At 45.5% G+C, this 115,343-nt stretch carries 117 protein-coding genes and 1 riboswitch (2 of these 118 cut by a window edge); of the genes, 93 read left to right on the top strand and 24 right to left on the bottom strand.

Annotated features, from left to right (window positions below):
- The 10 genes from C9J01_RS04175 to iolG all read left to right on the top strand — a co-directional run.
- Positions 1–339, top strand: the 3' end of a protein-coding gene (locus tag C9J01_RS04175; protein ID WP_107296828.1) for an FRG domain-containing protein. It extends 549 nt beyond the left edge of the window; 339 of the gene's 888 nt are visible here — the last part of the coding sequence; its start codon lies beyond the left edge, outside the window; it ends in the stop codon at positions 337–339.
- Positions 340–648: 309 nt separating this feature from the next.
- Positions 649–1,065: a nuclear transport factor 2 family protein gene (locus tag C9J01_RS04170; protein ID WP_107296827.1), complete on the top strand. Its 417-nt coding sequence runs from the start codon at positions 649–651 to the stop codon at positions 1,063–1,065.
- Positions 1,066–1,113: 48 nt separating this feature from the next.
- On the top strand, positions 1,114–2,577 hold the full coding sequence (locus C9J01_RS04165) for an NAD(P)/FAD-dependent oxidoreductase (RefSeq protein ID WP_107296826.1): 1,464 nt from the start codon (positions 1,114–1,116) through the stop codon (positions 2,575–2,577).
- Between the two features lie 162 nt (positions 2,578–2,739).
- The gene (locus C9J01_RS04160; RefSeq protein ID WP_419686441.1) at positions 2,740–3,717 is read left to right on the top strand and encodes a TRAP transporter substrate-binding protein; all 978 of its coding nucleotides are present in this window, start codon (positions 2,740–2,742) and stop codon (positions 3,715–3,717) included.
- A 125-nt stretch (positions 3,718–3,842) separates the two neighbouring features.
- Complete coding sequence (locus tag C9J01_RS04155; protein ID WP_107296824.1) at positions 3,843–4,436, top strand: TRAP transporter small permease; 594 nt, start codon at positions 3,843–3,845, stop codon at positions 4,434–4,436.
- 16 nt (positions 4,437–4,452) lie between these two features.
- The gene (locus C9J01_RS04150; RefSeq protein ID WP_107296823.1) at positions 4,453–5,793 is read left to right on the top strand and encodes a TRAP transporter large permease; all 1,341 of its coding nucleotides are present in this window, start codon (positions 4,453–4,455) and stop codon (positions 5,791–5,793) included.
- A 35-nt stretch (positions 5,794–5,828) separates the two neighbouring features.
- Positions 5,829–6,725 (top strand): cache domain-containing protein, encoded by an 897-nt coding sequence (locus C9J01_RS04145; protein ID WP_419686439.1) that lies wholly within the window; start codon positions 5,829–5,831, stop codon positions 6,723–6,725.
- A 340-nt stretch (positions 6,726–7,065) separates the two neighbouring features.
- Positions 7,066–8,475: a dihydrolipoyl dehydrogenase gene (lpdA, locus tag C9J01_RS04140; protein ID WP_107296822.1), complete on the top strand. Its 1,410-nt coding sequence runs from the start codon at positions 7,066–7,068 to the stop codon at positions 8,473–8,475.
- Positions 8,476–8,816: 341 nt separating this feature from the next.
- Positions 8,817–9,641 carry a 5-deoxy-glucuronate isomerase gene (gene iolB / locus C9J01_RS04135; protein WP_107296821.1) on the top strand — a complete coding sequence of 275 codons (825 nt, stop codon included), beginning with the start codon at positions 8,817–8,819 and terminating at the stop codon, positions 9,639–9,641.
- 25 nt (positions 9,642–9,666) lie between these two features.
- Positions 9,667–10,650 (top strand): inositol 2-dehydrogenase, encoded by a 984-nt coding sequence (gene iolG, locus C9J01_RS04130; RefSeq protein WP_107296820.1) that lies wholly within the window; start codon positions 9,667–9,669, stop codon positions 10,648–10,650.
- Between the two features lie 152 nt (positions 10,651–10,802).
- On the opposite strand, the gene C9J01_RS04125 is transcribed toward iolG, so the two are convergent.
- Complete coding sequence (locus tag C9J01_RS04125) at positions 10,803–11,663, bottom strand: MurR/RpiR family transcriptional regulator (RefSeq protein WP_107296819.1); 861 nt, start codon at positions 11,661–11,663, stop codon at positions 10,803–10,805.
- A 505-nt stretch (positions 11,664–12,168) separates the two neighbouring features.
- Here C9J01_RS04125 and C9J01_RS04115 point away from each other — a divergent pair.
- From C9J01_RS04115 to C9J01_RS04065, 10 genes are all read left to right on the top strand, one after another.
- The gene (locus C9J01_RS04115; RefSeq protein WP_107296817.1) at positions 12,169–12,537 is read left to right on the top strand and encodes a VOC family protein; all 369 of its coding nucleotides are present in this window, start codon (positions 12,169–12,171) and stop codon (positions 12,535–12,537) included.
- Between the two features lie 73 nt (positions 12,538–12,610).
- On the top strand, positions 12,611–12,862 hold the full coding sequence (locus C9J01_RS04110) for a TIGR03643 family protein (protein ID WP_107296816.1): 252 nt from the start codon (positions 12,611–12,613) through the stop codon (positions 12,860–12,862).
- A gap of 72 nt (positions 12,863–12,934) precedes the next feature.
- Positions 12,935–13,225 (top strand): hypothetical protein, encoded by a 291-nt coding sequence (locus C9J01_RS04105; RefSeq protein WP_107296815.1) that lies wholly within the window; start codon positions 12,935–12,937, stop codon positions 13,223–13,225.
- Positions 13,226–13,370: 145 nt separating this feature from the next.
- Positions 13,371–13,778: a GFA family protein gene (locus C9J01_RS04095; RefSeq protein ID WP_473805389.1), complete on the top strand. Its 408-nt coding sequence runs from the start codon at positions 13,371–13,373 to the stop codon at positions 13,776–13,778.
- Positions 13,779–14,011: 233 nt separating this feature from the next.
- A complete protein-coding gene (locus C9J01_RS04090; RefSeq protein WP_107296812.1) occupies positions 14,012–14,356 on the top strand; it encodes an antibiotic biosynthesis monooxygenase family protein in 345 nt (114 codons plus the stop codon).
- A 110-nt stretch (positions 14,357–14,466) separates the two neighbouring features.
- Complete coding sequence (locus C9J01_RS04085; RefSeq protein WP_107296811.1) at positions 14,467–15,096, top strand: DUF1349 domain-containing protein; 630 nt, start codon at positions 14,467–14,469, stop codon at positions 15,094–15,096.
- Between the two features lie 46 nt (positions 15,097–15,142).
- Positions 15,143–15,556: an NUDIX hydrolase gene (locus C9J01_RS04080; RefSeq protein WP_107296810.1), complete on the top strand. Its 414-nt coding sequence runs from the start codon at positions 15,143–15,145 to the stop codon at positions 15,554–15,556.
- A gap of 18 nt (positions 15,557–15,574) precedes the next feature.
- Complete coding sequence (locus C9J01_RS04075; protein ID WP_107296809.1) at positions 15,575–16,000, top strand: lysozyme inhibitor LprI family protein; 426 nt, start codon at positions 15,575–15,577, stop codon at positions 15,998–16,000.
- Positions 16,001–16,042: 42 nt separating this feature from the next.
- On the top strand, positions 16,043–16,789 hold the full coding sequence (locus tag C9J01_RS04070) for a PhzF family phenazine biosynthesis protein (protein ID WP_107296808.1): 747 nt from the start codon (positions 16,043–16,045) through the stop codon (positions 16,787–16,789).
- 17 nt (positions 16,790–16,806) lie between these two features.
- Positions 16,807–17,295 carry a GNAT family N-acetyltransferase gene (locus tag C9J01_RS04065; RefSeq protein ID WP_107296807.1) on the top strand — a complete coding sequence of 163 codons (489 nt, stop codon included), beginning with the start codon at positions 16,807–16,809 and terminating at the stop codon, positions 17,293–17,295.
- Here C9J01_RS04065 and C9J01_RS04060 read toward each other — a convergent pair.
- Together C9J01_RS04060 and C9J01_RS04055 are read right to left on the bottom strand one after the other, a co-directional pair.
- The gene (locus C9J01_RS04060) at positions 17,274–17,942 is read right to left on the bottom strand and encodes a tRNA (adenine(22)-N(1))-methyltransferase (protein ID WP_201797783.1); all 669 of its coding nucleotides are present in this window, start codon (positions 17,940–17,942) and stop codon (positions 17,274–17,276) included. The genes C9J01_RS04065 and C9J01_RS04060 overlap by 22 nt on opposite strands.
- A 154-nt stretch (positions 17,943–18,096) precedes the next feature.
- Positions 18,097–18,420: a hypothetical protein gene (locus C9J01_RS04055; RefSeq protein ID WP_107296805.1), complete on the bottom strand. Its 324-nt coding sequence runs from the start codon at positions 18,418–18,420 to the stop codon at positions 18,097–18,099.
- A 247-nt stretch (positions 18,421–18,667) separates the two neighbouring features.
- On the opposite strand from C9J01_RS04055, the gene C9J01_RS04050 reads away from it, so the two are divergent.
- Positions 18,668–19,246 carry an HD domain-containing protein gene (locus tag C9J01_RS04050; protein ID WP_107297418.1) on the top strand — a complete coding sequence of 193 codons (579 nt, stop codon included), beginning with the start codon at positions 18,668–18,670 and terminating at the stop codon, positions 19,244–19,246.
- A 130-nt stretch (positions 19,247–19,376) separates the two neighbouring features.
- Here the strand turns inward: C9J01_RS04050 and C9J01_RS04045 are convergent, their stop codons facing one another.
- The 3 genes from C9J01_RS04045 to C9J01_RS04035 form a co-directional block, all read right to left on the bottom strand.
- On the bottom strand, positions 19,377–20,393 hold the full coding sequence (locus C9J01_RS04045; protein ID WP_107296804.1) for an ABC transporter permease: 1,017 nt from the start codon (positions 20,391–20,393) through the stop codon (positions 19,377–19,379).
- A 74-nt stretch (positions 20,394–20,467) separates the two neighbouring features.
- Positions 20,468–21,961, bottom strand: a complete 1,494-nt coding sequence (locus C9J01_RS04040) for a sugar ABC transporter ATP-binding protein (protein ID WP_107296803.1) — start codon at positions 21,959–21,961, stop codon at positions 20,468–20,470.
- A gap of 88 nt (positions 21,962–22,049) precedes the next feature.
- Positions 22,050–23,048, bottom strand: coding sequence for a sugar ABC transporter substrate-binding protein (locus C9J01_RS04035; RefSeq protein ID WP_107296802.1), 999 nt, complete (start codon positions 23,046–23,048; stop codon positions 22,050–22,052).
- A gap of 628 nt (positions 23,049–23,676) precedes the next feature.
- Between C9J01_RS04035 and C9J01_RS04030 the strand changes: the two genes are divergently transcribed.
- The 5 genes from C9J01_RS04030 (at position 23,677) to rpiB (ending at position 30,478) form a co-directional block, all read left to right on the top strand.
- Entirely contained in the window at positions 23,677–25,584 is a 1,908-nt protein-coding gene (locus C9J01_RS04030; protein WP_107296801.1) for a bifunctional 5-dehydro-2-deoxygluconokinase/5-dehydro-2-deoxyphosphogluconate aldolase, read from the top strand.
- A gap of 11 nt (positions 25,585–25,595) precedes the next feature.
- Entirely contained in the window at positions 25,596–27,446 is a 1,851-nt protein-coding gene (gene iolD, locus C9J01_RS04025; RefSeq protein WP_107296800.1) for a 3D-(3,5/4)-trihydroxycyclohexane-1,2-dione acylhydrolase (decyclizing), read from the top strand.
- Between the two features lie 11 nt (positions 27,447–27,457).
- Positions 27,458–28,366, top strand: coding sequence for a myo-inosose-2 dehydratase (gene iolE, locus C9J01_RS04020; protein WP_107296799.1), 909 nt, complete (start codon positions 27,458–27,460; stop codon positions 28,364–28,366).
- 15 nt (positions 28,367–28,381) lie between these two features.
- Entirely contained in the window at positions 28,382–29,890 is a 1,509-nt protein-coding gene (locus C9J01_RS04015) for a CoA-acylating methylmalonate-semialdehyde dehydrogenase (protein ID WP_107296798.1), read from the top strand.
- A gap of 117 nt (positions 29,891–30,007) precedes the next feature.
- Entirely contained in the window at positions 30,008–30,478 is a 471-nt protein-coding gene (rpiB, locus tag C9J01_RS04010; RefSeq protein WP_107296797.1) for a ribose 5-phosphate isomerase B, read from the top strand.
- Between the two features lie 20 nt (positions 30,479–30,498).
- Here the strand turns inward: rpiB and C9J01_RS04005 are convergent, their stop codons facing one another.
- From C9J01_RS04005 to C9J01_RS03985, 5 genes are all read right to left on the bottom strand, one after another.
- A complete protein-coding gene (locus tag C9J01_RS04005; protein ID WP_107296796.1) occupies positions 30,499–30,702 on the bottom strand; it encodes a zinc ribbon domain-containing protein in 204 nt (67 codons plus the stop codon).
- Between the two features lie 109 nt (positions 30,703–30,811).
- Complete coding sequence (locus C9J01_RS04000) at positions 30,812–31,279, bottom strand: GNAT family N-acetyltransferase (RefSeq protein WP_158264484.1); 468 nt, start codon at positions 31,277–31,279, stop codon at positions 30,812–30,814.
- A 13-nt stretch (positions 31,280–31,292) separates the two neighbouring features.
- Complete coding sequence (locus C9J01_RS03995) at positions 31,293–32,261, bottom strand: LysR family transcriptional regulator (protein ID WP_107296794.1); 969 nt, start codon at positions 32,259–32,261, stop codon at positions 31,293–31,295.
- 167 nt (positions 32,262–32,428) lie between these two features.
- Positions 32,429–33,235, bottom strand: a complete 807-nt coding sequence (locus C9J01_RS03990; RefSeq protein WP_107296793.1) for a hypothetical protein — start codon at positions 33,233–33,235, stop codon at positions 32,429–32,431.
- A 249-nt stretch (positions 33,236–33,484) separates the two neighbouring features.
- On the bottom strand, positions 33,485–34,420 hold the full coding sequence (locus tag C9J01_RS03985; RefSeq protein ID WP_107297417.1) for a LysR substrate-binding domain-containing protein: 936 nt from the start codon (positions 34,418–34,420) through the stop codon (positions 33,485–33,487).
- A gap of 87 nt (positions 34,421–34,507) precedes the next feature.
- Between C9J01_RS03985 and C9J01_RS03980 the strand changes: the two genes are divergently transcribed.
- On the top strand, positions 34,508–36,013 hold the full coding sequence (locus tag C9J01_RS03980; RefSeq protein WP_107296792.1) for a Mur ligase family protein: 1,506 nt from the start codon (positions 34,508–34,510) through the stop codon (positions 36,011–36,013).
- 22 nt (positions 36,014–36,035) lie between these two features.
- On the top strand, positions 36,036–37,247 hold the full coding sequence (locus tag C9J01_RS03975) for an MFS transporter (protein ID WP_237156860.1): 1,212 nt from the start codon (positions 36,036–36,038) through the stop codon (positions 37,245–37,247).
- 75 nt (positions 37,248–37,322) lie between these two features.
- On the opposite strand, the gene C9J01_RS03970 is transcribed toward C9J01_RS03975, so the two are convergent.
- Entirely contained in the window at positions 37,323–37,799 is a 477-nt protein-coding gene (locus C9J01_RS03970; RefSeq protein ID WP_107296791.1) for a hypothetical protein, read from the bottom strand.
- 201 nt (positions 37,800–38,000) lie between these two features.
- Complete coding sequence (locus C9J01_RS03965) at positions 38,001–39,527, bottom strand: winged helix-turn-helix domain-containing protein (protein WP_107296790.1); 1,527 nt, start codon at positions 39,525–39,527, stop codon at positions 38,001–38,003.
- A 278-nt stretch (positions 39,528–39,805) separates the two neighbouring features.
- Here C9J01_RS03965 and phnC point away from each other — a divergent pair, with 278 nt between their 5' ends.
- From phnC to C9J01_RS03895, 14 genes are all read left to right on the top strand, one after another.
- Positions 39,806–40,615 (top strand): phosphonate ABC transporter ATP-binding protein, encoded by an 810-nt coding sequence (phnC, locus tag C9J01_RS03960; protein WP_107296789.1) that lies wholly within the window; start codon positions 39,806–39,808, stop codon positions 40,613–40,615.
- Positions 40,616–40,632: 17 nt separating this feature from the next.
- The gene (phnD, locus tag C9J01_RS03955; RefSeq protein ID WP_107296788.1) at positions 40,633–41,646 is read left to right on the top strand and encodes a phosphonate ABC transporter substrate-binding protein; all 1,014 of its coding nucleotides are present in this window, start codon (positions 40,633–40,635) and stop codon (positions 41,644–41,646) included.
- 72 nt (positions 41,647–41,718) lie between these two features.
- Positions 41,719–42,483: a phosphonate ABC transporter, permease protein PhnE gene (phnE, locus tag C9J01_RS03950; protein ID WP_336596065.1), complete on the top strand. Its 765-nt coding sequence runs from the start codon at positions 41,719–41,721 to the stop codon at positions 42,481–42,483.
- 84 nt (positions 42,484–42,567) lie between these two features.
- Positions 42,568–43,263: a phosphonate metabolism transcriptional regulator PhnF gene (phnF, locus tag C9J01_RS03945; RefSeq protein WP_107296786.1), complete on the top strand. Its 696-nt coding sequence runs from the start codon at positions 42,568–42,570 to the stop codon at positions 43,261–43,263.
- Positions 43,264–43,722, top strand: a complete 459-nt coding sequence (gene phnG, locus C9J01_RS03940) for a phosphonate C-P lyase system protein PhnG (RefSeq protein ID WP_107296785.1) — start codon at positions 43,264–43,266, stop codon at positions 43,720–43,722.
- A gap of 29 nt (positions 43,723–43,751) precedes the next feature.
- On the top strand, positions 43,752–44,351 hold the full coding sequence (gene phnH, locus C9J01_RS03935) for a phosphonate C-P lyase system protein PhnH (RefSeq protein WP_107296784.1): 600 nt from the start codon (positions 43,752–43,754) through the stop codon (positions 44,349–44,351).
- Positions 44,351–45,487: a carbon-phosphorus lyase complex subunit gene (locus C9J01_RS03930; RefSeq protein WP_107296783.1), complete on the top strand. Its 1,137-nt coding sequence runs from the start codon at positions 44,351–44,353 to the stop codon at positions 45,485–45,487. Before phnH ends, C9J01_RS03930 begins: the two co-directional genes overlap by 1 nt.
- The gene (locus C9J01_RS03925; protein ID WP_107296782.1) at positions 45,488–46,390 is read left to right on the top strand and encodes an alpha-D-ribose 1-methylphosphonate 5-phosphate C-P-lyase PhnJ; all 903 of its coding nucleotides are present in this window, start codon (positions 45,488–45,490) and stop codon (positions 46,388–46,390) included. It begins immediately after the preceding gene.
- Between the two features lie 13 nt (positions 46,391–46,403).
- Positions 46,404–47,213, top strand: a complete 810-nt coding sequence (gene phnK, locus C9J01_RS03920) for a phosphonate C-P lyase system protein PhnK (protein ID WP_419686436.1) — start codon at positions 46,404–46,406, stop codon at positions 47,211–47,213.
- A 9-nt stretch (positions 47,214–47,222) separates the two neighbouring features.
- Entirely contained in the window at positions 47,223–48,038 is an 816-nt protein-coding gene (gene phnL, locus C9J01_RS03915; protein ID WP_237156859.1) for a phosphonate C-P lyase system protein PhnL, read from the top strand.
- 17 nt (positions 48,039–48,055) lie between these two features.
- Complete coding sequence (gene phnM / locus C9J01_RS03910; protein WP_272898709.1) at positions 48,056–49,195, top strand: alpha-D-ribose 1-methylphosphonate 5-triphosphate diphosphatase; 1,140 nt, start codon at positions 48,056–48,058, stop codon at positions 49,193–49,195.
- Positions 49,196–49,242: 47 nt separating this feature from the next.
- A complete protein-coding gene (gene phnN, locus C9J01_RS03905) occupies positions 49,243–49,854 on the top strand; it encodes a ribose 1,5-bisphosphokinase (RefSeq protein ID WP_419686215.1) in 612 nt (203 codons plus the stop codon).
- On the top strand, positions 49,851–50,618 hold the full coding sequence (gene phnP, locus C9J01_RS03900) for a phosphonate metabolism protein PhnP (protein WP_107296779.1): 768 nt from the start codon (positions 49,851–49,853) through the stop codon (positions 50,616–50,618). The genes phnN and phnP overlap by 4 nt, the downstream gene beginning before the upstream one ends.
- Before the next feature lie 51 nt (positions 50,619–50,669).
- Positions 50,670–51,314: a DapH/DapD/GlmU-related protein gene (locus C9J01_RS03895; protein ID WP_107296778.1), complete on the top strand. Its 645-nt coding sequence runs from the start codon at positions 50,670–50,672 to the stop codon at positions 51,312–51,314.
- A gap of 44 nt (positions 51,315–51,358) precedes the next feature.
- Here C9J01_RS03895 and C9J01_RS03890 read toward each other — a convergent pair whose 3' ends face one another.
- The gene (locus C9J01_RS03890; RefSeq protein ID WP_146157055.1) at positions 51,359–51,730 is read right to left on the bottom strand and encodes a hypothetical protein; all 372 of its coding nucleotides are present in this window, start codon (positions 51,728–51,730) and stop codon (positions 51,359–51,361) included.
- A gap of 398 nt (positions 51,731–52,128) precedes the next feature.
- Entirely contained in the window at positions 52,129–52,872 is a 744-nt protein-coding gene (locus tag C9J01_RS03885; RefSeq protein WP_107296776.1) for a MaoC family dehydratase, read from the bottom strand.
- Positions 52,873–53,474: 602 nt separating this feature from the next.
- On the opposite strand from C9J01_RS03885, the gene C9J01_RS03880 reads away from it, so the two are divergent.
- The 27 genes from C9J01_RS03880 to C9J01_RS03750 all read left to right on the top strand — a co-directional run bounded on the left by C9J01_RS03880 (position 53,475) and on the right by C9J01_RS03750 (position 86,960).
- A complete protein-coding gene (locus C9J01_RS03880) occupies positions 53,475–54,605 on the top strand; it encodes a serine hydrolase domain-containing protein (protein ID WP_107296775.1) in 1,131 nt (376 codons plus the stop codon).
- 40 nt (positions 54,606–54,645) lie between these two features.
- On the top strand, positions 54,646–54,876 hold the full coding sequence (locus C9J01_RS03875) for an alternative ribosome-rescue factor A (protein ID WP_107296774.1): 231 nt from the start codon (positions 54,646–54,648) through the stop codon (positions 54,874–54,876).
- Positions 54,877–55,408: 532 nt separating this feature from the next.
- Complete coding sequence (locus C9J01_RS03870) at positions 55,409–55,642, top strand: hypothetical protein (RefSeq protein WP_107296773.1); 234 nt, start codon at positions 55,409–55,411, stop codon at positions 55,640–55,642.
- 195 nt (positions 55,643–55,837) lie between these two features.
- A complete protein-coding gene (locus tag C9J01_RS03865; RefSeq protein ID WP_107296772.1) occupies positions 55,838–58,030 on the top strand; it encodes a DUF6351 family protein in 2,193 nt (730 codons plus the stop codon).
- Positions 58,031–58,374: 344 nt separating this feature from the next.
- On the top strand, positions 58,375–59,199 hold the full coding sequence (locus C9J01_RS03860; RefSeq protein WP_107296771.1) for a hypothetical protein: 825 nt from the start codon (positions 58,375–58,377) through the stop codon (positions 59,197–59,199).
- Complete coding sequence (locus C9J01_RS03855; RefSeq protein ID WP_107296770.1) at positions 59,196–61,349, top strand: MFS transporter; 2,154 nt, start codon at positions 59,196–59,198, stop codon at positions 61,347–61,349. Before C9J01_RS03860 ends, C9J01_RS03855 begins: the two co-directional genes overlap by 4 nt.
- Positions 61,346–62,440 carry an ABC transporter substrate-binding protein gene (locus C9J01_RS03850; protein ID WP_237156858.1) on the top strand — a complete coding sequence of 365 codons (1,095 nt, stop codon included), beginning with the start codon at positions 61,346–61,348 and terminating at the stop codon, positions 62,438–62,440. The genes C9J01_RS03855 and C9J01_RS03850 overlap by 4 nt, the downstream gene beginning before the upstream one ends.
- On the top strand, positions 62,440–64,500 hold the full coding sequence (locus C9J01_RS03845; protein WP_107296769.1) for a type VI secretion system Vgr family protein: 2,061 nt from the start codon (positions 62,440–62,442) through the stop codon (positions 64,498–64,500). The genes C9J01_RS03850 and C9J01_RS03845 overlap by 1 nt, the downstream gene beginning before the upstream one ends.
- Complete coding sequence (locus tag C9J01_RS03840; RefSeq protein WP_107296768.1) at positions 64,501–65,112, top strand: DUF6931 family protein; 612 nt, start codon at positions 64,501–64,503, stop codon at positions 65,110–65,112.
- A complete protein-coding gene (locus tag C9J01_RS03835; RefSeq protein WP_107296767.1) occupies positions 65,091–65,390 on the top strand; it encodes a PAAR domain-containing protein in 300 nt (99 codons plus the stop codon). Before C9J01_RS03840 ends, C9J01_RS03835 begins: the two co-directional genes overlap by 22 nt.
- Positions 65,391–65,417: 27 nt before the next feature.
- Positions 65,418–66,467: a hypothetical protein gene (locus tag C9J01_RS03830; protein ID WP_107296766.1), complete on the top strand. Its 1,050-nt coding sequence runs from the start codon at positions 65,418–65,420 to the stop codon at positions 66,465–66,467.
- 71 nt (positions 66,468–66,538) lie between these two features.
- Positions 66,539–67,900 carry a type VI secretion system protein TssA gene (locus C9J01_RS03825; protein WP_107296765.1) on the top strand — a complete coding sequence of 454 codons (1,362 nt, stop codon included), beginning with the start codon at positions 66,539–66,541 and terminating at the stop codon, positions 67,898–67,900.
- Positions 67,901–67,953: 53 nt separating this feature from the next.
- A complete protein-coding gene (locus C9J01_RS03820) occupies positions 67,954–68,478 on the top strand; it encodes a type VI secretion system tube protein Hcp (protein WP_107296764.1) in 525 nt (174 codons plus the stop codon).
- Positions 68,479–68,502: 24 nt separating this feature from the next.
- Complete coding sequence (tssB, locus tag C9J01_RS03815; RefSeq protein WP_107296763.1) at positions 68,503–69,009, top strand: type VI secretion system contractile sheath small subunit; 507 nt, start codon at positions 68,503–68,505, stop codon at positions 69,007–69,009.
- The gene (gene tssC, locus C9J01_RS03810; protein ID WP_107296762.1) at positions 69,006–70,484 is read left to right on the top strand and encodes a type VI secretion system contractile sheath large subunit; all 1,479 of its coding nucleotides are present in this window, start codon (positions 69,006–69,008) and stop codon (positions 70,482–70,484) included. Before tssB ends, tssC begins: the two co-directional genes overlap by 4 nt.
- A 44-nt stretch (positions 70,485–70,528) precedes the next feature.
- Positions 70,529–71,995: a type VI secretion system contractile sheath domain-containing protein gene (locus C9J01_RS03805; RefSeq protein WP_107296761.1), complete on the top strand. Its 1,467-nt coding sequence runs from the start codon at positions 70,529–70,531 to the stop codon at positions 71,993–71,995.
- Positions 71,992–72,414 carry a type VI secretion system baseplate subunit TssE gene (gene tssE, locus C9J01_RS03800; RefSeq protein WP_107296760.1) on the top strand — a complete coding sequence of 141 codons (423 nt, stop codon included), beginning with the start codon at positions 71,992–71,994 and terminating at the stop codon, positions 72,412–72,414. Before C9J01_RS03805 ends, tssE begins: the two co-directional genes overlap by 4 nt.
- On the top strand, positions 72,407–74,182 hold the full coding sequence (gene tssF / locus C9J01_RS03795; protein WP_107296759.1) for a type VI secretion system baseplate subunit TssF: 1,776 nt from the start codon (positions 72,407–72,409) through the stop codon (positions 74,180–74,182). Before tssE ends, tssF begins: the two co-directional genes overlap by 8 nt.
- Positions 74,173–75,150, top strand: coding sequence for a type VI secretion system baseplate subunit TssG (locus tag C9J01_RS03790; protein WP_237156857.1), 978 nt, complete (start codon positions 74,173–74,175; stop codon positions 75,148–75,150). The genes tssF and C9J01_RS03790 overlap by 10 nt, the downstream gene beginning before the upstream one ends.
- Positions 75,147–77,804, top strand: coding sequence for a type VI secretion system ATPase TssH (gene tssH / locus C9J01_RS03785; protein ID WP_107296758.1), 2,658 nt, complete (start codon positions 75,147–75,149; stop codon positions 77,802–77,804). The genes C9J01_RS03790 and tssH overlap by 4 nt, the downstream gene beginning before the upstream one ends.
- Positions 77,805–77,841: 37 nt before the next feature.
- Entirely contained in the window at positions 77,842–78,567 is a 726-nt protein-coding gene (locus C9J01_RS03780) for a substrate-binding periplasmic protein (RefSeq protein ID WP_201797782.1), read from the top strand.
- A 20-nt stretch (positions 78,568–78,587) separates the two neighbouring features.
- Entirely contained in the window at positions 78,588–79,598 is a 1,011-nt protein-coding gene (locus tag C9J01_RS03775; protein WP_107296757.1) for a type VI secretion system-associated FHA domain protein, read from the top strand.
- 5 nt (positions 79,599–79,603) lie between these two features.
- Complete coding sequence (tssJ, locus tag C9J01_RS03770) at positions 79,604–80,167, top strand: type VI secretion system lipoprotein TssJ (protein WP_107296756.1); 564 nt, start codon at positions 79,604–79,606, stop codon at positions 80,165–80,167.
- Positions 80,168–80,179: 12 nt separating this feature from the next.
- Positions 80,180–81,505 (top strand): type VI secretion system baseplate subunit TssK, encoded by a 1,326-nt coding sequence (gene tssK / locus C9J01_RS03765; protein WP_107296755.1) that lies wholly within the window; start codon positions 80,180–80,182, stop codon positions 81,503–81,505.
- Positions 81,506–81,508: 3 nt separating this feature from the next.
- Entirely contained in the window at positions 81,509–82,720 is a 1,212-nt protein-coding gene (gene icmH / locus C9J01_RS03760) for a type IVB secretion system protein IcmH/DotU (protein WP_107296754.1), read from the top strand.
- Positions 82,721–82,728: 8 nt separating this feature from the next.
- Positions 82,729–86,142, top strand: coding sequence for a type VI secretion system membrane subunit TssM (gene tssM / locus C9J01_RS03755; protein ID WP_107296753.1), 3,414 nt, complete (start codon positions 82,729–82,731; stop codon positions 86,140–86,142).
- The gene (locus tag C9J01_RS03750) at positions 86,139–86,960 is read left to right on the top strand and encodes a protein kinase domain-containing protein (protein ID WP_107296752.1); all 822 of its coding nucleotides are present in this window, start codon (positions 86,139–86,141) and stop codon (positions 86,958–86,960) included. The genes tssM and C9J01_RS03750 overlap by 4 nt, the downstream gene beginning before the upstream one ends.
- A gap of 105 nt (positions 86,961–87,065) precedes the next feature.
- Here the strand turns inward: C9J01_RS03750 and C9J01_RS03745 are convergent, their stop codons facing one another.
- Positions 87,066–87,539: a peroxiredoxin gene (locus tag C9J01_RS03745; protein ID WP_107296751.1), complete on the bottom strand. Its 474-nt coding sequence runs from the start codon at positions 87,537–87,539 to the stop codon at positions 87,066–87,068.
- Between the two features lie 449 nt (positions 87,540–87,988).
- Between C9J01_RS03745 and C9J01_RS03740 the strand changes: the two genes are divergently transcribed.
- Both C9J01_RS03740 and C9J01_RS03735 read left to right on the top strand, forming a co-directional pair.
- A complete protein-coding gene (locus tag C9J01_RS03740; RefSeq protein WP_107296750.1) occupies positions 87,989–88,444 on the top strand; it encodes a hypothetical protein in 456 nt (151 codons plus the stop codon).
- Between the two features lie 261 nt (positions 88,445–88,705).
- The gene (locus tag C9J01_RS03735) at positions 88,706–89,470 is read left to right on the top strand and encodes a hypothetical protein (protein WP_107296749.1); all 765 of its coding nucleotides are present in this window, start codon (positions 88,706–88,708) and stop codon (positions 89,468–89,470) included.
- Positions 89,471–89,736: 266 nt separating this feature from the next.
- On the opposite strand, the gene C9J01_RS03730 is transcribed toward C9J01_RS03735, so the two are convergent.
- Positions 89,737–90,138 carry a YkgJ family cysteine cluster protein gene (locus C9J01_RS03730; RefSeq protein WP_107296748.1) on the bottom strand — a complete coding sequence of 134 codons (402 nt, stop codon included), beginning with the start codon at positions 90,136–90,138 and terminating at the stop codon, positions 89,737–89,739.
- Positions 90,139–90,436: 298 nt separating this feature from the next.
- Between C9J01_RS03730 and C9J01_RS03725 the strand changes: the two genes are divergently transcribed.
- The 15 genes from C9J01_RS03725 (at position 90,437) to C9J01_RS03655 (ending at position 100,005) form a co-directional block, all read left to right on the top strand.
- A complete protein-coding gene (locus C9J01_RS03725; RefSeq protein ID WP_107296747.1) occupies positions 90,437–90,703 on the top strand; it encodes a hypothetical protein in 267 nt (88 codons plus the stop codon).
- Between the two features lie 159 nt (positions 90,704–90,862).
- Positions 90,863–91,405 (top strand): NADPH-dependent FMN reductase, encoded by a 543-nt coding sequence (locus C9J01_RS03720; protein WP_107296746.1) that lies wholly within the window; start codon positions 90,863–90,865, stop codon positions 91,403–91,405.
- A gap of 156 nt (positions 91,406–91,561) precedes the next feature.
- Positions 91,562–92,407 (top strand): MBL fold metallo-hydrolase, encoded by an 846-nt coding sequence (locus C9J01_RS03715; RefSeq protein WP_107296745.1) that lies wholly within the window; start codon positions 91,562–91,564, stop codon positions 92,405–92,407.
- A gap of 81 nt (positions 92,408–92,488) precedes the next feature.
- Positions 92,489–93,268 carry a ribonuclease H family protein gene (locus tag C9J01_RS03710; RefSeq protein WP_107296744.1) on the top strand — a complete coding sequence of 260 codons (780 nt, stop codon included), beginning with the start codon at positions 92,489–92,491 and terminating at the stop codon, positions 93,266–93,268.
- 54 nt (positions 93,269–93,322) lie between these two features.
- Positions 93,323–94,132 carry a PhzF family phenazine biosynthesis protein gene (locus C9J01_RS03705; protein ID WP_107296743.1) on the top strand — a complete coding sequence of 270 codons (810 nt, stop codon included), beginning with the start codon at positions 93,323–93,325 and terminating at the stop codon, positions 94,130–94,132.
- Between the two features lie 39 nt (positions 94,133–94,171).
- Positions 94,172–94,672: a GNAT family N-acetyltransferase gene (locus tag C9J01_RS03700; RefSeq protein WP_237156856.1), complete on the top strand. Its 501-nt coding sequence runs from the start codon at positions 94,172–94,174 to the stop codon at positions 94,670–94,672.
- A gap of 106 nt (positions 94,673–94,778) precedes the next feature.
- The gene (gene def, locus C9J01_RS03695; protein ID WP_107296741.1) at positions 94,779–95,282 is read left to right on the top strand and encodes a peptide deformylase; all 504 of its coding nucleotides are present in this window, start codon (positions 94,779–94,781) and stop codon (positions 95,280–95,282) included.
- Between the two features lie 238 nt (positions 95,283–95,520).
- Entirely contained in the window at positions 95,521–96,309 is a 789-nt protein-coding gene (locus tag C9J01_RS03690; protein ID WP_107296740.1) for a carbon-nitrogen hydrolase family protein, read from the top strand.
- 66 nt (positions 96,310–96,375) lie between these two features.
- Positions 96,376–96,714, top strand: a complete 339-nt coding sequence (locus C9J01_RS03685) for a GFA family protein (RefSeq protein ID WP_107296739.1) — start codon at positions 96,376–96,378, stop codon at positions 96,712–96,714.
- A 140-nt stretch (positions 96,715–96,854) separates the two neighbouring features.
- Positions 96,855–97,472: an HAD family hydrolase gene (locus tag C9J01_RS03680; protein WP_107296738.1), complete on the top strand. Its 618-nt coding sequence runs from the start codon at positions 96,855–96,857 to the stop codon at positions 97,470–97,472.
- Positions 97,473–97,492: 20 nt separating this feature from the next.
- Positions 97,493–97,912, top strand: coding sequence for a GNAT family N-acetyltransferase (locus C9J01_RS03675; RefSeq protein WP_107296737.1), 420 nt, complete (start codon positions 97,493–97,495; stop codon positions 97,910–97,912).
- 20 nt (positions 97,913–97,932) lie between these two features.
- On the top strand, positions 97,933–98,541 hold the full coding sequence (locus C9J01_RS03670; RefSeq protein WP_107296736.1) for a class I SAM-dependent methyltransferase: 609 nt from the start codon (positions 97,933–97,935) through the stop codon (positions 98,539–98,541).
- Positions 98,542–98,659: 118 nt separating this feature from the next.
- Positions 98,660–98,902, top strand: a complete 243-nt coding sequence (locus C9J01_RS03665; protein ID WP_107296735.1) for a DUF3297 family protein — start codon at positions 98,660–98,662, stop codon at positions 98,900–98,902.
- Positions 98,903–99,163: 261 nt separating this feature from the next.
- Complete coding sequence (locus tag C9J01_RS03660) at positions 99,164–99,451, top strand: hypothetical protein (RefSeq protein WP_107296734.1); 288 nt, start codon at positions 99,164–99,166, stop codon at positions 99,449–99,451.
- A gap of 101 nt (positions 99,452–99,552) precedes the next feature.
- Positions 99,553–100,005, top strand: coding sequence for a YHS domain-containing (seleno)protein (locus C9J01_RS03655; protein ID WP_107296733.1), 453 nt, complete (start codon positions 99,553–99,555; stop codon positions 100,003–100,005).
- Here C9J01_RS03655 and C9J01_RS03650 read toward each other — a convergent pair.
- The 6 genes from C9J01_RS03650 to msrP all read right to left on the bottom strand — a co-directional run bounded on the left by C9J01_RS03650 (position 100,002) and on the right by msrP (position 106,137).
- The gene (locus C9J01_RS03650) at positions 100,002–100,406 is read right to left on the bottom strand and encodes a hypothetical protein (protein WP_107296732.1); all 405 of its coding nucleotides are present in this window, start codon (positions 100,404–100,406) and stop codon (positions 100,002–100,004) included. The genes C9J01_RS03655 and C9J01_RS03650 overlap by 4 nt on opposite strands.
- 283 nt (positions 100,407–100,689) lie before the next feature.
- Positions 100,690–102,099 (bottom strand): amidohydrolase, encoded by a 1,410-nt coding sequence (locus C9J01_RS03645; protein ID WP_187462684.1) that lies wholly within the window; start codon positions 102,097–102,099, stop codon positions 100,690–100,692.
- Positions 102,100–102,288: 189 nt separating this feature from the next.
- Entirely contained in the window at positions 102,289–103,623 is a 1,335-nt protein-coding gene (locus tag C9J01_RS03640; protein ID WP_107296731.1) for an MATE family efflux transporter, read from the bottom strand.
- A gap of 6 nt (positions 103,624–103,629) precedes the next feature.
- Positions 103,630–104,274 (bottom strand): hypothetical protein, encoded by a 645-nt coding sequence (locus tag C9J01_RS03635; RefSeq protein WP_107296730.1) that lies wholly within the window; start codon positions 104,272–104,274, stop codon positions 103,630–103,632.
- A gap of 148 nt (positions 104,275–104,422) precedes the next feature.
- Positions 104,423–105,076, bottom strand: a complete 654-nt coding sequence (gene msrQ, locus C9J01_RS03630) for a protein-methionine-sulfoxide reductase heme-binding subunit MsrQ (protein WP_237156855.1) — start codon at positions 105,074–105,076, stop codon at positions 104,423–104,425.
- 50 nt (positions 105,077–105,126) lie between these two features.
- Positions 105,127–106,137: a protein-methionine-sulfoxide reductase catalytic subunit MsrP gene (gene msrP, locus C9J01_RS03625; RefSeq protein ID WP_107296729.1), complete on the bottom strand. Its 1,011-nt coding sequence runs from the start codon at positions 106,135–106,137 to the stop codon at positions 105,127–105,129.
- Positions 106,138–106,320: 183 nt separating this feature from the next.
- Here msrP and C9J01_RS03620 point away from each other — a divergent pair, with 183 nt between their 5' ends.
- The 3 genes from C9J01_RS03620 to C9J01_RS03610 all read left to right on the top strand — a co-directional run bounded on the left by C9J01_RS03620 (position 106,321) and on the right by C9J01_RS03610 (position 108,321).
- Positions 106,321–106,797, top strand: a complete 477-nt coding sequence (locus C9J01_RS03620) for a hypothetical protein (protein ID WP_107296728.1) — start codon at positions 106,321–106,323, stop codon at positions 106,795–106,797.
- A gap of 78 nt (positions 106,798–106,875) precedes the next feature.
- Complete coding sequence (locus tag C9J01_RS03615; RefSeq protein WP_107296727.1) at positions 106,876–107,721, top strand: patatin-like phospholipase family protein; 846 nt, start codon at positions 106,876–106,878, stop codon at positions 107,719–107,721.
- Positions 107,722–107,772: 51 nt separating this feature from the next.
- On the top strand, positions 107,773–108,321 hold the full coding sequence (locus tag C9J01_RS03610) for a peptide-methionine (S)-S-oxide reductase (protein ID WP_107296726.1): 549 nt from the start codon (positions 107,773–107,775) through the stop codon (positions 108,319–108,321).
- A 26-nt stretch (positions 108,322–108,347) separates the two neighbouring features.
- Here the strand turns inward: C9J01_RS03610 and C9J01_RS03605 are convergent, their stop codons facing one another.
- The gene (locus C9J01_RS03605) at positions 108,348–110,237 is read right to left on the bottom strand and encodes a PhoX family protein (protein ID WP_107296725.1); all 1,890 of its coding nucleotides are present in this window, start codon (positions 110,235–110,237) and stop codon (positions 108,348–108,350) included.
- Between the two features lie 229 nt (positions 110,238–110,466).
- Positions 110,467–110,566, top strand: a riboswitch (purine riboswitch).
- Positions 110,567–110,652: 86 nt separating this feature from the next.
- On the opposite strand from C9J01_RS03605, the gene C9J01_RS03600 reads away from it, so the two are divergent.
- The 4 genes from C9J01_RS03600 to C9J01_RS03585 all read left to right on the top strand — a co-directional run.
- Positions 110,653–111,984 carry an NCS2 family permease gene (locus tag C9J01_RS03600; RefSeq protein ID WP_237156854.1) on the top strand — a complete coding sequence of 444 codons (1,332 nt, stop codon included), beginning with the start codon at positions 110,653–110,655 and terminating at the stop codon, positions 111,982–111,984.
- 487 nt (positions 111,985–112,471) lie between these two features.
- Positions 112,472–114,046 carry a BCCT family transporter gene (locus C9J01_RS03595; protein ID WP_107296724.1) on the top strand — a complete coding sequence of 525 codons (1,575 nt, stop codon included), beginning with the start codon at positions 112,472–112,474 and terminating at the stop codon, positions 114,044–114,046.
- Between the two features lie 399 nt (positions 114,047–114,445).
- The gene (locus tag C9J01_RS03590; RefSeq protein WP_107296723.1) at positions 114,446–115,171 is read left to right on the top strand and encodes an IclR family transcriptional regulator; all 726 of its coding nucleotides are present in this window, start codon (positions 114,446–114,448) and stop codon (positions 115,169–115,171) included.
- Positions 115,172–115,275: 104 nt separating this feature from the next.
- Positions 115,276–115,343 carry the beginning of a Bug family tripartite tricarboxylate transporter substrate binding protein gene (locus C9J01_RS03585; protein WP_107296722.1) on the top strand. It continues 892 nt past the right edge of the window, so the window shows 68 of its 960 coding nt (coding positions 1–68); the start codon lies at positions 115,276–115,278; its stop codon lies beyond the right edge, outside the window.

Raw genomic sequence — 115,343 nt, 5'->3', positions numbered from 1 at the left:
GAAAGTGATGAGTTATATGAGATCCCTATTTTCTCCGAAGTAAAAGAAAACCTGCTGTTGGAGTTGGATAAATGCGGAATTAATGAACAATTGATTTACCCCGACCTAACGGGATTATGCCTGCATATCAATAAGCTTTTCGAACAAGCTCCCGTTGAAAGTAAAGAGAACGCTGTTGGTGGAGGGAGTTCCACCGACTCCCTGCTTGAAACCAATTTGTTTGATTACCAAAAAAGTGATGCCTTGGATGATTCCCTTCATGCTCTGAACCAGAGGGATGTCAAAGGTGGGTTCCAGCAATATCGCCATACCTATACCAGTGACTTTGATTTTGATTGATCGCTGACACTGATTGTTGATGTAACTCACAATTATTGATTTTTGAAATAAAACATCTCAATTTTTCGAATTTAACGTTGACTGAGATAAGGTCGACAACTAGCTTTAGGTTAATGATTTGTTATTTTTTGTGTGTTAACTAAAAGCGAAAAATTGAAATTATTCGTTGAAGATTAACCAGCTAACGCCAAGTCTCGAATTTGAGAATATGATTTGACGGTATGTTAGCACGGGTATATGTTAACCAAAATTTAACATTGTGGCTGGTGAAATTGTCTGTTTCATGTTTTAAACGATAAGGATATAAGAATGAATACTCAGTCTGTAGAAAAGCAACGCGATGAAGTCAGCATCGAATTTTTACAAGCATTCAGCCAAGCATGGAATAACCATGATATTGATGCCCTGATGACATTTGTGACAGACGATTGTACGTTCCATACAGCTGCAGGCCCTGAGCTTCAAGGTAATACTTTCAACGGCAGAGACGCGGTAAGAGAGAGCTTTCAGCAGGTCTGGAAGAACTTTCCTGATGCAGCTTGGCTTGACGGTGTTCACTTCGTCAGCGGTGACCGTGCAGTATCCGAATCTACATTCTGCGCCACTAAGCCAGATGGCAGCCGTATCGAAGCGCGCATGGTTGATGTTTTCACCCTTGTTGATGGCAAAATCCAAGTAAAAAATGCCTTCCGCAAAGATCGTCCTTCTTTCTTTAATTCCAATTAAGTTCCTAAGTTTAACTTTCTGACATTAAGCATGGCCAAGGAGCTTGAAATGGATTCAACAGTAGAGAAAGAAAGGGTAGTACTTGAAAAATCAAGCAATAAGCAAGCACAACAAACAACAACGGCAAAAGAGAAATACGATCCTGCCTATGATCCATTGGTCGCCAATACACCGGGCCATGGTACAGAATATGCCCCTACTTATTGGGTTGGAACAGCGGGGGAGCCGCCAGCAGACGATGGTCCGATCCTCAGTGATGTTGATGTCGATGTGGCGATTATTGGCTCAGGCTACACCGGCTTATCGACCGCTATCCACCTAGCAGAGCAGTACGGTATCAAGGCGACTGTCCTTGAGGCCAACCGTGCTAGCTGGGGGTGCAGTACGCGTAATGGTGGGCAGGCGCAATGTGCATCCGGGCGTTTAAAACGCTCCCAGTGGATACAGCGCTGGGGTTTAGATACCGCAATTCGTATGCACGAAGAATGTTTGGATGGTATGGAAACATTCAAGGGTCTGATTAAGGATATCGACTGTGAACCTCAGTCCGGTGGTCACTTGTATGTTGCTCATCGTGCTAAGGTGATGCCTACGCTGGAAAAAGAAGCAAAGTTACTGCGTCAAACCTTCAACTATGACGCGCAAATCCTTGATGCTGATACTGTGAAAAAGCAGCTTGTCGGTGATCAGGAAGCCGCTGGCGCAATGCATGAGCCAGAAGGGATTGGAATCCATGCAGGTAAACTGGCTTTCGGTTACCTAAAGAAAGCCCGGGCATTGGGGGCGACGGTTCATCCAGCAAGTCCGGTTATTGGTTGGGAAACACGCAATGGTATTCACTACCTAAAAACCCCTGGCGGTATAGTGAAAGCAAGGGCGGTCGGAGTGGCAACGGGGGGGTATACCTCGCAAGGTTTACATAGCCAATTAAAAAACCGTTTATTACCTATATTGTCGAACTCTATGGTCACACGCCCACTGACTGAGTCAGAGATAGCAGCGTGTAACTTCCGAACCAATCAGGTCATTACTGATACACGTGTGTTACGCCACTACTACCGCTTACTACCTGATAACCGGGTTCAAATTGGAACACGTAGTGCGATTACCGGCAAAGCGGCACCCGAAAAAATATATGAAGATATGCTGAAAGCAGATTTGGCGAGAAAGTTTCCAGCTTTGGCAAACATCCAAGTCGATTATTCCTGGTGGGGATGGGTGGATGTCAGCCACGATATGATGCCTAGGATCTATCAGCCGAACGCAAACCAATCGATATATTACGCATTGGGTTACGGTGGCAATGGTGTGATGTATTCTGCGCAGGCGGGTAAGCGTTTGGCGCAATGGATTGCCGGTGAAGGTAAAGATCTTAACCTACCTATTTTTCAGTCTAAATTGCCATTTCCCAATATTCAGGAGATGCTTGAGTCCGAAGCTTTTGCTCCATTCAGGCGCTTTGGACAGCGGTTCTTATATCGATGGTACCACCTTAAAGACGAAGTGCTTTAACCCCTTTCAAGCTATGCAAAATAGTTGAATTACTTGCAATACAACAAAGACACAACACGACCAGGATGTCTCAGTACGTTGTACCGTGGTCACCTTTATCTATAACGCGAATAATGCGAAACAAAATAAAAGGTCACGACTATGAAATTCCAGAAAAAGAAAATGGTTAGTCTAATTGCTGCTGTCTCTATGGCATTTGCATCATCCGGTGTATTTGCAAAAAACTTTAAAATGGCTATCGGTGATGCGGCTGGTGGTACTCAGTGGGAATTAGGTACAACATTTAGTCAAATACTGGATGAAAAAACCAATGGGGAAGTGAAAGTCGATTTATTCCCAAATGGTCAATTGGGTAATGAACAAGATACGGTCAACAATGCAGCCATTGGTTTGTTGGACTTTTCTATTCTGGCAATTAATAACGTGACACCTTTTTCCCCGACGGTTGGCCTGCTCACTATGCCTTATGTGATTCAAAGTGCCGATGAAGCGAAATTGCTGACTCAGGGGGAAGTGGGCCAGGAGTTGGTAGATAACACCATTCGTGATGCCGGCGTCAGAATTATCGGTTGGGCCTATTCAGGCTTCCGGGTACTGACCAACTCAAAGCGTCCTGTTGCCTCACCGGAAGATCTCAAGGGGCTGGTAATTCGTGTTCCACGAAATGAAATCATGATTGCCTCTTATCAGGCATGGGGGGTGAATCCAACACCGATGGCGTGGTCAGAGACATTCACCGGCCTTCAGCAGGGTGTCGTCGATGGACAGGATAATCCGTATATCACTGTCTATGCGATGAAATTCGATGAAGTCCAGAAATATGTCACCAATATTCGCTACATCTTCTCGCTTGAACCTCTTATCGTGAGCGAATCGGTATTCCAACAACAATCCCCAGAAATGCAGGCCAATATTCTGGCGGCAGGCAAGGAGGCCACTGAGCACAGTTTCACCTACTTGCAGGATACAGAAGATAAGATCCGCAAAGATCTAGAGTCTAAAGGGATGGTATTCACCGATCCGGCCAATGGCGAGAAAGAGTGGATAGAAAAAGTGACCAAGACCGTTTGGCCTAAGTTCTACACCAGTATCGGCGGCAAAGAAAAACTAGATGATACGTTGAAGCTATTAGGACGTTAATTCAGCGACATCATTACTCATGCTTTACATGGTGCTCCGACCTTTATAAGCATTAACGTAAAGCATGAGTCCATTTTCCCCTGATGAACACCAAGAATAAGTATCAGGGATACGCCGGAGGCTTTATGTCTGTTATCCATACTATAAAAAAGCACCTGAATAATATTGAAGAATACACCTGCTGCTTATTATTAGCTTTGTTCGTTCTATTGCTATTTGCGCAGATCTTATTGCGCCAGTTTTTCCAATACTCGATTCCTTGGGGTGATGAAGTCGCTACATACATGTTCGTTTGGTTTGCCTATTTAGGGGCAGTCGTCGCTGCAAAGATGTCTGCACATAACCGGGTGAGCTTTCACTTTAAGTTCTTTCCTCCGATTGTTAAAACCGTGTGCGAAACCATCGCCGATCTGCTTTGGGTGTTATTCAACGGCTATTTTGTTTACCTCAGTTACGACTTTGTCTTTAACAAGATGAACCTGTTCTGGAAGTCACAAACCACGGGCATTCCGATGAAGTATTTCTACATGATCCTGCCGATCGCTTTTACGTTAATGACGATCCGTATTCTGTGGAATAACTACGAACGGTTGTTCAAAGGGGTGGAAGCCATTGATCCCGATGCCAAAGAAATCAAGAAAATCCAGAAGCTGCAAGTTCAGAATCAACAGCATCAGGTTCAAAAGCCGGATTATCAAGTCCAGAAGACAGCAGGCTAGAGGATAGGGGCCATTCATGGAAGGATATCTTACTCTCATATTATTTGGTGGCTTTTTGGTGATGCTGATATTGGGCGCACCGATCACCGTATCACTGGCTGGGGCCTCGATGGCCGCCTACCTTGTGTTGGACAAAAACCCGATTGCTCTGGTGCAAATCGCATTTACTTCGGTGGGGAATTTCCCGCTAATGGCTCTACCGGCTTTTGTACTGGCGGGAGCTTTGATGGAAGCGGCAGGCATTTCAAAACGGCTTGTTGATATTGCAGAGAGTCTTGCCGGGCCTGTTACCGGCGGGCTCGGGGCTGCAACGGTTGTTGCTTGTTTATTCTTTGGTGCTATTTCAGGTTCGGGCCCTGCTACAACGGCCGCCGTAGGGATGTTGATGGTCCCTGCAATGGTTAAAAGGGATTACGAACGAAGCTATGCATCGGCGGTAACTGCGGCTTCAGGTGGGTTAGGTATTATCATTCCACCTTCAATTCCACTGGTGATATTTGGTATTTCGGCCATGGGCCTAATGCCACCACCAGAAGCGATTTCTCAACATGGCCAATTTGCGTCACTGTCTATCCCTAAGCTATTTGTTGCCGGTGTGATCCCTGGTTTGATCATGGCTTCGACCCTAATGGCAACCAATTATATGATTGCGAAGAAAAGGGGTTATAAAGGACTGACCGAAAACTGGTCAACAGGTGATATACGCACCACGGTGAGGAGAGGTGTTTGGTCACTGCTCGCTCCCTTCCTGATTCTAGGTGGGATCTACTCAGGATTATTTACCCCAACCGAATCAGCAATTGTGGCCATTTTCTACTCATTGTTTATCGGTTTGTTCGTGCATCGTGAACTTGCCTTCAAGAACATTATCAACTCGCTGACAACAACGACCTGGATCACAGGGCGGGTACTGCTGATCTTGTTTGCTGCGACAGTCTTCGGCAGGTTGCTGATCGAACAAAAAATTCCGGTCGTTGTTGCAGATAGTCTACTAAGCCTGACTGACAACATGTACATGGTTTGGGCCCTAACCATCATGCTACTGCTGTTTATCGGTATGTTCATGGAAACCTTGGCAGCGATTATGATCATTGTGCCGGTACTGCTGCCAATCATGTATATGCTGGGCGCTGATCCGACTCATGTTGGTATCGTTGTGGTGTGTACGCTTTCAATTGGTTTTGCTACCCCTCCGCTGGGGGAGAATATCTTTGTTGCATCCGGAATAGGTGGGTCAACTGTCGAGCAAATTACCGCGAGGATACATCCTTTTGTTATGGCGTCGGTTGTCGGGGTTTTCCTTATCGCCTTCTTCCCTCAGTTAAGCCTGTGGCTACCGTCCTTGGTAGGTTATTGAACATGTTAGAGGTGAATATGAATAAAATAACGAGGATTCAAATGCCTTCACGAATTTTAGCTAGCACGCTGGTTTTATTCATAACCGGTTTAATGGGTACATCGGCCTCTGCTACAGATGTGATGCAAGAGGACGCAACGACCTATAGCAGAAATACAGATACGCCACCGATTGTTACGCCAGCCGCGCAAAGAGCGATGGCGCTATTGGATAAGGCGGTCGAGCATATCCAACTGGACGGCGCTGAGGCAGTGGGTGATTTTGCCAACCAGGCCCGATTCACCGATAACGAGTTGTATGTTTACGCGCTCGACATGGACGGCGTATTTCTTGCCAGCGGCGGTTCATCAGCTGTGTTAGTGGGGGACAATGTGAAATCTACTGCCGATATGTACGGGAAATTGTTCTTCCAAGACATGATAGCTCAAGCCAGAGTGACGGGGGGAGGTGTGGTGGAATATCACTGGACCAATCCCGTCGACAGTTCCGGTGAGCCAAAGCGCACTTTCTTCAAGCGAGTTGGTGATGTCATTGTGGCCGTAGGTTATCACCCGCAGCGCGCAGTGGCCTATCAGGCCAAAGGGTTCCTTGATGAGGCGACAAAAGCATTGATTACCGATGAGCAGAAAGCATTCAATGCTTTTAATCGCCATGACAGCCAGTTTGTTAAAAATGACTTATATGTATTTGTGCTTGATAAACGCACTGGTGAATTCCTCGCCCATGGCGCCACCCCACACTTGGTCGGTAAGGTCTTTAGCATCCAAGGTAAACCGATGATTGGGGAGATGCTAAAGCTGGCAGAAGAAACGGGTCGGGGCGAAATAACTTATCCATGGCTAAACCCGACTTCGGGCAAAGTCGAAAATAAACATACCTTCTACCGCATCCTTGATAACAAGCTTGTCGGGGTTGGTTTTTATCAAAGGTAACTCAACGTGCTAAACAGCTAACTCATCCTTATTCCATGTAACTTGTTCCACCTGCACTACCTTTACTATCTCTAGTATTCGGCCCTTTCATTTACTCTAAAGACGAGTAAGAAGGGCCATTTTTTTGCCGGCAAGATGCTCACCTTCAGTGCAATATTCGTCATTGCTGTAAAACATAAACATTGAGCCGCTAGACAAAATGGTGGTGAAAATTCTCAATTAAGTGGACCAACATCGGATATTCCAACTTTGCGATTTATTTTTGCCTTAGTCTGGGTTAAAGCTGTTCATCCAGATGCTTATAAACCGAAGCAAATTATCAAGCAGAGAAGGAATTGTAATGACGGAATCTATCAACGTAGATGTTGTTGTACTCGGTGGTGGACCCGGTGGGTATACCGCAGCGTTCAGGGCTGCAGATCTTGGGTTGTCGGTGTGTATCGTCGAAAAGCGCGATACATTGGGTGGCGTTTGTGTCAATGTGGGCTGTATTCCCTCGAAGACCCTGCTTCATGCAGCATCGCTGGTAGAGCATGCCAAGCATGGTGCACAAATGGGTATTGCGTTCTCCGAGCCAAATATTGATATTGACGCGCTTCGCGCCCATAAAGAGAAAACGATTTCCGAACTGACAGCGGGTATTGCCAACTTGTCCAAAGCAAGAAAAGTTGTGCGTATCCAAGGTGAAGGCCACTTCACTGGCGAGCATTCGCTGTTGGTCAAAGGTGAAGATGAGCAGCAGGTGCTGTTCAAGCATGCCATCATCGCAGCGGGTTCTCACTCGGTCAAATTGCCAATTGCCCCAGAAGACCCGAGGGTTTGGGACTCGACGGATGCATTGTCCTTGCCTTTCATCCCCGAAAAACTGCTAATTATCGGTGGTGGAATTATCGGGTTGGAAATGGCACAGGTCTATTCAGCGTTAGGTTCTAAGATCACCATTGTCGAAGCACAAGATCAGATCATCCCAGCTGCAGACAAAGATGTTGTTCAACCGTTGCTTAAAGCGACGAAGAAAACCTATCAGATGCTAACGAAGACCAAAGTCACAGATATGATGGCCCAACCGGAAGGTATCAATGTGGCTTTTGAAGGCAAGAAAGCGCCAGAGAGTGAGCTGTTTGATGCGGTACTGGTTGCCGTTGGCCGCAGGCCAAACACCTCGGGTATAGGCTTAGAAAATATCGGTGTGGCTATCAGCGAGCACAAGTTAGTTGAAGTCAATGACAGGATGCAGACCTCTGTACCACATATCTTCGCTATTGGCGATATCGTCAAAGGTCCAATGTTGGCCCACAAGGCTACCCATGAGGGTAAAGTTGCCTCTGAAGTGATCTCAGGTATGGATGCCACCTTCCACCCGGTCGCGATCCCATCAGTTGCCTACACTAGCCCAGAAGTGGCTTGGGTCGGTCTGACTGAAAAAGAAGCCAAGCAGCAAGGTATCGACTATACCACTGGTAAAGTACCATGGCTGGTAAGTGGCCGTGCTCAAAGCGTAGGTGCGACCAATGGCGTGACCAAAGCATTGTTTGACAAAGAAACAGGTACCTTACTGGGCGCTGGGATTTGTGGCGAGAATGCTGGTGAACTGATACATGAAGCTGCAGCGGTACTTGAATTTGGCGGAACGGCGAAAGATATCGCTCATACCGTTCATGCTCACCCAACCCTGGCTGAAACCTTCGCCTTTGCCGCAGAGGTGGTGGAAGGTTCAATGACAGATATGTTGCCAAGTCGCCGTCGATAAATTAATCGCGCATCATTCATAGTGACGATAAGGCTAGGTGGTTACCTGGCCTTATTTTTGACTCACCATTTTTTCAAGCACTGAAAAGAGTCCATCCTCTTCCTGAATTGGGCCTGTCTGCTATTCATCTTTGACCTGTTTCCTACGACAAAAACGTAAATTGACGAGTGGTGATTCGAGCCATTTCTATGCCAATTATTTCATCGAAAAAGAAGAAATGATTTCTATGTTACCTCGCCCACAAAATGAATCATTTGTTTCATAATTGGTTTGAAAAGGTTTTTTTATTCTCATATCATTTTGAAAAATTATTTTCAATAATATGGAACGGGAAGGCCACCATGTCAAAGCTGCTCTCCAAATATCATGCACCCGACCAGCAGGGGAATACCCAAAATATTACACCAGAATCAGCAGGTTGGGGTTATGTTGGATTCCAAGCGTTTGAATTGGAAAGTGGCCAAAGTATTGATTTGCCAGCCAGTGACAATGAGGTGTGTCTCGTCTTGGTAGGTGGTTTTGCCACCGTGACGACACCGTCTGAAACTTTTGAGAACATTGGCGACAGGATGACCCCGTTCGAGCGCAAAAAGCCCTATGCCGTTTATGTCGCAAAAGGTGAGGCAATTAAAGTGGTGGCAAATACCCAGCTTGAACTGGCGGTATGTACAGCACCAGGCCAAGGTAACTTCCCAACCCGATTAATAGCACCTGACAATATCGATGCCGAACAGCGCGGGGCAGGGAATAACCAGCGGTTTGTACACAATATCCTGCCTGATTACAAAGAGGCAGACAGCTTGCTGGTCGTCGAAGTGTATACCGACGAAGGTTGCACCAGCTCGTATCCTAGCCACAAGCATGATCAGGATGCAGAGCCAAACGAAACGTATCTGGAAGAAACCTATTACCACCGTTTGAACCCAGCTCAAGGGTTCTGTATGCAGCGAGTTTACACCGACGACCGTTCGTTGGACGAGTGCATGGCGGTATACGACAAAGATGTCGTACAAGTACCCAAGGGGTATCACCCTGTGGCAACCATTGCTGGCTACGACAGCTATTACCTTAATGTAATGGCAGGGCCAACCCGTAAATGGTTGTTCACCTGGGAAGATGACCACCAATGGATTAACGATGAGCAATATGCAAGAAAACATCAATAATTAGTTTCCGGCAAAGGAGTGAGACATGTTTAATATTGCGTTATTCGGCGCTGGCAGGATTGGCCAAGTGCATGCTGTAAATATTGCAAAGCATCCAAAGACAACACTGTATTCAATCATCGACCCATACCTAGAGGGTGCGAAGAAGATTTCTGAAGAGTACGGCGCGAAAATACAAGAGATCGACGAAGCAATGTCTGATCCGAATGTCCACGCTGTCTGCATTTGCTCTGCAACCCATACACATGCCGACTTGATTGAAATGGCTGCCCAGCATGGCAAAGTGATCTTCTGTGAAAAGCCGATTGATCTGGATATCAGCCGAGTACGCGATTGTCTAGCAACGGTTCGCCAGCACGGTGTGCCAATGATGGTAGGTTTCAACCGCCGTTATGACCCTCAGTTCAGAACCGTTAAGAACCAGCTAAATGCCGGTGTGATCGGTCAGCCTGAATCTTTAGTGATCACCTCTCGTGATCCGTCGCCACCGCCAGCTGAATACACCAAGGTATCAGGTGGGATGTTCCGTGACATGACTATCCATGATCTGGATATGGCTCGTTTCATTATGGGCGAAGATCCTGTTTCGATCACTGCACACGGCAGCTGCATGGTTGATCCGGCTATCGGTGAAGCTGGCGATATCGATACAGCCGTATTGGTATTGAACTTCCCATCAGGTGCGATTGCAACCATCAACAACAGTCGCCGTTCCGGTTACGGTTATGACCAGCGCCTTGAACTGCACGGTTCGAAAGGTTTGCTGCAGGCACACAACGTCAAAGAAAACTTGGTCCAGCACTGGGGTGAGGAAGGCTGCGTGGCCGCGAAACCTCAGCACTTCTTCCTTGAGCGCTATGAAGCGGCTTATGTTGCAGAATGGCAAGACTTTGTTGACGTGCTTGAAGGCCAAGAGCCTGAGTGTGGCGGTGCTGATGGTGAATACGCCCTAGTATTGGCAGATGCCGCGCTTGAGTCGATGAAGCAGGGCAAAACCATCAAGCTTTAATACTGGTAGTAACATTCAAGCTAATAGCCTCCTGAGTGATGACGGCACGGGGTGAAGTTACCCCCCAATGACATCGCCCCTTAGGTTTATCACTCTTTAAGCCTCGCAATTGCGGGGCTTTTTCTATTGGATATCAATTCAACTTCTAGCGGCTAGCTAAGCACGTTGACTTCAAAGCCATTGGTTGATGAGCCTTGACGGTAAGCCAATGAGACCGCCAAAGTTTGCGCTAGGCAAAGAGAAGCCGATTGTGAGCGGAAGGCTTCAACTTGGGCTTCTTTGACAACAAAACAAACATCACTGAAGGTAGCAAGAGGACTTACCTGACTATCGGTAATCACTATCTGTTTGGCACCGGCTTGTGAGGCGACTTCACTAAGGGTAACCGTTTCTTGAGCATAAGGGCTAAAGCTGATCGACAGTACCGCATCCTTGGGACCTATCATGGACAGCTGCTCTTTAAACATTCCGCCTAAACCGTCGATAAGAAAGGCTCGACGCTCGAGGTGGCGTAGGGCATAGGTAAGATACGATGCAACGCTGAATGAACGCCGTAGGCCAATTAAATAGATGTTTTCTGCCTCACTGAGAATCTCAACGGCTTGCTCAAGTTTCTCACTCGGAGTCTGCGCCGCAAGGTGGTTCATCGCCTGGGCATTGGCGCGGGCGAACTCTTGCAAAATCATCGCTGGGCTTTCAGGGGCATTTGGGTCGGCATCAAGCTCTTTGAACAATTTAGCACGTTCGGTATAGCTAGCTGTTTCCTCAACAAGGTTACGACGAAACAGTTGTTTCATATCGTTAAAGCCATTGAAACCGAAAGCATTGGCAAAGCGGATTAGGGTAGAAGGGGGCACTTCAGCTTGATTGGCAATAGTGGCAACGGTATCGAAGGCAACACTGTTGGAATTATCTAGCACATAACGGGCGACCTGCTGTAAACGCTTGCTAAGATCGCTATAACGCGTTCGTATCTGATCTTGCAGTTCGGTTAGGTTATTGGCAACGGACATCTCTTACTCCCTTCAATGACTCCTTAATCTATTGTAATGGCTTATGCATTGTTATGAAACGTTTTTTTCATTAACTGACAAAGCTATGCGAAATTAGAATATTCATTCCAAGGCGTATTGGCGGAAATGTACTGTGTAAGGTGCGAGTTTTCGCTCATTGAAAAATTGATGTTTTGTTAAGCGCGCTTGTGATTGTGATATTCATCTTTAGTCGTGAAGGAAAAAGGTGGTATGTTGATGAATATAATAGAGAGTTGAGAGACTTTGGCTGTATCTCTGACAGCTATGGCAAGAGATACCTAATGTTTCCGTTGTTACTTGTGCTTAATGACCTAAAGAAAGCTGAAGAGTATATAGGGTGGCATGATTCCCAGTTGTTGGATGAATCTGATCAGCTACTAGGTTCCTTCAAGAAAAATAGCTGACAAACTGTTAAGAGTTTTGTCAACGCTTTGAATGTTGGGTTTGAATCGACATTAATGTTTTTGGCAAAGGGAGTAAAATGATGATTAGTCATTTCGATCATATTGTTCTTACCGTTTCAGATATACAAAACGCGGTTAATTTCTACAAGCGGGTTTTGTGTATGGAAGAAGTTACCTTTGCGAATGGTCGTAAGGCAGTAACGTTCGGTAATCAAAAGATAAATTTTCAGCTTCTCGGCCAGGAACCACGAAATATCGCTAATGTTGGATCTGGAGATGTTTGCCTTATTTCAAATTGGTCCCTAGAAGAGGTGATAGATCATTTAGACAAAGAAGATGTCAAAATCATTGAGGGCCCAGTCGGAAAATCAGGAGCGGTTGGTGCTATTCAGTCGGTATATTTTTTGGACCCGGATAAAAACCTTATCGAAGTCAGTGTTTACCAATAGGTTCTGCGTTTAAGTGATGTAATCCGAACTCATTACAATGTCGTACTTATGTCTTTGGAATAGGAATAGTATGATGCAGTTTACTAGCGAGTGTGAATCTAGAATTATTGAAATGGCGTGGGAAGATAGGACGCCATTTGAAGCCATTGAACTCCAATTTGGTTTAAATGAAAAGGAAGTGATTCATTTCATGCGCAAAAGGCTCAAGGCAGGTAGCTTCAAACTTTGGCGCTCAAGAGTATCAGGCCGAAAAACCAAGCATGAAAAATTGCGTAGCAAGCAGGTTAGTCGGGGTTATTGCCCTTCCCAATACAAGCACAGATAACAATAATCACACTTAACAAGCCGCCTAAGATTTTAATATGGTTGGTGGTGTACCATTTACTTTGGAGATTAGATGATTGAGATTGATTACTTAGTTAACGTCGTCACTATTCCTGCTGATTTAATAGAAGCGGCGAATAATAAGAATTCTGATTTGTATGAAGCCTATAAGATCTACCAGATACTTGTTGAATCAAGTCTATTATGGCGGGTCTGGTATATCGATGAATATGGGAAAATATGGCTTGATGTGAATCTTGTCAATAAAGCTGGAGAGCATGAGTTTCATACCATAGCCTTAGATGAAGGGACTTATGTGAAAGTAAATGCCGAAAGTTATGTAGTTTTGGATGAACTCAAATAGTACCTAGGGTAGCAAATCGATTATGCTGACTGTTTGGCGTGACACTCTCAAACCAAATTAGGACTTTGTGCCGACTGTCGATATCGATGAATTCCCCCTTATCATAGAGTTTTACAATTAAGGATAATAATGATGAGAAAGTTGGTTGGTTCTTGCCTTTGTAAATTCTTGCCTTTGTAAAAAGGTACAAATTGAAGTCCCTGATGACTTTGACTATATGGGGAACTGTCATTGTTCTGAGTGCCGTAAATTTACAGGATCGGACTACTCTTCGGTTGGCGGGTTAAGCTCAGATAAGTTTCGCCTTACATCCGGTGAAGATTTTATAATCGTGTACCCTAAAAGTGAGGATACAGAATTAGCATTTTGCAGTACCTGTGGCTCTAGTTTGTTTTCAAGAAAGCTGAAAACAGAGATGCATAATATCCGATTGGGTATTCTAGATGATATACCTACACATAAGCCAAGTTTTCATATTTATACGGGCTCTAAAGCGTCTTGGAATGAAATAACTGATGGTTTACAGCAATTCGAAAAAGGGCCCGTAAAGTAATACGTTGTTCTAACTACTATGAATCCTGAAGAGCATTTACAAACGCCCATGTTTAACCCAGCACAATATGTACTCAAAGCATGCGTCCTAACAATGCTCAAATCGCTCTGATTTACGGCATTTATGAATAGAGAACATCAGAGTCATTACAGTTTTGTTTTCTTGCGGACCGTCAAATTAATCTTGTGCTAATTGACTAAAATACAGAGAAATTTTTAGTAGGTTCGTAAACTATGATAGCTGTTATTTTTGAAGTACAGGTCGCTGAGGGGAAAACGTCTGAGTACCTTGATATTGCAAACGAGATCAGACCCTTACTTGCAGGAATTGAAGGTTTCATTTCTATCGAGCGTTTTCAAAGCCTGACCAACGAAGGCAAAGTCTTGTCTCTCTCATTTTGGCGTGACGAAGAGTCAATCAAACAATGGCGCCGCATAGAATCCCATAGGCTTGCGCAAGCAAAAGGGAGAAACGGTGTGTTTGAAAGTTATAGGCTAAGAGTGGCGGGTGTTATCCGTGACTATGGCATGGATAGTCGAGAAGAGGCGCCAAAAGACAGTATCGAGGTACACGGTTAGCCATATATATCTTGCTTGGTATATCTTCGCTATGGATACTGTATGTGTTTAAGGAATTAACCCCAGTCATTTGGACTGGTGATTGGGGAAGAAATAACAGAGATGAATAAATGGTAGATTTTACAGTTGGTAAATGGATTTTTGAGCCTAAAGTGAGTGAAGTGACCAAAGAGATGGTTTCTATCACCACAGAGCCAGAAACAGATTTCTGGCAGCGCTCTTACTATGGCTTCCGTAATGATAATGCTCCGGCACTGCAGATTGAATCCGATGATAACTTCACTTTTACAGCAAAAGTGAGTTTTGACTATCAGGCGCAGTTTGATCAATGCGGACTCATTATTTATCTCGATAATGAAAACTGGTTTAAGGCCTCTATAGAATACGAAAACGAAGAGTTTTCAAGGTTGGGCAGCGTTGTCACAAACTTAGGTTATTCAGATTGGGCCACATCAGATATTCCACTGCCAAATGAGATTTGGTACCGCTTAAACCGCCGTGGTCCTGACTTCTTAATTGAGTGCTCGCTTGACGGTGTGACCTTCAAACAAATGCGAATCTTCCATCTCCATAAGCTTGGTGAAACAACGGCTGAAATGGGTAAATGTAACCCGCCATTACCAGCGCAGAACAAGGTGAGCTTTGGCGTTTACGCTTGTAGCCCTTTGAAATCATCATTTACGGCTAGGTTTACAGATATGAGCCTAGAGCCATGTAAGTGGTTGGCACACGCTGTTTAACTTTATTGGGCGTGAGAAAACCACTTGAATTCAGTGTGGAAAATAAATGAATAAAGTTATCGATAAACTTGCTTGGGTCTTAATCCAAAATGGTCAATTTTTAGTCGTAAGATCTAAAGGTAAAGAGCTGTTTTACTTGCCTGGGGGCAAACGTGAAGTAGGGGAAAGCGATGAACAAGCGCTTATCCGCGAAATTAAGGAAGAATTATCTGTCGAGCTTGCTCCTGAAAGCATAGAGTATATGGAAACATTCATAGCTCAAGCTGATGGCAAAGCTGAAGGAGTCTCTGTAAAACTCACCTGCTATTTCGCAGAGTTTTCTGGTGAGTTAACTCCTGCTGCAGAGATAGAAGAACTTAAATTTATTGATGGCAATGATGAAGCAGTCTGCTCTGCTGCGGCGTTAGTTGTGTTGAAGTGGCTAGAGTCAAAGTCCTTAGTCGCTGAGCAGAGGGCTTAAGTTCATATAGGGTGACATATGAAAAGGTGCTTAATTATTACTTTAGCGAGTTTGTCGTTTACAGTTTCCGCTGAAAACCAGGCTATTGATTGCAATAATGCGATGAATACACTTGAGATTAACCACTGTGCGGCTGTTAAATTGGATTTAGCTCAAGCTGAATTAGATAAGTACTTTAAAACCAGCCTTGAGCATAATGCTTCTGACCCAGAGTTGGTTCAGGCTATCAAGTTCGCTCAAAAAGACTGGCAGGCTTATATGTCATCCCATTGCGACTCTGTCTATATACAATGGCGCGAGGGGACTATTCGTGGGGTTATGGCGATATCTTGCAAAACTGAACTTACCAAGCAAAGAACTCATGAAATTTGGCAAAATTTCCTTTCATATATGGACAGTACTCCGCCGGTATTGCCGGAACCGCCATTAGCCAAGAGCCAATAACCGTGTCTTTTTAATACTGAACAATCACAAGGAAGGTGCACGATTAAAGCGCAAATTTACGATGTATTTTGTAGTGACTTCGCTAAAGGAAACCCTTGTGCCGTTGTTGAGTTGCTAAAGTGGCCAGATGAGGCTGAGTTGCTTTCAATAACCCAAGAGTTGGCACAACCGGTTACCTCATTTGTTGTTGAGTCGGATTCAGGCTTTGATATTCGTTGGTTTTCGTTAGAGGGTGAAATAAACCTGTGCGGACATGGTAGTTTAGGTGCTGGCGCGGCTTTAATATCCAAATACGGCTTGGCTTCGGTAACGCTTGTCAGTCAGTATGGGCAAGTCGTTATTTCAAAGAAAAACGGTCGATATAAAATTACCCTGCCAGGTTGGCGTGCTCAGCAAACACCTATAGATAAGATTGACTTCAAAATTTCCGCTAGAGATGTGTTTTCAACCCGGGATTTAATACTGGTTTTAGAGTCGGAAGATGCAGTCGCTAACTTTGTGCCTGACTTTGACCAGATGAACAAGATTGAAGACATTCATGCTGTGATAGTCACGGCCCAAAGCTCGTCTGACAGCTATGTTTTACGCTACTTTGCGCCGAAAATCGGGATAGATGAAGATTTAGCAACAGGGTCTGCACAATGCTCACTGGCGCCATATTGGTTCAACAAATTGGGAGTCACTAAGTTGTCTGCACGGCAGATTTCAACATCGGGTGGGTATTTCGAGATTGAGCAAGCAGCGGACGCTTCTATCGTGGTGTCGGCTCAAGTTAAATTAAGGTTGTAGAAGTAGTTTATAAAAGAATGATTTTTCGAGAAATTACAGTATCTGATAGCGAGTTACAAAAAAGCCTATTATTCGTTGCGCTTTGGACACCAGATGACGAACCCGACCATGACTTGAAAGTCCTCGAGTTACCTCACATCAAAGAATATTTTGATGATTGGGGACAAGAGGGGGATTTCGGGTTGTTTGCATTAGATGATACCGGTGGAGTAATGGGGATTGTACAAGTGCGTTCCAAATCCAGCCTGACTGAGTGTCATGCAGACTGTCCTGAGTTAGCCTTGGCGGTGAATCCTCTATACCGAGGGCAGGGTGTAGCATCGGCATTAATGCGAGAGTTACTCGTTCGTACTGACAATCTTGCAGTGGGTGTACGTCTTGGGGTACACCCTAAGAATAAGGTAGCGATATCACTATACGAAAAGTTTGGTTTTGAAACTTACCAAGTCGTAGAGAGTGGCTACCTGCAGATGTACAGAGGCTCTCAACCCGTAACTGCGCTATAACGCTCGATAATTGCCTCAATATTATCGGCGTTTCCTCGCTGAAGGCGACGGTAGTGGCTTAAGGTCTTGTCGATATAGCGGGTGACGATATCGGCTTGCTCGTTGGTATCAGAGTGCCAAATTTTGCAGCCCACCTCGTTGATTGGACTGTTTTCATCCATATGGGATGAAACGTGCAAAATCTCATAGAAACGCCTGTTATCCTCAATCAGTATTTCATGCTTAAGACCGAATTGATGTTCTATGAGCTTTTGGCGCAGCATATATGTGTTGTTTACTGGGCATAGTAAAAAATCAATGTCAGCGCTTTGGTCGTTTTGGTAAATACCTTCAACCAGCTCGCACATTAAATCGCCGCCTACGCCAGCGATGATCACTAGGTGCTTGCCTTCGTATTGCTTCAGCGGAAGCTTAGCGACATCCAGGCAATGAACTTCCCATTTATCTTCAGGGTAGAAACGTTGTAGGTTCTTCTCTACCGTGTTCATAAGGTCCGGTACGATATCAACAAAATGCACGTTGTCAGCAGCCTGTCTTGATAGCAGGGCTGCGCCGATGAGCCCGTGGTCACAACAACAATCCCAAACATGGTCGTAGCCAGTAGGGACCATTTGTTCAATTTGCTTCAATCTTGTACTAAGTTTCAATGAAATTGCCCGATTAACATCTAAAATCGCACGCATTGTAGTGGTTTTTCGTCTGTTAGCGAAGTGAAAAGCGAGAAAGTTATCTAACTGGTTGAATGTTTGAGATATGACTCCATTGTTAATCTTGACGGGCCAGAATATGGCTGGGTTATGACTAAAATAGTGACATCTGTTTACTGTGGTGAGCTTGGATATCTGATGGGTTTTCAACCCCCTCAAAATATTCAACCCAAACCTTGTTACTGCGCGGAAACTCGCGCTTCAATGTTTTCTTGGCTTGCTTTTTAATTTTATCAGCATCGCCTGAGAAAGAGGTGTTCTTGAAGCCGTGCTCGATAATCTGGAATAGTTCACTATCTTGACGGTAGAGTATGAAACCCCGGTCTTTTTTGAAGGTTTTGAAGTGCACGACTTCTTTGGCTGCCATTGTTTTGAGTTGTTTATCGATTAAAGGCATGATATTTGAAATATGAATCATAGGCTTAGCTTTTGTTGTCTTTTAACCCAAGATAACAAGAATAGCATTGCAATGATGGTTAATAACATTGCAGTAAGCGTAGCCAGACTAAATCGCATATTGGTGAAAATTACAATGGGTCCTATGGAGGGGAAGAGCTGATAAGTGTAAGGTGCATTACTAAGCCGGAAGTGAGTTTATAAACTAATAAGGAGAAAAAGTGCCTTCTACATTCGAAAAACACTTTATTGAGTTTATCCAATCTGAAATGCAGCAAGACCTAGCTCATGATTTGAATCATGTACTTCGGGTGGTCAAGTCGGCTAAAGCATTATGTGCCAAGGAAGGGGCGTGTCTTGAAGTTGTACTACCTGCCGCTTATTTACATGATTGTTTTTCATTTCCCAAAAACCATCCAGATAGAGCTAGGAGTTCACACATTGCGGCTGAAAAAGCGGTAGAGTTTCTTGCCAGCATTGGTTATCCCTCAGAGTACTTTGAAGCCATCCACCATGCCATTGTGGCGCACAGTTTCAGCGCGAACATCAAACCAGAAACCGTGGAAGCACAAATTGTCCAGGATGCCGACAGGCTTGATGCGTTGGGTGCTATTGGCATTGCGCGATGTATTCAGGTCAGTTCGGGCCTAGGTGTCGGCTTATATGATGCTGTAGATCCATTTAGCGAAGATAGGGAGCTAAATGATCGGCAGTATACAATCGATCATTTCTACACCAAGTTGTTTAAGCTGAAAGATAAAATGAATACCCGTTCAGCGATAGAGGAAGCTGAAAAGCGCACTAACTATATGAAACAGTACTTAAAACAGCTAGGCTCTGAGATCTAACTGCTTTAAATAAAAAAAGCCACGTAACCCTAGGGGGAGAAACGTGGCACTTCAACGTGAAGTCCTACAGTAAAGTTAATTCTTTATAGGCTCGTGTTGTATTTATCTTTGTTGTACGTATGGTTTTTCGCTATTTACTCTTCTTCTGACGTTTCATATCGAAGACAACAGCGACCACGATTACCAAGCCTTTCACAACTTGCTGCCAGTAGGCCGAGACGTTCAATAGGTCGAGGCCATTTTGCAGCACACCCATGATCATGGTACCTATGATGGTGCCTTGAATCGTACCGATACCGCCGGCGTGTGATACACCACCTACCGTTGCCGATGCGATGGCATCGAGTTCATACATCACACCAAGACCAGGCTGACCTGAGTTGATACGGGCAGACAAGATAAGCGCTGCGATACCAGCTAGTAGACCTGCATAGGTGTAAACCAGGATTTTGTACTTCTTAACGTTGATGCCTGATACATAGGCTGCTGTTTCGTTACCACCGATTGCGTAGGCGTATTTACCGAAGCGGGTGTAGTTCAACAGGATGTAAGAGACAATGGCCATGACGATAAAGATGATGACCGGAACTGGGATACCAGCAACTGTACCCTGGCCAATCCACTGGTAAGAGTCAATCAAGCTACTAACTGGACGGCCATCGGAGTAGAGCAGGGCTGCACCACGGGCGATGATCATCATACCCAGAGTGGCGATAAATGGAGGGATACCGGTATAAGCAATCAAAGCACCATTGATGAAACCACACAGTGCACCTACCGCAAGAGCAACTAAGATTGGCACTATAACGGGTAGTTCAGGCATCGCTGGGTACATACGCATGCCCCAGTCGAGTGTCTGCGCCATACTGGCCGAGGCCACGGCGGCAACTGCAAGGACCGAACCGGACGACAGGTCGATACCCCGGGTAATAATGATGATGGTTACCCCCAGTGCCAATAGACCGATACTGGCCATCTGGGTAACAACGTTAAGCAGGTTGGCTACAGTAAGGAATACTGGAGAGAGAATAGACATCACCACACACATGGCGATAAATACAAAGTAGATGGCATATTTAGAAATCAAACGTTTATAATTCTGAGGCGATTTCGCACCAGACGTTGCTTCTATTAACTTCGCAATCATAATAACTTTCCTTGATGAATTATTGCGTCACCCTGTCACAACAGCAGTGAGATATTTTTTTGGGTCGCTGGTGGCTATGCCAACGCCATTGACATAATTTTTTCTTGGGTCGCTTCAGTGCCGTCGAGTTCGCCCTTGAGGTTACCTTCATGCATAACCAAGACACGGTCACTCATGCCGATAACTTCTGGTAATTCTGACGAGATCATGACTAGGCTCTTACCCATACCGGTTAGTAGGCGCATCAGTTTGTAGATTTCTGACTTCGCGCCCACATCAATCCCGCGGGTCGGTTCGTCGAGGAACAGAATGTCAGGCTTGGTCAGCATCCAGCGTGCCAACAATACTTTTTGCTGGTTACCACCACTGAGGTTGTCAATCGCCTCGTTCATATGTGGAGTTTTGACTTTCAGCTTTTTGCAATGGTCCTCACTGTCGCTTCGCATTTGGCGGACATCAAGGACATTGGCTACGCGACTTTTGTAGGCGTCAAGATGAGCGATAGAGGTGTTGGCGAAGATATCAAGCATCAGGTACAGGCCTGAATGGCGGCGATCTTCGGTCAAAAATGCCATTTTGTGGCTAATAGCATCTTGTGGCGCTTTGATCTCAACCTCTTCACCATTGATCCAGATCTCTCCGGTTTCCTTCTCGCGAACACCAAAGAGGGTTTCGATAAGTTCAGTTCGACCTGCACCGACAAGGCCTGCAATCCCGAGGATCTCTCCTTCATGGAGTTTGAAGTTCACATCCCTAAAGCAACCATCAACAGAGAGGTTTTTCACTTCTAGTCGGGTTTTACCGGGCTTGGCAGTTGGGGGAGGGAACACATCACCAAGATCGCGACCGACCATCATTTGAACCAGTTCATCGTGATTGGTGTCTCGCGCTTCTCGTTCGCCGATGTAGCAACCGTCACGGAATACAGTGATGTCATCACAGATCTTGAAGATCTCATCCATTTTGTGGCTGATATACACCATGGCAACACCTTGGGATTTGAGCTTTTCGATAATCTCAAACAGGTGGGCGACTTCTTTATCTGTCAGGGCAGAAGTTGGTTCGTCCATGATGATGATCTTTGAGTCGAAAGAAATGGCCTTGGCAATCTCTACCATCTGCATGGTTGCCACGGTTAAGTCACTCATCAGGGTACGAGGATCAAGATCCAGATCAAGACGCTGCAGTAGGGCTTCGGTATCGGCAAACATCTTCTTGTGGTCGATGAGTCGTAGTGGCCCTTTTACTGGTTCGCGTCCCAGCCAGATATTTTCAGCAATATTTCGGTGTAGAACGGGAGAGAGTTCTTGGTGAATCATTGAAATCCCGCTCTCTAAAGATTCTTTAGCGCCAGAGAAATCTACGAGTTCCCCTAGGTAGCGAATGGTTCCAGCATCGCGCTGATATGTGCCAAACAGCACTTTCATCAAAGTCGATTTACCTGCACCATTTTCGCCCATGAGTGCCATTACGCGGCCTTTCTTCAGGGTAAGTTGCACGTTATCAAGTGCCTTCACACCGGGAAAGGTTTTGGTAATACCACGCATCTCAAGTATTACTTGGCTCATACAGAATTGCTCCAAAATTGGCCCTACTTGTCTAGTACAAACGATATGTAGTAGGGCCGGATAAGTTATTTATAGAGAGGGTGGTGGATTAACTTTTAGCTTGGAATTCAGCTAGGTTGTCTTTGGTAACAAGTTCTGCAGGGATCCAAGTGATCTTCTCTTGTGGCTTTTTGTTGATGGCATTCATTGCTGCATCAAGAGCACCACGTGCTTGGCCTACACCGTCTTGAAATACAGTTGCATCCAATGCGCCATCCTGGATTGCCATGATACCGTCAGGTGTTGCATCGACACCGACAACGATAGTGTCATCGAGTTTGCCAGCAGCACGTAGAGCCTGAATAGCACCCAAAGCCATGTCGTCATTATTTGAAAGGATAATGTCAATTTGCTCACCAGAGTTGATCCAGTTTTCCATGACGATCATGCCCTGAGAGCGCTGCCATAAACCCGTTTGCTTACGGGTGATGTTGTACTCTGGCTTGTCTTTGAAGAATTCTTCAACGCCTTGGGTACGTAGGATTGCAGCTTCTACTGTCATCATACCCATGATGATACCGATGTTGCCGCCTTCAACCTTGGACGCCGCGTATTTCGCTTGCTCTTCACCGAAACGAAGTTCATCAGAACCCACGTATGACACACCTTCAGGTAGGTAAGAAGGGCGACGGTTCAGGTAAACAAGCTCAATGCCAGCTTTCTGGATGCTATCTGTCATTGGTTGGGTCGCATCGGTGTTAACTGGTACTAGGATGATGCCGTCAACTTGCTGAACAATGAAGTTTTGGATTTGGCCCAACTGTTTCACTGTATCTTCTTTTGCATCGACGAAAATCAAATCTACATTGCCCATCTCCTTGGCGTATTTGTCCATGGAGTCTTTCATGTTGACCAGGAAGGTGTCATCGAAGTTAGGAATGGCAACGCCAATCTTAATCTTATCTTCACCATCCTCACCACCACAGGCAGCGAGTGCGAACACAGCGCCGATGATTGCGATCTTGCGTAGGATCCCTTTGGAAAGGGACTTTGTCGTCGAAATAGAGTTAGTAATTAGAGAAGTAATTCCATGTATCAGTGACGGCATTTTTGCCTCCTTTTTATGGTGCACCTAACCGTTTTCTTGGGTGAAATGTATATTTCAAAAATACGGTATTTAGATGCTAATCACTTTCTAGAGTGAAATGCCACTCCAGAAAGCGTGTTCACGTTGATTGAAATAAATTTATTATTTTTATGTAAACAACTATATGCTCGAGCTCAATTAATAACCACCCCTGAATGAGTGTAAATGACAAAATTGTTAACCATGTCTCACTGGAATCAATGTCTAATAGCTTGTTCATCCTCTAAATTAATGATTTTTATAGCTAATAATTGCTCAGATATACCAATAAAAGGCTAAGTTGTTGAATTTAAGTAGAATAATGCGCATGGTGCTACATGTTGATAAGATGTTATATTTGTTTGAAAAAAATTTTCCATTTTTGGTGTGGTAAGAGCAGTTATTGAAGTTGCGATGAAATTTTACCTTGATCACAAAATATATTTTTCATTTCATTTTTCATTTAAAATGAAATAAATATTTCGTATCATGTGTCTATCGAAACAATGAGGGTTGAGAGGGGTGTTCTCAACAATGATTGTCTGAATCGGTTTAATCATTATCTGAACGGTTCTTAACTACACGGTAGTTAAAGGAAGGAGTGAAAAGGATGAATACCAGCAATAAGAAATTGGATCTTATTTGTTTGGGGCGAGTTGCCGTTGACCTTTATGGCCAGCAGATTGGCGCTCGGCTAGAAGATATGGGCACTTTCTCTAAGTACCTCGGTGGGTCATCAGGCAACGTCGCGTATGGCACGGCAAGGCAGGGGCTGAAGTCTTCCATGCTGGCAAGGGTGGGTGATGAACACATGGGGCGTTTTCTACGTGAAGAGCTACACCGTGTGGGTGTTGATACTAGCCACTTAATCACCGATAAAGAGCGCCTGACTGCCTTGGTTATCCTTGGAATTAAGGATGAAGATACTTTTCCTCTCATTTTCTATCGTGATAACTGTGCAGACATGGCTATCACAGCCGATGATATTGACGAGCAATACATAGCCTCTGCTCGCTGCCTGGCAATTACGGGCACCCATCTCTCTCATCCCAACACTCGTGAAGCCGTTTTGACAGCTTTACGTTATGCCCGTAAGCATGGCGTTAAAACTGCCATTGATATTGATTACCGTCCTGTACTTTGGGGCTTAACCACGCTTGGGGACGGGGAGACCCGGTTTATTGAGTCCGGCAAGGTTACCGAGCAGTTGCAGGAAGTTCTCGGCTTGTTCGACTTGATTGTCGGAACAGAAGAAGAGTTCCATATTGCTGGTGGCTCGACAGATACCGTTGAAGCATTAAAAGCAGTACGTGAAGTGAGTAATGCCGAACTAGTGTGCAAGCGTGGACCGTTGGGTTGCTCGGTATTTTCCGACGAGATCCCAAATGATCTCGATGACGGTATTACCGTTGAAGGTGTTCGCGTTGATGTACTGAATGTACTTGGTGCAGGAGATGCCTTCATGTCTGGTCTGTTGCGTGGATACCTAAATAACGAAGGATGGGAAAAAGCCTGTGCTTATGCCAACGCATGCGGGGCCTTGGTGGTTTCTCGTCATGGTTGTGCGCCTGCCATGCCATCCAAAGAAGAGTTAGACAATTATCTTGCCCGTGCCAATGACGTCCCTCGTCCTGATTTGGATGAAACGCTCAATCATCTCCACCGAGTAACGACCCGTGATAAAGAGTGGCAAGAACTCTGCGTCCTCGCGTTCGATCACCGCATCCAGTTTGTTGATATGGCCCGTGAAGCTAATGCAGATATCAGCCGTATCAAACCATTGAAAAAGCTTATTTTACAAGCAAGCCGTGAAGTGGCTGAAGAAGCCGGTTTAACGGGTAAAGCGGGTTTACTGTGCGATAGTACATTCGGACAGGATGTTCTGAACGACATTACCGGTGAAGGTTGGTGGATAGGTAGACCGGTAGAGCTGCCAGCATCGCGCCCTCTGGAGTTGGAGCATGGCAATATTGGCTCCCAGTTGGTTGATTGGCCGCTTGAACACGTTGTGAAATGCCTTGTGTTCTACCACCCAGATGATCATCACGCGTTACGCCTTGATCAAGAGAAAAAAGTACGTGAAGTGTATGAAGCGTGCTGTAAAACAGGACATGAGTTGCTGCTGGAAGTAATTCTACCTGCGGATATGGAGCGTTCTGATGAGCTTTACCTGCGTGCTATGCAGCGTTTCTACAACCTTGGCGTGAAGCCGGATTGGTGGAAACTGCCGCCGATGGCTGTTGACGCTTGGCATGGTGTGAATGATCTTATTCAAGCACGCGATAAGCATTGCCGGGGTGTCGTACTTCTGGGCCTGGACGCTCCAGAAGAAGAATTGAAAGCCGGTTTTAATGCCGCTGCAAGTACCGACGTAGTTAAAGGCTTTGCGGTAGGTAGAACTATCTTCGGGCAGCCATCTCGCCAGTGGCTTGCCAATGAGATTGATGATGCGGGACTCATTGCACAAATCAAAAAGAACTACCACAACCTAATCACCCTGTGGCGCCAGCGTGGCTGAAGGAATCAATCATGAGTGTTAATACTGTACGCCTGACAATGGCTCAGGCACTAGTGAAATACCTGCAAGCGCAAAAAGTAGAAATTGATGGTGATATTCAACCGATGTTCGCTGGGGTATTTGCCATCTTTGGTCATGGCAATGTTGCCGGGCTGGGGGAAGCACTGTACCACGCCAATGAATCTTTACCGACTTACCGTGCCCATAATGAGCAGGCAATGGCACATAGCGCTATTGCTTTTGCTAAGGCGAATAATCGCCAACGTATGATGGCAGCGACGACATCGGTAGGGCCGGGCGCTTTGAATATGGTGACGGCTGCCGCGCTGGCACATGTTAACCGTTTGCCCGTTCTGCTTCTGCCAGGGGATACCTTCGCGACCCGTGAGCCGGATCCAGTATTGCAGCAAGTTGAAGACTGGAGCGACGCAACTATTACGCCGAATGACTGTTTCAAACCGGTCAGCCGTTTCTTTGACCGCATTACCCGCCCAGAGCAGCTCCTGAACAGCTTGCCTCAGGCAATGCGCGTCCTAACTGATCCGGTAGAGTGCGGCCCTGCAACCATTGCGATACCGCAAGATGTCCAGACGATGGCATTTGACTACCCATTGCATTTCTTTAACGAGAAGGTTCACCGTGTACGTCGCCCCGGTGCAGACGAACATGAACTAGCTGAAGTGGTTGAACTCATTAAGCAAGCCAAGCAGCCTTTGGTCATTGCTGGTGGGGGGATTCATTACTCAGGGGCTTTGGAGCAATTCCAAGAGTTCGTAGAAGCCTATCAGTTACCCGTCGGTGAGACTCAAGCTGGTAAAGGGGCACTGGCTTGGGACCATACATCCAACCTTGGTTCTATTGGTGTAACGGGGTCGGCGGCAGTCAACAAGATGGCTGCAGAAGCCGACGTGATCATTGCTGTTGGTAGCCGTTTGCAAGATTTTACTTCCAGTTCAAGAGCGTTATTTAAGGCTGATGCCAAAATCATTTCATTGAACGTCAATGGCTTTGATGCGACTAAGCATTACGGTATCCCGCTGGTTGCCGATGCCAAGGTGACACTGCCAAAACTGACAGAGCAGTTAGCAGATTGGCAAGTGAGTGTTGATTGGAAGCAAAAAGCAGAAGCGCTTCGTCAGGAGTGGAATACAACGGTTTCAATCGCAATGACTGACCGTGGCACAGAGTTGCCAACAGATGCTGAAGTTATTGGTGCGGTTAACCGCGCGGCTGATGAGAAAGACATTGTAGTTTGCGCGGCTGGTGGCTTGCCAGGCGAGTTACACAAATTATGGCGTACCCGCTATGACAAAGGTTATCACCTTGAATATGGCTTCTCTTGCATGGGCTATGAGATTGCCGGTGGGCTAGGTGTCAAAATGGCTAAGCCGGACTCCGAAGTCTTCGTCATGATCGGTGATGGTTCATACCTGATGCTGAACTCCGAGATCGCGACTTCTGTGATGCTAGGTCATAAATTGGTGTTGGTGGTACTGGATAACCGTGGTTTCGGGTGTATTAACCGCCTGCAACATGCTTGCGGTGGAGCAGGGTTCAATAACTTGCTCAAAGATTGCAACACTATCGAGGAAGGGGCCCCGAAAACCGATTTTGCTGCACATGCTCGCTCGCTAGGGGCGCAGGCCGAGAAAGTGGCCAATATCGCCGAGTTAGAGCAAGCCTTGATACGAGCCAAACAAGCGACATCAACGTATGTCATCACCCTAGATACCGATCCGCTAAGTACTACCGAGTCAGGCGGTTCGTGGTGGGAAGTCGCAGTCCCTGAAGTGTCTGAGCGTGAACAAGTACGTGTTGCCAGAGCACGGTATGAAATCGCCAAACAACAGCAAGTGATTTAAGGAGAATTAGCATGACTGTTCAACTAGGTATCAATCCCCTGACTTGGACCAACGATGACTTACCGTCCCTAGGTGCAGAAACACCATTGGAAACATGTCTGACCGAGGGGCGACAGGCGGGGTTTGCTGGCTTTGAATTGGGTAATAAGTTTCCTCGTGAAGCCAGTGTGCTTGGACCAATTCTGGCTAACCATGACCTTAAGTTGGTGTCAGGTTGGTACTCCGGTGAATTGCTGACTCGCTCGGTAGAGGAAGAAATTGCAGCGGTGCAGCCACATCTGACCTTATTGCGCGAGTTGGGTGCCAAGGTGATGGTTTTTGCTGAAGTGACTGATTGTATTCATGGCCAGCAGGAGACACCTGTCCGACTAAGGCCTAAATTCCCAGCGGATAAATGGCAAGAGTACGGCAACAAGCTTAGCGAGTTTGCGAAATACACCAAAAGCCAAGGTGTTGAGATTGCCTATCACCATCACATGGGTACCGTTATCGAGACCGCTAAAGATATCGATAACTTGATGGAGTTTACCAGTGCAGAAGTAGGACTGCTTCTTGATACAGGGCACCTGACATTTGCTGGCGCAGATCCGGTACAGGTGGCAACACGTTGGGCACACCGCATTAATCATGTTCATACCAAAGACGTTCGTGCAGATGTTTTGGCTGATGTGAAGAACCGTAATACCAGTTTCCTCGATGCGGTATTAGATGGCGTATTTACCGTACCGGGCGATGGCTGTGTGGATTATCCGGCAGTGTTCGAACAGCTGAAAAAAGCGAATTACCAAGGTTGGTGTGTAGTTGAGGCCGAGCAGGACCCTGCCATTGCCCATCCAATGACCTATGCCACCCTAGGGTTTAACAATTTACAAAAACTTGCTCGCGAGGCCGGGCTATTGAATGGCGAAGGCCAAGCGTAATTACAGGAGCAAAACATGGAAACCGTTCAAAACTTCATTCAGGGTCAGATTAGCGAAAGCCACAGCCAGCGCTTTGCCCCGGTATTCAACCCTGCAACCGGTGAACAAACTCGACAGGTGGTATTGAGCTCGGCGGCTGAAACGGCAGAAGCGATTGCAGCAGCAGGCAAAGCATTTCCGGCATGGGCAAAAACCTCACCATTGAAGCGTGCCCGCGTGATGTTCAAGTTCAAATCATTGCTTGAGCAGAACATGGATAAACTTGCTCGATTGATTTCAAACGAGCACGGCAAAGTGTATTCGGACGCTGTCGGTGAAGTTACCCGTGGTCTTGAAGTGGTTGAGTTTGCCTGTGGTATTCCGCATCTACAAAAAGGCGAGCACTCAGCAAACGTGGGAACTGGCGTTGATAGTCATTCACTGATGCAGCCGCTTGGCGTCTGTGCTGGCATTACACCGTTTAATTTCCCAGCGATGGTGCCAATGTGGATGTTCCCAATTGCACTGGCAACTGGCAATACGTTTGTTTTGAAGCCTTCAGAGAAAGATCCATCACTGGGTTTGGTGTTGGCAGAGTTATTACAACAAGCCGGCTTGCCAGATGGTGTGTTCAATGTAGTCAATGGTGACAAAGAAGCGGTAGATGTATTGCTGACTGACCCTCGTGTACAGGCTGTGAGTTTTGTTGGTTCGACACCCATTGCAGAGTATATCTATTCAACAGCATCTGCACATGGCAAACGCTGTCAGGCCCTTGGAGGAGCGAAGAACCACTGCATCCTGATGCCGGATGCCGATTTGGACATGGCGGCAAGCGCAATTATGGGCGCGGCTTATGGCGCGGCAGGTGAACGGTGCATGGCGCTTTCTGTGGTTGTTGCCGTGGGTGATGAAACCGCAGATGAGCTTATCGGTAAACTGAAGTCACAAATTGATGTGATGAAGGTTGGCCCGGGCGTGGTGGAAGGCCCTGAAAATGATATGGGACCAGTGATCTCATCACAGCACAAAGACAAGATCTGTGACTACATTACATCGGGTGTCGAGCAGGGGGCTGCTTTGGTAGTCGATGGCCGTGATATTTCTATCGAAGGCCATGAAAATGGTTTCTTCGTCGGGCCAACATTGTTCGACAATGTGTCACCAGAGATGACGATTTACCAAGAAGAAATCTTTGGCCCGGTACTCGCTGTTGTTCGTGTGCCTGATTATCAGACAGGCTTAGAGCTGATTAATCGCCATGAGTATGGCAATGGTACTGCAATCTTTACCCGTGATGGCGAGACCGCCCGTCAGTTCAGTGAAGATGTATTGGCTGGCATGGTGGGTGTGAATGTCCCTATTCCTGTGCCGATGGCCTTCCATAGCTTTGGTGGCTGGAAGCGTTCAGTGTTTGGGCCTTTGAATGTCCACGGTAATGATGGCGTGCGCTTCTATACCCGCATGAAGACAGTCACTAGTCGTTGGCCTGCCAGTGTGCGTCTTGAGCAACACAGCAGCAGTTTTGTGATGCCGACAATGTAATGGTTCTTTTATTTGAATAAAATAGAGTCAGACTTGCACTTCGTGAGTCTGGCTCTTTTTGTATACCGCTATACGAGTTATATCTTTCAAAAATAATAATCAAAGGACTGACTTAACATGAAAATAGCAATAGGTAATGACCATACAGGTGTTGAGCTGAAACATTATCTGATAGCCCAGCTAGAAGCACTTGGCCATACGGTTGTCAATGTAGGGACAAATGATGCTACCCGCACGCACTCAGCTATCTATGCCACCGCTGTTGCGGGGCTAATTAATCAAGGTGATGTTGATCTAGGTATTTTAATTTGTGGTACAGGGGTTGGTATGTCTATCTGTGCCAACAAGTTCAACGGTGTACGTGCTGTTATGGGGGCCAATCTCTATACGGTAAAACAATCAAAAGAACATAATGATACCAACGTGCTAACTCTCGGTGCGTTAACCACAGAAAAAGCTATTGCCAAGCAGCTTGTGACCACTTGGCTTGATGCTGAGTTTGATGGCACGGAAACTCGCCGATATAGGCTTGACCTTATCAGCGAGATCGAAGAACAACAGCACAGTAAGGAAGAAATCTATTCTTGATATTGGTTCAAAGCCTGCTTTTACCGGAGCGCTTCTATGGCCATTGGCAGCAGTTCTACCCAGCTGTAGATAACAATCACAGCAATGACAATGGTCCATATGATGCGCTCTATCCAACTTTTTCGGCTGTAATAGCGAAACGGGTCAGGATCACCGCAATTGGGGCAGGTATGTGCGCGTTTGGATATTTCTTTTTCGCAAATTGGACAAGCTTGCAGTGGCATCCTAAATTACTCCATCTGTATCAATCATTCTATAAACATAGTGTAAAAGCAGTCACTTAAAAACAGATCATCAAGATTTGATTGATTAAAGGGTGAGCCCTATCAAGCTTTACAAAGATACCCGCATTATGTGCTGGGGGCCTACCGGACCACCAAAATACAACTTTTGGGTATCTTCAAAACCTGATTTCAGATAACAGTGGTATGCAGCTAGGTTTTTGCAGTTTACCGTTAGGTAAAGATAGTCATATTGCTTGAAGTGAGTTTTCACATACTCAATGACCTCGGTGACTGACTTTGTACCTAAGCCTTTACCTTGGACCCTTTTATCTATCAGCAAAGTACACAGTCCCACACTGTTTTCAGGACAGTAGTTCTGATTTAGTGGCAACAGAGTATCGAGTTTGAAATAACCGATAACTTGGTGTTCTAAGCAAATAACGAAGGGGAGTACGCCATCTACCCTGGTTTCCAGAAAGGCTTGTGGTGAAGCAGAGAAGGCGATTTGCTCATTGTCCGCTTGAATGTCTAAAATTTCATTTTCAAAAGCGGATGTTTGTGGTCGGATAGTTATCAACTTTAGCCCCATTCTATTGATCACAGTAACCTGCAGACGTGTCTATTTGATCTAGTAAGCAGTCTTTAATGAGGCCGCTGATCCAATTTACTACTTTGCTGTGGTGATCTTTGATATGAAAAAAACAATGAACGCTGAACTGATAGTCCTCAGTGGGGACTAATGATTTGACACTTAGCATTTTTAGGTGTGGGAAATGCTGTATTGGAAAGAGATTGTTGTGCGGAATATACATATCTGTTTGAGAGATAATATCAATTAATGCTAGCAGGACTTCTGACCGAATACCGACCTTTGCATCTACACCATATTCTTTCAGTTTGTCAGAAGCATACACAAATTCGTCATTCCATCCGGGAATAATTAACGAAGCAATCTCATAGTGACCGAAATCTGAGAGTTCTAAGCTTTTGTTAGCGAGAGGGTGGTCTTTTTTGATGATTACTGTTGGGTTGATGTCGACTAGCTTTTTACTATTTATCTGTTTAGTGTGCTGTAGAGTACCATAGTTGATAGCAAGCAATACTTTGTTTTGTGCCAAGTCATCTGGGGTTTGATGGTTCCAAGACACAATTTCTAGCTGTATATTGGGTGCTACTTGTCTAATTTTTCTGTGAAGGTTGCCTGCAATACTTGTAAATATAGGACCCGCTATAGCAATACGAATTGTTTGCTCTAGGTCTTTGGGATCAAAGTCCGTGAGGCTATTGAGTTCTCTGGTTAACCCTTCAATGTATGATGAGGCAATCTTAGCTATTTGGTGGGCGAGCGGAGTGGGTTCAAGCCCTTGTGGGACTTTGACAAAAAGTTGATCATTAAAGTGCTCGCGTAGCTTTTTCAATGAATGGCTAACTGCTGGTTGACTAACATGTAGCCGGGCAGCAGCTCTACGCATATTCTTCTCTTGGTATAAAACAACAAACAGCTTAAGTATATTCAAGTCTAAGCGGCTGGCATTTTGTTGCGTCATCTTAACGTCCATTTCAATCTTTCCTTAAGTATATCAGCAGGCTAAATATCATGAAGCGTAAATTTACAAACTTTATTAAATGTGTTCTGAAATCGGATACTGGATGATACGTAGGCGTAATGAATGGTGTGAATGAAGAGGTCAATGAGAGGGAGGTGACTCCCTCTCGATGATATTTATTAGTAACCGAATGCAGGTGCGAGTACATCGTAGATGATTGCAGGGTAGGCTTTATCCATTAGCAATGGTCGGCTGTAAACAAACCCCGTGTCGTTGTCGATAAAAGTAACACCAAAGAATAGTCGCTCAACGGTACGGTAAGCATCGATATCAAAACCATAATAACCACGATCTAGTGGTGAACCATCCGAGATAACGTGATTATTATCTGCAGTAAATGCTAGTGGGTGTTTAATGGAATGATAACCTTCTTCTTTACAAGTATCGTCGAGACAAAAACCTAGAGAATAAGCGACTTCACCGTATTCAACACTTAGGCTTTTACCTTCTAGACCGGTTGCTAGATAGTTAGCTTGTGGCCATACTTTGCCAGCCGCGATATTGTCGTCATTTAATTGCCAAACGAAATTGTGCTCAAAGTTCATGATGCTATCACCAGGGTCATTGTCACCGGTGTTTTTCGCAGCGTAGTAGGTAATTGTCAGAGTGTCATTTTGCCAATCACATCCGGTAATTACTTCATACTGAGGGTGCTCACCTTCAAAGCTACAGGCTTTGTGAAGAGCAGCAACTGTCATACCAAAACGTTCAGAAACTTCCTGGTACCAGTTATCTGGCATTGGGCGGTCAGGAGAGATATCACCGTCAGGTAAATGTGAAGGTGGTAGTTGAGGCTGAGGTTTAGTTGGAACCTCAATTTCAGGTAAATGGGTAGTTGGTGGCATTGTTTTGTCATCAGTAGAGTTACTTGATGAGTTACAACCAGCTAGCAATGCAACGGCAAGAACAGCAGAGAGTTTTTTCATTTTATTTCACCATCGTGATGACCTACCACAGAAGTAGGTGTCGGTTAGTTTGTTCCCAAGGTAGATATTCGCATGGGTATCAAGATGATGTATTTATACAGTGTTTTATTATTGAGGTGTAATTACTCTCATTGATATGTCAGATAAGTGGAGTTGATTGCCATTTAAAAGAATGATGTTTTATTGCTGATTGATTTAAAATGAAACAATATTTTATTGATGTGAATTTCCAGGGTTAAAGCTGTATCTTTATGCTTTCATTAAGGCTCGTACTTTTTGCTGAATAATTGAAGAGACTTGTTCAGTGAGCCACTTTTGTTTGGGATGTTCACAGTCACGTCGACGGGTGATCATCTCAATATCAAAGTCAGGGATTGGGATAGGGGCTTCGCATATTGTGACGTTGTCACTAGTGGGGACTGAGCGTCCAACCAGTTCAGCCATGACGCAAAGAAGGCGCCTGCCTATTAACATATGACGCAGGGTTAGAAAGCGAGTGGACCCCAACACAACTTTTCGTTTTTTGTCCATGTCAGTCAGTGTGATATCAACCGGAGAGGTCAAATCACGATTAGCAGTGATCACCATTTGTGGGGTTGCTAGATAATCATCAAGACTAATCGGCAATTTCACTTCCAATACTGAATTATCGAATAAGCAAACATGACACTCCCGGTATAAGAAAGTACGAAGTAGACTTTCTGGCAGGGTTTTGAACACACCAATAGCTAGATCAATCTCACCTGACTCAAGGGCAGATTCGCAGTTAGAAGGATCGATAGCTTTGAATAGTATCTGGCTATTAGGACAATCACTAAGCAGTTGATCAAAAAGGGCTGGACCAAACACCTGTTCTGCGTAGTCCGAAAGGCCAATCACAAACTTGTCATGGTATTCTTGCGGCTCAAAAATATTTGGAAGAAGAATGTCTTCGCGGATGATAGTTAGTACGGCAGATATTTTTGGTGATAACTCATGGGCCCGCTGTGTTGGCACCATGATGTTACCTTGCCGTTCAAATAGTGGATCACCCAATAAACCACGGAGACGCTTCAGGTTATAGCTGGTAGCAGGTTGCCCAAGATGAAGACGTTCCGATGCTCCAGAGACACTGCGGCAAATCATGATTGCTTCAAACGTCAGCAGAAGGTTGAGGTCGACACCTTTCCAATTAATACCACTCATAACTTGAATCAGCCCATTCGATTTCATTGATATCTTTGATAGCGCTAAGATACCAGCATTGAAGAGAGTATTCGACTTGAGAACAGCATGAACAGTAGCCACCGTAAAGTTTTAACGTCATTAGCTTCATTACCAGTAAAGGAATTCAAGACACATAGCCAAAAGGTGAATCCCGGCGATGTGTTTGTATGTCGACAAGGCCTAACATGGGATAGTCATTTATCGGCTCAAGACGCAGTCGAACGCGGTGCTTGTGGTGTTATCGCGAACCGACCCTTGGACTTGTCGGTGCCATGTATGGTGACGCCCAGCCACAGCACATCTGTTAGTTTGATTAACCAGTACTATGCTTACCCTCAAGATCAGATCAAGCACATTGGGGTGACAGGGACCAATGGCAAAACAACCGTAGCATATTGCTTGAACCAGTTGCTCAACCTCAGGGGCAAGTCCGCTTATACCGGTACACTAGGCAGCTCGTTTGACGATGTTTATTACCCATTGGACAACACGACGCCAGATGCTATTACCTTACTGAATCTATTTCATGCGATGGAGAAATGTGGTGCCTCTCACCACGTCATGGAAGTGAGCAGCCATGCTTTATCTCAGGATAGGGTGACACATATCGACTTTGATATTGTCATTATCACCAATATTGGCTCCGATCACCTTGATTATCACAAGCACCGTGAAGACTACATCCAAGCGAAATTAAGGCTGATTGATAGGCTAAAGCCAGGTGGCGTCGCCATTGTCAATTTGGACGATGAACAATCCCTCTCTGTTATTGAGCGATGCAGAAGCCGCTGTGAGGTGATTAGTTTTAGCTGTGTCGATGAAGGTGCAGATCTCTTTGCTTCAAAGGTACTTTCTACTTGCAGTGGCAGTCAATTTACCTTGAATTACCAAGGGACAGAATATCAAGTCACCTCGAGTTTGCCGTTCCTTTTTAATGTTGAAAATAGCCTTGCCATTATTGCTTCTATGCTGGGTTTGGGAATGCCGATAAAAGAGGTACTGGGTTTATTAGAGTTAATGCAACCGGCACCGGGACGTAGTGAAGTGTATCCACTCAGTAATGGTGCAACCGTGATCCTCGATTATGCCCATAATTACGATAGCCTGAGTAATCTCTATCGGAATGTCCTTGAGCATAAGACTGGCAAAGTCGTGACGGTTATCGGAGTAACGGGAGAGAGGCTAGCAGATGCCGATGATATTGGTGAGTTGTGTTTTGAGCATTCAGATCAACTGGTGCTGACCACGGATAACCCATTAGGCGTTAATCAAGAAGATTTGTTTATGGCGCTGACAAGTAAATTGCCACTGAACTCAAACAAAGCTAGCGCATGTATTGAGGACCGGTTGCTGGCAATTAAAGTGGCAATAACTGAGATCCAATCAGGTGATGTCTTGCTGCTCTGCGGTAAAGGACATGAAAAGTACCAGTACATTACCAGCAATAAGAATGATGCAAAGCCTTATGTGGGAGATCTGGACGCATTGAAAATAGCCGTTGAAGCCATTGGTTTGCAGGTGGTATCTGGACTTGCTGAATCAGAAGAGCCGGCAGACCTTACGGTTAAATAAACGACTTTAGAGGAATGGTAGCATGGCACTCCTGAGCCAAACAGAACCCATCCCGATGGGAAAAAATGCGACCTATATAAAGTTGTTGTCTGCCCAAGTGGTCTCGCTGGTGGGGACCGGAATCAGTACCTTGACGCTGGCATTGCTAGCTTGGGATATCGCAGGGGACGAAGCCAGTGTAGTACTGGGGATCGCATTTGCGTTGAAGATGATTGCCTACGTTGGCTTGGCCCCCGTGTTTGGTGCCATTGCCCATAAGCTTCCCAGAAAGCCTGCAATGATCACACTGGATCTGGTCCGTGCAGGTTTCATCATGTTTTTGCCCTTTGTGACGGAAACATGGCAGATCTATGTGCTGGTCTTCTGTATCAATGCTTGCTCGGCAGGGTTTACTCCCTTGTATCAATCGACGCTGCCAGCAGTACTGCCCGATGAGAATCAGTATTTGAGGGCATTATCATTTAGCAGGTTAGCCTATGATCTTGAGCAAATAATCAGCCCGTTGCTGACGGCTTCATTGTTGGTGGTGCTGGGGTTCAGGCAGTTATTTATTCTTAATGCCTTTACCTTTTTGTTGTCAGCAATACTGCTCATGATTTGTGTGTTTCCGCTGATCAAAGCAACACCGCACTGTGAAAACGGGCCGCTGAATCAACTTAAGTATGGGTTGCAGTCTTACTTGTCGACGTCAAGGCTAAGGGCTCTTTGGATTGGCTATTTGGCTGCTTCAGCTGCCAGTGCGATGGTCATAGTAAACACAGTAGTTTACGTTAACCAGATCCTGGCTGGGGGAGAGCAAGAGACTGCGCTTGCAATGGCTGCGGTGGGTTTTGGCTCTATGGTCGTTGCGCTGAAACTTCCCAAATGGCTTGAAGGTAGAAAGCTACGTGGTTTTATGTTGCTGGGTAGTTCGATGATTGTCGTTGCTTTTGTGATAGCGGCACAGCTTCCTGGTTGGTATGGTTTTATTTGGGTTTGTTTGCTCTTTGGCGCGGGTATGTCTTTTATCCAGACTCCTGCGGGTGTGTTGATCACCCGTTCTTGCCAAGATGAGGATGCAACCGCTTTTTTTGCTGCCCATTTTTCACTGACTCATTTGTGGTGGTTGTTTACCTACTTACTCGCAGGGTGGAGTGCCGTCATGTTAGGTTTGTCTGCCTCGTATTGGGTAATGGGCGTACTCTGCCTTGGTAGCCTTTTAGCGGTATATCGTTGGTTTCCCAAAGAAGACTAGTCGACGAGGTTTGTACCGATATAATAATAAAGCCACTCAACGTATTTAATTGAGCGGCTTTATTTAAACGTTTACTTATTTGGCTTGTTCATGACGAATATACATGATTGCAATCATACTAAAGCCCATGAATTGCCACAGGTATTGACCATCACTCGCACCTGAAAGTGTTTGGGTAAATGCCATACAACCAGCAACAAATAATGAGGCAACAGCAGAGTAAAATAGCCATGGACGTTCTTTATTTGAAAGAAATTCGCCATTAAAGACAGAACGAATAATCAAAATGAATGGAACGCATTGCAATACAATTAAAATCGGAAACATGAAATCGAAAGTAGGGCTAAGGAATACATGACCTACTTGGCTTTTATCCCATGTGCCAACAATATAGCCCTTCCAACCTGCCCAAGTATCACCCGAGTAAGCGGTTTCCGGCGTAACGATACCTAACATTACACCCATCACCTTATCTATAAAGCCATTCTTAAACCAGAATACAAACAGGAAAATTTGCAGCGGGATAATCTGGAAGGCCATTTTCTTTAACATGCTTTTACCTCAAAAAACGAAGAGTGTTTGATGGGGAAATTATGAAAAGATTGAACTGCTAGCTTATTGATGCAAGGCAATACGACAGGAATACAAACAAAAATCAAAGGTGTAGAAACCAGTGTACCGCTTGAGATAAAGGTTGTTAAAGTGCCTAGTCCTTGTGCTTCAAGGGCTAGGCAAGATTGAAGAAATTGTCGCTTAATGCTCTTTAGCTTGGGTTTGGAAAAGGTTTGGTTTTTGTAAAGGTTTCATAAGATCAAAGAGTTGCCCATTTACTTCTTTTTTCATGTCGCTGTAGCATTGGTAGTGGTAGGCAGCTCCACGAGGGTTTTCAGATTGGGTATCGACAATACTTAACAGATAGAAACTGATAGGGCTAGGCGTGCTCTCTGCGGCATAGAAAAGATAAGGGAAAGCTTGATCATTTCGTTCATTGAGCAGCAGCGCTAAACCTAGGGTTAAGTTGGCAATATCACAGCGTGGATTCATCTCGAAAGCTTGATGAGCCAGACTTAGGGCAAGCTCCTTGTCATATTCATTTCCCGATTGTAAAAAAGCGAGCGATGAGTGGTAAGAGAGAAGTGAATTGACAAGGTAATTTTCACGTCCTTGCGCTTTGATCATTTGTAGTTGTTCGGCAACAGCATCTAAGGCTATATTTCCTTTGCCTTGGTAGAAAAGAGAGATGCCAGCTGAAATAGCTTTCCAGTCTTTATAGTCAGATATTGAAGTAATACGGTGGTTAGATATCTCATAGCCAGGATCATTCGGGGAAATAAGGGACTTTATTTCAAGGACGATATCACCAATATCATTAAAAAAGCTCTGTTCGTTAAAACGCTTTTCTATTTTATGATTTAACTGAGGATGTTTTGTGTTTTGTAATAAAACAGTAAATGTATAGTCTTGACCGTTATGCTTTATCCAACTCTTAAGTTCGAACCCATTATTTTCTAAGGTGTCTTTCGCCTCAGCGGTTAGCTCTGAAAAATGATAGCCAGAGATGGTTTTTGCAGAATTAAGTCCGTAGAAAAGATAGTTATAGACACTTTGTGCCATTTCGAAATCTTGTTCAGTGTCTAACTGCACTTGATGCAAAAAAACAGGGCTGTTGAGATTTGTTTTTGCAGTGACAATCGTTTCTGGTGATGGCTGAGTGTTCTTCCAGATGTAACCTGCGCCAAAGCCCATTACGCTTAATGCCAATATGCCTGATAGAACCACAGCGAGGCGCTTGTATTTATGTGTTGAAGATTGCTCTGGGTTGAGTGTTACTTCATCCACTGTATGGGGCTTATCCAGACTGCACTTTGCATCACAGGCTTCTTCTGTATTGCTTAGTTCTATATTGGCTTTTTCGGTATTAAGTTCTTCTGTATTGTTTTCTTCTGCACTGATCTCTGAAACCGGCATCTCGAATAGGTAACCCTGCTTAGGAATGGTTTTGACGATTTGATAGGGCCGGCTTTTATCTTTTAGCTGGCTGCGAAGCAGGCTAACAACTTGGCGAACGAGGTTGTCGGAGACTTGGCTTCTTTGCCACACACTGTCGGCGATTTGACGAGCATTGACGACCACACCATTTTGAACGATGAAATAGCTCAGGAGTTTTGATTGCAAAGGTTCAAGGTGTATTTCTTGTTGTTCAATGACAATCTGGTTTTGATCTGGCATGAACACAATCTGAGGTTCGTGATGGATAAGATAGCGGGTCTTGGCAGTCATATGCTTACAGCGAATAATAAAAAACCCTGCTAGCGTAGAGGGTTTGGCCTATGGAAGCAAGTATCTGCCTTTGATGAATCTTTCTTGACGGTCTTATCTAGACAAGTTGGTCTGTTGTTGGCTTGTTTTCGGTATTGTTCATTGATTCTTAGGCAATTTTCCTCACAACAACAAGCTAAATGTTGTTTCCAACCGTCACGAGCCTGACATTTTCAATCAATAAAACATTCACATTACACCCGCACTCTGTACCACGAATCGGACATGAGATGACGGACATGGATACCATCATAAGCATCAGCAATATCAATAAGACTTTCGGTAACAAGCAGGCACTGAAAGGGATTAACCTGACAATCAAAAAACGCTCGATGACAGCACTACTTGGCCCATCGGGTTCAGGCAAGTCAACGTTAATGCGCCACCTCAGCGGCTTGGTCGTTTCGGACAAAGACGCAGATTCACACATTACAGTGCTCGGGCAAACGGTCCAGTCGCAGGGTAAAGCGAGTAAGCATATCCGCCAGTGCCGTGCGCAGGCAGGGTATATCTTCCAACAGTTTAACTTGGTGAACCGCCTGAGTGTAATGACCAATGTACTCATTGGTGCGCTTAGCGAAACACCAAAGTGGCGCACTCTGACAGGTACTTTTACGGCTGAGCAGCAACAACGGGCTTTACAGGCACTTCAGCGGGTAGGGATGGAGCAATTTGCCCATCAGCGGGTGTCAACGCTTTCTGGCGGTCAGCAGCAGCGCGTGGCCATTGCCCGTGCACTTATGCAGCGCGCCAAAATCATTTTTGCCGATGAGCCTATTGCTTCTTTAGACCCGGAATCATCACGCATCGTGATGGAGTTGCTTGAGGATATCAACCGTAAAGAGTGGATTCCGGTCATTGTGACTCTTCACCAAGTTGATCATGCCCTTAAATATTGTGAGCAGATCATCGCACTTCGTGAGGGGGAAGTTTTCTATCAGGGTTCTGCGGACGAATTGACAGAGCAAAAACTTAAAGCGCTCTATAGCGCAGCCAAACCCCAGCAAGAAAATGCACCTGTTGGTGCTGAACTAGCGCCATCATTTTAAATCAGCAGGGAAAAATCATGTTTACCACTATCAAAAAAGTTGGCTGCTCTATCGCACTTGCTGCCAGTTTGGTTTCGCCACTAACCAGTGTGGCTGAAACCATGAAAGAAATTAACTTTGGTATTATTGCAACCGATGCCCAGCAAAACCTAAAGCAACGCTGGGAGCCTATGCTGGATGATCTGAGTGAAGAGCTGGGTATCAAGGTGAACGCCTACTTTGCGCCAGATTATGCTGGCATTATCCAGGGAATGCGCTTTAAGAAAGTCGATTTTGCCTATTTTGGCAATAAATCAGCGATGGAAGCAGTCGACCGTGCCAATGCAGAGATCTTTGCTCGCTACATTGATAAAGACGGAACCCAAGGTTATTACAGCGTATTGCTGGTCAACAGTGAAAATGACGATATCAATACACTGCAAGATGTGATTGATAACCGCAAAGACTTGATGCTGGGCAATGGTGAGCCTAACTCAACGTCAGGTTTCTTGGTACCGAACTATTACGCGTTTGCCCAGAACCATATTTCGGCGAATGACTTCAAGCGCACTATCGTTGCTAATCATGGTTCAAATGCTATGGCAGTGGCGAACAAGCAGGTCGATGTTGCGACAAACCACACTATGAACCTAGTACGCATCAAGCAAAGCAATCCAGACTTGTACAGCAAGTTGAAAGTGGTGTGGCAATCAGAACTTATCCCTTCGGATGTAATCACTTGGCGCAAGGATATTCCTGAAGGAGTCAAAGACAAGGCTCGAGAGTTCTTCTTAGCTTACGGCAAAGACAATCATCAGCAGTTGGATAACCTCAAGTTATTGGCTTGGTCAGGGTTTGCACCAGCAGACAATAACCAGTTGTTGCCGATCCGCCAGATGGAAGCATACAAAGCTTTGGTAGAAACCCAGGATAACCCACGCTTGAGTGATAAAGTGAAGAAAGAGCGCATTGCTCAGTACCAGGCTGAACTGGAATCTCTGAGCGCGGAAATTGATGCACTCAAAGTAAACTCGGGTAATGCACAAGGTTAATAAAGGATAAGGGCAGGGGCGATGTCCCTGCCACACAAGGACATAATGATGCACACCAATACTCAACACCTGATGCCGTCATCAAAGCTTTCGATTAAAAACGCTGTTATCGCGGTCATCGTACTCAGCATTTTAATGTGGGCTTGGCGAGGCGCAGAAATGGCACCAATGATGTTCTTCGAGCATCCTGAAAATATGGTGCAGCTACTCAAGGATTTCTTTCCACCTGATTTTACTGATGTTGAACTGTATTTCAGCGAAATGTTAGTCACGATCCAGATTGGTATTTGGGGAACCTTGCTTTCGATTTTGTTAGCTATCCCATTTGGCATTTTGAGCGCTGAAAACTTGATGCCGACGTGGGTTACCTTTCCGGTACGTCGTTTGATGGACGGTCTAAGAGCAATCAATGAAATGGTTTTTGCCATGCTGTTCGTGGTGGTGGTTGGCCTCGGCCCTTTTGCTGGTGTCATGGCCCTGTTCATTCATACCACAGGTGTACTGGCAAAACTGTTTGCCGAGGCAGTAGAAGCGATAGAGCCGGGACCAATTGAAGGTGTGAAAGCAACTGGTGCAAACCCACTGGAAGTGATTCTATATGGTGTCATTCCACAAGTTATGCCGCTGTGGATTTCATACTCCTTGTATCGCCTCGAATCAAACATTCGCTCTGCGACTGTTGTGGGTATGGTCGGCGCAGGTGGTATTGGTGTGTTGCTGTGGCAATCAATTTCCGGTTTTCAAATGCAGCAAACGGCAGCCATCATGCTGATTGTTATTGTAACGGTGAGCATTATTGATTTTGTTTCCCAGATCATTCGCAAGAAATTCATTTAATTGAAATATTGATTTAATCACGGAATAAAAATTTTCGGTTTACATGTCTAGATAAGTATTTACCGAGAATTTAAGGAAATGAAAATGCCTGTCTATCAAAAAATTGCCAAGGAATTGGAGGATGACTTACGTCATAAATATCAGGCAGGTGATTATTTACCGTCCGAATCACAATTAGCAAAATATTTTCAAGTCAATCGGCATACGGTGAGACGCGCCATTGATGAGTTGGTAACGGCAGGGCTAATTCTACGCCATCAGGGTAAAGGGAATATGGTGTTAAGCCAACCAGCAGATTACTACCTTCATTCTGGTGCCCATTTTACCGGCAACCTGCTTGAACAGGGCTCTCTACCGCGTTGTGAAGTGCTGCAGTCACGTACGCTTGTTGCCAGTGAACGGTTGGCTGGAAAGCTTGATTGTGAACCGGAAAGTAAGATTATCCACTTACGGACCTACCGAAAAATGGATGGTGTTCCACGTACCGTGATTGATCATTATTTGTCTGACTACAGCTGGTGGCCAGTGATAAAGCATTTTCAATCTGGCTCACTGCATAATTTTATTAAAAAAGAATTGGGTGTTGAATTAGAGCGTAAAAGCACTCGGCTTCGCGCCCAAATACCGAATACAGAATACTGCCGACTTTTACAAATAAATAGCAGTATCCCGTTATTAATAATACGTACCACAAATGTCATCAAAGGCACGGAAAAAGTAGCTGAATATTCAAGTTCAAATACCCGATCCGATGTCATTGAATTAGTCATGGAGCACTAAATGGACACCACGGAAAAAAGAAAACATTGGATGTCTGTACTGGCCCAGGCCAGTTTTGAAAAACTCTCAACCCTTTGGCAGCAGAGCCGTAACCAACATGGATTGGCTCCGGATTACAAGATCATACGCCCAGCAGAAATCGGCCTGGCACAAGTTCGGGCAAGAATGGGGAGTACTGGCCGTCAGTTCAATATTGGCGATGTCACCATAACACGTGCTGCCGTTCAGCTGGCAAGCGGTGAGATGGGTTATAGCTACCTTCAAGGGCGCAACAAGCAGCATGCAGAGTTAGCAGCCGTATTGGATGGATTGCTGCAAACAGATCAATACCATGAGGCCATCTTTGCTCAAATCGTCACCCCATTGTCAGCGGATAAGCAGGCCGAAAGGGAGCAGCGTCAACAAGAGGTTGCTAGCAGCAAAGTGGACTTTTTCACCATGGTTCGTGGTGAAGATTAAGCCGCGGTAATAGATAAAGGAGATATACGATGAGCCATATTACCTCGGCTTTCACTGATGCCGTACATGATAGCCAGTTTTGTTTTAGACGCCTGCTCAAAGCAATGTCCGAACCAGGGACTCTGGTTGAACTAGACCGCTGCTCTGGTTTTGGGGCAATGATGCCAGCGACAAGTCAGGTGCTACTCGCGATGGCGGATAACAGCACGCCGTTGTGGTTGTCCCAGTCGTTTTTGCAAGACAATGCCGCGATCCAAAATGTCCACTTCCATACTGGCGCTACAACCAATGCGGCACCGGAACAAGCTGTATTTGCAGTGGTTGCTGCGGCTGATATGCCAACTATCACGTTTGATGAGCTGGCATTTAACCTCGGTAATGAAGAATACCCGGATCGCAGCACTACATTGGTTATCGAAGCCACTAGCCTCTCTTCTGGCCAGCGATTCAAGCTTAAGGGGCCTGGGATTAAAGAAGAGTGCTGTATCCAACTGGGTGAGCTTTCGTCGGATGTGAACAACATCCTGCTGGCCCAGGGAAAAATGTTTCCCCTCGGGCTGGATTTGATTTTTGTTTCAGGTGAGCAAGTGGTGGCCATCCCGCGCTCAACATCAGTGGAGGCGATGTAATGTACGTTGCAGTTAAAGGCGGCGAAAAAGCGATTAAAGCCGCACACCAACTTCAGGCGCAAAAGCGCCGGGGTAATACCGACCTGCCTGAGCTTCAGGTTTCTCAAATCAGTGAACAGCTTGCAGGTTCAGTCGATCGCGTGATGACCGAGGGCGGCATTTATGACAAAGAGTTAGCGGCATTGGCTATCAAGCAGGCCAGTGGTGACTTGGTAGAAGCCATCTTCCTGTTGCGCGCTTACCGTACCACTCTGCCTCGTTTGGCCGTGTTGGAGCCGGTTGATACCTCAGATATGCGTATTGAGCGCCGTATCTCGGCAACATACAAAGACCTTCCCGGTGGTCAGTTGTTGGGGCCAACCTATGACTATACCCACCGTTTGTTGGACTTTAGCTTACTGGCAGAAGGTGAAGAACCCATGAGCATGGCGCAGCAGGTACCTGCTGAAGATGAAGTGCGTAGCGTTAACGAGCCTTGCCCACAAGTAATGGGGATTCTTGAAAAGCTGGATTTGATGGTTGTTGAACAGGATATGGGTGAGCAACCAGATGATGTCACCATGGAACCGGTAAATTTCCCCTGTGATCGTTCTGCACGTTTGCAGCAACTGGCACGAGGTGATGAGGGCTTCTTGCTAGCGCTTGGTTATTCGACCCAAAGAGGTTATGGCCGTAACCACCCGTTTGCCGGTGAAATTCGCTCAGGAAAGGTGACGCTGTCACTGAGTCCAGAAGAGCTATGCACAGAGACCGGTAGTATTGATATTGATATCGGTGAGCTTGAGCTGACTGAATGTCAGATGATTAACGGATTCATCGGAAACAAGCAGCAGAAACCTAAGCTGACACGGGGTTATGGCCTGACATTTGGTTTTACTGAGCGTAAAGCAATGTCTATGGCGCTGGTAGATCGTGCGTTGCAAGGTGCCGAATACGATGAGCCAGTTGATGGTCCTGCACAAGATGAAGAATTTGTCTTGGCCCATGCGGATAACGTAGAGGCTGCAGGGTTTGTCTCTCACCTGAAATTACCGCACTACGTTGATTTCCAATCTGAATTGGAGCTTCTACGCAAGATGCACAAAGAACACGATGAACTGATGGTACCACAGCACGTAGACGGTGAGGGCAAGTAAATGTCACAAGCACAAAACCATGGCTATAACTACGGTTATCTAGACGAGCAAACCAAACGTATGATTCGCAGGGCGCTGCTAAAAGCGGTGGCTATCCCTGGTTACCAAGTGCCTTTTGGTGGCCGTGAAATGCCGATGCCATATGGTTGGGGGACTGGTGGCGTTCAGCTAACAGCCACGATCATTGGTCAGGACGATACCCTTAAGGTGATTGACCAAGGGGCAGATGACACCACCAATGCCGTGTCTATCCGTGAGTTCTTCAAAACCGTGGCACTGGCCAATACCACCGAAACGACAACCGAAGCCTCTATTATCCAGACTCGTCACCGCATTCCAGAAGTCGCGTTGCAGAAAGATCAAATTTTGGTTTATCAGGTGCCGATCCCAGAGCCATTGCGTTTTATCGAGCCGCGTGAAACGGAAACCCGCAAAATGCACGCCTTACAGGAGTACGGCATCATGCATGTCAAACTGTACGAGGATATTGCACGGTTCGGCCATATTGCGACTGCCTATGCGTATCCGGTCCGTGTCAACGAGCGCTACATCATGGATCCATCGCCAATCCCGAAATTCGATAACCCGAAAATGGACAACATGGCGGCTCTTCAATTGTTTGGCGCCGGACGTGAGAAGCGTATTTATGCCATCCCACCCTATACCAAGGTTCATAGCTTAGATTTTGATGACCACCCGTTCGAAGTACAGAAGTGGGACGAGCCATGTAGTATCTGTGGATCGACTGATACCTTCTTGGATGAGGTGGTGATTGATGATGAGGGCAATCGGATGTTTGTCTGCTCAGACACTGACTACTGTCGCCAGCAGGTTGAAAAGAACTCGGAATCACCAATGCACGAAAACGCACGTAAAACCGCAGAACTGATGGATGCACAATAGGCAGAGCGAAATGATGATGGAAATGACAAACCTTAGAGAACAACCGCTACTGTCGGTACAAAACCTCACCAAACTCTATGCGCCTGGCAAAGGGTTTTCAGAGGTATCGTTTGAGCTATTCCCTGGTGAAGTATTGGGTATTGTGGGCGAATCAGGCTCGGGCAAAAGTACCTTGCTCAAAGCCATCTCTGGCCGCTTGCAACCTGACAATGGCGAAGTGCTTTACTTACGCGGTGGCGCAGATCAACAACTTGCCCAGATAGAAGACCTTTATGCAATGGCAGAAAGCCAGCGCCGCCACCTTCTTCGCACGGAGTGGGGAGTGGTTCACCAGCATCCAATGGATGGGTTGCGTGGACGAGTCTCCGCTGGCGGCAATATTGGCGAGCGGTTAATGGCAGTAGGCAAAAGCCATTACGGTGAAATTCGTAATGAGGCTGAAAAGTGGCTAGGGGATGTTGAAATTCCTGCCGAGCGCATTGATGACATGCCCACGACCTTCTCTGGTGGTATGCAACAGCGACTACAGATTGCCCGCAACTTGGTGACTCACCCAAAGTTGATCTTCATGGACGAGCCGACTGGCGGCCTTGATGTGTCGGTACAGGCAAAGCTATTGGATTTATTACGCCGGTTGGTAACAGAGTTGGAACTTGCTGTCGTTATCGTGACGCACGATTTGGCCGTTGCGCGCTTGCTGGCTCATCGGCTGATGGTGATGAAGCAAAGCTATGTAGTGGAAACTGGCTTGACCGATCAGGTGTTGGACGACCCTCAGCATTCTTACACCCAGCTTTTGGTCTCATCGGTACTGCAAAACTAAGGAAAGAACATGAATAAGCCAATGTTGAAAGTCTGTAATGTGAGTAAAACCTTCGTTTTGCATAATCAAAACGGTATCGAGTTACCGGTACTACAAGATTCATCGTTGAGTGTCGAGCAAGGAGAGTGTGTTGTGCTGCATGGACACTCTGGCTCAGGCAAGTCAACCTTACTTCGTGCTTTGTATGCGAACTACCTGGTTGATTCTGGCTCCATTGAAGTGTGTCACCATGATCAATGGGTAGACCTTGTTAGTGCTTCCCCGCGAGAAGTGCTGAATGTACGACGTGATACCGTGGGATGGGTAAGCCAGTTCCTACGCGTTATCCCTCGTATCAGCGCGCTGGAAGTTGTTATGCAGCCGATGCTGGAAGTTGGGGGCTGCCGTGAGGAAGCTGAGCGTAAAGCCAGTCAACTGCTTCGCCGCTTGAACGTTCCAGAACACTTGTGGCACTTGGCGCCGGCAACCTTCTCTGGTGGTGAGCAGCAACGGGTTAACATCGCGAGGGGCTTTATTGTCGATTACCCAATCTTGCTACTTGATGAGCCAACGGCGTCATTGGATGCGACCAACAGCGCTGTTGTGGTCAGTTTGATTGAAGAGACCAAATCTCGCGGTGCGGCGATTGTGGGCATATTCCATGATGAAGAGGTGAGGTCGCAGGTCGCTGATCGCTTGTACGAAATGAAACCAAAAGCGGCCAATTCAGAACAGGCATCGCAGCAGACTGCAAAAGATACAACAGACCAAAACAATTCAACCGTGATGTCTGTGCAGGCATCATCGCAACTTGAAATGGCTCCAGCAACCGAACACGTTGCCTAGTCAGGGATGAGGAAACAATTGTGATTATTACCAATGTACATATGGTCCTTGAAGACGAGATCGTAAAAGGCTCGGTTGAATTGGAAAATGGCGTCATTAAATCTATGTCGGATACGCTTAGCCAGTTACCACAGGCGTATGATGGTGAGAATGGTTGGTTGATGCCGGGGTTGATTGAACTGCATACCGACAACTTGGAAAAGTATTTTACACCGCGCCCGAAGGTTGACTGGCCACCTTTTTCTGCAATGAGTGCCCATGATGCCCAGTTGGTTGGCTCTGGGATCACCACCGTGCTTGATGCTGTCGCCCTTGGCGATTACCGAGAAGGGGGACGCCGTCAGGAAAACCTGGATCACCTAATCGACACCGTCATTGAAAGCCAGAAACGGGGTGTGAACCGCGCTGAGCATTTCCTTCACTTGCGCTGTGAAGTCCCCCATGAAACCACGGTAGGAATGTTTGAGCGTTATGCCAACCTGTCGGAAGTGCATTTGGTCTCTTTGATGGACCATGCACCGGGCCAACGTCAGTTCGTCGATGTTCAAAAGTACCGTGATTACTATCAGGGCAAATACAAATTTTCTGATGAGCAGATGTTTGCGTTTGAGAAGGAGCAGGTTGCCCGCTCACAGCAGTGGTCAGCATCGAACCGTTCTGAAATTACTCGACAGTGCCGTGAACGGAATATTCCGATGGCAAGTCACGATGATGCAACTCTTTTGCATGTTCAGGAGTCAAAAGACTTAGGGATGGTCATTGCGGAATTCCCAACCACGGTTGAGGCCGCCAAGGCTTCCCATGAAATGGGTTTGAAAGTCATGATGGGCGCACCGAACGTCGTTCGTGGCGGTTCGCATTCTGGTAATGTGGCTGCGCACGAACTCGCGAGCTTAGGTGTATTGGATATTCTGTCATCTGATTACTACCCTGGAAGTTTGCTTGATGCGCTTTTCCAGTTGGCAGATGACGAGCGTAATGACTTAGATCTGCCACAGGCAACTAAGCTCGCGACAATTAATCCAGCACAGGCACTTCAATTGAATGACCGAGGTGTTATTGCGGAAGGCAAACGTGCTGATTTGCTGCTTGCACACCATTTGCATGATCACACTTATGTCACTCGTGTTTGGCGTCAGGGTAAGCAGGTATTTTAATTGAATACTGAGACATGCCAAAAAATAGAAACGCAAGGAGATCTGCGTTGAATAAACAAGGCACCTTATTTTATGTAATGGGCGCGTCGGGGGCAGGCAAAGACAGCCTGCTTCAGGCGATACGCACGCTTTATCCCAAACAGTTATTGGTCGCACACCGTTACATTACTCGTTCTGCACAGGCGGGCGGGGAAAACCATGTGGAACTCTCAAGCGAGGAGTTTGCCCAGCGCGCGCAACGAGGTTTGTTTGCTATGAGTTGGAAGGCCAATGGTTTTAACTACGCCTTGGGTAAAGAGATCGAGTTGTGGCTATCCCAAGGACTCGATGTGGTGGTCAATGGTTCAAGAGCTTATTTAGAACAAGCTATGATGGATTTTGGTTATCGCGTCGTACCTGTCATCGTTGATGTCAGCGCTGAAGTTCTGGAAGCTCGGCTATATGCCAGAGGACGTGAGACGCCGGACCAGATAGTCGACAGGTTGGCAAGGGCAGAATATTACCGTGGCCAATGCCCTGATAGTGGTTTTGTCGTGGACAATAGTGGCTCGTTGCAGCAGACCATTGAACAATTTATTAATCATTACAGCCAATACCAGAGTGCTATGCCTCGCCTTAGCCAGCATACTATGTCAATCAACAAGGAGAGGTTGCAATGAAGCTCACGGTAATCGGGACGGGTAATGCCCGGCTATTACCCGTGTACGGTTGTCATTGTATTGCTTGTGAACGGGCAAGAGCGAATCCGGTATATTCCCGTGGTAAAACATCGGCATTTATCAGCTACCAAGGCCGCAATTTGTTGATAGACGCCAATGCCGAGGATTTGCTGACTCGTTTCCCTGCCGGCAGTATCGACAGTATTGTACTGACCCATTACCACATGGATCATGTGCAATCCCTATTCGATTTGCGTTGGGGGGTAAACCTATCTATTCCAGTATTCGGCCCGGATGATCCTGTGGGTTGCGATGACCTTTTCAAGCATCCCGGCATTCTGGCCTTCAAACCGCCCCGGCAACCTTTTGAACACTTTTACTGGCGAGATATCCGTATCACACCTTTGCCTTTGATTCACTCCAAGCCGTGTTTGGGATATGTGTTTGAGGGGCAGGGTAAGCGCATTGCCTACCTAACGGATACGGTAGATCTACCGGCAGAAGTCAAACAATGGCTTGGCCAAAATCCGGTAGATCTCATGCTGATTGATTGTAGCTTTCCGCCAATTGATAGAGCTGCAGGAGAAAAGCCGGTAAACCATAACGACGTGGTCCTTGCCAAATCCATCAAAGAAGAATGTCGACCAACTAAAATGGGCTTGATCCATATTGGTCATAGCCTCGAGAGTTGGGCAGTGGCGAACCCACAAGCCTTCGATGACGACTTCTTCCTCGTGTCCGATGGACAGGAATTCAACTTTTAGCCAGCAACTATTGAACGAACAGTGTGGGCTACTAACGATGAATAAGCAGTAATGAACCAACCGCTATCTCCAACTTTATCCTCTGAGCCGAGCATTGCTGCAACCAGCAAGTTGCATAATACCGAACTTGGCCGCTGGGTAGAAATCGCTGACCGGTGTATTTTGAACAATGTATCAGTTGGTGATTACAGCTACATTCAAAATGACAGCAACCTAATGTTTACCGAAGTCGGTAAGTTTACCTCTATTGCCGCTAGTGTCAGGGTCAACCCGAGCAATCATCCATGGTGGCGGCCGACTTTGCATCACTTCACCTATCGTCCGGGTAAGTACCAATTGGGTGATGACCCAGCAACCCTCGACGATGAGGTCTTTGCTTGGCGTGAAGAAGACAAAGTGGTGATTGGTCATGATGTCTGGATTGGTCACGGGGCCATTGTATTGCCTGGTGTTACGATAGGTAATGGCTCTATCGTCGGTGCGGGCAGTGTGGTCACCAAAGATGTCCCACCATGGTCCATTGTGGTTGGCAATCCAGCCCGAGTACTGAGACCACGTTTTGAAGACCCCGGGATGGGAGCACGGCTTGAGGCATTGGCTTGGTGGGATTGGGAAGAGGATAAAATCCGCGACAACCTCCACCTGTTTCAGCAAGATGCGGAAGCTTTCCTTGAGGGCTTAGAGCAACTCGTTTAAGCGTATCTAAATACATCGAAGAACCGTGCCGAGGCACGGTTTTTTTAACAGTCTTCTAGTTCTACTGTTACATCATAGATTTCTGGCCCATTGGCTCTTTTGGCATCTTGATAGCTTACATAGCATTTAGGCGTCACGGTAACTAGTTTGTTTTCTTCGTCAGAGATGTATGTGACCTTTTTGAAGGACACATAGGCAATTCGACCACCGTCTTTCATTCGATTATTCACTTCTAGATCATCGCTGATATTAAAAGCCCGCTTAACGTTATCAATATGAGCAGTAGGGTAGCCGTTACAGATATAAATTCCTTCAATGAATGCGCGAAGAGTCGTTTCATCTTGATAGATATAACAGGCTTCGGTAAGGCTATTTACAATAGCTTTGGTATGAACGATCTCCGAAGTGATATGCATAGTGGATGCGATTGAATTTAATGTCGATTTTCGGGCATCGGACTGAATACCTAACATCGATAGGGCTGCGGTAACAGCTAGGAGACCGACTAAAACAATAACAGTAACGAGTCTAATCATAATGGATGGTTGAGCTTAATTTATTGATAATGTTGTTTATTATTTTGAACTATGTTTTTAATTAAGTTGATTGTAAGAGTAAATTTATGCTCATGCAACTGGCGAATGCTTGGTTGTTTAGAGATTGTACGGATTTATAGGATAGCTAGGGGGCTTAAGAAAGGGAGGGGAAGTTTGGGTGCTGTTGAGCCTCAATGGTACTAGTTAAGCTGCAGATACAAAAATGCCAAAAGCGTTCTGCTTTTGGCATCGATAATCTTTCAGCGGTGCTTCTTGAGTTAGAAGTGCAGCTGGATAACAGATTCTGCAACACAACCAGGGCGGCGAACACCTTCAATCTGTACAGTAAGCTCTTGGACAATCTCTAAGCCACGTTTCACGGGTTTAACTGACTGAATCTTGGTTGTCGCACGAATACGGTTATCAGATTTAACCGGGTACGGGAAGCGAATTTGGTTAAAGCCCAAGTTAACTGTCATTTTTGCCGTTGGATACTTTTTATTTTCAGGATCAACGCTATCAGTAAGGACCGATAGTAGCGACAGTGTTAGGAATCCGTGTGCAACAGTGGTTTTGAAAGGTGACTCTTCAGCTGCACGCTCTGGGTTAGTGTGAATCCACTGGTGATCTTCTGTCACATCAGCAAATTGATTGATACGACTCTGATCGACAGTCATCCACTCGCCAGTATGAATCACTTCACCAAGGGTTGCAGTAAGCTCATTATACAGTGCCTCTGCTTCTGGCTTCATTTCAATTGCAGCTGGTGCCTTGGCAACAGCTTCAGATGCGTTATTTTCCACTACAGTTTTTTCTATCTTGTTCTTACTAGGTTGCTCGGCGACATCATCATTAGATGCTAACTGTTTGTGCATAACAAGGGCACCAAGCTGTGTTTTGTTCGCTCGGTTAACAAAATCAAGCCAGTGCTCACGCAAAGAAGGTGAGAGTAAGTCTTTTAGTTCAAAGGCATGTAGTGATAGACCATCACGTTTTTGCTTAAAATAATCGACAACTTTCATGACTTGATACCTTATTATTAAAAACTGCCTGAAGCCGAATCAAGGCGAAGTATTGTAATCGGAAATAAAAATAATAAAAGAAAAAAATGTGTTCCACATCAAGCTTTTCTAACGTGTAGTGTTTTAAGTATATGAATAATAAGGGGTCTGAAGTTGTGTTGATTTAGTGTAAAAATACTAACTTAATCAGCCTTAGATATTCGATAGTTAGAAAATAGCCTTTTCTTTCAATTTTAGCGTACACATGTAAGTTGTTTCAGCTTACACCTGTTACTTTATTTCAGCGTACACATGTATATTTATTTTATTGGTAAAAGCATAAAAATACACTGTATAAAACCATCTGTGAACAAATTCATCTTAGAAGAAATTAAATAAAATTGCTCTAAAAAATAGCAATTATTTATCATCCAAGAAAATACTTTACGTATTGAAACTGCTAACTAGGCAACAATGTCCCAATGCTGACATTCTTTCTCAATTGAGAGAAAAAAGCCCCTTCTGTGATACGTCTACGCTTAAAGCCAAGCGGTATGAAATGAATAGAAACCGAACGCCTTGGCGCGTTTTGGTAAGTATAATTTTGGCTAGGTAGTAAATTGATGAAAAGTTATCGGATTCTGGGGCTGGCCTTGCTGCTAGCTTCGGTCCCTGTCGTCGGCGCTGAACATGACGATATGGCAATTGAACTTGATCAATATGTCAAAAAGGCGGTTAAGAAGGGCATTCCAGGGGCGTCACTTGCTGTTGTGATTAATGGTGACATCAGGTTGCTTCGCGGCTATGGAGTAACGAAGAAAGGGGGGAAAAAGAAGATTGACTCAGCGACAGTCTTTCCTTTGGCTTCAATTTCGAAGACCTTTGCTTCTGCAGCGGTATCAATTCTAGTCGACCAAAAATCGATAGAGTGGGATACCCATGTAGTCCCTTACTTAGACAATATAGAGTTTAGCGACCCACAACTGGGTAAAGATGTCACGCTACGTCATTTGCTATCCCACACTACGGGTTTGGTGCCACAGGCTTATTCAGACTTGATAGAAGATAATGTTAGGTATACTCGCATCCTTCAGATGCTTGATAGGGTAAAGTTTGTCTGTGATCCGGGCAAATGCTACGGCTACCAAAATGTGGTGTATAACCTGGCTGCGGATATGTTGGCTTTAGCGGTTGGGATGGATTATCCAACATTTGTTCAGGAAAATATCTTCATTCCTTTAGAAATGGACCATGCCTCTTTTGGTATGGAGGGATTTAAAGAGACAGAAAACCGTGTTACGCCACATGTTAAAGTAAAGTCTGGTTTTGCACCGGTAAAACCTGCACCTTACTATTACCGTGTGCCAGCAGCGGCTGGTGTCAATGCAAGTGCTCAGGATTTGTCTAAGTGGATGTTGGCACAGTTTGGCCATAACCCATCGGTGTTACAGCCACCACTACTAGAAATTATGCACAAGCCGCATATTCGCGCTAACCAATATCGATATAGGGCGAAGCTTAGCAATGTATACTATGGCTTAGGATGGCGTACCTTTGACTACAAAGGCATCTCAGGGTTTGTACATCATGGTGGATGGGTCAAAGGGATCAGAACCGAGATGCTGTTTAACCGCCATACACAAACCGGTATGGTGTTTTTAACCAACTGCGAGACAGAGGTGGCAAGAGAGATTGTACTTCATTTCCTCAAGCTGTATCGTCAGCGGTATGAGGTAAAAGACATCGATGCGTAGGCAACTTTTATCGAGAACAAACCATTAATGAGGATTAAAAATGGGCAAAAAGAGAAAGAACTCATCCCAAACTGTGGATGTAGTAGATCAAAGCCAAACCAATGTAGTTGAAACTGACTTTGGCAGAGGGCTGATTAAAGACAACGCGCTCAAAGCGGTTGTTACTAGTCAATTATTCAAAACACGTGTTGTGAAGGCGAAAAAGGGAAAAGGTAGCTTCCAGCGCAAGAACAAACATTCAGGACGAGAGTCCTATTCAATGGCGGCTTAAAGAACCATCATTGCATAGTACTTTCTTCCTAAATCAAACACTGTTGGAACTCCGCTATTAACCCGCTACCGCTGGTGGAGGCAATTGTTCAACAAGTTTTGCCCCCACAGGGTTAGAGTGGTGCTTCAGTGTATGTCAACACAAACACTCTCGACTCTGAGCCATTTCTCCCTTTTCAATTCTTTCCATTCAAAAATGTGCTTCATATCACGTCATGTATGACTAGCCGTCATTGCTGTCGAGTTTTGCTCCAACCTATTCATAAATTGACACCCAAATTCTCACATTTAACCAATTTTGGGGTTGTTTAATTTATGTTCAGCTTGCATTATGACCAACCCTGTAACGCAGGGTGCATGATCAATAAACTTCTTTTATTTTAGTGTTTTATATTTGGTCATGACAAAAAAGTGACAGTTTGATGCTGGCTAGGTCATTGAGTTATCAGCTGTTTGAATGCAAACACCCTATTGGGCTAGGACTTTTTTGTTGTAGTCACAATAGGCTTGAATCAAAAAAACAGAATAGATAGATGAAAAAGCAAATTACAATCAAGACAAATATCAAACGCCGCACAAAAAAAATTCTAGGCGTAAGTGGCGGAGCAGTTTTAAGCGGACTCCTTTTTGCTGGTAGCGTACAATCAGCTGAAAAGTGGGAAGAAGTTGAAAATGTTCATAATGGACGGGCACCCTTATGTCATCATGTAGAGTCAGGCGCTCTTAGGTTCTGTTCGGATATCTCACAGGAGCAAGAAGAGCCATAGACAAACCGGGTGATCATCTGCTCAGTTGAATCTGAATATCACTTGGTGGATATGCTGATTAGAGGGAGTACGCAAGTGCTCCTTTTTGTTTTTCTGCTTGCAATTTATCTTGGCCTGCATAATCCAACCCTCAAGACTCTGATATCCATCAACGAAGCTAAACTATAGTAGGGTGAAGTAAGCTTCGTAGAGATTATGAAAAAACTGATAATTGGTTTGGTTGTTCTATTCGCTGTTGTCATTACCGCTCTCCAGTTCGATAACCAAAACGAGATTGTCGAAAGGCAGGTAAAGGGGCTTGCTCCAGAGCAACCTAACTATCTACTTGAAGTAGAAGGACATATTAGCCACAGTCCGCGTCCTGAAGAAACCTACGAATTTCCCATACGGGTAGGGGAAATCGGCCCTGTCAATTCACTCTATTCTGGCCCGAACCAGTACCCTTTCTTTTGTATGACGCTCGATTCAGGTCTTGGACAACCGGTTGTTGATAACCAAGACGGATACGGTGTCCCCATCTATGAAACATTTAATGGCAAGAAACTCATTGGGTATTCAAAGGATTGCGCGATAAAAACTCAGCTATCTTACGTTGTTGTTGACCAAGATAATTTGGTCACTCCAAGAAGCGAGCTAGAGCTAAAGGATAACCGTCCCGGTGATGATGAGCTCCTCATACGAATTGAAAAAGGGACCATCAATCGATACATATATACCATTGCCATGCCTATTGAGATCGATGAGCTTGGGTCTCAGGATAGTGCAAAAGCATGGAACAAGCGGCTTATCTACCGTTTCGAGGGAGGATCGGGTTTAGGGTTCCGCCAAGGAAAAATGAAGCTGCATCGCCTTATCAAAAAAGAGTTGTCACAGATAAGGAAAGGTTACGCTGTTGTCGCTTCTAGCGGAAATAAAACCAGCTACGGCTACAATATGCTACTAGCTGAAGACACTGCTCGCCGAGTAAAAAAACAGTTTGTCAGTTTGTTTGGTGAGCCTTTGTATACCATAGGTATCGGAGGATCAGGCGGTGGGCTTGCCCAATATCTGATTGCCCAAAATAGTGAAGGCATTTTAGATGGGTTGCTTCCACTTTATTCATACCCCGACATGGTTAGTGTCTCTATTTACGCCTTGGACTGTGACTTACTTAATACCTACTTTAGTTTTCGAGCCGGTGACAGGGAGAGGTGGCAAGATTGGCAATCCCGTCAGTACATAGAAGGTTTGAGGGCTATCAATGAAGCAGAGCAGCGGTTTGGCTGGCTGCAGCCACTCAACCAACTCGTTCGTTTTAAGATGCCTGAATTCCCGCAAGGAAATAGCGAGTGTATTAATGGCTACTTTGGCCTGAGCAGTTACCTGAATAACCCAAGGCAGGGCTTTTTAAAGCCTTATTATCACGAATCTGTAGTCGAAGAGGTCAATTGGAATTATTGGCAGGATCTGGTCCATGTCTATGGCAAGGATGAACACGGTTTTGCGCAATCAACTTGGGATAACGAGGGTGTACAGTATGGGCTTAAAGCGTTACGTGAAAAGATGATTACCTTAGATGAATTTATCGAGATCAATCAGAAGATAGGTGCCTGGAAGCCTTTTAATGATATGGAGTCGGAGAAAAAGCTCAGCCTCAGCGCAAGTATTCCTCCACTTTGGCTGTCACTTTGGGGGGAGCACAATGTGACAGAAGACAAAAGAAAGCCTGCCAAGAGACGTTCGGCTCCACTATCTGCTATCGAAAGAGCTTACACATATGGTCAGGTGTTTATCGGCAATGTTAGCTTGCCCATCATTGATATCCGTCACCACCTCGAAGATGACCTGAATATGCACCATACATCGGCTTCTTTTTCTACTCGCTTAAGGATACTTGAAGCGATGAATCATGCCGATAATCATGTTATATGGATCTCCCATAAGCAATTTAATCCGGTAGAGCAAGCATACTCCCTCATGGATGAATGGTTAATGGCGATGAGAAGCATGCCTGCAACGATGAGCTATGAACAAAAGGTAAAAGTAACGAAGCCCCAGTTGGCAGTGGATACCTGTTTTGATGGTGAAGGAAACATCCATGCGTCAGGATTGGGGGTATTTGATGGCCAGTGGAATGGCAAAGCCAATGGACAATGTACCCAAGTCTACCCAATCTACAGCAACAGTCGAATTCAAGCCGGTGCGCCTTGGAAAGGGAGTATTTTTAAATGCCATAGAGTTGCAGTAGAGGAGGCAATTGAAAAAGGGTTTTACGGAGACGTAGATGTATCTGGTAGTGTTGATTTACTAAAGAAAACTTTTCCTGATGGTGTGTGTGATTATAGCCTAGGTGATAAAGGGCGACCTAGTAACATAATGTTGATGAATAAATCGCGCTCACTGAATTAATTACTCAAATTTAAACTGTTGTTTATTTTATATGTTAATTAACCCCCCCTCTTGTTGATAGTTAAATTATCGTGTCATTTATAAGATTTCTTCTTTCGTTATTTATATTTCACTATTTATTATGTGGGATTTTAATGCTCTTTTATAAAATAACTCATTAAATTTTGCATGGTTATTGTTAAATTTTTTACTAGTCTAACTTTTAAGAAAGTTCAAAATTAAAAAATAATTTTTCGGCTCAAGATCAGGTTTTAAAAACAAATCAAAATTCCATGCACATTTTTCTCCTTCGACTGCTAATTATTTGATTAGCGGTAGCGTCACGGTGTGGGAGTAAGTGGCCAATGAAGGCTTTTTTTGAAGTACATTTAAGGTTAGTCATCACGGTATGGGTGATTTTACTCTCTGTGCTTGGTCTATTGTATTTGATGAATTACATGAAATTTGACAATCTGATGTCTCAGGTTGTTTCCTCAAAGCTTCAAGTTATCTCTACTTCATTGGAATCCTCAATCCAACGTACAGAACGTTTGGGTATTCCACTTCACTCTGCTCACAACCTCCAAACAAGTTTTAACAAAGCCAGCACAAGGGAAGAAAACGTTAAGGCTGTGAAATTAATCGATGCAAAAGGGGATATCGTTTTACAAGCCAACACAGGGGACGTTGTAAGCCTTCCACAAGATGTTGTACGCAGGGCGTTGAACTCAAACGAAGCTTATTGGTTATTGAGCACAGAAGACACGCTATTTAGCGGTCTACAGGTTAAAAATAGTTTTGACCAGCTAATGGGCAGCATCGTTATCGAGTACGACAAGAGCGCAATGTATGGGGTATATGCGGCGGTTCAATTGCATCTGCTTGAAGTTACTGTGGTGCTGTTTTTGATATCAGCCCTGATTGTTCTGTTTGCCGTTAGATACGGACTTAGTGATGTCACCAATGTTATCAAGTTAATACATGGCTACTCGACCCATGGAGTGTCTACTAATTATCCGCAAAAGACATCAAAACTACCGTCTGGAGAAATGACCCAGAAGTTTGCCGAGCAAATTATTCAAAGTGAAAAAATGAAGACTCATGTCTCTGATGAAATTGATAAAATTAAGTCTGTGTCAGGAACGGAAAAACAAATTAAACGCGCCGATTCTTTAGAGGTTAGCCAATGAGCCAAGTAAAAAGCTTGGCAAGCTTCATAAATAGCCGACTAATTCTAATTACGGTATTAACTGCTTTGTTTGCCTCTATATTGAGCGCATTCTATACCTTGGCAGAGTTCAATTTTGCTATAAAGCCAGAGTTGCTGAAAAAAGCCAATGTTGTCGCTCAACTTGTTCATGACGATGTAGAACTGGCGACAGATGCTGGCGTACCATTGGACCAGATTCGGGGAATGGACGCTTACCTGGCTGATTCTTTATCTAAATATCCAGAACTTAATTTTATTGGGATAAGCGAGGGTAAAGATAACCAACTGGGTCAAGTATTATATCAGGCGGGAACATTAACTTATGTCGACATAGAGCGTACCCAGCAGTTTGAATCGACTTCTACACAATATTTAAACTCGTCAATTACTGAACGAGTGTCCATTGCTATTAAAGAGCTTCCATCGCTATTCTCGATGCCCTTTACAGACTCCTCAGTCAAAAGTGATGTGTTCCGTTTGGCGATAAATGACCATCAGGGACAGATCGGAAGTGTGGTTGTTGGCCTAGATGCGACATATATACAGTCCCAGTTGCTCGATATTTTCTTTGATATTGCCATTGTGCTTATTGCTGTTCTTCTAGTTTGTTTTGAAGTCGTCATGGTTGTGGTGATGGTCTACATTTCAGGTCCGCTTGAAGAGTCCGAATCAATATTGAAGCGCCAGATAAAAGGTGACTTCTCGGTCAATGACCAGACGTCTGAGCGAGGTGCCATTGGTACTTTCTCCAATAAACTGAACCATGACTCAAGGCAGCTTCAAACGAAATTTACATCATTGTTCAACTATTTATCGAAACAAAAAACTACCAGTAGCAATAGTCAAGATGCCGACAGCCTAAAGCAGCACCTGAAGCGAATTTCCGAGAAGTTTAACTTGCAGCGTAAGCTACAGGTTCGCAAAGGCGATATTGTCGATGCCCGCATTCCACTGTTTGTCTTCTCGTTTGGTGAAGAGCTGCAAAAATCCTTTATGCCTTTGTATGTGGCTGAATACTACGAACCCAATTCGTGGATTAGCCAAGGGGTCATGCTAGGTCTGCCTATTTCGGTTTTCATGTTCGTGATTGCCGCCTTCACGCCGTTTGCCGCCAAACTCGTCGACCGATTTGGTCAAAAAAGATTGTTCCTATTTGGACTTATCCCGGCCATTGCAGGTTATTTAGGGTGCGCTTTTGCAACCAACAGTATGGATATCGTAATTTCCCGAGGCGTAACAGCGCTGGGGTATGCGGTGATAACCATCAGTTGCCAGAGCTACATTGCCGCCGTAGTAACGTCGGAAAATCGCGCCAAGGGGATGGCAATATTTGTCGGAGTGCTGATGACGGCCACCATGTGCGGAACCGCATTGGGTGGGATCATCGCCGATCGCGTTGGCTACCAGCCAGTGTTCTTGCTATCTGCTGTCTTGGCTGCCTTTGCAGGTATGCTGGCTTGGCGGATGTTTTCGGCAGAAATTGAAACGACAAACCGCAGTGTCACCAAGAAAAAAGGCGGTTTATTACTGCTGGCTAAAAATATCCGCTTTGTCGCTGTTGTTCTGTGTTGCGCGATCCCAGCCAAAATTGTCCTGACGGGTTTCCTCTACTTCCTGGTTCCATTGTATTTGGTGTCTTTGGATGCCTCGCAATCAGAAATTGGCCGGATCATGATGATCTACTCGTTGGTCATCATCCCGCTTAGCCCAATTGCATCCGGTATTGCTGATAAAACCCAAAAGACCCGTGAACTTATCGTGTTAGGTACGGTGCTGTCAGGTGTAATCCTTCTTTCGCTTTACGGTGAAGCGTCGCTGTTCAAGATTTTGCTCGCCGTCACCTTGATGGGGGTTGCCCACTCGATACTCAAAGCACCGCTTATCGCCTGTGCATTGGAAGCATCTGAGGCAACACCGGAAGTAGGACGAACTGAGGTATTGGGCATCCTGCGTACAGCTGAGCGTGTCGGTAGCGTATTCGGTCCGATTATCGTTGCTTCGCTGTTGGCGTTTGGAAATTACGGTTTCGCGATGGCAGTTGTCGGGGCAGGGATTATTGTTAGTGGTCTGTTGATGCTGTTCTTCTTGAAAGCGCCTTCCTCTCAAGCCAGCCAGGAGGCAAAGGTATGAACCGATGTGTTTTAGCGATATCGATGTCTTTGTCTTTAATGTCTGGCGATGCGTTTGCTGACCAATACCAGTCCGTGACTTTAGATGCTCAATCTACTGAAACTAAGACTGTATTTATGGCGGTATGGCGTGGTTGCGAAGAGGCTTGTCAGGGGTTTAAAGATTACCTCGCAAACAACGATTACCCGGCAGAAGTTATTGTCATGAATGCAAACCGTGACCGCTCAAAGCTCGAAGCCATTTTAAACGAGGCAAAAGAGATGCAGCCTGATTTGGTTGTCACTTGGGGCACTAGTGTTAGCAAGGCATTGCTAGGCACACGTAATGAATACGGTGAAGAGACCAAACTTGGTGATATTCCGGCCTTGTTCATGATAGTGGCCGATCCGTTAGGTGCCGATATTGTCGAGCAACATGACAAAACCGGAAGACCTATGCTGGCGGGAATCCGAAACAGGATCAGCGAAGATGTCCAAATACGTGCGATGCGTGAGTATTTTCCGGTTGATAAAGTCGGGGTGGTCTATTCCGATGCGGAACTTAATTCAAACCTCAATACCCAGAAACTCAAGCAACTTGCAGCGGAAATGGATTTCGAAGTCGTAGAGTCTTTGTATCTCCTTGATGAAGAGGGAAAACCATTACCTGATCAGTTCGATGCACGGATGCAGCAGCTTGTAAACGAGGGTGTCGATGTCGTGTACGTTGGCTCTAGTTCTTACAACCTTGCCAATACCGATGCTTTTACCCAGTCGGCCATCGAACATGGTTTACCTGTTGCCAGTGCTTACGATTCAATGGTGACCAAGTCCTCAGCTTTGATTTCGGTGTCGAACAAATATTACCGGGTTGGTCAGCTTGCTGCTAACCAAGCGGTAAAGATTCTATTTGACGGAGCGGTTCCGGGCGAGATGCCGATTGCAGAGCTCAGTCATTTCTCGATTTCAATCAATATGGCCGTTGCGAGGGAAATGGCATTGTATCCACCGATTCAGCTGCTCCGCTTCGCTAACCTGGTTAATGCTACTCCCGTTATCTCTCGGACAGACAGTGAAGGCAATGGTCGAATCATGGATGGGGAGGCCAAGTAATGAATGAATTACTCGATACACAAGGGAGTTTCTTGGTCGTAAAAGATGCCAGCAATAAAGAGTTTGTTGGCTCAGGGTTGGTCGTTAAAGAAACCTTGAGCGGTGATTACCAATACTCGGTTGATGTGCTCTTAAGCACCTCAGATCCAGCTGCTTGGATTGGCGAGGAAGTCAGTTGCAATGTGTTTGATGTCCTTGGTGATAGCCGTAGTGCTGCCAGGGAATTCAAAGGTGTTGTGGTAAAAGCCCAGGCCCAATCACAGCGGATTGATTCCTCATTTTACAGTATTAAGTTGACGGTAAAGCCATGGCTGTTCTTGCTTAACTACTCACGTAACTGTCGGGTATTTCAGGAAGCAACAACCCAATCGATCGTCACCTCCATCTTCGACGAACTAGGTTTCAAAGGCAGTTACAGCGTCAAGAGTATGCCTTCGACCAAGCGGGAATATTGTGTTCAGTTCAATGAATCTGATTTTGAGTTTATTACCCGTTTGCTGGCGGAAGAGGGCGTGCACTATTACTTCGGCAAAGACAGCAACTCGGGAACGCTTTATTTACAGCAGGCAGATAAGTCATTTGCAAAAACCGATGCGGTCAAGCTTGATTATGCCTCTGCGCCAACAGGGGATAACGACATTCTCGACACCTGGCAGCGTGAACATGCTTTTTTGAGTGCTTCGCTCGAAATAGCTGGTTATGACTACAACCAATCCAAATTGATCACTAGCAAGGCCAAGAAAAGCAAATACACAGTATCAAGCAATACCAAGCTGACTGATTACCGCTACCCAACAGCAAGCCCTGCTGGAACCTTCAGTGATTTGGCTTCTGTAGGGGACATACAGCGCTCACAGCAAGATTCCAGTTACCACTGTGTCCAGGCGACTTCACCGTCAGTTGATATCTGTGTCGGGCATTTTATGACGCTGGCTTCCCACAGCCAGAGCTCTGAAGAAGGCAATTACCTTGTCTCTTGCCTTGATTATGAATTTGGTGCCGATGGGGCAAACAGTTTTTGCTGTAAAACAAGCTTTAGTTGTATTCCTGAAGACCAATTGTTCTTTCCGCAACAGAAAGAAAAGCCAACCTTGTTTGGTCTGCAGTCAGCAGTTGTCGCGGGTAGCAAGCAGGGCGAACCAGCGAGCGATGCGCTGGGCAGAGTCAGGATCAAATTTCATTGGGACGCAGAGACCGGTGATAAAACCAGTTGTTGGGTGCGTGTAGCCCAAGGGATGGCGGGCAGCAGTTATGGCATGCAATTTCTGCCAAGGGCTGGGCAAGAAGTGCTGGTGAGTTTCATCAACGGTGATCCGGACCAGCCGGTTGTGGTTTCTAGCGTCTACAACAGCAGTAACAAGCCACCATACCCAACGGCGAATACAACCCAAAGTGGTGTTAAAACCAAACTGGCCGGTGAAACCAACGAACTACGGTTCGATGACAAGAAAGACAACGAGGCTTTCTATCTACATGCTGCTAAGGACTTTACCAGTGAGGTGGTTAACGACCATCAGGAAACGGTGGGCGGAGAGATGAAGCTAGCGGTAACCAAGAATATTGCCCAAAGTGTCGAGAAAGCTTTCACCCTGACCGCCAAAGAAGATATTTCGCTTACGACAAACAAGTCTTATGCGCTCAAAGCTGATGATGCGATTACAGCTCAGGGCAAATCGATCACCATAACGGGCTCAGATACCTTAACGCTGAAGGTTGGCGACAGCAAAATTGTCATGAGCAGCAGCAAGATAGAACTATCAAGCAGCCAGATTGCTATTGCTGGAGATTCCAAAGTCTCTATTGATGGGGGAAGCCTCAGCCAATCCGGGACCTCAGTCAGTATCAAAGCCGATGGTTCGTTCAGCGGCAAAGCGGGGAGTTCGATGTCGCTTCAGGCCAATAGTAGCTTTACTGCCAAGGGCACCAGCAGTGCAACCATTAAAGGGCTTAATGCCACCTTGCAAGGAGATGTGGGTGCCACGGTAAAAGGTACCGCAAAAGCCGAAGTCAGCTCGAGTGGCCAAACCGCCGTCAAGGGCGGGATAGTGATGGTGAACTAGATGAAAAAGATCCCGTATGCCAGCTCAACAGACATCTTAGGCTACATAGCCCTTTCGGAAGAGGCTGAGCTTGTAGTGCAGTGCGATGCGCCGCCGTTAGAAGTGATAACGCAGCTCAATCAGGCTGAATGCTATATCGATTTGGGCCATTTCTTCGCCCATGCGCTGCCTATGAGGGAGGCTATCTGGTGGTGTATACAAGCTATGCGCTTACGTCAGCCAGACTGGAGCCGAGAAGAAGCAAAACTCATTGATGACTGCGAGCGCTGGGTCAGGGAACCCAATGAGGGACAGCGTCGCCGTATCGAAAGCCAGTTGGAAGCAATGAAGGACGATAGTGCGCCTAAATGGCTTGGACAGGCTGTTTTTTGGAGCGGCACCGGCAGTATAGCGCCGGTTGATAATCCCGTCGTGATGCCGGTTGAGTACCTTTATGCCAAAGCGGTCGCTGGTGCGGTGAATACCGCGGCAGTAATACCTGAATGGCCGTCAAAAGAAAAAGGCCACCGGAAATATTACCAAGGGGCTTTTCAGATAGCGCTCGACATTGCCAATGGTGGTGCCGGAACAGTGAAGCAAGGAGGTGATGTATGCCATGCGCTGCTCGACTAACCGACATGCATACCTGCCCGATGCAAACGCCGGGAACGCCACCTATACCGCATGTTGGGGGGCCAATTGTCGGCCCAGGTGCTGCAACGGTACTTATTTGTTTCATGCCTGCGGCCAAAATGGGGGACTCATTGGTGTGTGTCGGTCCGCCAGACAGCATAGCCAAAGGCAGTGCCACTGTTCTTATCAACAATACGCCTGCCGCAAGGATGGGTGATACCACAAGCCATGGGGGTTCCATCGTCGTAGGTGCGCCAACGGTGCAGATTGGTGGTTAATTAGGAACTAAACGCTAGGAGAGAGCGATGCCGACTTACACGCGTGGTGACATTATTTCGCAAACAACTTTTTGGGATACCTACCATAAGCGGGAGCAGATTGAGGAGTTGGTCGAGCAGGCCAAAATAGCTAACAAAGAACTACATAAGTTCATGATGGAATTGACGAAAAATGTCAAATGTGAGGGTGGCAAGCCGATTAAGTATATGCGCGGGCCGTTGAAAACCCGTGAGCGTATTGCCGAGAAATGCGGTATTACCCAATGGGACGATCCTAGTACCGACAGGAAATCAGGGGTGAAGACACCGCTGGAAGTGAAAGACATTGCAAGGGCGACCATCGTTTTCAGCACCATTGCCCAAATGATGGCGTTCCGAAATTACATTTACAAAACGCCTAACTTCCAGGCGATCAAGGACAAGCAATCGCCAGCGGTCAAAGACTTGTGGACCAAAGGGGTTGAAGATGAATACAAAGACGTGAAGTTCTTCTTACAGGTCAACATCGATTTTACTAGCAACGTGACTAACCGTCCGAAAGAGAAACGTACCATTCCACACATTGTCGAATTGCAGCTCAATGTGTCGCAAATGGCACGGGGAAAGAAATACGGCCATGCCTTTTATAACCTTTCGAGACTGGGAAAATTGGATGGGAAATCGGTGTTTGTATGGGATAACCCTGACTGTGTCATTACTGTGCCGGGAGCCAAGAAAGGTAATGTTGGCAATAAGTTACGCACTGCAATAGTGATGTGTCGCAGTATGGCCCAGGGCGATCAGCAAGTGCTTTTGGCGACTAATATTTTGTCAAAAATGTTAACGAGCAAACTTCGTCTGCTGGATAAGCGGGTGACTGATAAAAAAGTGGAATACAACGTGTATGCCAACGGTGATAACCCACTGGTGATCCGCTGCGGGCCTTATAACTCCAAGGTTGCCGCTAATCAAGATTCCGGGCCTGCTCAGGCTTGGGCTATCTCTTACTTATCTAGTTATATCTGGGGCAACTTCACTAAGTTCCAGCGCAAGCCTGGTATTACAGGAACCGCAGCAAACTGGTTTGCTGAACATTAATTAGGGACGTTTTACCAAGGACTTTTGACTACCAATTTTTAATAGGTTTTAGCTGCAAGGAAGTAGGCACTATGTTTGACGATTTGCTCCAGCCGATATCAGACGACCAACCGGGAGGTGAATACCTCAAGGATAACCGCGCTCTTTACCGAGGCTACCGTAATGCTTTTAACGTTGCCCAGTCATCTTTTCGTCAGTTGGTAGAAACCCCTGAAGCTGCCGAAGATATTGAGACGGTTAATGCCAATAGCGATAACTGGACAAATTTGGCCTCGGAATGCCACAGCTGCCTGCAGCAGCACTCGAAAGACGTCGAGATCCTGTCTTGGTACACCGTCTCGCAGTTATTTACAGCTGATCCTTTGGTTAATCTGGCCAGTGCCCTGACAACCTTTGAGCAGGTGATCAATCAATATTGGGACTCGCTGCAACCGATACTGCCTGAAAAGAAGCGCAAAGGGGCGACCGAAGCCGACCAGGACAAAGAAGTTGTAGAGCACAGGGTAAAACCACTTTTGCAGCTAGTAGGAGATACCGCCGAAAGTGGCTTGTTGTATATGCCGCTTCAAATACTGCCTTTGGTCGGAGATGTCGATTACGGCAAGTTTTACGCAGCAGAAAAAGCGGGCAGTCTAGCCGAACTCAAGCAACAAGCCGTGTCGGTGTTTAGCGCTGAAAAAGCAGAAGTCGAGGCGAAGATCATCACCTTGGCAGAAGTGTTAGAGGCATTGGCCGCGCTAGAAAAAGCGATCGGCGAGAAATGCCTTGCTTCAGGAACGACTGGGGTTAGCTTTCGCTTTGTCAAAGAGACGGTTGAGCGCCTGATTAGCGCGATGAAGTATTTGGTGGGTGACCAGTTTGCAGATTGGCCACTTGATATCCAGGCCCAAGATCAGCAGTCCGAGCAGGCTACACAGCCTATTGAACCGGAACAAATGAACAACCCTAACAGTAATCAGCTAGAGGGAGGAAATTCACCAGCAATAAGTCAGGCAGCCGCGAACATTAATATGGTCCACAGTGCTTTCCAAGGCCAGGCTACACAGGGTATGGCCTCGCGAGAGCAGGCGCTGGCTGAGTTACAGAAAATAGCCGATTACTTCCAGCAAACAGAGCCGCATAGCCCTATATACCTGTTGCTAAAGCGGGCAATTCGATGGGGTGGTATGTCACTACCGGAACTGTTGCAGGAATTGGTCGGTGATCAAGAATCAGTGAATTTAAGGATCCAACAGCTGGCAGGGCTGGAAAGTGCTGAGCATCAGGCAGCCTTTAATCCTGCACATTCGCCTTCGGGAACACCAGCTAGTGTTCAGGTGAGTGAGTCTCAAGCGTCATCCGCAGTATCGATGCCCCTTGATGAACCAACGCAAGGTTCGGTCTCAGCAAGCCAAAGCTCAGAGGGTAGCGGTTTGTCACAGATCGAATGGTAATCACATCTTTCATTTTGAAATGCATATCCATTGTAAATAAAGAGGGATAAATAATGGCTTCTATTTTTATGCGAATCGACGGACTGAACTCTATCAAAGGTGCCGCAACTGTTGGGGATATTGGTGGTAAAAAAGGCTTTTTCGCCCTGGATACCATGACCTGGGGTGCCAACCGTGGCGTGAATGTTGATGTCGGTAACGCAAACAACGCCGATAAAGGGATGGTTTCCCTTGATGCTATCCACATCTCGCGTATTTCCGATGGGGCATCGCCGCATCTCACCACCTTCCTTTTTGCGCCAGGCCCAGAAGGGAAAACGGTAGAAATTCTGCTGACCAAACCATCTCGTGATGGTGCGGGCGCAGACCCATATTTAGTTATCACGTTGGAGAAAGCACGTATCGCTGATTACAACATCAGCGGCTCCGACGGCAATTTACCTGCTGAAACGTTCAGTTTGACCTATACCACGCTCACCAAGGTGTACTACCAGGAAGGTGACGGCGGCAAGATTGAAAAAGGCGATACCGTCAAATTCGATTGCACCACCGGCAAGTTAGAGTCGAAAGCTAGCTAACTCTAGAGATAAAGGAGATACAACGTGGCCTTAAATTCACAGCACAAGCGTGTAAGTAAAAACCGGGTAAGTATTACCTATGATGTCGAGACCAATGGTGCCGTTGAAACCAAGGAATTGCCATTTGTGGTGGGTGTAATTGGGGATTTCTCTGCCCACAAGGATGATCGCGAGGAACTGGAAGATCGCACTTTCTATCAGATTGATAAAGACAACTTCGATACCGTGCTAAAGCGTGTCGGCCCTGAGCTTAAGCTAAAGGTCGACAACACCTTAGCCAATGATGACAGCCAGTTCGAAGCAGCCCTGTCTTTCAATTCAATGAAAGACTTCGAACCAGATTCGCTTATCGAGCAGGTTGAACCGCTTCGAAAATTGGCTGAAACGCGGCAGCAGCTCAAAACCTTGCTATCGAAAGCCGACCGCTCTCGTGATTTGGAAAAGCTACTGAAGGAAGTACTGCAGAGCGCAGATCAGATCAATGCTCTGTCTAGCGAACTGGGAATTGAGAAAAAAGGGGATGAGTCATGAGTGCAGAGTTAGAAGCACAAGCGGCAACGGCCACGGAAGAAAGTTCGTTGAGCTTATTGGATAGGGCGATAACCGCGACAACCCAAACACCTGCCGATACCACCAAGGAGCTTTTTTCTGTACTGGCAGAGCAAGCTTTGGACGGAACGGTTACCTGGGATAAGAACCTGACCAAGACCATCGAAAACGCCATTGCAGAGATTGATAAGCAAATGTCGGGTCAACTGTCTGCCATTATGCAGCAAGAGGATTTTCAGCGCTTGGAAGGGTCATGGCGTGGCCTGAATAAACTGGTTCGTGAAAGTGAAACTGGCCAATCATTGAAAATCAAGCTGGTCGACTTTTCGAAAGATGAGTTGCTTGAGCAGTTCGAGGATGCACCAGCGGTAGACCGCAGCCCGCTGTTTGATGCCCTGTACCAGAAAGAATTCGGTACTGCAGGCGGTGAACCCTATGGAGCACTGATTGGTGACTATAGTTTCAGCCATAAAGACGAAGATATTGCGTTGCTTCGGTATATGGGTGAAACCGCAGCTGCCAGCCATGCGCCATTTGTTGCAGCGGCCAACCCACAAATGTTTGAACTCGATAGCTTCGAGACATTCAACGAGGGTAAGCCGGTTGCACCGGGCTTCGACTCGCCTGCTTACGCATCATGGAATGCGTTCCGTGAAAGTGATGACGCTCGCTATGTAGTGTTGACTTTGCCACAGACTCTGGCGCGTTTGCCTTATGGTCAGAAAGGTCTGTCAACCGATGCTTTTTCCTATGAAGAGTTAGCGACAGATACCGACGGAAACCCTAAACCTAGCGATAATTCACAGTTGGTATGGTCGAATGCTGCCTATGAACTCGGTCTGAAAATGACCCAGGCCCATACTGCATTTGGCTGGTGTACTGCTATCCGTGGCTTGGACAACGGTGGTAAGGTAGAGAACCTGCCGAACCTGACCTACAAGTCTGTTGCCGGTGATCTGCAGCAGCAGTGCCCGATAGAAGTCAACTTAACGGATGAGCGTGAGAAAGAGCTGAGCGATCTCGGGATGTTGCCTCTGGTCCATTATAAAAATGCCAACTACGGCGTGTTTATCGGTAGCCAGACGACACAGAAACCGAAGACCTATGCTGACCCAGATGCCACCAGTAATGCGGCGATCTCGGCGCGTCTTTCCTACATCATGGCCAGTAGTCGAATTGCCCATTATCTGAAAGTGATGGGACGAGACATGCTGGGCTCCAACCTAGAAGCCAGTGACATCCAGAAACAGCTACAAACTTGGATTGATCAATATACCAACTCAGGGGCAGTGGGCAATGCGGAGCGTTCTAAAACCCCGCTGTGTGAATCACAGATCCAAGTGGTTGAGCAACCGGGCCGTCCAGGTTCGTACTCGGCAGTGGCCCATTTGCGACCTTGGTTGCAGATGGAAGAGCTGACGACATCAGTTCGTATGGTCGCGAAAATACCGGGTTAACCGCCCAGGGTTGCAATAACAAGGAACTAAAGGTTGGTATCAGGATGATAAGTGCAGACCTACAGCAAAAGCTAAATCAGTTAGACAGCAGCGACAAAGCGTTTCTACATGATGCTTTGGTGCTGTTGGCTCAAGCTGACAAAGGTATGCTTAGCAGCCAACAGGCTTTCAGAACAGCGGTAAATCGTCTTATCGCCGAAATAGATCGCTTGGTGTCTGCGCAAGTGTCTGCACTTATTCACCATCCTGAATTTACCCAGCTTGAAGCTTCATGGCGGGGGGTGGAGACCTTGGTTTCACTCCCTGTTAACTACCAAAAGATAAAGGTCAAAATTTTAGATCTTGCTTGGGACGAGCTGTCTTATGAGCTCAACACCGCAGTCTCACTCAAGCGTACCCGATTATATAATCTCATCGGTAACCAAGAGCTCAATACCTCTGGCGGTCAGCCATATGGCCTGGTGGTAGTTGATCATCAAATATCAATGGATTTCGACAGTGATTATGATGATATCTATACCCTGGAACTATTGGCCAAAATGGGGGATCACTGTCTGTGCCCCTTCGTAGCTTCACCTTCTGAGCATTTTTTTGGTGAATCAGGCGCGGATTGGTTGTCGGATACTCATCGCATTCAAAAGATAATAGACGGCCCTGAATTTATTTCGTGGCAACGGTTACGAAGCCTCTCTACTTCGCGTTTTATCGGCCTCACTCTCCCCAGCATTCGTCTGCGTGAGGCTTACGGACAAACTATCAGCAAAAAAGTGGTCTTTTCTGACGCTCAGTTGGCTGGTAGTGAAGATATGCCGCGAGGGTTGTGGGGGAATGCGGCTTTTTTGTTTGCCTCTGTTGCGATGAGGGAGTTCAACCGAATCAACTGGTTTGGTTTCATGAAGTCCCGTTGGCAGGATAAATATCATGGCGCTCTGGTCAACCTTCCGCCTAGCAGCATAGGTGCGATTTCTGTTCAGAACCCGAAGCCTAGCGTCAGGTTCATCACGGAAATGGGTAGCTTCTATGCGGAAAACGGCTTTATTCCGTTGTGCCAAAGCCTGACGACAGACAAGTTCTACTTCAGGGGTAATGGTTCAATCTGGGATCATGGCGATGATGATGCCGAAGCCGTGATGGGACAGATCCAGACCACCTTGATGATCTGCCGTATTGCCCATTACCTCAAGGTACAAATCAGGGGGATGATGGGGAACTTCCAAACTGCCAAAGAGTGCGAAAACTTCCTCAATAGCTGGCTTGATAACTATGCCAGTAATCTAACCGAAGCCGATGAAATTACCCTTGCAAAATATCCGCTTAGCAAAGGCAGGGTGACTGTCAGGGAGGTTGAAGGGCAGCATGGTAGATACACCTGTGATGTGCTGGTTCAGCCGCAATACCAATTCGATAACGCGTGTGGAGAGGTATTGATTTCCACCGACCTTGGTGGTGAAGCTCGTCCTGCTTCACCTTTATCATCATCGCAAGGGGCTGTTGCCGGAGGTGTCGCATGAGTTTTTGGGGCACATTCATCGCAAAACAAAATGGTAATGAAGATGACCTGCTGGAATCGATTCGCTACCAGTTAACGGTATTGCTGAATTCGGAAGCGCCGATGCGGGTGCTTCCTAAGCAATACAAAGAAGTACAGCTATCCAATTTTAGTTTCGGACTTGATGCTGCCTACAGTGTCAGTAGCCAAGTTAATAAAGAGCAATTTTCGCGTTCCCTCGAAAAATGGGTGCGTGCATTTGAACCCCGTCTGTCAGAAGTCAGTGTCTTCGTAAAGGAAAGCGACCCGAGCAAAAACATCATGAAGTTTTCGCTGATGGCGAAAGTCGATGTGCAAAATGGCGAGCACGTTTTCCTTTTCGATTCGAGTATTAGCCTCTCAAGTCAGTCGGCAAAAATGGAGGGGCAAGAAGTTGTCTGATCAATTACTCAGTTACTACGAACGGGAGCTGGCTTACATACGCCAGTCTCTGGAGGGCTTTGGCCAGCAGTTTCCCGAGCATGCCAGTTCGATGCGGTTAAACCAGAGTGGCCAGGAAGACCCGAATATCAGCCGCTTGATAGATGCCGTGGCATTGCTGACGGCAAAGACAGAAAAGCGTATTGATGAACAATTTCCCGAAGTTCTGCAAGACCTGTTTAACGTGCTGTATCCCGGATATTTGCAAACTGTTCCGAGCTATGCGCCGTTTAAGCTTGAATTATCCGGCGAGGCAGGAGCAGAGCCATTGTCATTAGCCAAGGGTTCGGAGTTGTCAGTTCAGATAAACCAGAGCGAGTGCCTTTTTACCCTTGTCGATGAACTGGTGGTTGCCCCTTATGATATTGCGCAAATAGAAGCCAGTTCGGCCCCCTTTAACTTCCCGACGCCGAAAGCGATTCGCCGTGCCGATGCCGTTATACAGCTAACGCTGAAAAGTGATGATCCATCGATTTTGTTTTCCCAAATGGCGCTCGGCCATTTCGATTTTTATGTCAGGGGGTTTGAAAATAGCTCCCGTGGCTTGATTGATTTGTTGTTGCTCAATACCGAAGCCGTGTCGCTATTGGACGAAACCGGTTGCCAATTAGAAATTGATGTTGGCAGGCTTCGCTCACGGGTCGCTGATCCAGATTTCAATTGGTTGCCGCAATACGGCAACCATCTCGCAGGTTTCGATCAGCTTCGTGATTACTTTGCCTTTCCCGATAAAGCGGCTTATTTGAGAATTGATGATCTCGGTAAGGAGCTGATGCAGTTTTCAACCAATACTCTGACGCTAAATTTCTTTGTCCAGCAGTTGCCAACCGAGTTCTTGCGTCTGTTCACTAGCCAGGTTTTCGCTTTGAACACCGTGCCTGCCATCAATCTCTACCAACAGCACGGTGAACCCATTCGTTATGACTTTACCAAGCTGGCAATGCCAGTAGTGGCCGATGTTGATAATGACAGCGATTTAACCGTTGTATCTATCGACACCGTTAATGAAGTTCTGCCGACCGGTGATGCCCCATTAATGCCGGTCTATGACGGAGGGTATTGGTTAGCGCAGCAAAGGCCGAAATGGCAGGCCCGACAAAAATGGGATGAGAAAGGACGGCGTCAAACTGAAATATCCATCAGCGATGCTGATATGCGCGATGGCAAAGAAGACGTTGTGTTGTCCTTGCTGCTCAATGTCTGTAATGGCCGTTTACCATGCTTGATCCCCAGCCATACCGAAGCCGACTCGTTGGCAGCGGTAGACCTGCCGGGTTTGATTCGGGTAGTGAAAACACCGACGGCTCCTCAGTACCCCTCCTTGGACAATCATTTGAGTTGGCGATTTATCGCCTTACTCAATGCCAATTTTTCCAGTTTGGTACAAGTCGATGATCCGACCCGAGTTCTACAGGATGTTGTTCGCCTTTGCTGTAACAGTATCCACTGCAGCGTGGCAGATGCGATTAAAAAGGTGACTTACCGCCATATGGTCGCACCTGTCACGATCGGCAGGCAGAGCATCTTTTCCTCGGGCACTGAGGTGATTTTATTGCTAGATAACGAGCTGCTGGATTCTGAATTTGCCGTGGTCGGGGAAGTGCTCAATGCCTTCTTCAAACAGTTCTGTAGTTTTGACCGCTTTATCCAGCTGTCAATAGAACGCTTCGGCACCGACGAGCCGGGCCTAGATTTTGAAAAATGTCACGGGAGCCAGTTATGTCTGTAGCCTCTCGTTTACTATCCCAGCCCCAACAGTTTGATTTCATTCAGGCTGTTCGTATTCTCAATACAATTAGTTCTGCTAAAGGCATGGATTTGGAACTGTCGGCAGATCCCATGCCCAAAGGGGCTCCATCAGATGTCACCGCTATCAAACACAGCCAAGATAAAATTACCTTAAGCCTTGGCTTGGAGGCGTTGTCAGGCTGCAAAGGCGTTATTCCCGATTACCTCTATGCTGAAATGCTCCAAAGCCTGCATCAGGATGACAGGGCATTGCAGTCTTTCCTCGATGTGTTTAACCAACGCTATTTTGAATTGCGAGCAAGCTTGGAGTGCTCGAGAAACCTATTGCTTAGGGATGAAAGGGAAGCCGTACTAGCAGTGCATAGCTCAAGGTTGAGCCAACAAGCAGCGTTAGCCAATCTCTTTTCCTTACCGGATATGAGGGGTAATGCGAGCGAGCAGAGCACCTTGAGATATGGATTATTGCTTGGCAACAAAAGCCGCAGCCTATCAGGCCTGAAGCAGTTGTTATGTAGCTACTTTTCATTGGATGTTTCACCGCGCGTTTTACCTTCGGAGCTGTACCGCATTCGGCCATCCCACCAAACCAAAATTGGCAGCCAGCAAGGTCAAAACCACCTTCTCGGCCAAGGGGTTGTATTAGGCTCGAAGGGGGAGCAAGCATTCAAATCTATCGAAATCTATATCACGCCCCAAACTAAAGCTGAATACAAAAGCTTGTTGAAAAATACCAGGCTGGCACTGGCAATGACACAACTAGTACGGGCCTATCTCAAAGACAACACCGAACCAAAGATCTATCTCTATGTGAAACGGGAATATATCGACCCTCCCGTTCTTTCTATGGGTAAGCAAAGCGTTCGACTCGGGGAAGCCAATTGCCTAGCTCCCGAAAGGAACAGCAGTCATTTTCGCAAAATCTTACTACTGCCGGAGAATAATGTATGACACAGGTAAAACTGGGTAACTTGGTAGGGAAACTCACTCCTCAGTTGAAGGCAACGCTGGAGCAGTCCGCAGCCGCCGCGATGGCACAGACCGTACCCGCAATCGAAGTCGAGCATTGGCTGGTAGAGCTTCTGGCAGCTAAAGATGAGCCGTTGTTAAGTTATTTACAACGCCAGCAAGTTGACCCGAATACATTGAACAATGAGCTTTCAATACGCATTGAGCGCTTGGTCAAAGGCAGTAATGGCCAACCGACAATCAGCCGGGCGTTGAGTGAATTAATGGAAGAGGCGTGGCTACAGGCTTCGGTTAACTTTGGTCACGGTCAGATCACCAGCTTGCATTTACTACTTGTGTTGCAGCAAGCCGATAATTTTGGTGTCAAAAGGTTACCGCTGGAAAGCTTGAAAGATATCTCGCTTGAAGCCTTGTCGGCACAGATTTCCCAACTGAGTGATGCTGTAGTTGGAAGTGCCCAAGGAAGTTCGGTAGCTGGTGCTCAAAATTCCAACTCTGCACCACATAGCCAAGGCGGGGCACAAACTGCCGGTGGCGCATTGGATAAATATACGGTCAATCTAACCCAGCAGGCAAGAGACGGGAAAATAGATCCCATTTCAGGCCGTAACAGCGAAGTGCGCTATGCCATCGATATTCTTTGCCGTAAGCGCCAGAACAACCCGATTCTGGTCGGTGAGCCCGGTGTCGGTAAAACCGCGGTTGTTGAAGGCTTGGCACTGCGCATCGTTAATGGCGATGTGCCTCCAGTGCTTCAGGGCGTGGAGATTTGCTCGTTGGATTTGGGGCTGTTACAGGCAGGTGCCAGTATCAAAGGCGAATTTGAAAATCGCTTAAAAGATGTGATTAATGAAGTTAAAAGCTCCGAAACACCAATTATAGTCTTCATTGATGAAGCACATACCTTAATTGGTGCTGGTGGAGCTGCCGGGCAAAACGATGCCGCCAACCTGCTAAAACCGGCCTTGGCGAGGGGCGAATTCCGCTCAATTGCCGCCACGACTTGGGCTGAATATAAAAAGTATTTCGAGAAAGACCCAGCTTTGACCCGACGTTTCCAAGTAGTGAAGGTCGAAGAGCCCAGCGAAAATGACGCACTGCAAATGCTCCGAGGCGTTGCAGCCTCCCTGCGCAAACATCACGGCGTCTTTATCCGCGAAGATGCGCTTGATGCCGCCGTTTCCCTTTCTGTCAGGTACCTACCAGCAAGACAATTACCCGATAAGGCCATCAGCCTGCTTGATACCGCCTGTGCCCGTATTGCTTTAACCCAAGGGGCGAAACCTGAGCGAATCGAGTATTTGGAGCAACAGCTGCGTTACCTAAATAATGAGCTAGAAGCTTGTGATGTGGAAGATACCGTCTTGGTCGCTTTGGCCGAAGATAGGGAGCCGCTGCGCGATACCTTGGCTGTTAAGCAGGAAGAGCTGAAGGATTTGACCGCGCGGTGGGAGCACGAAAAAGCCTTGGTTAAAGAAATCAGTGAACTTACCGAAGGATTAGAAACTAGCCATGCCAGCGGGGACATCAACGATGCCTCGGTCCAGCAGAGCCAGAATGCGCTCAAAGATAAGCTAACAGAACTTGATAACGTACAAGGCGAGGATCCTATGGTTTTCGCCATGGTCGACAAACAGGTTATTGCCGAGGTGATCTCCGCTTGGACGGGTATCCCGGCCGGTAATATGGTCAAGGAAGAAGTGGCAGAACTGCTGTCACTCGAAGATGCCCTTCACCAAAGAGTGATTGGCCAGCAGGCCGCTATCGGTGAGCTCGCCAAGAGTATCCGTATTTCACGAGCAGGGCTGACAGATAACCGCAAGCCTGTCGGTGTGTTCTTGATGTGTGGCCCAAGTGGTGTCGGTAAAACCGAAACCGCAATGGCGCTGGCCGATAAAGTCTTTGGTGGTGATAACAATCTAACAGTCATCAACATGACCGAATTCAAGGAGGAGCACAAGGTTTCAATGCTACTAGGCTCGCCGGCAGGTTATGTCGGTTATGGTGAAGGAGGGGTGTTAACAGAAGCGATAAGGCGTAACCCTTACACTGTGCTGCTGCTCGATGAAATGGAAAAGGCCCACCCAGGTGTCCATGACCTGTTCTATCAGGTGTTCGACAAAGGGTATATCAAAGACAGTGAAGGCCGGATGATAGATTTTAAACACACAATCATCATCATGACCTCGAATGCTGCTGATCAGGCAATTTGTGATATTTGCGAGCAACATGAAGAGAGGCCGCAAACTGAAGACCTTGTCGAGCAAATCCGCCCGGCATTACAACAATTCTTCAAACCCGCCTTTTTAGGCCGCACCACAATCGTCCCATATTACCCGCTAAACCATGAAGAACTCGGCAAGATCACTGAAATTAGCCTCAATCGTATCGCTAAGAAGGTCAAAGAAAAATATCAGGCGACCTTTGAGTGGGATCAGGCATTCATTGATTTTGTGGTATCGCGAAATACCGATCCGACAACCGGTGGACGTGCCATTGAGCAAATTATTAATCGCTCTCTGATGCCGCGTTTGGCGGTTGAATGTATCCAGCGGTTGAGCGACTGCTTACCAATTGACCAGATTGTCGTTAGTGCAGAGAGTAATTCTGGGCAGTTGGTGCTAAGAATAAATTAGGCCTCGAAAAAAGCTGACAACAGAAAGTGAGGAAGTTGTGCTGAGCCAGGTTGTGAAAGGAAAGCCGTTCCAATTATTGAAAGGGATCACTCTAGTTGGTGTGTGCCTGACCTGTTCTACCGCATGGGCGGTAGATAGGGTCGTGCTGGCAACACAAAACTGGTCACCTTATCAGACCGTGAATAGTGACGGTGATATCGGTGGTGTTGCAGTCGACCGGATCAAGTGTACCTTTCGCAATATGGGTCAACCCTATGAGATCAGGATGATGCGATGGGACAAAGCACAACTGCTGGTGGAGACCGGAAAAGTGCATGGTTTCTTCTCTGGCTCTGCCAACGCCAAGCGAGCTTCGTATGCACAAGCCTCAGACCCGATTGTCTCTGAAAACCTCGCCTGGTTTGTCAGTCCTGCTGTTAGGGAAAACATCAATGACGAAACCGCTAAATACAGCCTGAGATACGGCGTTAAGTACAACACCAACAAGTGGCTATCGCTAAAGCGCGATGGTTACAACGTGATTAAAAAGCCACGCGATGCAGATTCATTATTGCAGATGCTTTGGCAGGGCGAGTTGGATGTCGCCTACGAGTACGAACTGGTATTCGAGGAAGCAATGGATAAAGCAGGTATTCCAAAGGACTACTTCAAGAAGATAAGAACCAGCAAGCAAGATTTGATGGTGCACTTTTCCAAAGGGTTTCTGGCCCAGCAACCATCGTTTTTGAACCGCTTCAATCTTGCCATGGCGCAGTGCCGGTGAACATAACAGGGAAGAAGGCCATGACGATTAGTTTTCAATTGATTGAGACACCAGAAAATGAGCAGGTTACCAGCCGGCAAGTTGCGTTGCCTGCATCGGGGGGGACAATAGGTCGCTCATATGAATGCACCGTTCAGTTGCCGGATTTCAACCGTACGCTTTCCCGGGTCCATGCCGAATTGCGGCCCCACGCGGCAGGGGGATTCGAAATCATAGACCGTAGCACCAACGGATTGTTTATCAACGGTGTACAACTTGGAAAAGGGGCCAACCAGAGGATCTCCGATGGGGATAAAATAAAGCTCGGTGGATATACCTTGTTGGTCAGCGATATTGACGCATTGTTTGATGAGAATGCTGCTACTAACAGTGCTAACCAGCAGTCACGTACACCGTATACATCTAATTCATTTCCGGAAGGTCAGCACCCCTTTAGCGCAGATAGCCTCGCCAGTGATGATTTTCAGCAGTTTGTGATGAACCAACCTGCAGCGACGGCAGAAGCACATACAATCAATCCGAAACAGACGAAGCAAGCGCAGTCGAGTGAGTTTTCGTCTGAGAATATCTTGGACGATGTATTTGGTTGCGATCCCTTTGATGATGAAGATTGGCAGGAGCAGGGTAAACCTGAGCATATCGACGATGTTGTTATGCTCGACGATGACAGTGACCCGATCCTTTCGGGTAGCAAGGCGATTACTATCGCAGAGCATCACCATACGGCGGAATTACAGAACAGTATTGACCGCCTGAACGCCATTATTGCACAGCAAGAGCGTACTTTATCAGCTTCGATAGACAGGGAAAAACTTGTTGTCACCATTGAAGCGACACTGGAGCGCTTTCTTGAAAGTTTCCACCCAGCACACCTAGAAGATGAGTTCGACGACTACATCACCGGATGGGGCAATAAAGAGAAGAAATACTGGGCGTTATACAAAAAACAATTTAACCGTAAACATGCTCGTCGTGAGTATTACCGCTTGTTTTCTTCCATCTTGCTCGAAGAGTTAAGTGAAAAGAGGTGATAGCCATGAGCATACTGTTCAAGCACAAAACCTCCCAAATTTGTAAACCTCAAGTTGGAAGGTTAAAGCTCGCTGGGTATTTGTTTGCTGGCCTAGGGCTTGTGGCCTTAACGGGCGGCTGTAGCTCGAGCGATAACAATGCTGCTTTTGTCCCGGCCATGTCCCTGTCGGTTGAACTGGCTGCGACCGAAGAGCTAAATGTTTTTGATGACGGCCAATCACGCCCCGTTATTGTGCGAATTTACCAGTTAGCCGACGCAGGTAGCTTCCAGAAGTCAGGTTTTATCGCCTTATATGAGTCAGATAAATCAGTCTTGTCCGACTCTCTGGTCGATACAACTGTTATGCCTCCCGTCCTGCCCGGCGAGCAGCGAACCTTCCAGCTCGATTTGCAGCAGCAAGCCAAATTTATCGGGGTATTGGCAGAGTTCTCCAACTATGAATCAGCCAGCCCCAAGGCTTTTACCGCGTTAGTGGAAAGCCCAGAGGAAACCCCGCTTATTATTAGACTCTCCAGTAACAAAGTGGAAGTGTCTCAGCCAGCCGAGGATGCCTGGTGGAAGTTTTAAGGAGTATTACTGTTGAAACGTCAAAATAAAGTTGTATGGAAAGAGGGGATGTTTATTGCCCCACAACATTTTCAGCAGCAAGACCGCCATACTACACAATATATTCAAAAGTACATGTCGCTGACGACGGGCGGCAAGTGCTTTGGTCTCTCTGTGCTGGATATTGAACCCAACTACCTTAAGCTCGGCAAATTCGGCGTGGTGAAAAGCAGCGGTATTTTCCCTGACGGTACATTATTCGACTGTGCCAAGGAGCTACTTCTCGATATACCCGAAGGAACGTTGAACCAGCGCATTTACTTGGCGTTGCCACTGTCTGTAGAGGGCGAAAATGAATATGGCGAACCTGCCGAGCAACGACGGTTTGCGGTTTCCCATTGCAACCTATTCGATGTCAGCGACTCAGGCCAGAGTGCTATTGATGCTGAGCTTGCTGAGCCCAATATCCGCTTGGTGATAGAAGGTGAGGACGTCACCGGCCTTGCTTTGCTGCCTATCGCCAAAGTGCTGGAGAGGCAGGAAAATGGCGAGGTAGTGCTGGACAAGAGCTTTATCCCAGCTTGTCTGCATTTTGGTGCATCCCCGTTACTCAAAGAACGAGTTAAAGAGATCTATATCTTGAGTCAGGTTCGGGCGATGGATGTTGTCCAGCGTATTGGTGCCGGACAGCAAACCAAGAGTGACCTGAGCCTAATGCGAGAGTTTTTGTGGCTTCAAACGCTCAACCGTTGGATGCCTTGGCTTCACCTTAAGTTAGAACAGCCGGAAACCCGGATTGAAGAGTTGTATGAAGGGTTAGTGTCCTTTTCAGCCGAACTCGATAGCTTCACACCGGCAATGGCAGAGCCGCCGACAGATATATCACGAGAGAATCTGCAGGGCTGTTTTTCAAGTCTGTTTTCAGAGCTGCGTGATAAGTTATCCATGGTTCAAAGTGACAATGTCACAGAGTTTGATTGGGATACCGGTTTGTTTGACAAGCGCCGCTTGCTGAGGCTGTCTGTCCCCAATCTTAATCAACTGGATGGGAAGCGGTTTGTACTGTCGGTCCAGTCGCCGTTTGGCACTGCTGAACTTGCCCAGACTTTCCCAAGCTGTTGCACATTGAGTGGCTTGAGCCAGATAGTCGAGTTGGTGCGAAATGGTCAGTCAGGGGTAACAGTCACTGCATTGCCGGTTGCTCCGACAGAATTAAAAGCTCAATCAGATGTGGCGTATTTCGAGATAGATATCGCCCACGATTATTGGCAAATGCTCAAATCGAAAAGGGAGCCGATTGCACTGCATGTCGATAGCCGTATCCCAGAACTCAATATCAAGCTTTATGCGCTGGGGTAGCCGATGGAAGATTTGTTAGATGAAGTGACGGTAACAGTCACTCCAAGCCGAGAACCATCCAAGGCTGGTCATGACCCAATCAATGTGGGTATTCCGCTATCTCATGCCAATGTGCTCAAGAACAAAGCTCGTTATATGTTAGCTATCCAAAATAGCCAGTCATATGATAACCGTCTGCTCAATGCTTGCTCTGATCTGCTTTCTTATGCCGTGACAGTACGAAGGATGCAATGCCCGGATGATCTTTATGTATTCAGGGCAGGCCTCAAACAGGCCATAACTGAACTGAAATACAAGATCGCCAAGTTGGAGTATCCGCCATCGGTAGCCGATAAAACCTGTTTTCTGCTGGCAGCGATGATTGACGAGCAAATCGTCCACTCTGCATGGGGGGAAGGGGCTGGTTGGGAAAACCAGATGCTGGTCAGTGAGCTTTTCGGAATCAAAAATGGCGGCGAGCAATTTTATGTCGTTGCTGAGCGGGCTCTGTTGCAGCCAGTATTGTTGGTGGATCTTCTAGAGTTAATTTTCATTTTGCTCAAAGTGGGCTTTAAAGGCCGTTACCGCGCCGGCGGTCAGGAGCAACTCTCAGTTTTGCAGCAAAGGTTGGAAGAAGCGGTCTTTGCACGACAACGCAGTTACCTGTTTAGCGAGCGTATCCCTGATGTCGCCGTAGAAGAGGGCAAGGTTCAACAGGCTAAACAACCCCAAAAGCCGATTAGGGTATTTCGTTTATTCTTGGGGGTACTAGCAGTATCAGTGTTGTCTTGGGGAGGATTGCAGTATTGGTATGATACCCAAAAGCCGATCAAGGCAAGCGCTTTTAGCCAACTTACAGATTTTACCGACGATTTGTATAAGGTCGAAAGTACCCAAGACAACGAGTATGTGTATGTCAGTACACCGGCTGATATCAACCGCCTGCAAGCTTCAAACCCAGTAAGATCATCATCAGGTTCGCGGGCAAATACAGCGATAAATGACCCTTCCACTGTTTGGGTGGTTCAACTTGCCACATTCAATTCCCGCTCACAGGTCGAGCAATTTCAGCAGCAATATCAAAGGGCGATTCCGGATACCGTTATCGACGAGTGGCGGGGAAAATATCGCCTGCTCAGTGTAGCGAACAACAGAGAGAATGCTGCACAGACACTAACAACCGCCAATCAGCAAGGAATAGCTGATGCATTCATTTATAGCGACAAGCGTAGATAGGTAGAGCCATGGGAAAAAGCAAAGCGATTGTACTATCAGTATTGCTGGCGTTGGTCGTTGGCGGCCTGACATGTTTGGGTTTGTATTTGTTAGGTTGGTATACCTTATCTCCGCTATGGGCCGTGGCGCTTGAGGCGTTTGCGATATTAGTTGAAATGGGACTCGTCGGTTGGGGGATGTATGTCTACTTCCGCAAACCTAGGCCGGTAGTGGATGAAGATGAGCAATTACGCAAAGCACAAATGGCTCATTCGATTAAAAGCCGGTTTGATGTTATATGGAAAAGTCACCCAGGGCTAAATACTGATCCGTACCGGTTACCTTGGTATTTTCACCTCAGCCAAGATATTAATGGCGATACCACTTTCCTGCGCCAAACAGGTTTTGAACCAGTTCATTCTTCTCACTCGTCAATTGATGTATCGGGGGATCTCAATAGCCCTATTTCGTTCTGGGGGGCAGATGACGCCGTATTGGTTTCCATTGATATTAGCCAGCCACAAGATGCAATCAAACAGCATCTGGATGTCCTCTATGGATTGCTGCTTAAAAAGCGGGACCGTCAGGCAATCAATGGGGTGCTCTGTACGCTAGATCTCAAATCATTGGTACAAAGTGACGAACTCGCCAGTAACGAATTAAGCCTCAATGTGCGCAGTTACCTCACTGAAATCAATAACCGGACTGGATTGTCTGTTCCCACATATTGTCTCTTCACCCATCTTGCCGGGGTCAAAGATTGCTGCGAGTTGTTCTCTACTCTCAATGAAGAGGATCGGGAGTTACCTTTAGGTGCTTTGACTGATTTATCTAGGCAGGGTAACTATGACAAAGCTTGGTTCGATGCGACTTTCGATGAGTTGATCAAGCGCTTGTCAGTGACGGTATCCGAATCTCTGAAGCAGCAGCTTAGCGATGAGTATCGTGAATCAACGGTTGCGGGTATTTATCAGCTATCAGCCGTTAAATTCGATATCGAGGACTTCTTGGCTTCGACGTTTAACCAGCATCAATTTGATGATGTGGAACTCAACTTCCGGGGCTACTTCATTTTCAACGCTGGTGGCGAGGCCAATGCTACTGATGTCCTGACTTATTTAAATGCTTCGGAGCTAGGCTTGGAGCATCTCAAAACCTCGCCACAGGGCTTGGAAGCGAACGGGCCTTCGCATAGTTTGTTCAGCAAGCAGCTATTTCGAAAGTACATCTTGAAAGAAGCCAAACTGGTGGGGGTGTTTACCGCCAAAGAGTGGCGTTATCGTTTTACCCGGGTTGCGGCTTTGTGCGGCATTGCTTTGTTGTTTTCAGGGTTTGTGTGGACCTTGAAATCTTATTACGAAAGCCAGCAAGCTATTGATAATAATGCGCTGGCCTTGTTGGAGCGTTATAAATCCAATTTGAAAAGTGATGTCATCATGCCTGATGACCTATCGTCGCCAATATTTAGCCTGTATGAGCTGCGCCAGATTAACCAGCTTTATCAGCAGGAATCTCGACCTTGGTATAGCTTGTCAAATTGGTTACCGGATTCGAGTATCCAACCTTACGTTGAATCCGCCTATTACCAAGAACTCAACCGGGTGTTATTGGTATTGATGCGTGACTATATTCTCAAGGATATGTTTGTCTACAACTCTCTCGATGACAAAGTGAAAACCTTGGAACTGTTGAACTATCACCAATTGCTCTACAACCCGCAGCGACACGATGTCGACTCATTGGTCAATTATTATATCGCCGCACTCAAGGAAGAGGGAGAAGGGGACGTTAACCTGCTGGAGCGTTTTGAGCTGTTGGCGAAAGATGTATTGAACAGTGGTGCCGTGCCGCCCGAATCGAACGAGGAGTTGCTTACACTGGTGCGAGGGTCGCTATCCAAAAACGATATGAGCGAACTGCTATACCAGCATATCTTGCAGCACCCTAACTTTTCACGCCGGGTGGATATCAGGACACAGCTGGCACCGTCCTACGCATCGGTGTTCCAGTTTACCCCGGAATTTAGTGGTTACCTGATCCCATATGTCTTTACCCGCGATGGCTTTGAAGAACTTACCAACGAAACTGGCTTACAACTGGCAAGCGAGGCCACCCAAGCCTACGAAGGGGTGATGGGGAGGATCAGCGGCGAAGCGGAAATGAACCGGATAAACCGCCAGTTGCGAGAGCGTTATACCAATGACTACATCCAATATTGGAAAACGCTGACAGCCAATATCTCCTGGGTATCGGTGGCAACTTGGGGTGAGAGTACCATTCAGCTCGAATTGGCGACGGATCCGCTTTACTCGCCAATGGTGCAGCTGTACCGATTGATTGAGCAGAACACCAATTTGCTGAGTATCTCCCAGCAATTAGCCAAACAAGAGCAGGAGAATGAAGCTCCGCCAACAGCCCTGCGTAGCGATACCATCGAGCGTGTCGCGACTTTGATTGCGGCGCCTTTCACCTCTTTCCATCAGCTTGTAGCTGTTGGGGACTCAGGTCAAAGCCAGTTGGACGTTGCAGTAAAGCAACTCAAGGAAACCCATGATTGGGTACAGCAATCGACACAGGCCAGAACCCGAGGTGAATACTTTATCGAACAATTGAAAAGCGTCGATACCAGCACGCCAATTGCCCAGCAGTTCCAGTTAGCCAATGGCTACAAAGACCCAATATTACCTTCGATGTTGAGAGGCCAGGCGCTGACAATTAACCAATTGGCATTGGAAGAAACTAGGCAGTTTATCAACGCAGACTGGCAGCAGCTTTATTCGGTTTACCATCGCCAGTTTGAAGGCCATTACCCGTTTGACAAGCAGTCAATGTTTGATGCCTCAACCGATGACTTCGAAGACTTTTTCAAAGAAGGCGGGCTGTTCGATGTTTTTGCCGCCAAATACAGCATCTACTTTGATAAAGGCAGTTTCGGTGAAACGGTGATCAAGGGCTTTATTGCCCATCAGGATATGATTATCTCTAATGATTACCGGTTACTGGAGCAGTCGGTCAAACGGCTGCAAAGTGGCATTTTCTCGGATGGAAAGTTAGGTTTTGAGTTCATGCTAAAGGCTCAGAAAATGTCGCCATCGTTAACCGGCTTTTCCATCGAGTCTGGCACCAAACTGTTTGAATACCGCAATGGACCGGTACTTTGGCGCAAGCAGTCATGGCCTATCAGCAACAACATCAGCAATGATATTTCTATCGTAACCACAGATAATCTGGGGGCAGATACCAGGGAGAAACTGAGCGGGGTATGGAGCTGGTTCAGGGTGGCCGACAAAATGCAAAGCAGCAATATGGCCGGTAGCTATGATGTAGCGTGGCATTACTTGGCAGACAGTAGTTATGTCAATCTTGTGGTGATGTCCAATGGCCGCGAGCAGCCATTCTCACCACGGTTCTTTGCCCAGCTTACACTGCCGGAAAGACTATGATAGAAAGCGTCATGTCGTTTTTGGGTCAAAGAGTGGACAAAGGTAATACTGGCCCAACAAGTAAATGCCCTGACGCGCCACCGTTATGGTTGATGGAACAACTCGCTATTGCTGATAGTGGTTGCTGTGAGGTAATCGGCCAGAACTGCTTCAAGTTTGATCAAGACGGGCAAGCTATTAAGGCCACCATCAAGGTGAAATATGGGGAAACGCCAACTCAAGCTTACCTACTGCAACGGGAAGCTGATTGGTTAACCCGGCTATATTCTCTCAACTTCACTCGTTCTGAGTGCATCAAGTTCTATAAAGATGGTCAGCAGAGTTACTTGTTGACCAACTACCTTTCTGGGATTGCAGCTAGTCATTGGCTGCGAGAGCAAATAATTGGCGAAGATGAAACAGTATACCTTAATCAACTAGCAAACTATTTAGAGTCTGCTTTAGACCAACTTGAAGCCATTCACAGCAATGGCTTTGTTCATGGGGACATCAAACCCAGTAATATTGTCTTTGGCCACAACCTTACTGCCGAGCTTATCGACTTTTCCAATATGCGAAGGATAGGGGAACCGTGGCTAGAGCGCGGCTTCAAACAATTCAGCCCCTCCTATTTCAACGCTAATTACTCATCCACCGCAACCATCAAGCAAGACTACTACGCCTACCTAATGTCATTGAAAGTGCTGTTTGAGCCGGGGAAACGAAGTGGGCAGCAGCCTCTGGAAGGCTTCGAAAGTCTTGTAGAAAAATATGCTGAGAGCGGGGTGATATCAGCTGGGTTCAAGAACCGCATTTTGGCGATCTATGACTTGCTGTAACCAATGACTAAGTTGGAGTAGTCAGTGGAAATAAAACCATCAGATAGAGATGAACGGGAGTGAAGGGATCGGGAACCTTGGCCCCGATCCAGAAAAATCTCAATGCTATAACGCGGCAAGGATTGCCTCGGCCGAACTGACCTCGAACTGGCCGCCTTCTTCGACATTCAGTTGTTTGACAACACCATTCTCAACAATCATTGCATAACGCTGTGAGCGTATTCCACCAAATCCCTCAGTGTCTAGTACTAGACCCAGTGATTTGGTAAAGCTCGCATCACCATCTGCCAGCATCATTAGTTCGGAAGCATTTTGCGCCTCGCCCCAGGCCTGCATGACAAAAGCGTCATTCACAGCGACACACGCAATTACGTCGACCCCTTTTTCTTTAATTTTATCTGCCAAAACCACGAAACCGGGCAAGTGAGCCTCTGAACAAGTTGGCGTGAAAGCGCCAGGTACAGCAAATAGTACCACAGTTTTGTTGGCAAAAAGCTCTTGGGTAGAGTGGCTTTGCATCCCATCATCAGTTAACTGGCTAAGCGTACCATTGGGTAAAGATTGACCTTGTTGAATCATGCGTAATGTCCTTGTTGGCTAATGTTCTAGAAGTGTAGATGCCAACAGTCGTTCAAACCAATGTGAGGGGCTTGGCTACATTCTGAGGATGTGAAGTTGTGAGCGCTTTCCCATTAAGAGTCATTTCTACGACACTTTAATAACAGGTACAACAATACTTATTGTTAGCGCAGTAGTGACGGCGTAACTATGAGTGATAAAGGCGAAAGTGATATGTTGAAAATTTCAATGTATCACTTTGTTATTTTTCATTTTTTCTATGTATTTCAGAGTTTTAAAAGTGGCTATGTGAGATAGTATAGAAAGTTAAGGTTGAAAGATTCAATCTATGAAGCTGTTATGTATTATTGCTAAGTATCGTAAATTTAAGTGTTAATCTTTTGATTTTAAAGGTTTTGATGTAAGATGCGTTGTTTGGTTAAACGTTGCAAGACAGGTTTATTATAAGCATGGAAACCACAGTAACTCAACTTGAGCTTTTCATTTCTATCGCAGTTACACTAATTGGCGGGTTTTTAGTCAATTGGTTATTTTGGCACAATCGTCGCAATAGAGAAAAAAGAATAAATGGAAAAATAAATGAAATAAAATATCAAGAGAAGTTGTTGGAATCTCTTGATTATGGGTATAAGAACTTATTACAGTATGCATTTAAAAACTTGTTCATTTCATTGGCTTTTGCGTTTTCAGCTATAACTTCAATTTTATTTGTAAGTGTTTTCCCTTTGCCTTTTTTGCTTCCCGTGTTGGTTGTAAATATGGTGCTGACTATTTCGGTAGGGTTTGTTGGCCTCGCTGCGGCAATTTGCTACAAAACTTTTAATGACATAGTAAGTCTAAAAAATCTAGATGATACTAAATCAAACTTAGAAGCGAAAAAAGAAAAACTTAAAAACAAGATTTAACTCTTATTTTCTTGTTTATCCAATAATTAAGCTGATTCAAAACGCATTAAAGTCGCGGTTTGAATCACTTTTGTATATAGGAATGTTGGTCGAAAGCTCTTGAATCGCTTATGTTAAGCTCTTGGCTTTTTCTCAGAATAATTACATAACAAGACAATCAAGGTGATGCCTTTTACTCGGCGGTTTTGTTATGAAGTTTGGTGCGCTCTATAGGTTCAATGGGGCACACCTTATTGCAGGCGTTAAGTTTCAGGAGGTAATGTGGAACATAAGTACGACAAAAATTTTCATTTCAATAATGCGAAAATGTTATTGGAAAAAGATGATTTGCAATCTATTAGATATGCTTGTTTGGAATTGCGCTACTTTATTGAAGCGCATGTATACGAACGTTTATATCAAGAAACTGAAATCTTACCTCAAACGGTAATTGAAACTTGGCAACCAAATAAAGCTATTAAGTTCTTAGCTATGTTTGATGAACTTGCAGATAAAGATTTAGTCATGTCTGTTTACGGTGAGGACGGCAAAGAGGTAGCTAAAATTGAATACAATAACCTCAGCATAAAAGAACTAAATAAACTCTATAATTCGCTTGGTAGCTACCTGCATTTGCCGATGCCCAAAAAAGTTAGCACATATACTATTAAGAAAAAGAAAGTTCTCGATATTTTTGCTAAATTAGAGCGAGTTACAAAGGGTAACTTAATGATTATCAAGAAAGATTATGACAAATTTTCTTGTGAGGCGTGCAGTAGTGACATTGTATTTACTCGTAAATATGTGGAACAGAATGAATCGATTAAGTGCCAAAATGATCGTTGTGGTATTGAGCATGGTATTCGCGTGAACGAAAACTCGGTTGAGTTCGGTGCAAAGTACGTATTCGATTGTGGTGTTTGCAAAGAAAAGGTTTCAATTTTTCATTCCAATATTGAAGACTTGTATTCATTCCAGTGTGATCACTGTGAGACTCAGTACCAGTTTGAGTTGACCCTACGTGGTATTCCGAAAAATGAAACTTAACAAGCATTTAAGAGTGATTCCCACCGCTTGGCATTTTTCATTCCATCGTTGGGTTTTGTGTTTACGGTGGTTTGGTTGAGTTTCGTGGTAGCGTTGCTCACACCTTAATGCGGCTACATGGACTCCCCCCGGTTGTCAACAACAGCGTTAGAATATGGAAGGTTGGGACTGCCGCTCTACATTCGGTGTATTTATTGGCTTTCAACGCCATGACCCTGGTGAGGGGGAGTCCATGTCATTCGTTATATGCAAGTGCAAAAATCACACTAGGAATAGCTCGAAGGACGGCTTGAACTCATTAGCTTGTCTAGTTGCTTCTGAGCTTTGTTTGGGTTTTCGAGGTCAACAACTTCAATCATTTCGCATTCATCCCGAACCATTTCATTGATCAGGCTAGGATAGTGACGACAATCTTCTGGTCGGTCGACGTAAATGCTACAGGTGTATTTGTCTTTTTCTTCAGCTGTGGCTTTTGGTGCCAGTTTTAAAAACGGGCAACGGTGTAATTGTTCTCTTGTTTCAGGATCAAACCAGATTTTTCCATCTTTTACATATTCAAAAATGTCTGGGTTAAATAGCTCCCATAAGTCTATCTCTTCTTGGGTAGCAGCTAAATCACCGTCGCCATACTTGATGCAGCATTTTCCACACTGATTGCAGTCTTTCATGATGGTAACTTCACTTAATGGACTATTGATTTAGTCTATCATCAAAAGTCATATCAGCTCGGAGCTTGGGTTGAGAATTTACATATACAAGCCGTTTAAGACAGATTTTCAACGTTTGGCGACTTTGGTATTAATTGGCTTTTGTTTATATGGCACAATGGTTTAGGTTAGGTGGTAGCGTTGCTCACTCCTCAACTAGGCTTTAGGCACTTGGTTTCAATCGTAAGATCTAGCTCTTGGAAGTTGAACCTTAAATCATTGATAATATGCCCAAACTATCTGGTAACTGAGTTTGTATATGGTCACATCAAAAGAAGAACTTCTCGCCGTACTAACGAAAGAGTGCGCATTGTACTCATCGATTCCTGCCAGTGAGCAACAGCAAAAACGTGATAAAAAGTGCTTTATTAATGGATTGATGGCAGCCTGCCGAGTTGTGGGCATCAGTTATGAAGAACTGAACTCGGTAATAGAGTCTATGCCCCAACAGCCAAAGTTTAAAGATATGGATGAGCAGTTATCTATCCCCACTTATGTACGAAATAACGTTGAGATAAAGCTGTAAAACTTGGCTTCGCCATACAAGCATTAAGCGCAACTTCCAACGTTTGGCATGTTCAGTTCAATGTTTGGTTACGTGTTTCCGCTGCAGTGATTTTAGTATCGTGGTAGTGTGCGTTACAGATTATTGCAGGCGTTATGGCACGTAAAAATTGGAAGATATATGAAATTACTACTGTTATCAGGAAGCTTTCACTCAAAGAGTAAAAGTGTTGCAATCTTAAACGCCTTAAAAGGGTATTTCTCAGAGCATGAGTATACCTTTCCACAGTTGGACTCCTTGCCTTTTTACTGTGAAGACTTAGCTAAGGATAAGCCAGAAAATATCCGTCAACTGATTCAAGATGTCGAAATAGCAGATGGCATCATTGTTTGCACTCCAGAATACAACCACAGTATTCCCGCCGTGCTAAAAAATGCTATTGATTGGGTGTCAAGACCTGCATTTAATTCAGTCTTGAAGGATAAGCCAGTTACCATTATTACTCAGGCAAATAGTCCTGTTGGTGGTGCGAGAGCCCAAGCTCATATCAAATTGGTTTTCGATTCTACTCTTTCCTGTATTCATCCAGTTCATGAAATGATGATCACAGGCGTAGATAGTGTTCTGAATTCTGAGCTTCAGATAGTTGACGCAAAGGTAGAAGAAAGACTGAAAAGGCACATGGTAAACTTTGTTGAATTTATTGATGGTAAAAGCTCATAACAATCGATTATTGCGTTGATTGTGACATAGTAGCCTTCAAGGATTTAGTGGCCTTCAAGGGCTGTATTCAGGCTTAGCAATAGTGACTGAACCTTATAAGAAGGAGCAATATCATTCTTTAAGCGCAAAGAAATCTGTCAATCTCATTAGGTGATTATGATACTTACAGCTTTAGTCGATAACTCTCGGTTGGAGAATAGAACAGATCTTACGGTTGAAAGAGGGTTGTCTCTTCATTTGAAGACAATGGGGCGGCAGATACTCTTTGATGCTGGTAGTAGCCAAGCATTTTGTGACAATGCAGCGGCATTAAACATAAGGATCCAAGATGTAGATGCCGCCGTTATTTCTCATCGTCACCATGACCATTGTAACGGTGTATCTCATTTTCTTGACCGTAACTCTAAAGCTCAAGTGTATTTTCGTGAATGTGGGGAAAAAGATTACTGCTTTAAGGCTTTTGGTTTTAAAAGTGATGTCGGTATAGATAAGGACCTATTTGTTAAAGCCAAGAAACAGTTAAGTTTCGTCAATACGACAACAGAGATATTCCCTAATGTTTTCCTCGTTACAAATTTAAGCAGTAGGTTTGAGCAACCGAAGGGAAATAAGTACCTTTATGCTGATTCTGGACAAGGCTTCAAACCTGATACATTTGATCATGAGCTTCTTATGGTCATTAAAGAAAGTGATGGATTAATCGTTTTTACAGGCTGTGCCCATAGTGGTGTTCTTAATATGGTTGAAACAGCTATTGAGCTTTTTCCAAACACAAGAATTAAAGCTGTTGTTGGTGGTTTTCACTTGGTTGGTTTACCACTATTTAACAGTATTGGCGGCAGTGAGGAAGATATTGAGGCTATTGGGAAATCTCTTCTAACCTATCCGATAGATAAGTTATATACAGGCCATTGTACAGGCATGAAAGCCTTTGGTTTACTGAAAAGAGTGCTTGGTGAGAAGCTTGAGCATTTTCCCACAGGGCGTAGCGTTGTCATTTAGCTTTGTTGCGCTTAGTTGGTTCGGTGTTGGCGCACTTTATGTTAGGTTATATATCCATTAATTACAGACTAGGAGCCTAGTTTGGCTAAAAAATATTACGTAGTTTGGAAAGGTCGCGAAACCGGTATTTTCACCACTTGGGCGAGGTGTAAGTCACTGGTTGATGGCTTTGCCGGTGCAAGGTTTAAGTCGTTCCCGACCTTAGATGAAGCCGAAGTCGCGTTTGGAAAAAAGGGCCCATCAAAGGCTCCAGTACATAAAAAAGCACCTAAAGCTAAGGCCGTTAAACAGTCCATCAAATCTAAATCAGCGCCACTAACTCAAGAGCAAATAGAGGCTATGTCATTTGATGTGAAAATATACACAGATGGTGCATGTGATCCGAATCCTGGAGAGGCAGGAACTGGACTTGCTGTTTATGAGAACAACGAACTGAGTGAGCTTTGGTATGGAATGTATCAATCATTCGGCACTAACAATACAGCGGAACTGAATGGATTAAACCAAGCTTTGCTGCTTGCCAAGGATAAGCTCGCTAGTGGGAAAACTGTCGGTATCTTCTGTGACTCAAAATACTCTATCGATTGTATTACTAAGTGGGCGAGTGGTTGGGAGAAAAAAGGTTGGACTAGGCCAGGAGGTGATATTAAAAACTTGGATATTATTAAACCTGCGTACTCCCTTTACCAAGAGTTATCGTCTCAAATTACAATTCATCATGTAAATGGGCATGTCGGCATTGAGGGTAATGAGTTAGCAGATAGGATGTCGATCATTGCTATTGAGTCTCAGGATGAGAACCTTTCTTTGTACAGAGAAACGGATAATATTCCAGAGCTGTTAGCGCTACGTGCCGGTTGAGATGCTCATACATTTACAGGGCGCTATACGACTGTATTTCATTAGGAGAATTCAATGGATTTAGATATCTATCAGGTTGACTCATTTACTCGTGAAGCATTCAAAGGGAACCCTGCTGGAGTCTGTATTACGTCCAATGGGTTGAGTGAAAGCTTGATGCTTTCCATAGCTGAAGAAATGGCCGTGTCTGAAACGGCATTTTTATCACTTTCCGATATGAGATTGAGGTGGTTTACCCCTAAAGCAGAGGTGAAACTGTGTGGTCACGGAACCCTTGCAGTTGCACATGTGCTCAAAGAAAGGGGAGATGTGAAGGACGGTGATAGCGTTCATTTTGAAACCTTGTCTGGAACTTTAACGGCGCTCATCAACGATTCTACCGTCGAGTTGGATTTTCCTTCACCCGTTATCGATTTTGATGTTGCCCAATCTTCAGAGCTATTGGAGGGTTTAGGCATAGAGGAATGCCAAGTTATCTCCTACGGCTTGTTCGATACCAAGGTCTTTATCGAAGTGGATAGCGAACAAACAGTATTGAAACTCGTGCCGAACTTTGATGCATTGAAGCAAATTAGTGGCCGTGGTGTGCTGGTTACAACACCTTCAGGAAGTGACGACTTAGATTTTGTTTCACGGTATTTTGCCCCCTGGGTAGGAGTCAATGAAGACCCAGTTACAGGTTCTGCTCATTGCGCCTTGACCGTTTATTGGTCTGAGAAGTTCAATAAGCTAAAACTAATGGGCTACCAAGCATCCGCTCGTGGCGGGTATGTTTCTACAGAGCTTCTACCGAATGGGCGCACTAAGTTGATAGGTTCGGCGGTCACAGTGATTAAAGGGTCTATGCAGGTACCAGTCGAATAGGAGAGTACTTTTGTTGCTGTGAAGAAAATGGAAGATGTAGTGATAGAAACGGAAAGGTTAAGACTTACCCCAGTTCAATGTGAAGACATTGATATTTATACCGAACTCTTCACCAGTGAAGAGATCACGCGATATCTCCCTGGTGGAAAACCCTACAGCTTGGAGTACATAGAAAACTATGTCCCTCAAAAAGTCAGTCATTGGGAAAAGGGCTTTGGTACATTTGTTGTGTCACTCAAAAGCGACCCAACAGTCAAGATAGGTTATGCGGGAGTAGAGCAAATTCCTGAGTCCAAATATTGTGATATTCGATACGGGCTGCTCACTGAGTATCAGGGTAAAGGGTATGCTTTTGAAGCAGCGAAAGCTGTTTTGAATTTTACTTTTGATACCGGAAAAGTGTCTGAAATCTATGGTGTAGCGGTAATAGGTAACTTAGGTTCTGAAGCTTTGCTGAAAAAGTTAGGTATGCGAAGCACCAACAAGCGACTCTATGATACCGATGACGTGCTTACTTTTTCTACTCGAACGCGTTTATGAATTTGTGCTGGAAACCCTTGGAAAGTAAATACAGCAAAGTATATTAGGGCAATGAAAGGGAGTCCTCGCTAGTAGGGCATTTGGTTTTAAGGATAGAAGGTTATATATGGCAATTTTAGACATTCTCACAGCACCCGATCCAAGGTTGAAAGTGAAAGCCGAGAAAGTACAGGATATCGCGGCCGTACAAACATTAATCGACGATATGCTAGAAACCTTATACGCGACGGATAATGGCATCGGTTTGGCATCAACTCAGGTCGGTCGTAAAGAAGCAGTGGTCGTTATTGATCTATCAGAAAGCCGGGATCAACCACTCATCTTGGTCAACCCTGAGGTTGTCAGCGGGACCGATAAAGCTATGGGGCAGGAAGGCTGCTTGTCAGTTCCTGACTACTATGCGGATGTCGAGCGCTTCACTTCCGTTGTTGTATCAGCTTTAGACCGAGACGGTAACCCAATCACAATCGAAAGTGATGAATTTCTTGCAATCGTCATGCAACATGAAATTGATCATCTGTTGGGGAATTTGTTCATTGACTACCTTTCACCATTGAAGCGTCAGATGGCAATGAAAAAGGTCAAGAAGTACGTGAAAGCTCATTCATAAAGCAGGTGATAAAAACGGTGATGGCGTTATTAAAGTTAGCTTTTACATACCAAGTCTTTTAACGCCAGTTTTGCCAATTAAATATTAGAATGGCAGTACCTTGTTTGGTTTCTAATTGTGTATCATTCAAGAAATAGCACTTATTATGGTTTTATATACCGCGAGTGAATGATTTTGCGGCAGATTACTTTTTGTTGTATGTTTTCTCGGTAATTTTATATCAGAAATAGGTTTTGTTTTGAAAAACACCAGCTTTACTATTATTCAGCTTAATGTGGCGCAAAAAGAAAAAAATAAAAATATTGCTGCAGTAAACAAGATACTCGCTGAGTCTACTGCTGTTGGTGATATTACATTGCTGCCAGAGCTTTTCTCTACAGGGTATCTATTTGACTCGGCTGAAGAGATCCATAGCTTAAGTGAGGAATTTAGTCGCAGTCATACCATAAATTGTTTATCTGAAATGGCTAGAACTTATGAGACTATGTTTGTTGCTGGTATTGCCGAAAAAGAAGGTGACGAGTATTACAACACTGTAGCTGTTGTCGATCAAAAGGGCTTGCGATATAAGTACCGGAAAATCAGTCAAAACCAATTCGATAAGCAGTATTTTTCTCGTGGAGATAGTCTTCTAACCTTCGAACACAAAGGCTTGAAAATTGGTGTCGCTATTTGCTTTGACATTTGGTTTCCTGAAATTATGAGAAAGTATAAAGATGTCGATGTTATTCTACATCCAGCTAACTTTGGTGGGCAGCATAGTTTTGCTGTAGCCCAGGCTAGGGCGTTAGAAAGTGGTCAGCATGTTGTTACTTGCAATAGGGTTGGTGAAGATATCACAACTGCATTTACGGCAAAATATTGTGGTGGCAGTCGTGTGTACAGTCCTAAAGGCGAGATGCTTTTTCAGTTAGATGGTAATGAGGCATGTAAGACATTGGTATTAGAAGACCTATCACTGGCGCCACAATTTTCTGGAATCTGTCCACAAAGCGAAATGGACGCGATAAGTAAGGTGTTGTCTTGATATCTATCTCTGCGACGTGTATGTATTCAATTAGATAGTTAATGCGCACATAGGAAGAAATACTAAATGGAATTAACCTGCCACTGCGGTAACGTCAATATCAAACTAGAATCTGTTCCCGATGAAGTGGGCGAGTGCAACTGCTCGATTTGCCGCAGGTATGCTGCGTCTTGGGCTTACTTTTCTCCGAAGCAAGTTGAGGTAACTTGTAATGAGAAAACCGACTTCTATTGCTGGGGTGATAAAGAGGTCGAATTTCATCGCTGTAGTATATGTGGTTGTTTGACCCATTATGTAACCACAGAGCAATGCGATTCGAATATCTTGGCAGTTAATATGAAGATGGCTGAGAACGAGGTACTCGCGGCTATACCCGTTCGCAAGATTGATGGTGCTTCGTACTAATTTTTTGGGCTGTTCGCCCACAGAGATTATCAGAACTTGTTGATTTAACTTGTATTTAATTAAGTGTCTACGGCACTATGTCGTAAGTCGTTTTCGAGTGTTACCCGTTTAACCAACTTGGTTACAAGAAAGGAGCAAGAATGAAATCAACAAGCATTAAAAACGTCGTTTTTGATATCGGTAACGTCATTGTACGTTGGGCCCCTTTAGAAATTGTCAGGCTGACGTTTGGCAATGATCGCGATCATCAGGAATTAGGCAAAGCCATCTTTCAATCTGAAATCTGGATGAACCTTAATAAAGGTTTGATTTCAGAGCAGGAAGCTAAAGCTCATTATCAAACTGAACTTGGACTGTCAGAATTAGAATGCGAACGGTTGTTTTACTATGTGAAGCAAACTCAGTTACTGATATTTGGGTCCGTTGAGTTAGTGAAATGTGTGAAAGCCGCAGGTTATAACGTTTATGCACTTACCGACAATGTCCATGAAATTGTTGCTTACCTTAAATCGACCTATTCGTTTTGGGACCTGTTTGATGGTACAACAGTATCCGCTGATTTAGGCTTGCTAAAACCTCAAGCTGCCATTTATCAAGCTATGTTGGCACAAAATGATATTAAGCCTTCAGAGACAGTGTTTATCGATGACATGCCATATAACGTCGAAGGTGCTAAGGCTGTAGGTATTGCTGCAATTCAATTTGAAAACTCGTCACAGTGTGAGCAAGAACTACGAGAATTGGGCTTAGTGTTGTGATGGATAAAAGGAAGTAAGAAGTGATTTCATATCAACCGTCAACGAACCTTAGCCAATCGGCTGAAATGACTTACCAAAATATGTGCCCTTATTATGAGCAGCTTTCGGTGTCGTGGGAGCCGTCAAAAATACTGGAGCAGGTTCAGGGCTTGGATAATTGGGATATTCTCTATGAAGGTGAAGTCATTGGGGCCATACGGATGTCGTTCGATAGTGAGGGTGGGTATTTACGCGATCTGCAGATCAGTGGGGCATTTCAAAATAAAGGCTTAGGCGCAAAGGCACTCGATGAAGCGATGCGACTAACTAAACAGGCTGGCGCAAAGAAGCTCAGGCTTAGAGTTTTCAAGATAAGCCCTGCATTTCACCTTTACGAACGCTGTGGTTTTAGCGTTGTTAGTGATGATGAAAAGTTTATCTATATGGAAAAGCTTGTTTAGGAATTCGGCAGGGACAGTTTATGAAACCTGAGCAGATTGGCAAAGCCTACGATCAAATTACCCACCTATGGCAGAGTGATGATTTTAACCGTGAAAACGGTATAGAGGCACATAGGCGAGCATTGTCGTTTGTGAAAACCAAGGGCAAAGCGTTGGACATAGGTTGTGGTTGTACGGGGCGATTTTTTGATTTGATGCTGAGTGAGGGATTTGGCCCAGATGGCATAGCGGGTATGGATATGTCGGATCGCATGCTAGCCCTCGCGCGGCAACGTCACCCTGATGTCGAACTTTTCAAATCGGATATCTGTACATATCAGTTTAGTCAGCAGTTCGACTTTATTACGGCCTGGGACAGTATCTGGCATATCCCACTCAGTGAGCAGCGCAATGTGCTGACAAAAATTGTGAATAGCCTCAATAAGGGGGGCGTGTTCATTTTCTCTTTTGGTGGTACTGCAGAAGAAGGGGAACACACCGATAACTTTATGGGACCAGAGGTCTATTATTCATCCCTTGGCACAAATGGCTTCCTGAGCCTATTTATAGAGCTTGGTTGTGTAATCAGGCACCTTGAATTTGACCAATACCCAGAGTTGCATACTTACCTAATTGTAGAAAAACCGTAGTTATTCTTTTTGCGTTTGCTTTGAGTTAAATAGTTGCTTCAACTACGATTACAGTGCTTGAGTGCCAAGCACGCATTGTCTACAATGACGCACTTTTTACTATAATCAGGTCATAATTATGAGCGATTCTAAACCAGCATTGCCAGATCATCTTGCATGTAACCCTCGTAGCCCACATCACGTGGCAGAGTGCTTCGAACACGCCATCGGTATCCGCCTTAACGGCAAAGAGCGTACTGATGTTGAAGAGTACTGCATCAGCGAAGGTTGGGTGAAAATTCCTTCACCAAAAGCGTTGGATCGCCGCGGCCAGCCAATCCTTATTACCCTTAAGGGTACAGTAGAAGCTTACTACGTGTAAGTTGCTGCTATTTAAAAATAGAGCCTTAATAGGCTCTATTTTTTTGCCAATTCGTGCCTCTGGTTTCCCCTTTAAAGCCTTCGCAATCAAGTTACTCACCATCATAGAGTGAGCTAGATTCTGAAATTCGTTACACCGTCATTTTATGGGTTGGCCTATAACTTGCGTATGTAAACAGTATCAATATTAATAGCTGAAACAGCTTCAATGCATGTAGAGGAACTGAAATTTTAAAACTCATTTGTTTCACAGGAGGCAAATATGAAAGGTACGTATCTCGAAACCGTGTCATTTCATGTCGTTCTTAGCACTGATCTTTTCCGCCATACTCCATCTGAACTGCTTGTCATTTTTGAGCGCAAACTATGCGACTCTCTAAGAGAGCGCAGTGACTTCACATGTCCACCCAATCCGTTCCATCGTGAACAAAAAAGAAATCACATTCGTTTTTTGGTCGCCGATATTCGCAAATTGCGAAGCTTAGTTGTAGCCAGTAAGCAAAATAGGTTGTCTGCTGCCGGAGTAATCAATCAAATTAAAAGTACCTGACGATGTTCGTTTCTGGGTATCAATAAAGACAATCGCCTTGAAATTTTTTACTGGCTTCCCGTGTCTATACTACTGACTAACAGAACATGGAGTGGCTAGTTATGAAATTGATTCTTAGGATATTCGGTATTATTGCCCTTTGGGGAACCTTGTCATTACCGGCAATGGCATTAGAGCCTGTGTATAGTGATTTTTTCGGCAAGGCGATTAAGGGATATGACCCCGTCGCTTATTTTACCCAGAGTAAACCTGTACGTGGTGACGATGACTATACCTACCGTTGGAATAACGCTAAATGGTATTTCTCTTCCGCACAAAATCGCGATGCTTTTGCCCAAAACCCTGAAAAATATGCCCCTCAGTATGGTGGATATTGTGCCTGGGCGGTAAGCCAGGGATACACCGCTAAAATTGACCCCGATGCATGGCATATCCACCAAGGCAAACTTTATTTAAACTACAACAAGTCCGTACAGAAAAAATGGCAGCGTGATGTCCCCGGCCATATTGCCCAAGGTGACAAGAATTGGCCGAGTTTGCTCGCTGAGAATTAATAAGCTTGATGTTCAACTAATAAACGAGCTGTATCTGGCTTTTTTCTTACCTGATCGATGCGAATAGGACAGTTTGATTTGTCATCATTGAGTGATAAAACTTCAAGTTTCGTTAAGTCATAATAGACGTTCCAGTTCGCATCGATATTCGCCTTAGACTCAAAAAGTAACTCTGTTGGCTCATTGGCAGTTAGGCTGACATTAACAAAGGTACTATTGGTAAAATTAGAGAGGTAGAACTGCTGTACAACAAGATCATTATCCATTTTGGCGGAAAGTTCAGGCTCCCCAATAAGGATGAGGGTCGTTTGCCGTTCCTCACTACCTACCAGTGTTACACTACAAAGATTTTCTGCATAAACTTCGAAAACATCACCTTGTAGGTGAATTTCGACATCCATGAGTTCTCGCAATGCACAGTCTAGATCATGCTGGTTATATACAGTGACTGTCTGGAACCTTTCTCTTACCTTAAACATGGTTTCTCGCACTTATTATTTTTAGGTGTGTATTACGATAAAAGTGAACCGGCATCCTAAAGAGAATGTGACTTTATTTCTAGATAATAAGATTTATGGAAACAATGAAGTTTGATTATTGAGTTAATCATAGGCAGTTAATCGCTAGATAAAAAACACCGCCAAGAGGCGGTGTTTAATAGACGATTAAAGAAGTTGTTATGACTTATTGAACGACTTCGCCGCTTTCAATCACTGTCTGACGAACTTTATCAGCAAAATCTAACGCTTCCTGGCGGATTTTGTCTTCATCGACTGTTGTCATTTCGCGGTCTTTCATCAGGATCTTACCATCTACGATGGTGTGCTTGACGTTTGGTGCGTAAGCAGAATAAACCAAAGCCGAGTATGGGTTGTAAACAGGAACCATGTTCGGTGCTTTGGTATCAATAACGATGATATCTGCCAGTTTACCGACTTCCAGTGAGCCAATGGTATCTTCCATATGCAGGGCACGCGCTGCACCAATGGTTGCCATTTCAATAACTTTAACCGGAGGCATTGCCGCACGGTCTTGGTTAACTAGCTTGTGTACTTTGGCAACTTGGTTGAACTCGTCAATGGTCGAGATAGTGTTACCTGACATCGGGCCATCGGTGCCTAGGCCAACACGTAAACCTTCTTCCTGCATTTTCATAGCAGGAGATACGCCTTTAGCCGACTTGATGTTGGCACTCATATTGTGGGCAATACCTACATCGTGTTTTTTCAGCAATTCAATATCACTGTCGTTAACATGAATAACGTGTGCAGCAACCAGTTTAGAGTTTAGGGCACCGATATCTGCCATGTATTCTACTGGAGACATGCCACCACTACGCTCAGCGATGACTTCCTCTTCACGATCAGACTCTGCAAGGTGGGTCAGTACCGGCACATCATACTTGAGCGAAAGCTCGGCGATCTTTTTCAGTGTTTCTGTAGTGTTGGTATAAGGTGCGTGTGGTGCGAACGCCGGTGTAATGCGAGGGTGATCTTTATATTCCTCGATAAAGTTTACTGCGTATTTGATACCTTCATCGGCATTTGCAGCATCAGCAACAGGGAACATGATTACTGTTTCGCCAAGAACAGCACGCATACCGATTTCATCAACAGTCTTTGCGACTTCGTCTTCGAAGTAGTACATGTCTGCGTAGGTAGTCACACCACCTTTGAGCATTTCTACGTTACCCAGAGCAGCACCAATGCGGACCATATCACGGGAAACAAGTTTCTTTTCCAACGGGAAGATATAGCGGTGTAGACGGTCTGGCACGTCATCAGCAAGCGAGCGGAAAACGGTCATTGAAACGTGGGTGTGGGTATTGATAAGGCCCGGCATCACGATATCGCCGTCAGCATCGATAACTTTCTTGGCTTCAAACTCTTTTAGGTCGCTGCCATCGGTGACGGCAACAATTTTGTTTTCTTTTACTGCAACAAGACCGCTTTCATAAACGTTCTTATCTTCATCCATCGTCAAGACAGTTGCGTTTTTGATTAACAGGTCGACTTTTTCAGCGGCGAAGCTGGAAGCACTAGCAAGGGTGGCAGCAGCTAGGGAAACCGCTACAAGAGTTTTTTTGAACATGATCATCACCAGACCTCAATGAAATTGCGCAGATAATACCTAATAGCATTTTATTGAAAATCAGTATTGCACAGTGTGATCACATTCTGTGAGCATGGTCACTATATCGCAAGCTGGTGCTTAAAAATATGCCCAATAAAGCAGCGAAAAAGCGGGGCGAAACGTTTGCGTTGCCCCGTTCATGTTATTTCACTATTCAACCATACGTTGCTTGCGCAGAGCATAAACCATCCAAATAGTTAGTACGGAACTACACAGAGGTAGGGCAATCCAAACACCGTCGACTCCCAATGTTTTAGCGAGTCCGAAAATAAACAGGCTGATAAGGATAAGCTTACCACCGGAGAGCATGGAGGCTTCACGGGCACGGTTGATAGATTGGAAATAGGTTGCACCGACCAATAGCATTCCTTCCATTGGCAGTCCCCAGAAGTAGTGCAAGATACCGTTTACCGCAACAGGGTGAAGGGCTGGGTTGTCTCCGGCAAAGGCGTATACAAGCCAGTCAGGTTGACTGTAGATAAATGCGACACCAAGCAGGGCAACACCCAATGTGGCAGCAAAGCCTAGATTTCTGACGGCAATGACTCGGTCATGTCGACCTGCTCCCGTGTTGTAGCTGGTAATAGGCTGGATACCGAGCGCAATACCTTCAAAGATAAGATAGAAGAAAGCTTCGGTATAGCTGACAATACCATATGCTGCGACGTGAATTGGTTTACCGACCCAGAGGAAAGCTTTGTTGTGAAGTGTCAGTACCACAGATAAGTAGAGGTACATCAGCAGGCTGGAAAATCCTAGCTGACAAATTTGGCCGACATCGTGCCATCTTAATTTGAGTGTTTGCCAAGTAATTCGAAGTTGGCTTTTGTCTGAGAAAAAGTGCTGGAGGCAAAGTAGGGCGGTTGCCAGTTGTGACAGCATGGTAGCAATTGCCGCACCGGTGAGCTCCCAGGGGATCACCACGATGAACAGCCAGTCCAATACTACATTCAGTACACCGCCCAAAATCATGATTAAGGTAACGCGATTCGGTTGTCCGTCATTCCTCAAAAGGGCAGAGAAAGCCATTGAGATGATAGGAAATGCACCTAAGGTGAAATACCAAAATAGATAGTCCGATGCCATCTGTAGAATTTCACCTTCAGCACCAAGCCACCTTAATAACGACTCGCCGTATATGACACCCAAAGTACAGGTGATGAGCGAGGTAATAACGCACAACGACAATGCGTTGCCGACTATATTTTTGGCCTCTTCTTCGTTACCTTCGCCAAGTTTTATCGAGACTAGTGCAGAGGCACCCATACCTATCATCGCGCCAAGTGCGTATAGGATTGAACCTATCGGGTAGCCCAGCATAATACCCGCCAGACCATTTTCACCAATAAAGTGGCCAACGAACATGCCGTCGATAGCAACATATATACCCGTTACCAGCATGGCTGCAATGGTTGGCATGGTATAGCGCAAGAAAAGGCGACCTATCGAGTCTTCCTTAAGGGAGAGGTGCGAAGCTGAAGACATGGTTAACTACTTATGCAATGGGATAAAGGCACTCAATAAAAGGTATTTGTGCACCGTCTTATTATTCGATTCACGTTTGAGCGGGTGATGTAGGTGGTACTGGCCAGATGTTACTTGGTGCTCCTTGTCTAGTTGAGAGGCAATATTGTCGGCCGATTCCATCAACTTTATGCCATCGCCAGCATAGTCACTTGTGTTAGTTGGAAGTTGGCCAAGCCACCAGGCAGGGATCTCTTTGCTTGCCTTGCTGCGATCAAACCAATGATCGGCAACAACCACAATATAAGTTGGCTTCGACAAGGAAAGGGTGCCTTTTACGTTGGCAATCGTCGAAACTAAACCGGCACGGCATGCTTTGTTTGCACTGAGCAGCCGGTGAGCGATAACCGCAATGGCAAAGTCCGAAGTTTCAATAACGAATAACGGCTGTGATATTTGATCATCGTTTTTTAATTGTGAGAAGTGGGCGTCAAGTTCGGCCTGTTGCAGCGTTGCCATTATTCGGCGACAAAGCGCTTTGCCAAGATGGTTCTCACGCATGCCCCGGTTATGCACCGTAGGGTAATGTTGCGCGCACAGTGCTGAGCAGTCTTGTTGAAACTGCTCGATGCTGGTTGAAAGGTATTCAGAAATTAGTTGCTCAGAAAACAAGTTTGCCCCACTAGCTCACAGCAAGGACCGGAGTGGGAACCCTTTTCTCCGGCCTTAAAGTCCGTTATGGACGTAGATATCTATATCGTATCAGAAATTTGACGGTGAGCACTGTATATCCGCTATTTTGTTGGTGTGAAACAGTGACTTATTTAACACGTATCATGTTTACCTTAGTTGGGATCCCCTTGAGAAATGTTTTATAGCGCAGTGCCAGTAAGGAAAGGGTTATCAAGATATAGATTACCGGTTCGACAAGCCCTGATTTTACCGACCAAATATAATGAATCGGTGCTAGTAGGGTGGCAAGGTAAACCCAGTTGTGCAGCTTCTGCCAGTGTTTTCCCATGCGGCGTTGGATACCCTGTGTCGAGGTGACAGCCAGTGCCAACAGAATCGTCCAGCTTACCGCTCCTACGGTCAAATATGGCCTGCTGACAATTTCATCGAGTACTAGTGACCAGTTGAAGTTCAAATCTAGTGCGACGTATCCGGTTAGATGGAGTACGGCCCAGAAAAAACAATATAAGCCGAGCAGTCGACGAACACGAACTAGCATCCCTGCTTTGAATAACTTAGCCAGTGGTGACACTAGGAGGGTTATCAGCAAGGTATTTAAGGCAGCTTTGCCCGTGTAGTGACTGATCCCTTGCACCGGATCAGCACCCATGCCTCCTGTGAGTGTGAGATACACTAGCTGCGCAACAAATATAAGCGACACGCTGTGGATCAATACTTTTAGCCAAAACACTTGGCGTGGCGTCATTTTCCAACGCCATTGAGTCGTCATTTGTAATGGCATGTTGTTCTCCTGAGAAAATAAAGAGGTAAGTCTAATGATAAAGAAACCTGTTAGTAATTACGTTTGAGGTCTAATCCTTTATACAGAGAAGCAACCTGTGACTCATAGCCGTTGAACATCTTGGTTGGTTGTCGGCGGCTACTAAAGATACTGCCTTCACCGATAAAACGTTCACTCGCCTGACTCCAACGAGGATGATCCACTTTAGGGTTTACGTTGGCGTAAAAGCCGTACTCACTCGGGGCCAGTATGTTCCAGGTTGTTGGTGGCTGTTTGTCTGTTAGGGTGATCTTGACTACTGACTTAATACTTTTGAAGCCATATTTCCAAGGCACCACAAGCCTTATCGGTGCGCCGTTTTGCGGTGCCAGCGTTTTCCCGTACAGACCTACAGACATCAGTGTCAGAGGGTGCATGGCCTCATCTAGCCTCAAACCTTCAACATAAGGGTAATCAATGCCACCACCTAGCCGTCTTGAAGCTTGGCCCGGCATTTGTTCGGGATCGTAAAGGGTTTCGAACGCGACGTATTTAGCATTACTTAGTGGCCCAGCCTTACGCAGCAATGCCGCTAATGGAAATCCAAGCCATGGAATATTCATCGACCATGCTTCAACACAGCGCAGACGGTAGATACGCTCTTCAATAGGGAATGACTTGAAGATATCCTCGTAACCCAGTGTGTATGGTTTGCTGACAAGGCCGCCGATTTCAATGTTCCACGGATTGGTTCTAAAGTTCTGGGCCCTTGCGGCAGGGTCTGACTTGTCGGTGCCAAATTCATAAAAGTTATTGTATTCAAGTACCTTGTCTTCTGGGGTAAGAGACAAAGCTTTGTTTGAATAAGGTGATGATGCTGAGGCCAATGCTCGTCTTTTATCGACCGGTGCTTCTTTTTTGCCGAATCCATCGAAAAGACCAGCCTGGGCAGTTTGTGCGAGAGGCAAGCCTGCAACTGTGATACCCAATGCTTTTAAAATAGTACGTCTTTGCTTGTAAATAGCCTCGGGTGTCGCCTCATTTTCGCTCAGTGATAGCTGAGATGGCTTTTTGATTAGCATTGAATATTCCTTTATCAAAGATGATGTTAAACAAGTAGACCTAGACACTTCGCGATAAATTTCACGTTAAAGTCAGATTTTTATGGAAAATCTGATGAAAGCAGGTAAGGTCAGCGGCCAAAGCGACTGGCATTGGTCATTCGGTGTGTAATTAACTAGAAGAATAGGAAAAATGGAGCTGTTATGGTGGCGACCAATGAATTTAGTGCCAATCTTGAGTTGCAGCATATCTACCTAGAAGCCTATAACGAGCGGTATCACTCGCTACGCCAATATTTCGAAGCTTATTATTGTTATCGGCATAACCTTGTGACTCGGCAAGGCAAGCCTGAATGGCAGCAAATTTATAGCTTTGCCCGATCTTCTATCAAAGCCAAGGCCTGTTCATCCCGTAAGGACAAAGTACGTGTACTGGTACTTCCACTGTCAGTGCTAACCGGAAAGCTAAAAGCCCTGGTACGCGATGATGAGTTGTCGATAGAATCTATAGCCCAGTTACTGGACCAGCACCTTGATTACGTGATCCTGTCACGTTCTGAATGGCAGAAGATTACTCAGTTAGGTTATGAGGACAGAATGCCCGCACCTTTTTATCAAGCGGATAAAACCGGATACCAAGATGCCATGAGCCGATTTAATTTGGCAGAGATCCAATTTTAAGCAAATTGTTGCTAATCTTCAGTTAATATTTAGAGTCCTTATTCTAAACTGTCTGAATGAAAAGGAGTTTTAGACAGTATGATTATTGAAGGTACAATTGGTACTAAGGCTGCGTTAGTGGTTGAGGGTGGAGCAATGCGAGGGATCTTTGCAGCAGGTGTGCTTGATTATTTCCTCGACATTAATCATCGACCATTTGATTTCTGTATTGGTGTTTCTGCCGGTTCAACAAATTTAGCAGCATGGTTGGCAAACCAACATGGCCGTTCCCACCGTGTTATCACTGATTACTCATGCCGTAAGCAATTTATCGACTTGCCTCGGTTTATCCGTGGTGGTCACTGGCTAGATATTGATTGGCTTTGGGATGTCACTATCGACGAAATTCCCATAGACGGCTGGGAGTTGGAACAACAAATGATCCCCTTGTATGTCGTTACCACCAATGTTGATAACGGTGAGCCACATTACATTCAGGCAACTGAGCAAAATCTCAATCAGCTGCTCAAGGCTTCTTGTGCGGTACCGCTCGCATACCGTGACTATCCACAGTTGGATGGGTATGAAATGACTGACGGTGGTGTGGCTGATTCTATCCCTGTCATTAAAGCCTATGAGATGGGCGCGAGGGATATAACGGTTGTTCTTTCTCGTCCGAAGGGTTACCGCAAGGCGAGTCCCAAAAGTACTTGGTTGATTAGAAAGCTGCTCCGTGATAAACCTCAACTAGCACAAGCTATGATAGAGCGTGCCGACAGTTATAACCGTGCGATAGATTTTATCTATAACCCACCGGAGGATTGTAGTATCAAGGTGATCACCCCACCGGATGATTTTGGGGTAGGTAGGGTAACCACTGACAGCCGTAAACTCCAGATGGGGTATGAGCAGGGCATAAAAGCGGCGAAACACCTGACAGCCTGATACCGAGCTACACTTCAATGGTGTGGAATTGGATATTGATAGGGTGGAAATATGTTGAAAACACAGCAGCTTGGTTTCTCTGGCAGCTGCTACTGGTGCATGGAGGCGGTGTTTCAATCCCTTGAAGGCGTAATATCGGCAGAGCAGGGCTGGATGGCTGCGCTTAATGGCGATGAGCGCCATGAAGCTGTGCTGGTGGAGTACGATCCACTGAAAATAACCGTCGATGTGTTAGTCGGCGTCCATCTTCATACCCACCATTGTACTTCCGAACATGCTCTTCGTGACCGTTATCCTTCTGCTGTTTACGCCTACTCAGAACCTCAAAGGAGCAGAGCCTTAGAAGCGGTAAACTTACATCAAGGTGACTTTCGTGAACCATTATTGACCCAGGTTGAAGATGGCGGAGAGTTTGAACCTTGTGATGATGAAAAACAGAATTACTTTTTTGACCATCCTAACCGACCTTTCTGTGAGGGCCAGATCATGCCCAAGCTTCAGATCTTATTGGCTCGGTTTGGTGATCACGTCAATGAAGAAAAACAGCGCTTAATCGAGCATGCTTGTAAAAAAGGCGGATCCGAAGACCCGCCAAAATGAGCTAGTGAGCTATGGTTTTTGTTGTATTAAGCCGCGCCGATGATGCCGCCATCCGTGCGAGTGATACGAATCACTGACGAGCGTGGGATAGAGTTACCACCGTCTGGGAAATGAGAAGGTGCTAGATCTTCACCTGGGTGCTGCACGCCAATGAACATGGTTTTCTGATCTGGGCTAAACGTCAACCCTGTAATTTCACAAGCGATAGGGCCTGTCAGGAATCGGCGTACTTCGCCACTGTCTGGGTCGCCACAAAGCATTTGGTTATTACCCATACCGGCAAAATCACCGGTATTTGAATATTTGCCGTCAGTTTGGATCCACAGGCGCCCTGCGTTATCAAAACCTATACCGTCTGGGCTGTTGAACATGTTATCGGCATTGATGTTGTCGCTACCTGCCATTAACCCTTCGTGTATGGTTGGGTTACCGGCGATGAGGTAAAGATCCCAATCGAAGTTGTTCGAAGTATGGTCTTGTCCTGATGGCATCCAGCGAACAATGTGACCATAAGGGTTCTTCTCGCGTGGGTTGACGGCGTCAACAGGCTGATTATCTTTAACACCACGGTACTTATTGTTAGTTAAAGTACAGAATACGCTCTGGTTCTTAGGGTTTACCGCGACCCACTCTGGACGGTCCATAGTCGTTGCGCCTACTTGGGTTGCAGCCTTACGGGCAAAAATTAGGATTTCAGCCTGGCTGTTGAAGCCATTTTCCTTGGTCAGTCCGTTTTTGCCGAAGGTCAATTCAATCCATTCACCTTTACCTTCTAGTTCACCGTCTTTGGCGTTGAATTTAGCGACATACAATGTGCCTTCATCAAGGATGTCACGGTTTGCGGCAGGATTGCTTGGGTTGTACTTGTTCTTTGACACAAAGCGATAGAGGTGCTCGCCACGCTCGTCATCACCGAGATAGACAACGACATAGCCATCATTGTTGATAGTCAGGGCTGCATTTTCATGTTTGAAGCGGCCAAGCGCAGTACGTTTTTTTGGGGTGGAGTTTGGATCCATTGGATCAATTTCAACAACCCAGCCATGGCGGTTTGGTTCATTAGGAGTCTTGGCAAGATCAAAGCGATCATCATGCTTGAACCAGTCGTAACCAGCCCCTGCAGTGCTTAGGCCGTAACGCTTTTGGTTGCTATCAAGGACAAGGTTTTCCGATTTAGAGCCAAACACACCATTGAAGTTTTCTTCACAGGTGAGGTAGGTACCCCAAGGTGTTTCACCATTGGCACAGTTGTTGAACGTACCGAGGACTTTGGTGCCTTTAGGGTCTACTGCTGTTTTCAGCAAAGCATCACCGGCAGCAGGGCCCGTCAACTCCATCTCTGTGTTGGCAGTTATACGACGGTTTAAGCGACCCTCTTGGTTAACTTCCCATTTGCCATCAACTTTTTTCAGTTCTACAACGGAAATACCATGAGCGTTCTGCGATTTAAGCACGTCATCGGCTGACATTGTTTTGCCTTGGTGGGCAAAAAGATATTCATGGTTGGTGTACTCATTGTTAATGGATAAGACACCACGATCAGCGCTGATCTGGAAGAAGGTCATACCGTCATTGTTGTCACCAAACTGAAGGGCCTGAGCTTGGCTGTCAGCCTGTTGGCTAAATGCAGGAGCCCCCTTGAACAAAGGATCGCCCCAGGAGATAAGGACATCAGCTTGATATCCTTTTGGCACGATGATTTTATCTTCGGTAGAAGCAGGAATAGCTTCAAAGCCAATCAAGTCTTTATTATTTGTCGTTGCCGCAATTGCGTTCGATAGGGGAGAGGTTCCGAAAAAAGCAACAGTACCTGCGGCTGAAGAGGCTTTGAGGAACTGACGACGGTTAATTCCTTTTTCAATGATTTGATTAAACTCAGGTTCTGCACGAAGAGAAAAATCAGATTTGGTGCTCATGGTTTGCTTCCTTTTTATTATCGCAATTTTAGGCTGTTAAGCATTTTGTTGACTGTATCCTAAAGGGTGTTTGTGACGGAAATGTATCACTTTGGTGACGGTAAGTTTACGAAATCAGAGCTTTATTGCGATATCGACGCAAACGTTTGCTTTATATTGTTTCAAAATGTTTCAGGTGTCGCTTTTTTCAATTTACAAGATTGAAATCACAACTCAGACCATTAAAATCCGCGAGCAAGAATTATTAAATTGTATATTTTTGGTGAGACGGACCAAAAGTTTCTACTTCAGGACCTATTCCTGAAACTACAATTTATCCGTAGCTCGGTAGCTATACATCTTGGTTCAGATGTCTCGCGCTAAGTATCTATTTAATAATATCTTTCCTATGATTTTTTGCCCTTAGGTATTTGTTGTGAATTTGGAAAAGATATTTAAACTTTCTGAGCGAAAGACCACTGTTTCGACAGAAATGTATGCAGGTTTTATTACCTTTTTGGCAATGAGCTACATCCTTGCCGTTAACCCTGCTATTTTAGGGGATATCCCTGGGATGGATAGGGGAGCACTATTCACAGCAACCGCTATTGCTTCAGGTTTAGCTACCTTGGTGATGGGGATCTGGGGTAACTACCCGGTGATGCTTGCTCCTGGTATGAGTATGAATGGCTTCTTCAAGGGCGTTCTTCTCAGCGGTACAATTGCCTTGGTCTGGCATGAAGCGCTACTGGGTATCTTCATTTCGGGTATTATTTACCTTCTGTTGAGTATGACATCAATCCGCAAGAGCTTGATTGAGTCGATTCCGGAAGATCTAAAACTGGCTATCTCGGTTTCCCTAGGTTTGTTCATTGCTTTCCTTGGCCTAAAGAACGCCGGTATTATCGTTTCAAACCCAATCATCCTTGTTAGCCTAGGCGATATTCGTGACCCTCAGGTGGCGATTGCCTATATCTCTATTTTCATCGCTCTGGCCTGTATGATCCGCAATATCAAACTGGCCACATTCTTTGCCTTTATCTCTGCGATTGTACTAACAGTTGCTGCCGACTTTGTATTCGGTACCAGCAATGCACCTATTCCTGATTCAATCGTATCCCTGCCGCCGAGCATTGCGCCGACATTCGGGCAGATATTTGATTTCTCCGGCTTTACCCCAGAGAAAATGTTCGACCTCCTTTTTGTTGTGTTGATCTTCCTTATTGTCGACTTCTTTGATGGTTTGAGCACCATTGTTGGGGTAGGTCGCGATGCAGGTATCATTGATAAAGACGGTAAAGTACCAAATGCAAAATCTGCCCTTGTTGCAGATGCGGGTGGTACAGTTGTCGGTGCGGTGCTGGGTACAACGTCGGTAACAGCATTTTCTGAATCAGGTATTGCCTCTTCACAAGGTGCGAAAACGGGCTTGAGTGCTGTAGTTGCGGCATGCTTGTTCTTTGCTTCACTTTTCTTCTACCCAATCTTCTCAATTTTCTCTGCTGCGATGGTAGCACCGGCAATGGTTGTGGTTGGTATCTACATGATTGGCCGTATCGCCAAGATCCGCTGGGAAGTGGTTGAAGTTCGAATTGCAGCCTTCTTTACCATTATGTTTACCGTGCTGTCATTCTCACCGGCAAACGGTATGGCAATGGGCTTTGTGAGCTACGCGTTCTCCATGGTTGTTGCTGGCAAGGCGAAAGAAGTACACCCTGTGATTTACTCGCTGGCAGCCATGTTCATGGGTTACCTGCTGTTTATCTAATCTTCGCAGAATAAACAAAACTGTATATTGAAGCGGCCTACGGGCCGCTTCTGTCGTTATGGTGATGATAAATATCAAACGACTATGAGAGATTAGTTTGATATGCCTAATGAAATTTGAAGTAATGATCTTCAAAACATGCTTTACCCATAGGGGAGGTAAAAAAGGGAAAGAGCTTCTAAGTATTATTTTTCCTCTAGAAGCAATAATGATTAGTTCACAAAATAAATTGCCTGTTGGAATATGCTTTTGATGAGCATAAAACTAACATTTTTTGGTTAAACTTTGTGCTTTAGCCGTTGATTTATAGCAAAACTTGACACTCTAGGGGTGGAAATGGTTTGATCTACTTCACGTTTGATTATTTACAGGGCTAACTATTTTGTGCCCAAGCGCAACTGAGACATTATCTGGCCCATCAGTCTAATCTTACTGATAGGTCAGATAATGCTTCCGAAGTGCTTCGGCATACTTGTAGGAAAATACAATGAAAAAAGTTGATAGATACAGCATAGACAATACGGACTATACGGTAGGGCAGGATAACATCCAAAAATGGGGGTTTGATGTTCACAACCCTGTTTTCGGTACCAGTGCTGGTTTGATTGTTCTATTCATCGTGGCAATTTTGGTGAGCGATCCTGCGTCGTCTAAAGCTGCGTTGGATGGAATCAAAAATGGCATCATCAACAACTTCGATGCTTTGTTCCTTTGGTCTGGTAACATCTTTGTTATCTTCTGCTTGGGCCTAATTTTCTCGCCTTTCGGTAAAATCCGTATCGGCGGCCAGGATTCCGAAGCTGATTATTCCCGTATGTCTTGGTTGGCGATGTTGTTCGCAGCGGGTATGGGTATCGGCCTGATGTTCTGGAGCGTGGCAGAGCCTGTTGCTTACTACACCGGTTGGTTCGGTACGCCATTGAACGTTGAGCCAAACACGCCAGCTGCAGTAGAGCTTGCTCTGGGTGCGACCATGTACCACTGGGGTCTTCACCCTTGGGCTATTTATGGTGTTGTTGCGCTTTCTCTTGCCTTTTTCGCCTACAACAAAGGTTTGCCGTTATCCATCCGTTCAATCTTCTATCCGATCCTTGGCGATCGAGTGTGGGGCTGGCCGGGTCATATTATTGATATTTTCGCTGTCCTTGCGACGATGTTTGGTTTGGCAACCTCGCTTGGCCTTGGTGCACAGCAGGCTGCCAGCGGTATTGAACACGTATTTGGTATTTCAGGCGGAATTGGCCTTCAGATTGCCGTCATTGCAGTCGTGACTTTGCTTGCGGTTATCTCGGTAGCCCGTGGTATCGACGGTGGCGTTAAGCTTCTAAGTAACATCAATATGCTTGTTGCTCTGGCACTGCTGGTATTTGTTGCACTGGCTGGCTTTGCTATCTCAATGGGCACAGTGCCGACAACTGTTGCCGGTTACGCGAAAAACTTCTTTGCCTTGAGTAACCCGCACGGCCGTGAAGACCAATCTTGGCTGCACGGTTGGACAATCTTCTACTGGGCTTGGTGGGTTTCTTGGTCGCCATTCGTAGGTATGTTCATTGCCCGCGTATCGAAAGGTCGTACTATTCGTGAGTTCATGATTGCTGTATTGATTGTACCGACACTTATCACCACGCTTTGGATGTCTGTGTTCGGTGGTCAAGCGATTGATCAAGTGATCAACGGTATTGGTATCCTGGGCGAAAACGGTCTGACTTCAGTTCCGTTGGCGATGTTCGAGATGTTTGAATCACTACCGCTAAGCACACTATTGTCTGTGACAGCAATTATCCTGGTTATGGTGTTCTTTATTACCTCTTCTGACTCAGGTTCGCTGGTTATCGATAACATTACTGCAGGCGGTAAGATTGACTCGCCAATGCCTCAGCGTATCTTCTGGGCCTTCATCGAAGGTGCCGTTGCAGCGGTTCTGCTGTATGTCGGCGGTACGGAAGCGATTGAAGCACTTCAGGCTGGTGCAATCTCAACAGCATTGCCATTTGTCTTCATTTTGCTGCTAATGTGTGTCAGCTTGCTGATGGGCTTTAGTACTGAGAAATACAATAAGTAAAGTTTCTTGGTGGCATATAAATGCTGCCATGATGATTGACTGAATATATGAAAGGATCTGATTACATCAGATCCTTTTTTATTTCGTTTGCACGAGATTAATAATTTTGTATTGCTAGCGATAAATAGCTTGGTAATGACTCATTTCATAATTTCTGCATTACTTCTCTTTAATCATGCTGTTATCTATTTCCCTACCGTATTTAACCCTTCAAAATAAAGTCTTATTGCATACGCCAATATTTATCTACCCAAACAAGCAAAGCCAATAACTGCTCTATCTCTTCTGAAAATTCCACAATGTGGGAACAGCATATTACAAAGTGGAACGTGGATATTGATCACAATATTTTAACTTCATGTCCGCTATATTTTTTCTCGAGGGTTTTAAGGAGTGTATATGCTCAAGTCAAAGGGTAATCAGGCATTAGCAAAAGCATTTGATGTAGTCGATGCGATAGCAGCGGGTGATCGTCAACTTAAAGATATTTGCATACGACTCGGTTTACCCAAATCGACGGTACATCGAATTTTGCAGGGCCTGATCGAAGCACGTTATGTCCGCGAGGTGAAAGGGATTGGCTTGGTGCTGGGAACCAAAGTAATCCAGTTAGGAGTTCGTGCTCAACAAGATATGCCACTGAAGGAGATTGCAAAGCCTTTCCTAAGGGAGTTGTCATCTGTCACTAAGGAAACGGTTCACTTGGGGATTAAGGATGAGGATCAAATCTTCTATTTAGACAAAATTCCAGGTCAGCGCACCATACAACTTCGTTCTCAAGTTGGCGATCGTTTGCCTCTTTCTGCTACTGGCATCGGCAAAGCGCTAATGATAGATATGCCGAAAACAGAATGGGCACGCCTGATAAATGCACAAATTCCACATAGTGTTAATTCAATGATGAGTAGGATGGAAGAATACTCAAAGCATGACTATAGCTATGACTTGGAAGATAACGAAGATTTAGTTCGTTGTGTTGCAGTACCAATTAGAAATAAATATCACAATATCATTGCGGCAGTTTCTGTAACTAGTGTTAAAGAATATATGCCAGAGGAAAGGATGAAGGAGTTAATTCCATTAATTACTAAATATTGTCAATCGATATCTGAACAACTTAATTAATATTCGTATTTAAATACGTACTCTACTCCATATACAAACACAACTATCAGTACCCATGCCTATTTATTTTTTAAATTGGGTCGTGTAATAATAAGAGGTCAAAAATGAAAAAGTTAATTACCGCTGTCATGATGTCTGCTGTATTTGCAGCAACCAGTGTTTCAACTGCTAC

Origin of the sequence: Photobacterium rosenbergii, from assembly GCF_003026455.1 — a bacterium.
Lineage (GTDB): Bacteria > Pseudomonadota > Gammaproteobacteria > Enterobacterales > Vibrionaceae > Photobacterium > Photobacterium rosenbergii.
Note: the sequence above shows the minus strand (reverse complement) of the source record. Positions and strands in the feature narration are given on the sequence as shown.

Bases quoted from the DNA above. Each gene is read 5' to 3' on its own strand.
- C9J01_RS04170 (WP_107296827.1), top strand. From the start codon at position 649: ATGAATACTCAGTCTGTAGAAAAGCAACGCGATGAAGTCAGCATCGAA.
- C9J01_RS04165 (WP_107296826.1), top strand. From the start codon at position 1,114: ATGGATTCAACAGTAGAGAAAGAAAGGGTAGTACTTGAAAAATCAAGC.
- C9J01_RS04160 (WP_419686441.1), top strand. From the start codon at position 2,740: ATGGTTAGTCTAATTGCTGCTGTCTCTATGGCATTTGCATCATCCGGT.
- C9J01_RS04155 (WP_107296824.1), top strand. From the start codon at position 3,843: ATGTCTGTTATCCATACTATAAAAAAGCACCTGAATAATATTGAAGAA.
- C9J01_RS04150 (WP_107296823.1), top strand. From the start codon at position 4,453: ATGGAAGGATATCTTACTCTCATATTATTTGGTGGCTTTTTGGTGATG.
- lpdA (WP_107296822.1), top strand. From the start codon at position 7,066: ATGACGGAATCTATCAACGTAGATGTTGTTGTACTCGGTGGTGGACCC.
- iolB (WP_107296821.1), top strand. From the start codon at position 8,817: ATGTCAAAGCTGCTCTCCAAATATCATGCACCCGACCAGCAGGGGAAT.
- iolG (WP_107296820.1), top strand. From the start codon at position 9,667: ATGTTTAATATTGCGTTATTCGGCGCTGGCAGGATTGGCCAAGTGCAT.
- C9J01_RS04125 (WP_107296819.1), bottom strand. From the start codon at position 11,663: ATGTCCGTTGCCAATAACCTAACCGAACTGCAAGATCAGATACGAACG.
- C9J01_RS04115 (WP_107296817.1), top strand. From the start codon at position 12,169: ATGATTAGTCATTTCGATCATATTGTTCTTACCGTTTCAGATATACAA.
- C9J01_RS04110 (WP_107296816.1), top strand. From the start codon at position 12,611: ATGCAGTTTACTAGCGAGTGTGAATCTAGAATTATTGAAATGGCGTGG.
- C9J01_RS04105 (WP_107296815.1), top strand. From the start codon at position 12,935: ATGATTGAGATTGATTACTTAGTTAACGTCGTCACTATTCCTGCTGAT.
- C9J01_RS04090 (WP_107296812.1), top strand. From the start codon at position 14,012: ATGATAGCTGTTATTTTTGAAGTACAGGTCGCTGAGGGGAAAACGTCT.
- C9J01_RS04085 (WP_107296811.1), top strand. From the start codon at position 14,467: ATGGTAGATTTTACAGTTGGTAAATGGATTTTTGAGCCTAAAGTGAGT.
- C9J01_RS04080 (WP_107296810.1), top strand. From the start codon at position 15,143: ATGAATAAAGTTATCGATAAACTTGCTTGGGTCTTAATCCAAAATGGT.
- C9J01_RS04075 (WP_107296809.1), top strand. From the start codon at position 15,575: ATGAAAAGGTGCTTAATTATTACTTTAGCGAGTTTGTCGTTTACAGTT.
- C9J01_RS04065 (WP_107296807.1), top strand. From the start codon at position 16,807: ATGATTTTTCGAGAAATTACAGTATCTGATAGCGAGTTACAAAAAAGC.
- C9J01_RS04055 (WP_107296805.1), bottom strand. From the start codon at position 18,420: ATGATTCATATTTCAAATATCATGCCTTTAATCGATAAACAACTCAAA.
- C9J01_RS04050 (WP_107297418.1), top strand. From the start codon at position 18,668: ATGCAGCAAGACCTAGCTCATGATTTGAATCATGTACTTCGGGTGGTC.
- C9J01_RS04045 (WP_107296804.1), bottom strand. From the start codon at position 20,393: ATGATTGCGAAGTTAATAGAAGCAACGTCTGGTGCGAAATCGCCTCAG.
- C9J01_RS04040 (WP_107296803.1), bottom strand. From the start codon at position 21,961: ATGAGCCAAGTAATACTTGAGATGCGTGGTATTACCAAAACCTTTCCC.
- C9J01_RS04035 (WP_107296802.1), bottom strand. From the start codon at position 23,048: ATGCCGTCACTGATACATGGAATTACTTCTCTAATTACTAACTCTATT.
- C9J01_RS04030 (WP_107296801.1), top strand. From the start codon at position 23,677: ATGAATACCAGCAATAAGAAATTGGATCTTATTTGTTTGGGGCGAGTT.
- iolD (WP_107296800.1), top strand. From the start codon at position 25,596: ATGAGTGTTAATACTGTACGCCTGACAATGGCTCAGGCACTAGTGAAA.
- iolE (WP_107296799.1), top strand. From the start codon at position 27,458: ATGACTGTTCAACTAGGTATCAATCCCCTGACTTGGACCAACGATGAC.
- C9J01_RS04015 (WP_107296798.1), top strand. From the start codon at position 28,382: ATGGAAACCGTTCAAAACTTCATTCAGGGTCAGATTAGCGAAAGCCAC.
- rpiB (WP_107296797.1), top strand. From the start codon at position 30,008: ATGAAAATAGCAATAGGTAATGACCATACAGGTGTTGAGCTGAAACAT.
- C9J01_RS04005 (WP_107296796.1), bottom strand. From the start codon at position 30,702: ATGCCACTGCAAGCTTGTCCAATTTGCGAAAAAGAAATATCCAAACGC.
- C9J01_RS03995 (WP_107296794.1), bottom strand. From the start codon at position 32,261: ATGGACGTTAAGATGACGCAACAAAATGCCAGCCGCTTAGACTTGAAT.
- C9J01_RS03990 (WP_107296793.1), bottom strand. From the start codon at position 33,235: ATGAAAAAACTCTCTGCTGTTCTTGCCGTTGCATTGCTAGCTGGTTGT.
- C9J01_RS03985 (WP_107297417.1), bottom strand. From the start codon at position 34,420: ATGAGTGGTATTAATTGGAAAGGTGTCGACCTCAACCTTCTGCTGACG.
- C9J01_RS03980 (WP_107296792.1), top strand. From the start codon at position 34,508: ATGAACAGTAGCCACCGTAAAGTTTTAACGTCATTAGCTTCATTACCA.
- C9J01_RS03975 (WP_237156860.1), top strand. From the start codon at position 36,036: ATGGCACTCCTGAGCCAAACAGAACCCATCCCGATGGGAAAAAATGCG.
- C9J01_RS03970 (WP_107296791.1), bottom strand. From the start codon at position 37,799: ATGTTAAAGAAAATGGCCTTCCAGATTATCCCGCTGCAAATTTTCCTG.
- C9J01_RS03965 (WP_107296790.1), bottom strand. From the start codon at position 39,527: ATGACTGCCAAGACCCGCTATCTTATCCATCACGAACCTCAGATTGTG.
- phnC (WP_107296789.1), top strand. From the start codon at position 39,806: ATGGATACCATCATAAGCATCAGCAATATCAATAAGACTTTCGGTAAC.
- phnD (WP_107296788.1), top strand. From the start codon at position 40,633: ATGTTTACCACTATCAAAAAAGTTGGCTGCTCTATCGCACTTGCTGCC.
- phnE (WP_336596065.1), top strand. From the start codon at position 41,719: ATGCCGTCATCAAAGCTTTCGATTAAAAACGCTGTTATCGCGGTCATC.
- phnF (WP_107296786.1), top strand. From the start codon at position 42,568: ATGCCTGTCTATCAAAAAATTGCCAAGGAATTGGAGGATGACTTACGT.
- phnG (WP_107296785.1), top strand. From the start codon at position 43,264: ATGGACACCACGGAAAAAAGAAAACATTGGATGTCTGTACTGGCCCAG.
- phnH (WP_107296784.1), top strand. From the start codon at position 43,752: ATGAGCCATATTACCTCGGCTTTCACTGATGCCGTACATGATAGCCAG.
- C9J01_RS03930 (WP_107296783.1), top strand. From the start codon at position 44,351: ATGTACGTTGCAGTTAAAGGCGGCGAAAAAGCGATTAAAGCCGCACAC.
- C9J01_RS03925 (WP_107296782.1), top strand. From the start codon at position 45,488: ATGTCACAAGCACAAAACCATGGCTATAACTACGGTTATCTAGACGAG.
- phnK (WP_419686436.1), top strand. From the start codon at position 46,404: ATGATGGAAATGACAAACCTTAGAGAACAACCGCTACTGTCGGTACAA.
- phnL (WP_237156859.1), top strand. From the start codon at position 47,223: ATGAATAAGCCAATGTTGAAAGTCTGTAATGTGAGTAAAACCTTCGTT.
- phnP (WP_107296779.1), top strand. From the start codon at position 49,851: ATGAAGCTCACGGTAATCGGGACGGGTAATGCCCGGCTATTACCCGTG.
- C9J01_RS03895 (WP_107296778.1), top strand. From the start codon at position 50,670: ATGAACCAACCGCTATCTCCAACTTTATCCTCTGAGCCGAGCATTGCT.
- C9J01_RS03890 (WP_146157055.1), bottom strand. From the start codon at position 51,730: ATGCATATCACTTCGGAGATCGTTCATACCAAAGCTATTGTAAATAGC.
- C9J01_RS03885 (WP_107296776.1), bottom strand. From the start codon at position 52,872: ATGAAAGTTGTCGATTATTTTAAGCAAAAACGTGATGGTCTATCACTA.
- C9J01_RS03880 (WP_107296775.1), top strand. From the start codon at position 53,475: ATGAAAAGTTATCGGATTCTGGGGCTGGCCTTGCTGCTAGCTTCGGTC.
- C9J01_RS03875 (WP_107296774.1), top strand. From the start codon at position 54,646: ATGGGCAAAAAGAGAAAGAACTCATCCCAAACTGTGGATGTAGTAGAT.
- C9J01_RS03870 (WP_107296773.1), top strand. From the start codon at position 55,409: ATGAAAAAGCAAATTACAATCAAGACAAATATCAAACGCCGCACAAAA.
- C9J01_RS03865 (WP_107296772.1), top strand. From the start codon at position 55,838: ATGAAAAAACTGATAATTGGTTTGGTTGTTCTATTCGCTGTTGTCATT.
- C9J01_RS03860 (WP_107296771.1), top strand. From the start codon at position 58,375: ATGAAGGCTTTTTTTGAAGTACATTTAAGGTTAGTCATCACGGTATGG.
- C9J01_RS03855 (WP_107296770.1), top strand. From the start codon at position 59,196: ATGAGCCAAGTAAAAAGCTTGGCAAGCTTCATAAATAGCCGACTAATT.
- C9J01_RS03850 (WP_237156858.1), top strand. From the start codon at position 61,346: ATGAACCGATGTGTTTTAGCGATATCGATGTCTTTGTCTTTAATGTCT.
- C9J01_RS03845 (WP_107296769.1), top strand. From the start codon at position 62,440: ATGAATGAATTACTCGATACACAAGGGAGTTTCTTGGTCGTAAAAGAT.
- C9J01_RS03840 (WP_107296768.1), top strand. From the start codon at position 64,501: ATGAAAAAGATCCCGTATGCCAGCTCAACAGACATCTTAGGCTACATA.
- C9J01_RS03835 (WP_107296767.1), top strand. From the start codon at position 65,091: ATGCCATGCGCTGCTCGACTAACCGACATGCATACCTGCCCGATGCAA.
- C9J01_RS03830 (WP_107296766.1), top strand. From the start codon at position 65,418: ATGCCGACTTACACGCGTGGTGACATTATTTCGCAAACAACTTTTTGG.
- C9J01_RS03825 (WP_107296765.1), top strand. From the start codon at position 66,539: ATGTTTGACGATTTGCTCCAGCCGATATCAGACGACCAACCGGGAGGT.
- C9J01_RS03820 (WP_107296764.1), top strand. From the start codon at position 67,954: ATGGCTTCTATTTTTATGCGAATCGACGGACTGAACTCTATCAAAGGT.
- tssC (WP_107296762.1), top strand. From the start codon at position 69,006: ATGAGTGCAGAGTTAGAAGCACAAGCGGCAACGGCCACGGAAGAAAGT.
- C9J01_RS03805 (WP_107296761.1), top strand. From the start codon at position 70,529: ATGATAAGTGCAGACCTACAGCAAAAGCTAAATCAGTTAGACAGCAGC.
- tssE (WP_107296760.1), top strand. From the start codon at position 71,992: ATGAGTTTTTGGGGCACATTCATCGCAAAACAAAATGGTAATGAAGAT.
- C9J01_RS03790 (WP_237156857.1), top strand. From the start codon at position 74,173: ATGTCTGTAGCCTCTCGTTTACTATCCCAGCCCCAACAGTTTGATTTC.
- tssH (WP_107296758.1), top strand. From the start codon at position 75,147: ATGACACAGGTAAAACTGGGTAACTTGGTAGGGAAACTCACTCCTCAG.
- C9J01_RS03775 (WP_107296757.1), top strand. From the start codon at position 78,588: ATGACGATTAGTTTTCAATTGATTGAGACACCAGAAAATGAGCAGGTT.
- tssJ (WP_107296756.1), top strand. From the start codon at position 79,604: ATGAGCATACTGTTCAAGCACAAAACCTCCCAAATTTGTAAACCTCAA.
- icmH (WP_107296754.1), top strand. From the start codon at position 81,509: ATGGAAGATTTGTTAGATGAAGTGACGGTAACAGTCACTCCAAGCCGA.
- tssM (WP_107296753.1), top strand. From the start codon at position 82,729: ATGGGAAAAAGCAAAGCGATTGTACTATCAGTATTGCTGGCGTTGGTC.
- C9J01_RS03750 (WP_107296752.1), top strand. From the start codon at position 86,139: ATGATAGAAAGCGTCATGTCGTTTTTGGGTCAAAGAGTGGACAAAGGT.
- C9J01_RS03745 (WP_107296751.1), bottom strand. From the start codon at position 87,539: ATGATTCAACAAGGTCAATCTTTACCCAATGGTACGCTTAGCCAGTTA.
- C9J01_RS03740 (WP_107296750.1), top strand. From the start codon at position 87,989: ATGGAAACCACAGTAACTCAACTTGAGCTTTTCATTTCTATCGCAGTT.
- C9J01_RS03730 (WP_107296748.1), bottom strand. From the start codon at position 90,138: ATGAAAGACTGCAATCAGTGTGGAAAATGCTGCATCAAGTATGGCGAC.
- C9J01_RS03725 (WP_107296747.1), top strand. From the start codon at position 90,437: ATGGTCACATCAAAAGAAGAACTTCTCGCCGTACTAACGAAAGAGTGC.
- C9J01_RS03720 (WP_107296746.1), top strand. From the start codon at position 90,863: ATGAAATTACTACTGTTATCAGGAAGCTTTCACTCAAAGAGTAAAAGT.
- C9J01_RS03715 (WP_107296745.1), top strand. From the start codon at position 91,562: ATGATACTTACAGCTTTAGTCGATAACTCTCGGTTGGAGAATAGAACA.
- C9J01_RS03705 (WP_107296743.1), top strand. From the start codon at position 93,323: ATGGATTTAGATATCTATCAGGTTGACTCATTTACTCGTGAAGCATTC.
- def (WP_107296741.1), top strand. From the start codon at position 94,779: ATGGCAATTTTAGACATTCTCACAGCACCCGATCCAAGGTTGAAAGTG.
- C9J01_RS03685 (WP_107296739.1), top strand. From the start codon at position 96,376: ATGGAATTAACCTGCCACTGCGGTAACGTCAATATCAAACTAGAATCT.
- C9J01_RS03680 (WP_107296738.1), top strand. From the start codon at position 96,855: ATGAAATCAACAAGCATTAAAAACGTCGTTTTTGATATCGGTAACGTC.
- C9J01_RS03670 (WP_107296736.1), top strand. From the start codon at position 97,933: ATGAAACCTGAGCAGATTGGCAAAGCCTACGATCAAATTACCCACCTA.
- C9J01_RS03665 (WP_107296735.1), top strand. From the start codon at position 98,660: ATGAGCGATTCTAAACCAGCATTGCCAGATCATCTTGCATGTAACCCT.
- C9J01_RS03660 (WP_107296734.1), top strand. From the start codon at position 99,164: ATGAAAGGTACGTATCTCGAAACCGTGTCATTTCATGTCGTTCTTAGC.
- C9J01_RS03655 (WP_107296733.1), top strand. From the start codon at position 99,553: ATGAAATTGATTCTTAGGATATTCGGTATTATTGCCCTTTGGGGAACC.
- C9J01_RS03650 (WP_107296732.1), bottom strand. From the start codon at position 100,406: ATGGATGTCGAAATTCACCTACAAGGTGATGTTTTCGAAGTTTATGCA.
- C9J01_RS03640 (WP_107296731.1), bottom strand. From the start codon at position 103,623: ATGTCTTCAGCTTCGCACCTCTCCCTTAAGGAAGACTCGATAGGTCGC.
- msrQ (WP_237156855.1), bottom strand. From the start codon at position 105,076: ATGCCATTACAAATGACGACTCAATGGCGTTGGAAAATGACGCCACGC.
- msrP (WP_107296729.1), bottom strand. From the start codon at position 106,137: ATGCTAATCAAAAAGCCATCTCAGCTATCACTGAGCGAAAATGAGGCG.
- C9J01_RS03620 (WP_107296728.1), top strand. From the start codon at position 106,321: ATGGTGGCGACCAATGAATTTAGTGCCAATCTTGAGTTGCAGCATATC.
- C9J01_RS03615 (WP_107296727.1), top strand. From the start codon at position 106,876: ATGATTATTGAAGGTACAATTGGTACTAAGGCTGCGTTAGTGGTTGAG.
- C9J01_RS03610 (WP_107296726.1), top strand. From the start codon at position 107,773: ATGTTGAAAACACAGCAGCTTGGTTTCTCTGGCAGCTGCTACTGGTGC.
- C9J01_RS03605 (WP_107296725.1), bottom strand. From the start codon at position 110,237: ATGAGCACCAAATCTGATTTTTCTCTTCGTGCAGAACCTGAGTTTAAT.
- C9J01_RS03595 (WP_107296724.1), top strand. From the start codon at position 112,472: ATGAAAAAAGTTGATAGATACAGCATAGACAATACGGACTATACGGTA.
- C9J01_RS03590 (WP_107296723.1), top strand. From the start codon at position 114,446: ATGCTCAAGTCAAAGGGTAATCAGGCATTAGCAAAAGCATTTGATGTA.